Annotated in this window: 113 protein-coding genes and 1 pseudogene (2 of these 114 cut by a window edge); 52 read left to right on the top strand and 62 right to left on the bottom strand. The window is 37.1% G+C overall.

The annotated features are described in order from the left end of the window. The 5 genes from ACFO3O_RS01060 to ACFO3O_RS01040 all read right to left on the bottom strand — a co-directional run. Positions 1–613, bottom strand: partial view of a hypothetical protein gene (locus tag ACFO3O_RS01060; RefSeq protein ID WP_379976677.1) — the beginning only. The gene continues 926 nt to the left of window position 1, outside the view; 613 of the gene's 1,539 nt are visible here — the first part of the coding sequence; its start codon is at positions 611–613; its stop codon lies beyond the left edge, outside the window. Positions 614–658: 45 nt separating this feature from the next. Further along, positions 659–1,390: a class I SAM-dependent methyltransferase gene (locus ACFO3O_RS01055; protein ID WP_379976676.1), complete on the bottom strand. Its 732-nt coding sequence runs from the start codon at positions 1,388–1,390 to the stop codon at positions 659–661. A gap of 9 nt (positions 1,391–1,399) precedes the next feature. After that, the gene (locus ACFO3O_RS01050) at positions 1,400–2,083 is read right to left on the bottom strand and encodes a cell division ATP-binding protein FtsE (RefSeq protein WP_379976675.1); all 684 of its coding nucleotides are present in this window, start codon (positions 2,081–2,083) and stop codon (positions 1,400–1,402) included. Between the two features lie 8 nt (positions 2,084–2,091). Continuing rightward, on the bottom strand, positions 2,092–3,483 hold the full coding sequence (locus tag ACFO3O_RS01045) for a hypothetical protein (protein WP_379976674.1): 1,392 nt from the start codon (positions 3,481–3,483) through the stop codon (positions 2,092–2,094). A gap of 197 nt (positions 3,484–3,680) precedes the next feature. Next, positions 3,681–4,883 carry a hypothetical protein gene (locus ACFO3O_RS01040; protein ID WP_379976673.1) on the bottom strand — a complete coding sequence of 401 codons (1,203 nt, stop codon included), beginning with the start codon at positions 4,881–4,883 and terminating at the stop codon, positions 3,681–3,683. Between the two features lie 208 nt (positions 4,884–5,091). On the opposite strand from ACFO3O_RS01040, the gene ACFO3O_RS01035 reads away from it, so the two are divergent. From ACFO3O_RS01035 to ACFO3O_RS01005, 7 genes are all read left to right on the top strand, one after another. Continuing rightward, complete coding sequence (locus ACFO3O_RS01035) at positions 5,092–8,112, top strand: tetratricopeptide repeat protein (RefSeq protein ID WP_379976672.1); 3,021 nt, start codon at positions 5,092–5,094, stop codon at positions 8,110–8,112. A gap of 42 nt (positions 8,113–8,154) precedes the next feature. Continuing rightward, entirely contained in the window at positions 8,155–9,924 is a 1,770-nt protein-coding gene (locus tag ACFO3O_RS01030) for a TonB-dependent receptor (protein ID WP_379976671.1), read from the top strand. Between the two features lie 478 nt (positions 9,925–10,402). Continuing rightward, positions 10,403–10,876 carry a hypothetical protein gene (locus ACFO3O_RS01025; protein ID WP_379976670.1) on the top strand — a complete coding sequence of 158 codons (474 nt, stop codon included), beginning with the start codon at positions 10,403–10,405 and terminating at the stop codon, positions 10,874–10,876. A 149-nt stretch (positions 10,877–11,025) separates the two neighbouring features. Beyond that, positions 11,026–11,496, top strand: a complete 471-nt coding sequence (locus tag ACFO3O_RS01020) for a hypothetical protein (protein WP_379976669.1) — start codon at positions 11,026–11,028, stop codon at positions 11,494–11,496. A 59-nt stretch (positions 11,497–11,555) separates the two neighbouring features. Beyond that, positions 11,556–13,184: an amidohydrolase gene (locus ACFO3O_RS01015; protein WP_379976668.1), complete on the top strand. Its 1,629-nt coding sequence runs from the start codon at positions 11,556–11,558 to the stop codon at positions 13,182–13,184. After that, on the top strand, positions 13,174–13,926 hold the full coding sequence (locus ACFO3O_RS01010) for a hypothetical protein (protein ID WP_379976666.1): 753 nt from the start codon (positions 13,174–13,176) through the stop codon (positions 13,924–13,926). The genes ACFO3O_RS01015 and ACFO3O_RS01010 overlap by 11 nt, the downstream gene beginning before the upstream one ends. Then, complete coding sequence (locus ACFO3O_RS01005) at positions 13,923–14,162, top strand: DUF3820 family protein (RefSeq protein ID WP_379976664.1); 240 nt, start codon at positions 13,923–13,925, stop codon at positions 14,160–14,162. Before ACFO3O_RS01010 ends, ACFO3O_RS01005 begins: the two co-directional genes overlap by 4 nt. Positions 14,163–14,360: 198 nt before the next feature. Here ACFO3O_RS01005 and ACFO3O_RS01000 read toward each other — a convergent pair whose 3' ends face one another. From ACFO3O_RS01000 to dnaA, 5 genes are all read right to left on the bottom strand, one after another. After that, entirely contained in the window at positions 14,361–15,086 is a 726-nt protein-coding gene (locus tag ACFO3O_RS01000; RefSeq protein WP_379976662.1) for an SAM-dependent methyltransferase, read from the bottom strand. Between the two features lie 12 nt (positions 15,087–15,098). Beyond that, positions 15,099–16,481 (bottom strand): PQQ-dependent sugar dehydrogenase, encoded by a 1,383-nt coding sequence (locus tag ACFO3O_RS00995; RefSeq protein WP_379976660.1) that lies wholly within the window; start codon positions 16,479–16,481, stop codon positions 15,099–15,101. A gap of 63 nt (positions 16,482–16,544) precedes the next feature. Continuing rightward, a complete protein-coding gene (locus ACFO3O_RS00990) occupies positions 16,545–17,003 on the bottom strand; it encodes a low molecular weight protein-tyrosine-phosphatase (RefSeq protein ID WP_379976659.1) in 459 nt (152 codons plus the stop codon). Between the two features lie 118 nt (positions 17,004–17,121). Beyond that, positions 17,122–18,216: a serine hydrolase domain-containing protein gene (locus ACFO3O_RS00985; RefSeq protein WP_379976658.1), complete on the bottom strand. Its 1,095-nt coding sequence runs from the start codon at positions 18,214–18,216 to the stop codon at positions 17,122–17,124. 136 nt (positions 18,217–18,352) lie between these two features. Beyond that, positions 18,353–19,780, bottom strand: a complete 1,428-nt coding sequence (dnaA, locus tag ACFO3O_RS00980) for a chromosomal replication initiator protein DnaA (RefSeq protein WP_379976657.1) — start codon at positions 19,778–19,780, stop codon at positions 18,353–18,355. Positions 19,781–19,984: 204 nt separating this feature from the next. Between dnaA and ACFO3O_RS00975 the strand changes: the two genes are divergently transcribed. Beyond that, entirely contained in the window at positions 19,985–20,383 is a 399-nt protein-coding gene (locus ACFO3O_RS00975; RefSeq protein ID WP_379976656.1) for an acyl-CoA thioesterase, read from the top strand. Here the strand turns inward: ACFO3O_RS00975 and ACFO3O_RS00970 are convergent. The 4 genes from ACFO3O_RS00970 to ribD all read right to left on the bottom strand — a co-directional run bounded on the left by ACFO3O_RS00970 (position 20,380) and on the right by ribD (position 23,539). Beyond that, positions 20,380–20,988, bottom strand: coding sequence for an IMPACT family protein (locus ACFO3O_RS00970; RefSeq protein WP_379976654.1), 609 nt, complete (start codon positions 20,986–20,988; stop codon positions 20,380–20,382). The genes ACFO3O_RS00975 and ACFO3O_RS00970 overlap by 4 nt on opposite strands. A gap of 96 nt (positions 20,989–21,084) precedes the next feature. Beyond that, on the bottom strand, positions 21,085–21,552 hold the full coding sequence (locus tag ACFO3O_RS00965) for a hypothetical protein (RefSeq protein ID WP_379976653.1): 468 nt from the start codon (positions 21,550–21,552) through the stop codon (positions 21,085–21,087). 116 nt (positions 21,553–21,668) lie between these two features. Further along, positions 21,669–22,535, bottom strand: coding sequence for an EamA family transporter (locus ACFO3O_RS00960; RefSeq protein ID WP_379976652.1), 867 nt, complete (start codon positions 22,533–22,535; stop codon positions 21,669–21,671). Then, on the bottom strand, positions 22,532–23,539 hold the full coding sequence (ribD, locus tag ACFO3O_RS00955; RefSeq protein WP_379976651.1) for a bifunctional diaminohydroxyphosphoribosylaminopyrimidine deaminase/5-amino-6-(5-phosphoribosylamino)uracil reductase RibD: 1,008 nt from the start codon (positions 23,537–23,539) through the stop codon (positions 22,532–22,534). The genes ACFO3O_RS00960 and ribD overlap by 4 nt, the downstream gene beginning before the upstream one ends. Positions 23,540–23,566: 27 nt before the next feature. On the opposite strand from ribD, the gene ACFO3O_RS00950 reads away from it, so the two are divergent. The 7 genes from ACFO3O_RS00950 to ACFO3O_RS00920 all read left to right on the top strand — a co-directional run bounded on the left by ACFO3O_RS00950 (position 23,567) and on the right by ACFO3O_RS00920 (position 30,433). After that, complete coding sequence (locus tag ACFO3O_RS00950; protein WP_379976650.1) at positions 23,567–24,052, top strand: GNAT family N-acetyltransferase; 486 nt, start codon at positions 23,567–23,569, stop codon at positions 24,050–24,052. A 14-nt stretch (positions 24,053–24,066) separates the two neighbouring features. Next, positions 24,067–25,047 (top strand): N5-glutamine methyltransferase family protein, encoded by a 981-nt coding sequence (locus ACFO3O_RS00945; RefSeq protein WP_379976649.1) that lies wholly within the window; start codon positions 24,067–24,069, stop codon positions 25,045–25,047. 119 nt (positions 25,048–25,166) lie between these two features. Then, entirely contained in the window at positions 25,167–25,757 is a 591-nt protein-coding gene (locus ACFO3O_RS00940) for an LOG family protein (RefSeq protein WP_379976648.1), read from the top strand. 234 nt (positions 25,758–25,991) lie between these two features. After that, complete coding sequence (aqpZ, locus tag ACFO3O_RS00935) at positions 25,992–26,693, top strand: aquaporin Z (protein WP_379976647.1); 702 nt, start codon at positions 25,992–25,994, stop codon at positions 26,691–26,693. 180 nt (positions 26,694–26,873) lie between these two features. Next, positions 26,874–28,862, top strand: a complete 1,989-nt coding sequence (gene ligA / locus ACFO3O_RS00930; protein ID WP_379976646.1) for an NAD-dependent DNA ligase LigA — start codon at positions 26,874–26,876, stop codon at positions 28,860–28,862. Positions 28,863–29,065: 203 nt separating this feature from the next. Next, positions 29,066–29,575 (top strand): hypothetical protein, encoded by a 510-nt coding sequence (locus ACFO3O_RS00925; protein WP_379976645.1) that lies wholly within the window; start codon positions 29,066–29,068, stop codon positions 29,573–29,575. Positions 29,576–29,725: 150 nt separating this feature from the next. After that, positions 29,726–30,433 (top strand): hypothetical protein, encoded by a 708-nt coding sequence (locus tag ACFO3O_RS00920; RefSeq protein WP_379976644.1) that lies wholly within the window; start codon positions 29,726–29,728, stop codon positions 30,431–30,433. Here the strand turns inward: ACFO3O_RS00920 and ACFO3O_RS00915 are convergent, their stop codons facing one another. Together ACFO3O_RS00915 and ACFO3O_RS00910 are read right to left on the bottom strand one after the other, a co-directional pair. Next, entirely contained in the window at positions 30,434–31,345 is a 912-nt protein-coding gene (locus ACFO3O_RS00915; RefSeq protein WP_379976643.1) for a metallophosphatase, read from the bottom strand. A 4-nt stretch (positions 31,346–31,349) separates the two neighbouring features. Beyond that, entirely contained in the window at positions 31,350–32,114 is a 765-nt protein-coding gene (locus ACFO3O_RS00910; protein ID WP_379976642.1) for a 5'-nucleotidase C-terminal domain-containing protein, read from the bottom strand. Between the two features lie 56 nt (positions 32,115–32,170). Here ACFO3O_RS00910 and ACFO3O_RS00905 point away from each other — a divergent pair, with 56 nt between their 5' ends. The 6 genes from ACFO3O_RS00905 (at position 32,171) to porD (ending at position 36,993) form a co-directional block, all read left to right on the top strand. Further along, the gene (locus ACFO3O_RS00905; RefSeq protein ID WP_379976641.1) at positions 32,171–32,689 is read left to right on the top strand and encodes a DUF6913 domain-containing protein; all 519 of its coding nucleotides are present in this window, start codon (positions 32,171–32,173) and stop codon (positions 32,687–32,689) included. Position 32,690: 1 nt separating this feature from the next. Continuing rightward, entirely contained in the window at positions 32,691–33,569 is an 879-nt protein-coding gene (gene dapA, locus ACFO3O_RS00900; protein ID WP_379976640.1) for a 4-hydroxy-tetrahydrodipicolinate synthase, read from the top strand. 143 nt (positions 33,570–33,712) lie between these two features. Beyond that, entirely contained in the window at positions 33,713–34,534 is an 822-nt protein-coding gene (locus ACFO3O_RS00895; protein ID WP_379976639.1) for an outer membrane protein assembly factor BamD, read from the top strand. 13 nt (positions 34,535–34,547) lie between these two features. Beyond that, positions 34,548–34,886 (top strand): DNA-directed RNA polymerase subunit omega, encoded by a 339-nt coding sequence (locus ACFO3O_RS00890; protein WP_379976637.1) that lies wholly within the window; start codon positions 34,548–34,550, stop codon positions 34,884–34,886. 11 nt (positions 34,887–34,897) lie between these two features. Then, positions 34,898–36,106: a bifunctional phosphopantothenoylcysteine decarboxylase/phosphopantothenate--cysteine ligase CoaBC gene (coaBC, locus tag ACFO3O_RS00885; RefSeq protein WP_379976636.1), complete on the top strand. Its 1,209-nt coding sequence runs from the start codon at positions 34,898–34,900 to the stop codon at positions 36,104–36,106. Further along, positions 36,103–36,993 (top strand): type IX secretion system protein PorD, encoded by an 891-nt coding sequence (gene porD, locus ACFO3O_RS00880; RefSeq protein WP_379976635.1) that lies wholly within the window; start codon positions 36,103–36,105, stop codon positions 36,991–36,993. Before coaBC ends, porD begins: the two co-directional genes overlap by 4 nt. A gap of 40 nt (positions 36,994–37,033) precedes the next feature. Here porD and ACFO3O_RS00875 read toward each other — a convergent pair whose 3' ends face one another. The 4 genes from ACFO3O_RS00875 to ACFO3O_RS00860 form a co-directional block, all read right to left on the bottom strand. Next, positions 37,034–37,390: a hypothetical protein gene (locus tag ACFO3O_RS00875; protein ID WP_379976634.1), complete on the bottom strand. Its 357-nt coding sequence runs from the start codon at positions 37,388–37,390 to the stop codon at positions 37,034–37,036. 3 nt (positions 37,391–37,393) lie between these two features. Then, a complete protein-coding gene (locus ACFO3O_RS00870) occupies positions 37,394–37,597 on the bottom strand; it encodes a hypothetical protein (protein ID WP_379976633.1) in 204 nt (67 codons plus the stop codon). Between the two features lie 124 nt (positions 37,598–37,721). Further along, on the bottom strand, positions 37,722–38,018 hold the full coding sequence (locus ACFO3O_RS00865) for a putative quinol monooxygenase (RefSeq protein WP_379976632.1): 297 nt from the start codon (positions 38,016–38,018) through the stop codon (positions 37,722–37,724). Continuing rightward, a complete protein-coding gene (locus ACFO3O_RS00860) occupies positions 38,018–38,851 on the bottom strand; it encodes an SAM hydrolase/SAM-dependent halogenase family protein (RefSeq protein WP_379976631.1) in 834 nt (277 codons plus the stop codon). The genes ACFO3O_RS00865 and ACFO3O_RS00860 overlap by 1 nt, the downstream gene beginning before the upstream one ends. Positions 38,852–39,235: 384 nt before the next feature. Between ACFO3O_RS00860 and ACFO3O_RS00855 the strand changes: the two genes are divergently transcribed. From ACFO3O_RS00855 to ACFO3O_RS00845, 3 genes are all read left to right on the top strand, one after another. Then, positions 39,236–40,189 carry a PhoH family protein gene (locus ACFO3O_RS00855; protein WP_379976630.1) on the top strand — a complete coding sequence of 318 codons (954 nt, stop codon included), beginning with the start codon at positions 39,236–39,238 and terminating at the stop codon, positions 40,187–40,189. A gap of 99 nt (positions 40,190–40,288) precedes the next feature. Beyond that, a complete protein-coding gene (locus tag ACFO3O_RS00850; protein ID WP_379976629.1) occupies positions 40,289–40,492 on the top strand; it encodes a hypothetical protein in 204 nt (67 codons plus the stop codon). Positions 40,493–40,568: 76 nt separating this feature from the next. Next, a complete protein-coding gene (locus tag ACFO3O_RS00845; protein ID WP_379976628.1) occupies positions 40,569–41,516 on the top strand; it encodes a phosphoribosylaminoimidazolesuccinocarboxamide synthase in 948 nt (315 codons plus the stop codon). 23 nt (positions 41,517–41,539) lie between these two features. Here ACFO3O_RS00845 and ACFO3O_RS00840 read toward each other — a convergent pair whose 3' ends face one another. The 3 genes from ACFO3O_RS00840 to ACFO3O_RS00830 form a co-directional block, all read right to left on the bottom strand. Then, entirely contained in the window at positions 41,540–43,780 is a 2,241-nt protein-coding gene (locus tag ACFO3O_RS00840) for an ATP-binding response regulator (protein ID WP_379976627.1), read from the bottom strand. 431 nt (positions 43,781–44,211) lie between these two features. Continuing rightward, entirely contained in the window at positions 44,212–44,715 is a 504-nt protein-coding gene (locus ACFO3O_RS00835; protein ID WP_379976626.1) for a hypothetical protein, read from the bottom strand. Between the two features lie 33 nt (positions 44,716–44,748). Beyond that, a complete protein-coding gene (locus ACFO3O_RS00830; protein WP_379976625.1) occupies positions 44,749–46,194 on the bottom strand; it encodes a hypothetical protein in 1,446 nt (481 codons plus the stop codon). 146 nt (positions 46,195–46,340) lie between these two features. Between ACFO3O_RS00830 and ACFO3O_RS00825 the strand changes: the two genes are divergently transcribed. Genes ACFO3O_RS00825 through ACFO3O_RS00815 form a run of 3 tightly spaced genes read left to right on the top strand, consistent with a single transcriptional unit; the run spans position 46,341 to position 50,335 of the window. Then, on the top strand, positions 46,341–46,865 hold the full coding sequence (locus ACFO3O_RS00825; protein WP_379976624.1) for an RNA polymerase sigma factor: 525 nt from the start codon (positions 46,341–46,343) through the stop codon (positions 46,863–46,865). 49 nt (positions 46,866–46,914) lie between these two features. Further along, the gene (locus tag ACFO3O_RS00820) at positions 46,915–47,832 is read left to right on the top strand and encodes a FecR family protein (protein WP_379976623.1); all 918 of its coding nucleotides are present in this window, start codon (positions 46,915–46,917) and stop codon (positions 47,830–47,832) included. Then, positions 47,816–50,335 carry a TonB-dependent receptor plug domain-containing protein gene (locus ACFO3O_RS00815; protein ID WP_379976622.1) on the top strand — a complete coding sequence of 840 codons (2,520 nt, stop codon included), beginning with the start codon at positions 47,816–47,818 and terminating at the stop codon, positions 50,333–50,335. The genes ACFO3O_RS00820 and ACFO3O_RS00815 overlap by 17 nt, the downstream gene beginning before the upstream one ends. Here the strand turns inward: ACFO3O_RS00815 and ACFO3O_RS00810 are convergent. Beyond that, complete coding sequence (locus tag ACFO3O_RS00810) at positions 50,332–51,612, bottom strand: acyloxyacyl hydrolase (RefSeq protein WP_379976621.1); 1,281 nt, start codon at positions 51,610–51,612, stop codon at positions 50,332–50,334. The genes ACFO3O_RS00815 and ACFO3O_RS00810 overlap by 4 nt on opposite strands. A gap of 103 nt (positions 51,613–51,715) precedes the next feature. On the opposite strand from ACFO3O_RS00810, the gene ACFO3O_RS00805 reads away from it, so the two are divergent. The 3 genes from ACFO3O_RS00805 to ACFO3O_RS00795 all read left to right on the top strand — a co-directional run bounded on the left by ACFO3O_RS00805 (position 51,716) and on the right by ACFO3O_RS00795 (position 54,787). Further along, the gene (locus ACFO3O_RS00805) at positions 51,716–53,095 is read left to right on the top strand and encodes an alanine/glycine:cation symporter family protein (RefSeq protein WP_379976620.1); all 1,380 of its coding nucleotides are present in this window, start codon (positions 51,716–51,718) and stop codon (positions 53,093–53,095) included. A 56-nt stretch (positions 53,096–53,151) separates the two neighbouring features. After that, positions 53,152–54,084, top strand: a complete 933-nt coding sequence (locus tag ACFO3O_RS00800) for a peptidylprolyl isomerase (RefSeq protein ID WP_379976619.1) — start codon at positions 53,152–53,154, stop codon at positions 54,082–54,084. Between the two features lie 172 nt (positions 54,085–54,256). Further along, entirely contained in the window at positions 54,257–54,787 is a 531-nt protein-coding gene (locus ACFO3O_RS00795; protein ID WP_379976618.1) for a YfiT family bacillithiol transferase, read from the top strand. 166 nt (positions 54,788–54,953) lie between these two features. On the opposite strand, the gene ACFO3O_RS00790 is transcribed toward ACFO3O_RS00795, so the two are convergent. Together ACFO3O_RS00790 and ACFO3O_RS00785 are read right to left on the bottom strand one after the other, a co-directional pair. Beyond that, positions 54,954–55,748 carry a hypothetical protein gene (locus ACFO3O_RS00790; protein WP_379976616.1) on the bottom strand — a complete coding sequence of 265 codons (795 nt, stop codon included), beginning with the start codon at positions 55,746–55,748 and terminating at the stop codon, positions 54,954–54,956. Between the two features lie 147 nt (positions 55,749–55,895). Then, on the bottom strand, positions 55,896–56,399 hold the full coding sequence (locus ACFO3O_RS00785; RefSeq protein ID WP_379976615.1) for a cupin domain-containing protein: 504 nt from the start codon (positions 56,397–56,399) through the stop codon (positions 55,896–55,898). Between the two features lie 221 nt (positions 56,400–56,620). Between ACFO3O_RS00785 and ACFO3O_RS00780 the strand changes: the two are divergent. Then, positions 56,621–56,740 (top strand): annotated as a pseudogene (locus ACFO3O_RS00780) (IS110 family transposase); the annotation flags it as partial. A 130-nt stretch (positions 56,741–56,870) separates the two neighbouring features. Here the strand turns inward: ACFO3O_RS00780 and ACFO3O_RS00775 are convergent. The 21 genes from ACFO3O_RS00775 to ACFO3O_RS00675 form a co-directional block, all read right to left on the bottom strand. After that, entirely contained in the window at positions 56,871–57,848 is a 978-nt protein-coding gene (locus tag ACFO3O_RS00775) for a hypothetical protein (protein ID WP_379976614.1), read from the bottom strand. Between the two features lie 240 nt (positions 57,849–58,088). Next, a complete protein-coding gene (locus ACFO3O_RS00770; protein ID WP_379976612.1) occupies positions 58,089–58,643 on the bottom strand; it encodes a hypothetical protein in 555 nt (184 codons plus the stop codon). 553 nt (positions 58,644–59,196) lie between these two features. Next, a complete protein-coding gene (locus ACFO3O_RS00765; RefSeq protein ID WP_379976611.1) occupies positions 59,197–60,873 on the bottom strand; it encodes a hypothetical protein in 1,677 nt (558 codons plus the stop codon). 256 nt (positions 60,874–61,129) lie between these two features. Then, positions 61,130–62,974: a PLP-dependent aminotransferase family protein gene (locus ACFO3O_RS00760; protein WP_379976610.1), complete on the bottom strand. Its 1,845-nt coding sequence runs from the start codon at positions 62,972–62,974 to the stop codon at positions 61,130–61,132. Between the two features lie 643 nt (positions 62,975–63,617). Further along, positions 63,618–64,625 (bottom strand): 3-oxoacyl-ACP synthase III family protein, encoded by a 1,008-nt coding sequence (locus tag ACFO3O_RS00755; protein WP_379976609.1) that lies wholly within the window; start codon positions 64,623–64,625, stop codon positions 63,618–63,620. Between the two features lie 696 nt (positions 64,626–65,321). Beyond that, positions 65,322–66,647, bottom strand: a complete 1,326-nt coding sequence (locus ACFO3O_RS00750) for an ABC1 kinase family protein (RefSeq protein WP_379976608.1) — start codon at positions 66,645–66,647, stop codon at positions 65,322–65,324. A 127-nt stretch (positions 66,648–66,774) separates the two neighbouring features. Next, positions 66,775–67,494, bottom strand: coding sequence for a TetR/AcrR family transcriptional regulator (locus ACFO3O_RS00745; protein ID WP_379976607.1), 720 nt, complete (start codon positions 67,492–67,494; stop codon positions 66,775–66,777). A 115-nt stretch (positions 67,495–67,609) separates the two neighbouring features. Continuing rightward, entirely contained in the window at positions 67,610–67,972 is a 363-nt protein-coding gene (locus tag ACFO3O_RS00740) for a VOC family protein (protein WP_379976606.1), read from the bottom strand. 117 nt (positions 67,973–68,089) lie between these two features. After that, entirely contained in the window at positions 68,090–68,302 is a 213-nt protein-coding gene (locus ACFO3O_RS00735; protein WP_379976604.1) for a hypervirulence associated TUDOR domain-containing protein, read from the bottom strand. Positions 68,303–68,438: 136 nt separating this feature from the next. Next, the gene (locus ACFO3O_RS00730) at positions 68,439–69,299 is read right to left on the bottom strand and encodes a bile acid:sodium symporter family protein (RefSeq protein WP_379976603.1); all 861 of its coding nucleotides are present in this window, start codon (positions 69,297–69,299) and stop codon (positions 68,439–68,441) included. A gap of 163 nt (positions 69,300–69,462) precedes the next feature. Then, positions 69,463–71,193: an alpha-amylase family protein gene (locus tag ACFO3O_RS00725; RefSeq protein ID WP_379976602.1), complete on the bottom strand. Its 1,731-nt coding sequence runs from the start codon at positions 71,191–71,193 to the stop codon at positions 69,463–69,465. A 208-nt stretch (positions 71,194–71,401) separates the two neighbouring features. Continuing rightward, positions 71,402–71,719 carry a type II toxin-antitoxin system RelE/ParE family toxin gene (locus tag ACFO3O_RS00720; RefSeq protein WP_379976601.1) on the bottom strand — a complete coding sequence of 106 codons (318 nt, stop codon included), beginning with the start codon at positions 71,717–71,719 and terminating at the stop codon, positions 71,402–71,404. Next, on the bottom strand, positions 71,719–71,952 hold the full coding sequence (locus tag ACFO3O_RS00715; RefSeq protein WP_379976600.1) for a hypothetical protein: 234 nt from the start codon (positions 71,950–71,952) through the stop codon (positions 71,719–71,721). The genes ACFO3O_RS00720 and ACFO3O_RS00715 overlap by 1 nt, the downstream gene beginning before the upstream one ends. Before the next feature lie 145 nt (positions 71,953–72,097). Continuing rightward, positions 72,098–72,385 carry a hypothetical protein gene (locus tag ACFO3O_RS00710; protein ID WP_379976599.1) on the bottom strand — a complete coding sequence of 96 codons (288 nt, stop codon included), beginning with the start codon at positions 72,383–72,385 and terminating at the stop codon, positions 72,098–72,100. A 7-nt stretch (positions 72,386–72,392) separates the two neighbouring features. Beyond that, positions 72,393–72,728, bottom strand: a complete 336-nt coding sequence (locus ACFO3O_RS00705; RefSeq protein ID WP_379976598.1) for a hypothetical protein — start codon at positions 72,726–72,728, stop codon at positions 72,393–72,395. A 58-nt stretch (positions 72,729–72,786) separates the two neighbouring features. Then, complete coding sequence (locus tag ACFO3O_RS00700) at positions 72,787–74,484, bottom strand: amidohydrolase (protein WP_379976597.1); 1,698 nt, start codon at positions 74,482–74,484, stop codon at positions 72,787–72,789. 269 nt (positions 74,485–74,753) lie between these two features. Beyond that, positions 74,754–75,059, bottom strand: a complete 306-nt coding sequence (locus ACFO3O_RS00695) for a type II toxin-antitoxin system RelE/ParE family toxin (protein ID WP_379976596.1) — start codon at positions 75,057–75,059, stop codon at positions 74,754–74,756. Positions 75,060–75,061: 2 nt separating this feature from the next. After that, positions 75,062–75,283: a hypothetical protein gene (locus ACFO3O_RS00690; RefSeq protein ID WP_379976595.1), complete on the bottom strand. Its 222-nt coding sequence runs from the start codon at positions 75,281–75,283 to the stop codon at positions 75,062–75,064. A gap of 445 nt (positions 75,284–75,728) precedes the next feature. Then, the gene (locus ACFO3O_RS00685; protein WP_379976594.1) at positions 75,729–77,960 is read right to left on the bottom strand and encodes a SulP family inorganic anion transporter; all 2,232 of its coding nucleotides are present in this window, start codon (positions 77,958–77,960) and stop codon (positions 75,729–75,731) included. 365 nt (positions 77,961–78,325) lie between these two features. Further along, entirely contained in the window at positions 78,326–83,275 is a 4,950-nt protein-coding gene (locus ACFO3O_RS00680) for an ATP-binding protein (RefSeq protein WP_379976593.1), read from the bottom strand. 142 nt (positions 83,276–83,417) lie between these two features. Next, positions 83,418–83,555, bottom strand: coding sequence for a hypothetical protein (locus ACFO3O_RS00675; RefSeq protein ID WP_379976592.1), 138 nt, complete (start codon positions 83,553–83,555; stop codon positions 83,418–83,420). Positions 83,556–83,633: 78 nt separating this feature from the next. Here ACFO3O_RS00675 and recN point away from each other — a divergent pair, with 78 nt between their 5' ends. The 7 genes from recN (at position 83,634) to ACFO3O_RS00640 (ending at position 92,265) form a co-directional block, all read left to right on the top strand. Then, positions 83,634–85,286, top strand: coding sequence for a DNA repair protein RecN (gene recN, locus ACFO3O_RS00670; RefSeq protein ID WP_379976591.1), 1,653 nt, complete (start codon positions 83,634–83,636; stop codon positions 85,284–85,286). A gap of 405 nt (positions 85,287–85,691) precedes the next feature. Then, positions 85,692–86,513: an enoyl-ACP reductase FabI gene (locus tag ACFO3O_RS00665; RefSeq protein ID WP_379976590.1), complete on the top strand. Its 822-nt coding sequence runs from the start codon at positions 85,692–85,694 to the stop codon at positions 86,511–86,513. A 699-nt stretch (positions 86,514–87,212) separates the two neighbouring features. Continuing rightward, positions 87,213–88,217 (top strand): glycosyltransferase family 2 protein, encoded by a 1,005-nt coding sequence (locus ACFO3O_RS00660; RefSeq protein WP_379976589.1) that lies wholly within the window; start codon positions 87,213–87,215, stop codon positions 88,215–88,217. 15 nt (positions 88,218–88,232) lie between these two features. Further along, positions 88,233–89,177 (top strand): CdaR family protein, encoded by a 945-nt coding sequence (locus tag ACFO3O_RS00655; RefSeq protein ID WP_379976588.1) that lies wholly within the window; start codon positions 88,233–88,235, stop codon positions 89,175–89,177. A gap of 151 nt (positions 89,178–89,328) precedes the next feature. Then, positions 89,329–89,922 carry a dephospho-CoA kinase gene (gene coaE / locus ACFO3O_RS00650; protein ID WP_379976587.1) on the top strand — a complete coding sequence of 198 codons (594 nt, stop codon included), beginning with the start codon at positions 89,329–89,331 and terminating at the stop codon, positions 89,920–89,922. 97 nt (positions 89,923–90,019) lie between these two features. Then, positions 90,020–91,555 (top strand): sensor histidine kinase, encoded by a 1,536-nt coding sequence (locus tag ACFO3O_RS00645; protein WP_379976586.1) that lies wholly within the window; start codon positions 90,020–90,022, stop codon positions 91,553–91,555. Between the two features lie 2 nt (positions 91,556–91,557). Next, positions 91,558–92,265 (top strand): response regulator transcription factor, encoded by a 708-nt coding sequence (locus tag ACFO3O_RS00640; protein WP_379976585.1) that lies wholly within the window; start codon positions 91,558–91,560, stop codon positions 92,263–92,265. A gap of 43 nt (positions 92,266–92,308) precedes the next feature. On the opposite strand, the gene miaA is transcribed toward ACFO3O_RS00640, so the two are convergent. The 11 genes from miaA to ACFO3O_RS00585 all read right to left on the bottom strand — a co-directional run bounded on the left by miaA (position 92,309) and on the right by ACFO3O_RS00585 (position 102,128). Continuing rightward, positions 92,309–93,217, bottom strand: a complete 909-nt coding sequence (gene miaA / locus ACFO3O_RS00635; RefSeq protein WP_379977226.1) for a tRNA (adenosine(37)-N6)-dimethylallyltransferase MiaA — start codon at positions 93,215–93,217, stop codon at positions 92,309–92,311. Next, complete coding sequence (locus tag ACFO3O_RS00630; RefSeq protein WP_379976584.1) at positions 93,210–94,055, bottom strand: ion transporter; 846 nt, start codon at positions 94,053–94,055, stop codon at positions 93,210–93,212. Before ACFO3O_RS00630 ends, miaA begins: the two co-directional genes overlap by 8 nt. A 35-nt stretch (positions 94,056–94,090) precedes the next feature. Beyond that, a complete protein-coding gene (locus ACFO3O_RS00625) occupies positions 94,091–95,470 on the bottom strand; it encodes an exonuclease domain-containing protein (protein ID WP_379976583.1) in 1,380 nt (459 codons plus the stop codon). A gap of 461 nt (positions 95,471–95,931) precedes the next feature. Then, positions 95,932–96,588 (bottom strand): YggS family pyridoxal phosphate-dependent enzyme, encoded by a 657-nt coding sequence (locus ACFO3O_RS00620; protein ID WP_379976582.1) that lies wholly within the window; start codon positions 96,586–96,588, stop codon positions 95,932–95,934. Positions 96,589–96,611: 23 nt separating this feature from the next. Continuing rightward, a complete protein-coding gene (locus tag ACFO3O_RS00615) occupies positions 96,612–97,850 on the bottom strand; it encodes a DUF1015 domain-containing protein (RefSeq protein WP_379976581.1) in 1,239 nt (412 codons plus the stop codon). A 15-nt stretch (positions 97,851–97,865) separates the two neighbouring features. Continuing rightward, on the bottom strand, positions 97,866–98,342 hold the full coding sequence (locus ACFO3O_RS00610; RefSeq protein ID WP_379976580.1) for a YcxB family protein: 477 nt from the start codon (positions 98,340–98,342) through the stop codon (positions 97,866–97,868). Then, entirely contained in the window at positions 98,342–98,932 is a 591-nt protein-coding gene (locus ACFO3O_RS00605; RefSeq protein ID WP_379976579.1) for a GrpB family protein, read from the bottom strand. Before ACFO3O_RS00605 ends, ACFO3O_RS00610 begins: the two co-directional genes overlap by 1 nt. After that, the gene (locus ACFO3O_RS00600; protein ID WP_379976577.1) at positions 98,929–99,435 is read right to left on the bottom strand and encodes a hypothetical protein; all 507 of its coding nucleotides are present in this window, start codon (positions 99,433–99,435) and stop codon (positions 98,929–98,931) included. Before ACFO3O_RS00600 ends, ACFO3O_RS00605 begins: the two co-directional genes overlap by 4 nt. 13 nt (positions 99,436–99,448) lie before the next feature. Further along, positions 99,449–100,336 (bottom strand): 3-hydroxybutyryl-CoA dehydrogenase, encoded by an 888-nt coding sequence (locus ACFO3O_RS00595; RefSeq protein ID WP_379976576.1) that lies wholly within the window; start codon positions 100,334–100,336, stop codon positions 99,449–99,451. Between the two features lie 154 nt (positions 100,337–100,490). Then, positions 100,491–101,162, bottom strand: a complete 672-nt coding sequence (locus ACFO3O_RS00590) for a hypothetical protein (protein ID WP_379976575.1) — start codon at positions 101,160–101,162, stop codon at positions 100,491–100,493. Positions 101,163–101,168: 6 nt separating this feature from the next. Continuing rightward, entirely contained in the window at positions 101,169–102,128 is a 960-nt protein-coding gene (locus ACFO3O_RS00585) for a Gfo/Idh/MocA family protein (protein WP_379976574.1), read from the bottom strand. A gap of 118 nt (positions 102,129–102,246) precedes the next feature. Here ACFO3O_RS00585 and ACFO3O_RS00580 point away from each other — a divergent pair, with 118 nt between their 5' ends. The 5 genes from ACFO3O_RS00580 to ACFO3O_RS00560 all read left to right on the top strand — a co-directional run bounded on the left by ACFO3O_RS00580 (position 102,247) and on the right by ACFO3O_RS00560 (position 107,708). Then, positions 102,247–102,888 (top strand): protein-L-isoaspartate(D-aspartate) O-methyltransferase, encoded by a 642-nt coding sequence (locus ACFO3O_RS00580; protein WP_379976573.1) that lies wholly within the window; start codon positions 102,247–102,249, stop codon positions 102,886–102,888. Positions 102,889–102,891: 3 nt separating this feature from the next. After that, positions 102,892–103,503: a recombination mediator RecR gene (recR, locus tag ACFO3O_RS00575; RefSeq protein WP_379976572.1), complete on the top strand. Its 612-nt coding sequence runs from the start codon at positions 102,892–102,894 to the stop codon at positions 103,501–103,503. Positions 103,504–103,565: 62 nt separating this feature from the next. Further along, a complete protein-coding gene (locus ACFO3O_RS00570; protein WP_379976571.1) occupies positions 103,566–105,155 on the top strand; it encodes a hypothetical protein in 1,590 nt (529 codons plus the stop codon). A gap of 46 nt (positions 105,156–105,201) precedes the next feature. Continuing rightward, on the top strand, positions 105,202–106,308 hold the full coding sequence (locus ACFO3O_RS00565) for a glycosyltransferase family 2 protein (protein WP_379976569.1): 1,107 nt from the start codon (positions 105,202–105,204) through the stop codon (positions 106,306–106,308). A gap of 89 nt (positions 106,309–106,397) precedes the next feature. Continuing rightward, on the top strand, positions 106,398–107,708 hold the full coding sequence (locus tag ACFO3O_RS00560) for a dihydrolipoamide acetyltransferase family protein (protein WP_379976568.1): 1,311 nt from the start codon (positions 106,398–106,400) through the stop codon (positions 107,706–107,708). Between the two features lie 74 nt (positions 107,709–107,782). On the opposite strand, the gene ACFO3O_RS00555 is transcribed toward ACFO3O_RS00560, so the two are convergent. The 4 genes from ACFO3O_RS00555 to ACFO3O_RS00540 all read right to left on the bottom strand — a co-directional run bounded on the left by ACFO3O_RS00555 (position 107,783) and on the right by ACFO3O_RS00540 (position 110,250). Next, entirely contained in the window at positions 107,783–108,397 is a 615-nt protein-coding gene (locus ACFO3O_RS00555) for a hypothetical protein (RefSeq protein WP_379976567.1), read from the bottom strand. Positions 108,398–108,482: 85 nt separating this feature from the next. Continuing rightward, positions 108,483–108,998 carry a hypothetical protein gene (locus ACFO3O_RS00550; RefSeq protein ID WP_379976566.1) on the bottom strand — a complete coding sequence of 172 codons (516 nt, stop codon included), beginning with the start codon at positions 108,996–108,998 and terminating at the stop codon, positions 108,483–108,485. A gap of 131 nt (positions 108,999–109,129) precedes the next feature. Then, a complete protein-coding gene (locus ACFO3O_RS00545) occupies positions 109,130–109,594 on the bottom strand; it encodes a hypothetical protein (protein WP_379976565.1) in 465 nt (154 codons plus the stop codon). A gap of 23 nt (positions 109,595–109,617) precedes the next feature. Beyond that, entirely contained in the window at positions 109,618–110,250 is a 633-nt protein-coding gene (locus ACFO3O_RS00540; RefSeq protein ID WP_379976564.1) for a hypothetical protein, read from the bottom strand. A 111-nt stretch (positions 110,251–110,361) separates the two neighbouring features. Between ACFO3O_RS00540 and ACFO3O_RS00535 the strand changes: the two genes are divergently transcribed. The 9 genes from ACFO3O_RS00535 to ACFO3O_RS00495 form a co-directional block, all read left to right on the top strand. Further along, entirely contained in the window at positions 110,362–111,135 is a 774-nt protein-coding gene (locus ACFO3O_RS00535; protein WP_379976563.1) for an exonuclease domain-containing protein, read from the top strand. Between the two features lie 17 nt (positions 111,136–111,152). Then, positions 111,153–112,064 (top strand): carboxypeptidase-like regulatory domain-containing protein, encoded by a 912-nt coding sequence (locus tag ACFO3O_RS00530; protein WP_379976562.1) that lies wholly within the window; start codon positions 111,153–111,155, stop codon positions 112,062–112,064. A gap of 24 nt (positions 112,065–112,088) precedes the next feature. Further along, entirely contained in the window at positions 112,089–112,700 is a 612-nt protein-coding gene (locus ACFO3O_RS00525; RefSeq protein WP_379976561.1) for a fumarylacetoacetate hydrolase family protein, read from the top strand. 2 nt (positions 112,701–112,702) lie between these two features. Next, on the top strand, positions 112,703–113,044 hold the full coding sequence (locus tag ACFO3O_RS00520; protein WP_379976560.1) for an Hpt domain-containing protein: 342 nt from the start codon (positions 112,703–112,705) through the stop codon (positions 113,042–113,044). A 5-nt stretch (positions 113,045–113,049) separates the two neighbouring features. Then, complete coding sequence (locus ACFO3O_RS00515) at positions 113,050–114,297, top strand: competence/damage-inducible protein A (RefSeq protein WP_379976559.1); 1,248 nt, start codon at positions 113,050–113,052, stop codon at positions 114,295–114,297. A 76-nt stretch (positions 114,298–114,373) separates the two neighbouring features. Continuing rightward, entirely contained in the window at positions 114,374–114,613 is a 240-nt protein-coding gene (gene rpmB, locus ACFO3O_RS00510; RefSeq protein WP_379976558.1) for a 50S ribosomal protein L28, read from the top strand. Positions 114,614–114,634: 21 nt separating this feature from the next. Continuing rightward, on the top strand, positions 114,635–114,817 hold the full coding sequence (gene rpmG, locus ACFO3O_RS00505) for a 50S ribosomal protein L33 (protein WP_379976557.1): 183 nt from the start codon (positions 114,635–114,637) through the stop codon (positions 114,815–114,817). Positions 114,818–114,825: 8 nt separating this feature from the next. Continuing rightward, positions 114,826–114,978 carry a DUF4295 domain-containing protein gene (locus tag ACFO3O_RS00500; protein WP_379976555.1) on the top strand — a complete coding sequence of 51 codons (153 nt, stop codon included), beginning with the start codon at positions 114,826–114,828 and terminating at the stop codon, positions 114,976–114,978. 154 nt (positions 114,979–115,132) lie between these two features. Next, on the top strand, positions 115,133–115,343 hold the 5' portion of the coding sequence (locus ACFO3O_RS00495; RefSeq protein ID WP_379976554.1) for a mannose-1-phosphate guanylyltransferase. The gene runs 176 nt beyond the window's last position; 211 of the gene's 387 nt are visible here — the first part of the coding sequence; it begins with the start codon at positions 115,133–115,135; its stop codon lies off the right edge, out of view.

The raw sequence follows: 115,343 nt of genomic DNA, 5'->3' as shown, positions 1-115,343 counted from the left end.
ACTGATTAGGAATCAGTTTTTTGATACGTTCATCCCAATCTTCTTCAGAGAGTAACCAATGTTCGTTAATGTTTAAAAACAGCGGGTCATCGACTAAGGTCTTCTTTTCTGTGGATATTTCTGGGGATAGTTGTAAGACATCTAGAATCAGTTTATCTGATGATGAGATATAATAATAGTCATCTCTTTTCCAATAATAGAGTTGTCTCTCAGAAAAGAAATCGGTGAGTAACATAGTATGCGTTTCAGATGTATAGAACAGGGCGAATTTTCCTGTGAGTAATTCTAATGCTTTAAAAAGATGGGTTGTAGAGGTGCTTTTAGCTAAGGTGTCTGCAATATCTTGGTTAGCGGCCTCTGGCTGATTAGGATCTATGATAAATCCTAAAATGGTTACGGTGCCATTTTGCTTTCGTGCTTCGACGTCGCACTTCGACAAGCTCAGTGTGACACGCTGCATAGACTTCTGCGTTACATTATTTCGCGAAAGCGTACATTCTAAATCTTCATGACAAAAAACAGTATAGTCATCGATGGTATGATTTGAAAAACCTTCTTCCGATGTGAGATGTATCGAAGGATCATTGGTGATGAAATATTGTTTTTTTTTCAAGGATATTCTTGTTTTTATATCGAGATCATAAGATCTGGTATTTGTTTATTTCATTGCTTTAACCACAGATTCAGATTGCCATCCATGAACATGGTTTTTTTCTGCTACAAAATCTATGATTTCTGTTTGAAATTGCGCGTCTTTTAGTCGCGAATTCAATCCTTCTAAGGAGTAGATTCGTACATGGTCTTTCTGACCAAAGGCTTTGAGTCTTCCTTTTTCTGATGTAATAGTAGTGTCTTCATAAATAGCTCCTTCTTTAAACGGAGTTTGTAACAGGCAGGTTCCTTTAGGTTTTAAGACACGATAAAGTTCGGCGATTGCTTTTGTATCGTCAAGAATATGTTCTAGTACGTGATAGCAAATAATAGTATCAAATGAATTATCTGGTGCTGCGATAGCAGTGATATCATACGAATGATCTGCCATGAACTCATTCTTATAATCGGTAGCGATGTAGGTGATTTCAGTATTTTTTTTGAGCACCCTATATAAGGCTCTTGGAGGGGAGAAGTGGAGTATTTTTCCAGAAAGTAAGTGATTTTCTTTCAGGAGATGATATACTCTGCGTGATCTGCTTCGACTACCGCAAATAGGACATAATAGGTCTTTTTTTCCAATGAGAATAAATTTTTTAAGTCCTGTATGACAAACGTTACAATTGTATGTACTGCCACGGTAGTTAAAAGAAAATAATTTACGAAGGATGAGTTCATTTCTAAGTAGAAATGATTTTGGAATTATTGACTTCGCTACGTTCTTTGTGAGTTGGTACATAAAAAGAGATTACACCGTTCGTTGCACCACCTCAAAAATCTTATTGTTATCGCATTTTAAGGTTTTGGAAGGGTATTTTAATAATAGGGCATAATCGTGCGTAGCCATTAAAATGGTATTCCCATTTTTATTAATCTCTTGAAGGACTTCCATGATCTCCACACTGGTTTGTGGGTCTAGGTTTCCTGTGGGCTCATCGGCAAGAATAAGTTCGGGATCATTCAAAAGGGCCCGTGCAATCGCTACACGTTGTTGTTCTCCTCCAGAGAGCTGATACGGATATTTAAAGCCTTTACTTTTCATCCCTACTTTAGAGAGTACTTCTTCTATTTTGGCATCAATAGCTGTTTTGTCTTTCCATCCCGTCGCTTTGAGTACAAAGAGCAAATTGTCTTTTACTGTACGGTCATTCAATAACTTGAAATCCTGAAAAACCACTCCTAATTTTCGACGTAAAAAAGGAATTTGTTTTTCTTTTAATCCATTGAGTGTAAACCCTACAATCTCTCCTTCACCTTCTGTAAGTGGGAGATCCCCATAAAGTGTTTTCATAAAACTACTTTTTCCAGATCCGGTTTTCCCAATCAGGTACACAAAGTCCCCTTTGTTAATCGTGATTTGAACATCAGAGAGAATCATATTTTCTCTTTGATAAATGGCTGCATTGCTAAGATGTAATACTGGGTTTGACATATCAAGGTTTAACTAACGTTAAAAATAGATGAATTCTTATGATTTTTTGGTGTTATCTTTTTTATAAAATAAGTTTCATAAAGAAAATGTGAGACCACTACTATGATAAAAGGTAAAAATGGTACAGAAAAGCGGCCATTATTCCCATAAATCACAAGAGCCTGTCCTAATGATGACCCTAAAGTAAGGAGTACACAGAAAAGATAAAAGTTAAGTGACAACTCTTTTTTTCGGATGTGTCTAATGATCATGATAAAGCTGATGACTAAAAAAGCACCGTTTATCAAGAATAGTAATGGTCTTTGAATGTATAGCCAGGTGCCAGACAAAATCCATTTTGGAATGTTATGCTTGAATGCATTATAATTCCAGAGCACATACTCTTCCCAGAAAGCCAGCCAAGAGATTCCTACTTGTTTGGAGTAGGCGAGCGGATTCTCTCGAATAAGTTCCTTATTCATAGGATCAAACCGTTGTGAGAGTTCTGCTACGGTGATATTTTCTTTCGCTTTAAGCGCTTCATACACACGCCAAATACTCATAGAGACATCACCGTCATTTGCGATGACAGAGTCTCTTTTACGGACATATACATCTCGTAAGGCTGCATGAGAATCATCTGCATTATCGATAAAATACACACAATTCTGAGCCAGATTCATTCCTGAAAACACCGTCACCGTTTTGTAGTCTGTATTATAAAAATTGAGCATACTCCATGCTTGGTAACTCGCTAAAGCAGGCATGCCTATAAGGAATACTTGAATGACTATTTTTAAAAATTTGAGATGTCTGTAAATGATGAGAAAGCAAACAACCACCAAAGGGGTGATGACAATAAACATGGGGCGTATCAGAAAAACAACGGCCATTAAGATACCCAATAAAAGACTTTGCACGTTTGTAATGGCGTCTTTTTTCTGGGTTTTGAAAAAATCAATACGAACAAGATACCATAAACATACGACCAATGCACATAGGGTTAATGTCTCTGTTAGAATCGCTCTTTCATAAAATAGAATATGTAGAAAAAAGGACAAGCTAAGACCATTAATCAATGCAAGTGGGATATGATTTTTAAGACGAAAACTGATTTTAAAAAGTAGGACAGAAGAAAGGATCCCTAACAATGTTTGGATAAAAACAACAATCGAAAAGTGGATTCCTGCGATGGCAAGTAGTAACGGATATCCTGGAGTGCGGAGTCCGTCGTATCCTTTTAAATCAAGTGTTGATAGTCGCTCAGCCAATGGAATATAACTCTCCGTATCATTAAAAATAGATACTTGATTGCTGTACGCGATGGCTATAAGAACGCGTACAAGAACCCCTACTATCATCAAAAATAGTATGGGTTTTTCTAAGGCTAGCGTTTGTATTTTAACGAATACTTTTTTCATATCAGTAGTTCATAAAAATACATGTTTTCTAGGGATCACCATACTTGAATCCAGCTTTTATAGGAAAAGTGGGTTGTATTCACTTTCGTGAAAGCGTACTCATTCGTCACGTGCTTAAGAGCCTACTTTTAATGTATAATAGGAGGTTTTTTTATATATTGATCTTTCGCTGGATGGTTTGCTCATGAAATGAGCTATTAAAATTGTAAAAATCGATAACTTACTGTGAGCATCATACTCGTGTACTCAGATTTTGATTTGACGTGATCTTTTTGAGTATTGTAGCGAATTTCTCCTCTGAAATTTTTCCAGGAGAATCCTGCGGATAGTCCAAGACTTCCATCACCATTACTTATAAAATCGTCAGATAGTTCATAGGTAATATCGGTGTTTGATATGATTTCCAATCCATAACTAATTCCCAAATGAATTTTAGAAGAAGGCGCTAGGTAAAAATAATGGCGTGCTCCGATGCCTACATCAAAAAAACGCTGATCTGCATCAACACGTTGCATGAACACTACATTTGTTAAAACAGAATCAAAGGAGGAAATACCACTCGCACTATAGCTAGTATACCGACCATCAAAAAAAGCAGCCCATTTGTTATTTGAATTGGGTACTATATATTCAATTTCAAATCCAAAAACAGGATTGACAGCGGAACCAAAATCAAAGTTTCTGTTATCAGATTCTTTTATTTTTAAACTATTGAAATTTGCACCTGCTATAAAGTGTAATTTAAAGGGATTTGTATTTTCTTTTTTGCGTATTATTTTTGAGGTTCCCCCTTTGCATGTATTGTATTTATTTACATACTTGATTATATCACCTCTGTTGTATTGGATGCTTGATGCGTCAAAAGAAAGACCTTCACAAGAAAAATTAGTTGCTAATTGTTGTTGGAAATACGTATTCTCATTGATTTTATCATCGTAAGTTAAAAAGCGCTTGTAAATAAGTGGGTATATAAGATCGCCTTCTTTTTGAACATAAAATCTAGGACCTTCAACGATGGTGTGAGAGTATAATGTTAAAGCCCCTTCTAACTCTACTTTTAAGAACACCGTTTCTATTTGCATAGAAGGGTTTCTATCTCTACTAAGATCATTTAATTTATTAGATGATCTGTCTATATTGACTTGATGCCTTTCGTATTTTGAGATGTCATAAATTCCAAAACCGCTGGCTTGCGCCAATGTGATGGTTTTTCCTTCGGCATTTTCAGTTGCGTAAAAAGTAAATGAGTCGGGTGTAACTCCCCAATCTAAGTCTTTTATGAGCCCCTCTTTTTTAACCCCATTGTTATCGATGTAATATCCTTTTTTATTTTTGGTTTGTGCTTGAGAAATACATGAGTATATTAAAATGACGCATAAAATGACATAGCTGTTTTTCATTCTGAATTTTTTAATTTTTTAATTTTTTGCAAATTTTGGTGCAAAATACTAAATATAAGTAGAGTGAGGTAGTTTTCACGATTGTTAATTTCCTTTTTACAACTCTACATAATTATACGCTATTTCTCCCGTTATGCATAGAGAAGAAAAGTATCTTTGAGTACGATTATAGACCCAATCTTAATACATCATATCAAAAACAATCCATATGCAGAAATTAATCACGGTGCTAACCGCATTTTTACTTTATACAAGTATCCTCTCTGCACAGCAAACTGCGATCTACACAGATGACCTTGTGAAGTATAACAAGGCATTGTCACTTTACAATAGTCAGCAGTATCTTGCCGCGCAAACCTTATTTGGTGAAGTAAAAGACGAAACAACTGATACAACTATCCAAGGAGATTGCGCCTATTACATTGCAAACGCGGCTGTTCGTTTAAATCAGCAAGGAGCCGATAACCTCATGCAGGGGTTTGTCAATGACTACCCAACCAGTACAAAGCGTAATTCGGCATTTCTAGACGTTGCCTCTTTCTATTTTGATAACGGAAAATATGCCTATGCCCGTAAGTGGTATGATCGTGTAGATGAGGATAATTTGACAGGAAGTGCCAGAGAAACCTACGATTTTAATAATGGGTACTCCTACTACAAAAGCAAACAATACGATCAAGCCAAAAAGTATTTAAACCGTGTACGTGATTCGCAGAAATACGGATCTCAAGCCAAGTACTATCTTGGGTTTATGGCCTATGAAGGCGATGATTACCAAGAAGCCGATGAACTCTTTGATGCAGTTGAAGATAAAGAAGATTACAAAGAAGAACTTGCGTATTTCAAAGCCGATCTTAATTTTAAACTAGGAAAGTTTGATCAAGCCATCGCCGAAGGAACGTCGCAGCTCCCTACTGCCAATCCTAAAGAAAAATCAGAACTCAATAAGATCATAGGGGAAAGCTATTTTAACCAAGAAAAATATGCAGAAGCCTTACCCTACCTCAAAGAGTACAAAGGGAAAAGAGGAAAGTGGAATAATACCGATTATTATCAGTTAGGATATGCTTATTACAAGCAAGGGGATTATGAAAATGCGATCAATGAGTTTAATAAAATTGTAGATGGAAAAAACAGCGTTGCTCAAAATGCGTATTACCATCTTGCAGAATCCTACTTAAAAACAGACAAGAAGCAGCAAGCTTTAAATGCTTTTAAGAATGCATCAGAAATGGAATTTGATGCAAAAATCAAAGAAGACAGTGGCTTAAACTATGCAAAACTGAGTTACGAGATTGGAAATGCCTACCAAACCGTACCACAAGTCCTCGCAAATTATATGGAGGAGTATCCTAATACACCTGCAAAAGAAGCGCTTGAAGCCCTTCTGATAGATTCTTACATCACCTCAAAAAACTATAAAGAAGCACTTGTGTTGCTAAAGAAAAGCAACTCTTTTGAAAGCAAAGTTGCCTACCAAAAAGTAGCATTTTATAGAGGGGTAGAGTTATATAATGAAGGAAATTATATAGAAGCGCAAGCGATGTTTAAAAAATCTTTAGAGGAGCCTAGAGATGAGCAATTTGTAGCAAGAGCGACCTATTGGAATGCAGAGTGTGATTATGTACTCGGCAATCATAAAGAAGCGGTTATCGGGTATAAACAGTATGCCCAAAATAGCAATGCTTCGGCGACACCAGAATATCAAGATCTCAATTATAACATAGCCTACGCGTATTTTTCTGATAAAGATTACGAAAATGCAGCTTCCTATTTTGAGAAATTTACAAACCAATCCTCAGAAGACAAAGTGCTTCTCAATGATGCGTATTTACGTTTAGGAGATAGTCGTTTTATTTCAAGTAAATACTGGCCAGCGCTCGAAGCGTATAACAAAGCCATCGAAATCAATGCCACCGATAATGATTATGCGACCTTCCAAAAATCAATGAGTTATGGATTTGTCAACCGAAATGCAGATAAAATCAACGGTCTCAAAAATTTCGCGCAAAGCTTCCCAAAATCAAGTTATCGGGATGATGCCTTGTATGAATTAGGGAATGTATACGTCTCTCAAGATAATAGTGATCTAGCTATTGCCGCTTATGACCAACTGGTACGGGACGTGCCAGGAAGCTCGTATGTGTCTAAAGCCTTGCTCAAAAAAGCCTTGATTTATGACAATAACAATCAGTCAGATCAAGCGATTAGCATTCTTAAAAAGGTAGCTTCGTCCTATCCTGGCACTCCAGAAGCTTTACAAGCGGTCACTACGGCAAAACTTATTTATATAGACCTAGGACGTGTGAATGAATATGGGCAATGGGTGAGTACGCTCGATTTTATCGATGTAGAAGACGCCGAGTTGGATGATGCCGCGTATGCTTCGGCAGAAAAACAATATCTAGAAAATAATGCAACGCAGGCCATGCGTTTGCTAGACGAGTATCTCGAGAGTTATCCTAACGGTCAGCATGCGTTAAAAGCCCATTTTTATCTGGCACAACTCGCTTTCGCGAAAGCGGACTACCCCACAACCATTCCTCATTACCAGTTTGTCATTGCAAAAGAGCGGTCTGAATTTACAGAGCAAGCCCTCGCACGATTAGGGCAAGTATTCTTATCCCAAGAATCCTACACAGAAGCCATTCCGGTATTGCAACGCCTAGAAACAGAAGCCGACTTCCCACAGAATGTCATCTTTGCACAGTCAAATCTGATGAAGTCTCACTATGAGTTAGAAAACTATGCAGATGCAGTGACCTATGCAGAAAAAGTGCTCACGAATACCAAAATTGATAATGCGGTAAAAAGTGATGCCCAAGTGATTATAGCAAGAGCGTCTATCAAAACAGGCGACGAAGATCGCGCAAAAATAGCCTATACAAAAGTACAAAGTATTGCCACGGGCGCACTCGCAGCAGAAGCGTTGTATTATGATGCCTACTTTAAACATAAGGATAATGATTTTAAAGGCTCAAATACAGCCGTTCAAGAACTCGCTAGAGATTACAGTGGGTATAAAGAATTTGGTGCCAAAGGATTGGTGCTCATGGCTAAAAACTTTTACGCCTTAGAAGATGCCTATCAAGCTACTTATATTTTGGAAAGTGTGATTACCAACTTTTCGGACTATCCCGCTATTGTAAAAGAAGCGCAACAACAATTGGCACTGATCAAAACAAACGAGGCCAAGACCAATTCTTCTGTTGAAGACGGCGGTAACTAATTTTCATCAATCACAGAAATCACAGACATAATACATTGATATATGATCGTTCATCACATCAAAACATATAAAACTATTTTCTTATTGGCTTTAGGGCTTAGTATTACACAAGTTCAGGGACAAGAAAAGGAGGACAAACAAGATTTAGGTACCGAGGTTGTTAATGTTGTAAAACCCTACACGCCCACCATTAGTGATGCGTTTAAAGTAAAGGCAACACCCAAGCTGAATGACTCTGTCAATACCACCAAAAAGAAAGTAACCTACAGTATTTTTTCGGTGCCTGTGGCAAGTACATTCACACCTGCCAAAGGAAAAGCCGCTGCGGTTAAAAAAGCGCCTAAGCTTAAGTTGTATGATAACTATGCGACGCTTGGTTTTGGTAGTTTTACCTCTGTACTTGCTGAGTTTTATAGCAATTTTCAAATCAGTCGTACCGAAGATTTTGGGGTATTTTTGAATCATAACTCCTCACAAGGCGGGATTGATAATGTACGCGTAGACGACTTTTTTTATGATACCCGTCTCAACTTAAATTATGGAGCGAGAGAACGCGATTTTTCTTGGCGAACAGATTTGGATGTCCAACACCAAGTATTTAATTGGTATGGGCTTTCTCCTACCATCATAGATATGGGTCCCGCAGATGGCCCTATCCTCACTGAAGACTTTGATGTAACACATTCCTACCTTACAGGGTCGCTAAATGGAAGTGTAGCCTTTAATGATGGTGTTTTTAAAGGTGGAAAAGCCACCCTACGATATCTGACAGATTCAGAAAGTAGTAACGAGTTACGTGCTATTGCAAAACCAACCTTAGAATTTCCCATCGCAGGAGAAAATATCACCACAGGATTAATAGTGGATTATGTCAACGGTAGTTTTACCAATGATTTTTCTACAAACCTAGAAGAAACCAATCATAGTATTCTGAATGTAGGTGTCAATCCAAGTCTCGTGATTCTAAGAGATGATCTTACGGTAAATCTGGGAGTTGCAGGATTTGTAAGTATGGATAGTGAAAATAGCACCACCGACTTTTTTGTATACCCAAAAATAACAGCATCGTATCGGGTGGTGGGTGATTATTTTATTGCCTATGCAGGACTAGAAGGTGACCTACGACAAAATAGTTATTATGACTTTGTGCAAGAAAATCCTTTTGTAGCGCCGTCCTTAGCTATCACTCCTACAGACCAGCAATACGATGGATATTTAGGAATGAAAGGGAAGCTTTCCAATAGTGTAAGTTATAATTTAAGAGCCAACTATATCGCAGAAAGCAATAGAGCGTTATTTCAATTTAATCCAGCGCAGGTATCTTCCCAAGTAGCTTTTCTTAATGGAAACTCGTTTAGTGTGGTGTATGATGATGTAGAAACCTTAGGTGTTTTTGGAGAGCTGAACTTTGATGTGAATAGCAACTTCAAAATGAAAATCAACGGACAGTTTAATTCGTATACCACCGATAATCAGGCAGAAGCTTGGAATTTACCTGAGTTAACCGCTTCGGTATTTGCCGATTATCAAATCACAGAACAATGGTTTGCAGGAATCAATCTATTCTTTGTAGGAGAGCGTCAAGACTTGTTATTTTCAAATGACCCTACCGATATTTTAGCACAACCACAAGTGGTCACATTAGATAGCTACCTAGATGCCAATGCACACGTAGGCTACCGCTTTAATGATAGACTCTCTGCCTTTGGAAGAGTTAATAATATCTTGGATAGCGACTATCAAAAATGGTTAAACTACGAAGTGCAAGGACTCCAAGGAATGGTAGGGGTAACCTATAAATTTGATTTTTAATCGCGGGGCGATAGCCAAAAGTTTAATTCCCTTGTGTTTGGGCTTGTCTTGAAATGGAAAGCGACGTCCTATTCATACCTTGTACACTTGCATCAAGCTAATTCCGATGTTTACTGAACTCGTTTAGTATCTAGTGGATCTATGTTTAATACCTTGACACTTAGGGCCATTTTTAGATTCCAAGACGTACCTTAGGGTGTACTTTTATTAAACCCGAATTATGCATTAGAAAATCTATTACAACTTAAATAAGCTTCAAAATATACCGTTACACTACCTTTTTAAGTTTAACCATAGCGATGCTATGCTAAAACTCAGAAAACGCCATATTTTATTGCTTCTTTAAACCTCATTACGAAGTTCTAATGCATAATGCGGGTTAAAAGATCGCATCATTTTAAGATTATGGAACGCAACCTTTTTGAGGTTTATGACTCTATAGACTATACACCATAGTAAGACATAAAATCTACAACCCATGAAAAAACTAATTTGTATCTTCTTTATAAGTCTATTAAGTCTATCTCTTGTCCAATGTAATTCAGACGATGACAATGCTCAAGATTGCAGCCTCGTACTTTGTACAGCGCCAGGACTTTTATTAGAATTTATAGATGCAGATACGGGTGAAAATGTGCTAGAAGGTCTTTTTGACAATGGCGCTCCTGATGGCTTTACGATCGCTATTGGAGATGACAATACACCATTAACCTTTGAACAGGAGTATGTGTTTAATGAAGGACAAGTCACTGGTTTCTCTAGTATCGTAGGGCAAAATCAAGTTCAAGTTTCATTAGAAAACGTATTTGATGTTGCCATTGCACTTGATATTGAAACCCTCTCAAGTGATGAGTGTTGTCCAGGGTATCAATATGAAAACATCACAGTGACCAATGCTACTTTTGACCAAGCTGGCGACCAAAGAGCATTGATTTTACGAATTTTTATATAACTCCTACACATTCCATGCTTTACTGATTTCAAATTTTCAGTTTGAAGGCGTTTCTGTTGAATAATCAGAAATGTAGGTAAAGTGGGGGTGCTTTTCTTGTTAACATTTGATTTTACGTATCTTTATATAACCCCCAAAATTAAAAAATCATGTTACAACGATGTGTCATTTACTTATTTATAGCCATTTGTAGCTCTTCTTGCGGCTCGGATGAACCAGAAATTGAGAATGCTTGTAATCTGATAGATTGTGCAACAGTCAGTTTACGATTAGAATTTGTTGCAGCAGCCACAGGGGAGGATTTATTCTCAAATAATACATTTGACATTAGTAGCTTACAAATGATCAATATTCAAACCAATGAAGCTGTTAATTTTTATGCAGAAACCTTTGGACCAGGTGACAGAACAGTCATTGTACTTCCTTCTTTTGTAGAAAATAGCACATTAGAAAACTATCAGATTTTTATTCCAGATATATTTGATATGGCGTTTCGTTTTTCTGTTGAAGTTGACTCAGACCCTTGCTGTCTATTAAACAGCTATAGTAATGTGGCTGTAGAGGCAGACGATATTACTATTGAAAATACAGGTTTTGCTAGCTACAGATTACTTTTTTAAATTGTTTTGATCTTATCTATATCTCAGGAGGTTTTGTATTTTAGTGCAAAATCTTTTTTATGCGAATTCTTACTTTTTTATGTGTACTCATATTTGCGATCTCTTGCACTACAAAACAAGATGTTGATCTTATCGTTACCAATGCTACCGTGTATACGGTGAATGACGCTTTCGCGAAAGCGGAATCTTTTGCCATCAAAGACGGAAAATTTGTCGCTGTAGGCACTTCTCAAGAAATTACAGATGGCTATACTGCCCCTGAGGTAATTGACGCTTCTGGAAAAACAGTGTTGCCTGGGCTCATTGATGGACACTGTCATTTTTATGGATTAGGTCAGAATCTACAAGTCGTAGACCTTGTCGGGACAACAAGTTATGATGAGGTGTTGGAGCGTGTGTCCGCTTTCGCGAAAGCAAACCCAGCCACCCCTTTCTTAAGAGGAAGAGGATGGGACCAAAACGATTGGGAAGTCAAAGAATTCCCCACCAAAGAAAAACTAGATGCCTTATTTCCAGAGGTGCCTGTCGCCTTAGAACGTGTAGACGGTCATGCCTATCTTGTGAATCAAAAAGCCTTAGACTTGGCAGGAATCACTGATACCACCGTGGTTGCCGGAGGCGAAATCGTAAAAGAAAATGGAAAAATCACTGGCGTGTTGGTAGACCGTCCGCAAGAGTTGGTAGATGCTGTGATGCCAAAAGCCAGCAGAGCACAAAATATTACCGCCCTCAAAGGTGCCGAAGAAGTCTGCTTTTCTTACGGACTGACAACCGTAAATGACGCAGGATTAGATAAACCCATTATCGAGTTGATTGATAGTTTACAAACCACAGGCGACTTGAAAATGCGTATCTATGCGATGATTAGCAACAAACCAGAAAACTTAGATCATTATTTAACCACTGGAAAAGTAAAAACCGACTACCTTAATGTGCGTTCTGTCAAAGTATATGGAGACGGTGCCTTAGGATCAAGAGGAGCAGCACTCAAAGAACCCTATACAGATAAAGACGGTCATTTTGGAGCGATGATCACACCCGTTTCTGAGATTCAAAACCTTTCAAAACGTATTGCAGAAGCTGGTTTTCAAATGAATACCCATGCCATTGGCGACAGTGCCAATGTGGTGGTGTTGCGCGCTTACAAGGAAGCGTTGCAAAATATAGAAGATCCTCGCTGGAAAGTAGAGCACGCGCAAGTCGTGGCACAAACTGATTTTGATTTTTTTAATCAAAAGATTCTTCCATCTGTGCAACCAACGCATGCGACAAGTGATATGTATTGGGCAGAAGATCGCGTAGGCGAAGAACGTATCAAAGGCGCGTATGCCTTTAAAGATTTATTGAATAAGTCAGGCATTGTCATCTTAGGAACCGATTTTCCTGTGGAGCAAGTGAGTCCGTTTTATACGTTTTATGCCGCCGTAGCGCGTAAAGATTTAAAACAATACCCAGAAGGTGGATACCAAATGGAAAATGCCTTAACAAGAGAAGAAACCTTGAAAGGAATGACGATTTGGGCAGCCTATTCCAACTTTGAAGAAGGAGAGAAAGGAAGCATCGAAACTGGAAAATTCGCCGATTTCATCATCATGGATGAAGATATCATGACCGTAGATGAAGACAAAATTCCCAACCTAGAAGTCAAAGCTACCTATGTAGGAGGGGAGAAGGTGTATGGGGAGTGATATTGATTTTTTTGGAATGAATGAAGATGAAAAAAAAGCAAAAAAGTTTTTACTTTATTTAGGTTATGATAATATTGATTTTGAGCCTAGAGGTTGTTATACTTTCCCAGATTTTTCCATAGGAAAAATTGGAGTTGAGGTTAGAAGATTAAATCATCAAATAGAAGTAGACGGGAAATTTGTAGCATTAGAGGATTTTAAGGAAAGCTTTTTGAACAGGATGCGTTTATTTCTAAATGAATTTGACACAGGATTAAATCATTGCTTAATAGCCTCTGTTGCTTACAAGAGGCCCCTAAAACCTGATAATAAATTTTACAAAAACCTTGAGGAATCTATTAAAAACACAATAAAGCATAAGATATTTGGTAAAAGTGTTTCAATTGGGTCTAATTTTAGTTACACTTTATATGAGTCACGTGATGATCAAGATACTAATATTTATTTAGGGGTTTGGAGTGATAAAGACGAAGTAGGTTGGGATGTTACAAAAAAAAGGTATCAAGCTCTTGAAATTGCTATTCGTGAAAAAGAAAAAAAATTACTAGATAATTTAGATTCAATTTCTTTTGAAAAGAATTGGTTGATTTTAGTTGATTATATATTCAGTAGGGTTGATGAAAATACTCTTATTGATTTAGGACAGTACCCTAAGCTATCATCTAGTTACGATAAAATTTTTCTTATTTCGAGGTTTGATAGTAAAGGAATAGAATTAAACTACAAAAGGCTTATAATTTGACACCCCAAGACCATCTTATCGAACTTGCGCATTATAAAATGCCTTTTGGAAAATACAAAGACTACTACCTTGTTGATATCCCTGAGTATTATTTTGTGTGGTTTAAGCAAAAAGGGTTTCCAGAAGGGAAACTAGGACGCCTCCTAGAAGAAATGTATGAAATCAAACTCAATGGTTTAGAGCCTATGGTTAAGAAAGTACAACGCACGTATGGGAAGCCTTCTAATTTAAAATAATAGAGGTCACTAGGTACTTGTCCAATAATATCATTTTTTAATTATCTGACATTCTGACTTTTGAAATAGTCACTTTTGTCCGTTCGAGCGCAATCGAGAACTATTTGAATGCTATATGTAGGTTTCGACTGCGCTCAATTGGACAATAGAATATAAGTAACGATCTACTAACTTTTATAAAAAAACAGAGATCCTATATTACAGCCCCTTATGAATGATAAAAATAGCAGGGCGTTTGTGAAGATCTGGCATATTATTCTTCCAATAGCTCGCTGGTTTGGTCAGAATAAACTCTGTAGGTAACGTAATGTCACATGCCACGCAGATGAGTGTATCTGCATGTACTGAGTTCACAATATCTTGTAACATTTTATCATTGCGATACGGGGTTTCAATAAACAGCTGCGACTGCCCGGTATCAAATGATAGCTTTTCGAGTCGCTTTAATTCCATTTTACGTTGTTTTTGCTCGATAGGTAAATATCCATTAAACGCAAAATTCTGCCCATTCATACCACTACTCATCATTGCCATGAGAATGGAAGAAGGACCCACTAGCGGAACCACTTGAATGCCTTTTTGATGCGCAATTTTCACCACATCAGCGCCAGGATCGGCCACCCCGGGGACACCAGCTTCAGAGAGTAGACCTACGGAAATTCCTTCAAAACAAGGATCTAAATACGACGGGAGTTCTAACTCATCTGTATATTTATTAAGAAGCTTGATTTGTAACTTCGGTTGTGATTTCCCTGGGGAAATAGCTTTAATAGATCGTCTGGCTGTTTTTTCATTTTCAACAATATAATGATCAACCAATTCAATCACCTTTTTTACCGATAAAGGAATCACCTCAAGGGCACTCGTCTCTCCTAAAGTAGTTGGAATTAAATATAATTTACCAAGCGCTTGGGGCTCACTCATAGGAATGTATTGTTATTTTATAATTAGTTTCTGTGTATATCCAGAAGTTTCAAATTGTATCAGGTAAATTCCAGAAGTCAAATCTGAAATACGTAAAGTTGTTGTCGGATCCGCAATTGATTGTGATTTCACCAATTTTCCTGTGATGTTAAAAATGCGTAAGGTATCTGTATTGGTAACATCAGTACGTTCTATGGTGAGCATATCTGTTGCAGGATTCGGATACACACGTATGTGTGTAGTTTGATCAAAATCATCGGTACTTAATAAGTCAGCATCGACGACTCTAAAAACCGTTCCTCCTAATCCAGAAATATATAATTCTTTGTTGATGTCTTCTCCAAAAGTAACAAATGAGTTTCCACTAAATTGCTCACTGTATGTAATATCAGCAGGTGTAGTAGCATCTATATACGCAATTTCATCACTGCAGGTATCGGCAAAGAAATACAGGCCTTGCATGGTAGGGAATTGACTCCCTCTATACACATATCCTCCTACAATAGAGCATTTAGCAGGTCCATTACCATTATGCAAATATTGCGCTACTGGAAAGGTGAGTTCGCTGTCATCAGGACATCCAGCCGTATTAAAAGGGCTATTCCCTTCATAACAACGCCATCCATAATTATGACCACCTCCTATACCGCGATCTACTTCTTCTATTTGATTTTGCCCAACATCACCTATCCACATGGCACCCGTCTCATCATCAAAAGAAAAACGAAAGGGATTACGTAGTCCTAAATCCCAGATTTCAGGTCGAAAGCTCGTATCTCCTACAAACGGATTGCTAGTAGGAATCGCATAGTTCAAGTTGGTATCTTGGTTATCTACATCGATTCGTAACATTTTTCCTAAAAGAAGTCCTGGGTTTTGGGCTCTATTTCCTGGATCTCCACCACTTCCTCCATCTCCTAGGGCAATGTATAAAAAGCCATCTGCTCCAAAAGCAAGTCCGCCCCCATTATGGTTTGAAAAAGGCTGACTTACTTCTAAAAGTGGAAATTCAGAATTTGGGTCTGCGATATCAGGATCACTGGTTACGGTAAATCTTGATATTTGGGTATCTCCATTGCCTTGTGTGTAATGCACATAAAAGAAGCCATTCGTGGCATAGTCAGGATGAAAGGCAAGCCCTAAAAGCCCTTGTTCAAATCCATTATTATTCACTGGAATGGTAATAAACGGCGTACTGTTTACAGTATCGTCACTATTGATAATTTGAATCGCCCCCGATTGTTCTACAATAAAAAGGCGATCGTCATCTGCATTTTGGATGTCCACAGGATTGTCAAAACCTGAAGCCACTTCTAGAATAGCAATGTCGGGTGTTTGGCTGTAAGAAAGGTGTGTGGCCAAAAAAAATGTAAGTAGGATTTTAATTTTTTTCATGATAATATAGTTTTTTTAAATATACAAAATCTGTTTCTAAGCCATTTAAAATAAGAATTGAAACTAGCTCAGTCGCTGCTGGATCACATCGCATGCTTCATCTAGCATTTTATAAACACGTTCAAACCCATCTTCTCCTCCATAATAGGGGTCAGGGACATCCACTCGTTCCCCCGGGAATATCGTATCTAGGATCATAGTTACTTTAGTGCGATCTTCTTCATGGCTTGCAAGTGCAAGGACATTTTCTAGATTAGAGCTGTCCATCACATAAATATGATCAAAATCTTGATAGTCTCTACTGGTGAATTGCCGCCCTCTGAGCCCGGAAATATCAAGGCCATATTTTCTAGCGACTGCTACACTTCGTTTATCAGGAGGATTTCCTACATGCCAATTTCCTGTTCCCGTTGAGTCTACTGTAAATAGTGTAGGATCTAGCTTATTGCGAAGGATTCCTTCGGCAAGGGGTGATCGGCAGATATTGCCAAGGCACACCATGAGGATCTTGGTTTTGTTCATAATCATTGATTTTGGGATCACTAAAATAGGAAATGTTACGCTTTCAAGGAACATAGTGACGCAGAAGTTTATACTGAGCCATGCCGAAGTGCGAAAGCGTACCCTTAGCGATTCCTATTTATAATTGACGCAAAGAAGGCAACACCAGGTCGCTTACAATCTTAAATGGAAGTTTATCTTCTTGTGAATTATAAGCTCCACCCGTACAAACAATAATCATATTTTGTTCAGGAAAAATCATAATGTATTGGCCGCCATTTCCAGTGGCTAGGGTTGCGTAGGTAGGTTTTCCTTGAATATTGAATGGAAATTGCCACCATAAATAACCGTAGTCAATCCCTGTAATTTGAGTGTGTATATTGGTAGAAGTGGTGATCCATGATTCAGATACAATCTGTTGCCCTTCCCAAGTTCCTTTTTGGAGAATGAGTTTGCCAATTTTTGCCATATCTCTAGGGGTCATGTACAAGCGTTTGGCAGATGAGATAATTTCTTTGTCAGAGGTTGTGTGTCCGCGTTGGATATTTGTGATCCCTAAAGGATCAAACAAATACTTTTTAGTGAATGCATCTAATGACATTCCAGAAGCTTGCTCTATGATTTCGGCAGCAAGTAGCGTTCCCATAGAACAATAGAGAGCCGTTGTACCTGGTTCTCGATCCATAGGAAGATCTAAGGTGTATTGCAACCAATCTTTCTTTTTATACACACGATCTTCTTGTCCTTTTGATTTTTTATCCCAATCATTACATTCCAATCCAGTACTCATGGTGAGCAGGTGTTTGATGGTAATATTTTCTTTGCGAGGATCAAGATTCTTTTTAGGAATAGGTGTTTTTAAGTATTTAGAAATTAGGTCATTTTCACTTTTGATAAAGCCTTCGTCAATAGCAATTCCCATGAGAATCGACTTAATACTTTTATTCACAGACCGTAAATCGTGTAGAGAGTTATAGGAATAGTCTTGATAGTACTCTTCAAAAACAAGATGATCATTCTTGATGATGAGGATACTGTGAATCTTGTGATCTGCACTTGCCAATTGTTTAAAACCTTTAAAAAGTAAGGAGGTGTCTATTTTTTGGGATTTCAAATCACTCGTTTTCCATCCGTCAGCATGTTCCGAAGGTACTTGATAGGTATATGATTGTTGCCCAAAACCTGAAAAGGAGAGAAGTATAATTAGTAATAAGAGTAGGATTTTATGATTCATGTATGCAGTTTATTAACAGGTATATACATTAGAACCTCTAAAATAAGAATGAATTCTTAAAAAGTGGGATATTCCATAAAAAAGGGTCAAATGCGCATACATTTGACCCTTTTTATATGGAATAAAGTAACGGTGTTTATACCGTTAGCTTTTTATTTAAATCTTCTACGTATTTACGGAATTGCTTGTCTGTAGAGGCAAGGTTATCTACTGTTTTACAAGCATGCAATACCGTGGCATGGTCACGTTGTCCTATTTGAGAACCAATGCTTGCTAATGATGCTTTGGTTAATTTCTTCGCAAAAAACATAGCTAATTGTCTCGCTTGTACAATGTGACGCTTACGTGTTTTGGATTGTAAAGTATCTACATCCATTTGGAAATAATCAGAAACGATTTTTTGAATATAATCGATGGATACTTCGCGTTTGGTATGCTTTACATAATTATCTACAATCTTCTTAGCAAGATCAAGGGTAATTTCTTTTTTATTGAACGATGAATGTGCAATTAAGGAAATGATCGCACCCTCTAGTTCACGGATATTGGTTTTGATATTATTTGCTAAGAACTCCACAATCTCCTCAGGCATCTCGACACCATCTTGATAGAGTTTGTGTTTGATGATAGAAATACGGGTTTCAAATCCAGGATGTTGTAACTCTGCTGATAATCCCCATTTAAAACGAGATAATAAACGTTGTTCAATGTCTTGCATATCTACAGGTGCCTTATCACTGGTAAGGATCACTTGTTTGCCATTTTGGTGTAAATGGTTGAAAATATGGAAGAATACATCTTGTGTTCCTGCTTTTCCGCTTAGTAATTGAATATCATCAACGATCAGAACATCAATGACTTGATAGAAATGAATAAAATCATTTCGGTTATTCTTTTTTACAGACTCTATATATTGTTGTGTAAACTTCTCTGCTGAGATGTATAATACTGTTTTGTCTGGATATTGGTCTTTAATATGAACCCCAATAGCATGTGCTAGGTGCGTTTTTCCTAGACCAACACCTCCAAAAATAAGCAATGGATTAAATGAAGTCCCTCCAGGTTTATTGGCAACTGCCATCCCTGCTGAACGAGCAAGACGATTAGAATCACCCTCTAAGAAGTTGTCAAAGTTATAACTAGGATTGAGCTGTGACTCTATTTGTAAATTACGGATTCCCGGAATGACAAATGGATTTTTAAGCTCAGGGTTTTTATTTTTAAAAGGAGCGTCTACTTCTTGTGATTTTAAAGAAGATCTATTGGCACTAGGGATTTTTTCTGTAAACGGTTGATTGTTTCCATAGGTGTTTTCCATTTTTATGACATACACCAATTTTGCGTTATCCCCTAGTTCTTTATTGAGCGCTACTTTTAAAAGCTTCACGTAGTGTTCTTCTAGCCACTCATAGAAAAACTTACTTGGCACTTGAATGTTCAATGCGACATCTGTAAGCTTTACAGCTTTGATAGGTTCAAACCACGTTTTATATGCTTGGGGTGTAATGTTGTCCTTTATAAAAGACAAACAGTTATCCCATACAGATTGCGCAGTTCTACTCATTAGTTACTATAATTAGTTTGGTTGTTAGTTGACTATGGAAGGTTAAAAATTCATCAATTATGAACATAATTGCTCCCCCTTTTAACCTACAGCAAATATGTGAACAATTTTTTGAATAAAAAAACAACTTAGGGGTTGTTTTTCGATTAATTTTTGTGCATACTTAGCATGTTTTAAAACTACAAAAAAAAACCGAGGCAATCCTTGAAAACACATAATTCTTTTATTAAAGTTCGATACGCAGAGACAGACCAGATGGGTGTAGTGCATCATGGAAATTACCCGCAATACCTTGAAATAGCTAGACTTGAGTGGTTAAATGACTTGGGGATTTCCTATAAATCAATGGAGGAGAGTGGTGTTTTTTTACCTGTATATTCTTTAAGTATTACATATAAGAAATCGGCGCAATTTGATGATCTGTTGAAGGTTACTGTCAGCTTACGAAGTTTGCCTACAGTTCGCATCATTTTTGACTATAAAATTTATAATCAACAGAATGAATTGTTAACAACTGCAAGTACCGAATTAATTTTTATGGATGCTAAAAAAAATAGACCTATGAGATGTCCTGCTTATATTCTCGATAAACTACAAGATTAAGTGTCTTTTTTGTTCACTTTTACACCGTAGATATTTTTTACAAGTACACTTTTTTGTTCAAAATCTTTCTTTCGAATCGCGAGTGTGTACTCACAAGCTAGTTCAGATTTTTGACCTATAATCCGAATGTTTTGCTCTTTGATCACCCGCATCACTTTATTCATAAGTGCATATTCAAAGGTAATTGTAAAGATAACATCAATGGTTTTTTCTTCGATGCTCGCCTCTTCTAAGGCAAGTTGTGCTGCAGAGCGGTATGCATTAATCAATCCACCAACACCTAGCTTCGTCCCGCCAAAGTAGCGCACCACTACTATCAGCGTGTTGGTGAGTTCATAGGCTTGTAATTGTCCGTAGATAGGAGCACCCGCACTATTGGATGGCTCTCCATCATCATTCGCTCGATACCGACTGTAATCTTTTCCAAGCACCCATGCGTAGCACCAATGCCGTGCCTGATGGTGTTGTTTTTTTAAATCTTCAATGTGTTCTTTAATCTGATCTTCATCTTCTACAGGAAAGGCGTACCCATAAAACTTGCTATTCCGATCTTTAAATAAAGCTTCGGGAGATGGGCTTGTAATGGTTTTATAGGTGTCTTTCATAGCGTGGTAATGATTAATATGTGAATTAAAATACTAACCGTTAGATTTAAAGCCAAAACATGTGCTAATTGTGACCATTGCTTTGTGTTTGTTCTCTTATAAATCATACATCCAATTTATTTCGGAGTAAATCCATTGTTGACTGTCCAAATCTGTTTTGTCATAATCACCAAACATGGAGTCAACAATGTCTATGTGATTATTTTCAAGTTTAAAAAGTACATAAAATGGATCTTGATACGAATTGTGACATTCGTGGCCATTTGGCATTGATAGCCAATTTATTTTTCCCCAATAGTTTAGGTATTTGTTGTTTTCAACTTCTATTTGAATTGCAATAACATAGTCTGCACCAAAACTTAGGCTATTTCCACCTCCATTGGAAGCAAAATTGCAGTTTAGTATTAGTCCGAGTAGAAGTTCTAAATCATGTTTTTTTTCAAGATTTAGTAAATCTACCTTTCCATTATTTTTAAATAAAGGACTTATAATGTCACTTACTTTGTCCAAGTATTTGAGTAAGTCTTCGTCAGCATTATCTAGCCATTTCTTTTTATATCCCATTGATTTTTTTTCCAATTAATGATACTAAACAATTGTATAAATCGTATTCCGATCTGAAAGGGCGTGTATATGCTTTCGCGAAAGCATATTATTAGTAATACCATCAGTATATCCTTTCACGAAAGTGAAACCAATATAATAGAAATCACTGCCAGTGCAATACCTATCCAATTTTTAAGGTGTAACTTCTCCGTAAATAACGTAATTCCTATCAAGGTAGAGATCATAACAATCCCTACATTATTGATGGTAAAGATCGTCGAGCTATCAAAAGCGTCATTTCGTAAGGCTTTTACGAGAAAATACATAGAACCGTAATTCGGAATTCCTAAACAGATGCCTGCAAGGATGTTTTTGACTTTAAAGGTAAAACGCTTTCGTAAGAGTTGGCTTCCTATAATAAGGAGTCCCACGATTCCTGCGGTACCAAAAACAGTTGTCAAAAATATAGGAAGATCTCCCTCGCTCAGATACTTTTCTTCAATATACTTAATACTTGTATCGATAATTCCGCTTCCTAAAAAAACCAACGCTGGAAAAATAAGGTTCGTTTTTTTAAATGGAATTCCTTCTTTAGATGTTACAGAGGCGAGATAAACCGCTATCAGTGCGATGATAATCCCACTTGCTTTCAATACACCTAATGACTCCTTATAATAAAAGATCCCGAAAAGGATGGGAATCACAACACTCATTTTAGTCGCTACCGACACCACCGAGAGTCCGCTGCGCTGGGTGGTAATGGCCATCAAGTTGAAAATAAGAATAAACAGAAAGCCTAAAGCAACTGCACTGGAAAACCAATCCTGTTGCGGAATAGACGACGTGGTGAAGGGACCTTCATATAATAATACACCTAGGGTACTTGCCGTCAAATAATTGAAAACAATCGCTTGTAAGGTATTGACTTTAAAACGGGCAAATAGTTTAAAGACTACAAAAATGACACAAGACGAAGCAATGCTGAGTAGTAAGTAGATCACAACTTGTTATTTTTATAGATGGTGAGTGTATCTCCTTTAATATATTGATATACAGGTATATTACTTTGTTGTTTTTGAGTAAAGATAGGTGCTTTGGTGCCTCCTCCAAATATCGTTTTTCCTGTAAATACGCGAGCTTCATCCCAAATATCCGAATCTATAAAGCGCTGCAATGTTTTGGAGCCCCCCTCAATGATCACAGATTGGATGTCTTTTTCATAGAGAATATGTCCAATTTCTTCTGGATCTTGTGAGGCGATGACCATCGTTTCTGCTTCCTGATTAAAAACAGCGGTTTCTTTTGGTAAATCATCTCGCTCGTCTAGTACAATTCGCAACGGAGATTTTCCATACCAATCTCTGGTGGTCAACGATGGGTTGTCAGCGAGTACAGTTTGTGCACCCACTAGAATCGCTTGCTCTTCGCTGCGCCATTTATGAACGAGTTGTCTTGAATAGGTGTTGGTAATCCACACAGGAGCGGTTTTGCTTCTTTCTAACGGAGCGATATAACCATCCCATGTTTCTGCCCATTTTAGAATGATATACGGGCGCTTTTTTTTATTAAAAGTAAAGAAACGTTTATTGGCTTCATAACATTCGGCTTCTAATACGCCCACAGTGACATCAATGCCAGCTTCTATGAGTTTTTTGATGCCGTTACCTGCTACTTTTGCATGCGGATCTATGGTGCCAATTACTACTTTTGGAATGCCTGATGTTATGACAAGATCAGCACACGGTGGCGTCTTTCCGAAATGGCTACAAGGTTCTAGCGTGACATACAACGTCGCTTTCGTGATCAGTGCTGGTGTATGTGTTTGTGCATATCTAATGGCATTTACCTCGGCATGATTCCCGCCATAGGCACTGGTATACCCCTCGGCAATAATACGATCCTCTACCACGAGAAGTGCCCCCACAGAAGGATTAGGCATCGCACTTGGGAGTCCATTTTTTGATAATTCTATACAGCGTTTTATGTACTTTTCGTGTATCTTCACAGCGCAAAAATAGAACTATAACTTTCGATGAGCAAACCTATTATTCGTCCTATTGAAAAAGCAGATAATGAGCAAGTGGCTACTGTTGTTCGTAAAGTGCTTATAGAATTAGGCGTTCCTAAGGTGGGAACTGCCTATGCCGATGCTGCATTAGACATGATGTATGAAACCTATGACCGTCCTAAAGCCCGCTATTTTGTGGTAGAAGATCAAGGAAAATTGATTGGTTGCGCAGGCGTAGCACAACTCGATAATTATGATAGGAATGTCTGCGAACTCCAAAAAATGTATTTTCTTGAGGAAGCGAGAGGGAAAGGTATTGGAGCGCAAATGATGCAAACCTGTTTGGACGCGGCACGTGATTTTGGCTATGATCAATGTTATATTGAAACCATGCCGTATATGGAAGCTGCACAAAAACTATATACCCGCACAGGATTTCGCTACATAGATGGTCCGATGGGCGATACAGGGCATTTTTCATGTCCCGTACATATGCTTATCGATTTGTAAATGAGTACACTTTCGTGAAAATAAAAGACCTCCGAACTACTTTTGAAACGCGTCTACAGGGTCACTATCCGCTGGAAGAAGTAGGTAGCTTTTTCCAAATGGCTATGGATCACTTTCTAGGCTATAGCCGCATGGATATTGTACTCCGATTAGAAGAAGAGCTCACGGAAGCTTCCGTAAAAGACATTCAACAGTTATTGGCTCGATTGGAAACGCACGAACCGATACAATATATAATAGGCAGTACCGAATTTTACGGATTACCATTCAAGGTCACATCTGATACATTGATCCCAAGACCTGAAACCGAAGCATTGGTAGCGTGGATTTTGGAAGATCAAAAGACAAAAGAAGAAGCGAGCGCAAGGAACAAAGAGGGAAGAGAGAATAGAGAAAAGAGAATAGAGAAGAGCGAAGAGAAGCGTCTAGAAAATGGGGGCGATTTAAATGAGAGTGCTCAGAATGACACAAATCAAAGCAAGCAGCCATTACGATCGATCTTAGATATCGGGACAGGTTCGGGTTGTATAGCCGTGAGCCTTGCTAAGCATCTGGTGAATGCAAAGGTGGCTGGGTATGATATTTCTCAAGGTGCCTTGGAAACAGCTACCCAAAATGCTATTGCAAATGAGGTGGAGGTAACTTTTACGCAAGTAGATATCTTACAAACAGAAAAATTAGCATCCTCTTTTGATGTGATTGTGTCCAATCCTCCGTACGTACGCGAACTCGAAAAACAAGAAATTCAATCCAATGTATTGGATCATGAGCCTCATACGGCTTTATTTGTTTCAAACACAGATCCGTTGCTTTTTTATCGAAAGATTGGACAATTAGCTTTTGATAACTTATCAGGAAACGGTAGGTTATTTTTTGAAATCAATCAGTATCTTGGTAAAGAAACGATCCAACTCCTTAAAGACATCGGATTTACAAACGTACAGTTGCGTAAAGATATCTTTGGCAATGATCGGATGATCAAGGCATGGAAGTAACGTATATGCCTTATTCATAAGTGTTTTACGTGCTGTGGCTATTTTCGCTTTAAGCGAAATAACAAATCAATTTTTCAACCTCCATTTTCTATCTTTTAGAAAATGAAAAAAATAAAACAATGACTGACATAAAATCGATATGCGTATTCTGCGGAAGCAGTGAAGGCAATGATATTCAAGTAGAGCAGCAAGCTAAAGAATTAGGGGCGTACCTGGCTAACCATGACATTACACTAGTGTATGGTGCCGCAAAAATAGGCGTGATGGGGCAAGTGGCGCAAGCGAGTTTAGACCATAAAGGGAAAGTGATTGGCGTGATACCAGAATTCTTAAAGCTCAAAGAAGTGGTGCATTTGGGATTGACGGAGTTGATTACCAATGAGAATATGCACCAGCGTAAAATGACCATGCAAGAAATCTCCGATGGATTTATCACCCTCCCTGGTGGTTTTGGCACTTTAGAAGAGCTTTTTGAAATCATCACGTGGAGTCAATTAGGTCTCCACCAAAAACCCATTGGGCTTCTGAATGTCAATGGCTTTTATGACGATTTATTAAAAATGCTAGAACACATGGTGCGGAGAGGTTTCTTAAAAATGGAAAATTACGAACTCCTTATTGTTGATACGACGGTAGAAGGGCTTGTATCAAAAATGAAAGCCTACAAACCCCAAGACGTTCCTAAATGGTTAAAAGGTGATCGGACGTAGATACGTCAACTATTTCAGGGCAAGCTCACGAGGCATTTTAAGGAAAAACATTTGATTCCTAATCAAGACACACAGCGTATTTATGGCTTGATGATCTAGTAAATTTCCATCCATCTGCTTGTTTTGTCGGTGTTTTTATGCATTTTACCGAAGCTATTTCAAAAATTTTAATCGTATTTTAACTTGCTAATAATTTTGCTACTTTAGGGTTACTAACCATAAAGTCAATTTATTATGAGTAGAATTAAAAAGTATACAGCAGAAGGTCTTGGGACGTTTGCTTTGGTGTTATTTGGATGTGGAGCTGCAAGCATTGCAGGCGTTTCTACTGTGGGACCTGCTGGATTGGGGTTACTAGGAATTTCTCTAGCCTTCGGACTTGCTGTGGTAGCCATGGCGTATACCATTGGACCGATTTCAGGATGTCATATTAATCCAGCAATCTCTGTCGCTATGTGTGTGGCAGGGAAACTTTCTGTAAAAGACCTCGCAGGATATGTGATCGCACAATGTCTTGGTGCGATTGTAGGTGCTGGTATTTTGTATCTCATTGCCACGGGAGGTGCTGGTTTTGAAATGGGACCTTGGGCACTTGGAAGTAACGGCTGGGGTGAAGGCTATTTAGGCGCTTATACTATGAAATCAGCTTTTATAGCAGAACTAGTTTTTACCTTTTTATTCTTAATGGTCATTTTTGGAACTACGGCAAAAAATGCGTCCCCACAAATGGCTGGACTCGCTATTGGAGTTTCACTTGCATTAATTCATTTTGTGGTTATCCCAATTACAGGTACTTCGGTAAATCCTGCGCGTAGTTTAGGACCTGCAATTTTTGCAGGAGGCATTGCATTACAGCAGCTATGGTTATTTATTGTAGCGCCTCTTGCAGGAGGAATTCTAGCCGCATTAGTACGTAAGATATTTATAGATGATTAATAACTTTATCAATAGTATTTGATAGAAGTTATGTGTTGTAAAGGGGTGCTTGAAAAAGTAGCCCTTTATGTTTATAGCTTTTTATAAAAGGTAGATTATAGTCACATTAAAATCATTATTTTGTGATGTTTAAAAGAATCAATGTTTAATATAGTTCGCTTTTGCGAAAGCATATCATTAATGACAATAGAACAGCAAATTACATCCCTACGTAAAGAACTTCAAGAGCATAACCACCGGTATTATGTGCTCGATAATCCTATCATTTCTGACTTTGAGTTTGATCAATTGCTCAAGCAATTACAAGCCTTGGAAGCAGCACATCCCGAATTTGATGATCCTAACTCTCCTTCCAGACGTGTAGGAGGCGGTATCACCAAAAATTTTGAGACGGTGGTTCATGAGCATCGGATGTACTCGTTGGATAACTCGTATTCAAAACAAGATCTTGAAGATTGGGAAGTGCGTGTAAAAAAACAAGTAGACGGTCCTGTGTCGTATACTTGCGAATTAAAATATGATGGTGCTTCTATCAGTCTTACGTATGAAAATGGCGAATTGGTAAGAGCACTTACGAGAGGGGATGGTTTTCAAGGAGATGACGTGACCACTAATGTGAAAACAATTAAATCAGTGCCTTTAAAACTAAAAGGGGATTATCCTCCTAAGTTTGATATACGCGGGGAGATTGTCTTGCCTTGGGATGGTTTTTATAAAATGAATGAAGCGAGAGAAGCCGAGGGGTTAGAGTTGTATCGTAATCCGCGAAATACGGCTTCGGGAAGTCTTAAATTACAAGACAGTGCAGAGGTGGCAAAACGACCTTTGGATTGTTTGCTCTATAACATCACAGGGAATAATTTAGGGATCACCAGTCAGATGGAGAGCTTAGAAAAAGCACGAGCATGGGGCTTTAAAGTACCCGATGCTGCTCAGTTGGCGTATAACATAGATGAGGTCTTGGCGTTTATCAACCATTGGGATACGGCACGTCATGAGTTGCCTTATGAAACCGATGGTGTGGTGGTCAAAGTCAATAGTTTACAACAACAAGAGGAACTGGGGTACACTGCCAAAGCTCCACGATGGGCGATGGCATATAAATTTAAAGCCGAACAAGTGTCTACACGCTTACGCGAAATCACCTACCAAGTGGGTCGAACGGGAGCGATTACGCCTGTTGCAAACCTAGAGCCTGTCGAGCTGGCAGGAACGACGGTAAAAAGAGCGTCTTTGCATAACGCAGACCAAATTGCAAAACTCGATATCAGAGAAGGCGATGAAGTTTTTGTTGAAAAAGGGGGGGAGATTATCCCGAAAATCATTGCTGTAGACTTAACGAAAAGACCTGAAAATTCTGTTCCTACGGCTTATATCACTGAATGTCCAGAATGTGGCACCCCACTAATACGTACCGAAGGCGAAGCACAGCATTACTGCCCAAATGAAGCAGGCTGTCCTCCACAAATTATCGGAAGGATTCAGCATTACATTTCGCGTAAAGCATTAGATATAGAAGGGTTAGGGGGAGAGACAGTTGCGTTACTTGTGAAAGAAGGGTTAATTGCCAATTATGCAGATTTATACCTACTCACGGTCGAGCAATTAGTACCATTAGAGCGAATGGCGCAAAAAAGTGCTGAAAACCTAGTGCAGGGTGTACAAGCTTCAATAGGAATTCCTTTTGAGCGGGTATTGTTTGGATTGGGTATCCGCTATGTAGGAGAAACAGTTGCTAAGAAACTTGCCAAACATTACAAAACCATCGATGCCATTGCGATGGCTTCAGAAGAAGACCTTGTACTTGTGGATGAAATAGGGATTAAGATTGCTGAGAGTGTGGTGGCTTTTTTCGCGAAAGCGGAAAACAGAGAACTCATAGAACGATTAAAATCATACGGAGTGCAGCTTGAGATTTCAGCAGAGAAATTGGCGGATCAATCGGATCTATTACAAGGAAAAACGTTTGTGGTTTCAGGTGTTTTTGAAATGCCCCGGAATGATTTAAAGAAACTTATAGAAGATAACGGCGGGAAAGTATCGAGCTCTATTTCTTCTAAAACCTCTTTCTTAGTCGCTGGTGATAAAATGGGACCTAGTAAACTCGCCAAAGCAGAAGGCTTGGGGATTACGATTATTTCTGAGCAAGAATTTTTAAACTTACTTTAATCAAACAGCAAGCGTACATACATGGTAGGATTTACAGGTCATCGTCGATTATCGTAGCTGTATTTTTGATTCTTGCCACTATGGTTTTTGATATAGAGTATACGTTTATAGGGTATCCTTTGTTTACGTTTTTTCTTTTTTTATACCATTACAAAGCTACGGAGAAGTTTAATGTGTATTTTCTGATATACTTGGTCTCTTTAATGTTTGCTGAAATAGGATTTATGGTTGGTTTTTCTGAGAATATTAATTTGCTGTCATTTCTCAATATTGTAAGTCAAATTACTTTTTTAATATTATTAAAACCCATAGTAAAAGTAGAGTTTAAAAGTTTTAGTGGTCATAACCTAACAGAGTCGATTATAAGCTTTTTGGGATTGAGTTATATTTTGGGATATGTACTTTATTTAGTTTTTCCTTTAATACCGGATTTCACTCTTTTTTTTCCTTCGCTATTAGCTTTTTTTATTACTGTAGTGCTATGTACTGGGATTCCATTTTTTAATAAACATCCGGATAATCTCATGTTGTGGGGTATAGGAACAGCTTTGGTCGCTGAAATGTGCTGTAGTTTTATTTTTGAGTATATATCAGATCATAGGGCATATATTGTTATGTCTCATATTTTCGGAGCATTTTTAGAGATACTATTTGCTATATATCTTACTCGTATTGAAGATATTGCTAGCTTTGATAATGATAGTTATGTTTAATTTAACTGTAATTGCAAATTATTCAGATTTATACTTACTTTCGGTCAAATAACAGTCATGAAATGGAGCCTAGTAAATTAGTCAAAGCAGAAGGCTTGGGGATTACGATTATTTCTGAGCAAGAATTTTTAAAACTGGCTTTAATTGAGAATGAAGTATATGCAAGGGATAATATATAGGACACTAACGATTATTGTATCGGTACTTTTGGTATTGGCGACTATGTTTTTTAGTGTGGAGTATACATTGGTGTTTTTTCCTTTGTACGCCTTGTTTCTATTTCTATATCATTATAAGGCAACAGGGAAATTTGTATTTCCTTTTTTTGCATACCTGTTGGTTGCTATGTTTTATGAAGTTTTATTTTTATATGATTATGAGAAGTATATTAATATCATCTCTTTTCTGCATATTACCAGTCAGTTATTGTTTTTATGGCTCTTAAAACCCGTGATTAAGGTCAATATAAAAAACTTTAGTACGCATAACATAACAGAATTAGTCATTGGTTTTTTAGGAATTAGCTATGTCATTGGGTATGTTTTATACTTGATTTTTCCTTTAATACCTGATTTGACATTATTTATTCCCTCTGTTATTTCCTTTTTATTGATTATTGTTGCGTGTATCGGTATTCCTCTTTTTAATAAACACCCTGATCATATTATGTTGTGGGGTGTTGGTGGCGGTTTGATTGCAGAAATGGTGTGTGCCTTCACGTACGAATACGTGTCAGACCATAGAGCTTATATCGTAATGGCTCATATTTTTGGTGCTTTTTTAAAGATTATTTTCGCGATATACCTTACACGAATTAATGAAGTGAAAGCCTTTGATGAGGAGGAAGACTACATTTAATTAGATGTTATAAAACGTGCTGGTGTGTTCTGTACTCTTCGCAGCATCTATATAAAAATCGACACGTCCTAAATGAATACCTCCCCAGCCTACTTGATTGACGAGTACTACATTTCCATCCTTGTTTTGAGTGAGGGTAGGTTTTTCTAAAAACGTATGCGTGTGCCCGCCTATAATAAGGTCTATGTCTTTTGTGGCTTTCGCTAAATTGAGATCTGAGATACGATCTTTATTGTTGTAGTCATATCCAAGATGTGATAGACAAATAATCAGATCACAGGCTTCCTCATCTTTTAAAATACGGGTCATATCCTCTGTACGTTCTATGGGATCTAGGTATTTTGTTTCTTTATATTCACGTTGATTCACAAGTCCGTCTAATTCGATACCAATTCCAAAAACGCCAATGCGAACTCCATCTTTGACAAAGACACGATACGGTTTTGTGAATCCGTCCATGATCGTATTTGAAAAATCATAGTTGGCTGACAGTAATTCAAATGATGCATGTGGCATTTGCTTAGCAAGACCGCCGATGCCATTGTCAAAATCATGATTTCCTATCGTAGCGGCGTCATAACCTAACATCGACATGAGTTTAAACTCTAGCTCGCCTCCGTAAAAATTAAAATAAGGTGTTCCTTGAAAAATATCTCCTGCATCTAGTAATAAGACATTTGGGTTTTCTTTTCGAATACTATTTATGAGTGTTAATCGTCTAGCAACACCCCCTTGATTTGCATAGTTAGGATCATTTTCTGCAAATGGTTCTATATGGCTATGCACATCATTGGTATGTAAGATGGTAATTTGCTTTTTTGTAACAAGCGGTGAAGCGCTCATGGCTATCCCTCCAAGTCCAATAAGGCTCCCTGCGGCAGCGGTTTGTTTTATAAAGTGTCTGCGTTTCATATCCTTATTCTTTTATAAATCTATCATCTCTTACGGGAGCGATGGTATCTTGTTTTTTAAAGTAATCTATCAGTACGTTGCGTATCTTATAGTCTAATGTGAGAAGACTTACAGGTTTGCTTAAAAATGTCATATTATCACCTCCTTTTTGTAAATAGTCACTGGTGGCGATAAAGTAGGTTTCATTATCAATAATCTCCTGTCCTTGGATCAATCCTTTTTTTAGACTTCCATCTTCGTTGAGGATTACTTGTAAATTAGAAATGGGATGCGCTGTTCCGTGTGCGAGGTAGGCAAATAACTCTTTCATTTGAAAACCACTCAGCTCTACAACCACTACTTCATTTTCAAAAGGCATCAATTCATAAGCGGTTCCTGTGGTTACATTTCCTTTGTAAAGCGGGGCTCGGATACCTCCATAATTTAAAAGTACTGCATTAAATGGATAGCCGGTTCTAGATTCAAAAACAGGATTTGCCAATTCAAACACAGCATCTGCCATCATGTTGCCAATGGCGGTATTATACTTACTATCTTTTTTAGAAATAGAAACAGGCGCATAGGCAAGTGTACTGTCCATTTCTTTATCTACACGTTCTTTATATGGCGCAATAAAAGCGGTGACCGTGGTGTCTTCTTTGATGTTTCTGTCTACAGTAACCGTAGAGGCATCTACTCTAGAAACACTGTACTGTTCTTGTTTACAGCCTATAAATGCTATAAAAACACTGCATAAAAGCAGTATATGTATATTTAATTTAAGTGTCATTTTGAAGTTCAATTTAGTCCGTTTTTTAGCTACATTTGCTTAAAAAGCGAAGATAAATGTTTTTAAACGGATTAAAGGAAAAATCCATTACAAGAAAACTTAAAAACAAGGTGGCCAATCGGGAATATACCCCTTCTGGCAGGCCGATTCGTACGCTTGGTATCCTTCAAGAAAAAGGAGCACCTTTTGAAATAAAAAGTAGAACAGCGCTTGCAAAAGCATTAGGAATTAAAGAAAATGATATTGAGATCTTTACGTACGTAGCTAAACTGCCTAAAGATCAAAAAGAAATAGAAGGGATGTATGCTTTAAAATCCATCGGATGGAATGCAGCACTCAAAACAGCTTCTTTAAAAGCATTTGTAGCAAAAGATTTTGATGTGTTGTTAAGTTATTACACAGAAGACCGACTACCGCTTCGATTAATATCAGGACTCTCTAATGCTGTATTTAAAGTAGGTCTTATCAAAGAAGAAGACGGACTTCATGATTTAGTGATTACCACAGGAATTGGTGAAGAAATGGTATTGATTAATGAATTAGAAAAATATTTACGAATACTTAAAATTTTATAACATGCAATCTTTTCGTGGCACAGGAGTCGCGCTAGTAACTCCCTTTAATGAAGATTTGTCTATCGATTTTGATGGACTCACACGACTTATTGAGTATAATATAGATCAAGGCGTTGATTATCTAGTAGCCCTAGGAACCACTGCTGAGAGTGTTACGCTTTCTGAAGAAGAAAAGAAACAAATTAAACGTCATATTGTATCCATTACCAATAAGCGTGTGCCACTTGTGTTAGGATTGGGAGGAAACCATACAGCCGCTATCGTAGCAACACTTAAGACCGCGGGAGTTGTAGACGGGTTTGATGCGATTCTATCGGTATCTCCTTATTATAACAGACCTACGCAAGATGGTATTTATGCACATTACAAGGCTGTTTCAGAGGCGTCATCACTACCTATTATTATGTACAATGTGCCCTTACGTACGGGGAGTAATATGGAAGTAAGTACTAGTTTGCGATTGGCAACCGATTTTGAGAATATTATTGGAATCAAAGAAGCGGCGGGTTCGATGACACAGGCACTGCGATTACTAAAAGATAGACCCGAAGGGTTTTTGGTGATTTCTGGTGATGATATGCTGGCATTGCCAATGGTTTCGGCTGGAGGTGACGGCGTGATTTCGGTGATAGGGCAAGGGATCGTACAACCATTTTCTGAAATGATGAGGAATGGGTTAGAGGGCGCTTTCGCGAAAGCGTATACAGCACATTATAAAATCATGCCAGCGATCGATCTTATTTTTGAAGAAGGAAATCCAGCGGGAATAAAATCGATGCTCTCGCATTTAGGTATCTGTGAAGCACATGTGCGATTACCGCTAGTGAAAGCCAGTGAAGCATTGCATCAAAAAATAGGGGCGTATCTTAAAACATCATAAAAAGGCGTTAATCTTATGCTAATCCCATGACAGGGACCATAAATCGGTTTATTTTTGATTCATATCAATTAATAAATGGTGTCGTTATATATCGTTTTATTATGTGATAGTTTTTTTGTAATTTTGCCTGCTGTTTTAATCATATGAAGAATATCCTTATCCTTTTTGTTTTTGCCACTGTATTTTGTTCGTGTTCAACATACCAAGATGCGCTAAAATCTGACGATATCAAACTTAAGTACGAAATCGCAGATTCGTTGTATCAAAGCGGTAGCTATAAAAAAGCACTAAAGCTTTACGAGCAAATCGTACCTTTATACAGAGGGCGTCCACAAGCAGAGCGTGTGATGTATGCATATTCTGACATTTATTACCAATTAGAGGATTACTACTTAGCAGGATATCAATTTGAGCGTTTTGTAAAATCATATCCACAAAGTACTAAGAGAGAGGAAGCTGCTTTTAAGAGTGCAGAGAGTTATTATCAACTTTCGCCAGAATACTATCTTGATCAGGTGGATACTTACAAAGCCATGGATAAATTACAGGAATTTATCAATGTGTATCCTGAATCGGAAAGACAAGATGAAGCCAACCTAATGGTAAAGGAATTACAAACTAAACTAGAGAGAAAAGAGTTTGAAATCGCCAAAGGGTATAATACGATTGGTGCGAGTCGTGGTACTTTTCCCAATGCTATCAAATCCTTTGACAATTTTATATCTGAGTATCCAGGATCTGTGTATAGAGAAGATGCTATGTTTTGGAAATTTGACTCAGCGTACCAATTAGCTATCGGAAGTCGATTGGACTTAATGCCAGCTCGCCTCGAAGAAGCAAAAGAAGCCTATAGAATATTAGAAAAATATTACCCATCAGGAAAATACACAAAAGAAGTGACGAAAATGTTAGAAGACATTAACGAGCGACTTCAAGTACCAGTAGAAGAAGAGACTATAAATTAAACACTTTTGTAAGATGAATATTAAAGATATTGATGCACCCGTAAACACAACAACGATTGATAAAAATCTAGTTGATGCCCCTACAGACAATATATATGAAGCGATTTCTATTATTGCTAAGCGTGCAACACAAATCAATACAGAAATCAAAAAAGAGCTTTCTGATAAATTAGATGAGTTTGCTACATTTAATGATAGTCTAGAAGAAATCTTTGAAAATAAAGAACAAATAGAAGTGTCTAAATTTTATGAGCGTCTTCCAAAAGCACACGCACTTGCGGTGCAAGAGTGGTTAGAAGACCGTATTTACTACAGAGATACCAGTATTTCTGAAGAAGATACAAAAGCATAAATTTAGACCTTATGTCAGTATTACGCGGTAAAAAAATACTATTAGGTGTTACCGCTGGAATAGCAGCTTATAAAAGCGCCACTTTAGTAAGAGCATTTATTAAAGCTGGCGCTTTTGTGCAAGTTGTTATGACAGAAAAAGCAAAAGACTTTGTAACACCCCTTACACTTTCTACACTTTCAAAAAACCCTGTCCATAGCTCTTTTACAAAAGACGACGATGACAATGCGGTCTGGACAAATCACGTAGAGCTTGGATTGTGGGCAGATCTTATGGTCATAGCCCCAGCAACAGCCAATACATTATCAAAAATGGCACATGGTGCATGTGATAATTTATTACTCGCCACTTATCTTAGTGCCAAATGCCCCGTTTATTTTGCGCCTGCTATGGATTTGGATATGTACATCCATCCTTCTTCAAAAGAAAGTTTTGAAAAACTAACTTCCTACGGAAACATCATGATAGAAGCGACGAGCGGAGAATTAGCGAGTGGTCTTGTAGGTCAAGGACGACTGGCAGAACCAGAAGATATTGTTCGTTTCATAGAAAACCATATGCAAGAAAAACTACCATTACGAGATAAACGTGTTGTGATTACTGCAGGTCCTACCTATGAGGCGATAGATCCAGTGCGCTTTATAGGAAATCATAGTAGTGGTACGATGGGAGCTGAGCTTGCATTACGAGCAGCTGATTTGGGGGCGGCTGTCGATTTAATTTTAGGGCCAAGTGCACTAAAAGTTCAGCATGAATTAGTCACCGTTCACAACGTGGTTTCTGGTGACGATATGTACGAAGCTGTACATAAAGTATATGAGCAATGTGATATTGCTATCGCTTCTGCCGCCGTAGCCGATTATAAACCGGCACATGTAGCCGAAGAAAAAATCAAGAAAAACGATGATACTTTTACGATTCATCTTGTAAAAACCAAAGATATTCTTGCCTCTATGGGTGAGAAAAAGAAAGGGCAATTCCTAGTTGGATTTGCGTTAGAGACGCAAAATGAGGAAGAAAATGCACTAAAAAAATTGAAAAAGAAGAATTTAGACGCAATTGTTTTAAATTCGCTTAGAGATAAAGGTGCTGGCTTTAAGACCAAAACCAATAAAATTACGTTTATAGACAAAGATGGATCGATTACTCCGTATGATTTAAAATCAAAAAAAGAAGTAGCCGAAGATATTTTTGATCAGATACTTATAAAAACGACATGAAAAGAACACTTATCGCACTCTTTGTAATTTTATGCACCGTATCACTACAAGCGCAAGAACTGAATGCTGTGGTGATTATTAATGCAGAGCAAACTGGAAAAGCAGAACTTCAGGTATTTAAAACCCTTGAACGCCAGCTTACAGAGTTTATCAATAATACAAAGTGGACCGATGAGAACTATAAACAACAAGAGCGTATCGATTGCTCGTTTAACATCATTGTTCAAGAAGTAAACTCTGATGCGTTTAAGGCTACTGTACAAGTGCAATCTTCGCGTCCTGTATTTAATTCAAATTATGACAGTCCTGTTTTTAACTTTAACGACAGAGATTTTGATTTTGAATATGTAGAATTCCAACCGCTTATTTTTAACCCGAATACTTTTGATTCTAACTTAGTTTCTGTACTTGCGTTTTATGTGTACACTATTATTGGATATGATACAAATACCTTTAAGTTAAACCAAGGCGATGAATACTTTCAGATTGCAAAGCAAATTGTCACCACTGCACAAGGAAGTAATAACAGGGGATGGAGACCACAAGACGGCCCACAATCGCGCTATAGATTGAACGAAGACTTATTATCCCCTAACTTTAGGGACTTTAGCGATGTTTTATATGAATACCATCGCAAAGGACTTGATGTGATGGCAGATGATACCAAGAAAGGAAAGAAAGCCGTGATGGATGCAATTACTAAAATGAAGGCGATGTATAATAAACGCCCTAATAACTTCTTAAATCGGGTGTTTTTTGACTCTAAAGCAGAAGAAATAGCGTCTATGTTCTCTGGAGGGCCACAACTTCCCATCACAGATTTACTCACGACCTTAAACCGAATTGCGCCTACCAAATCTACGTTTTGGCGACAGATTTCTTTTTAAAGGGAGGCTTACAATTAATTTTATGGATAATGGTGACCGACTAATTATTTTTTAATTCAATCACCTTATCTAATGACAGTTCAACAATTTCCATCAAATCTTTCGTTGTATTACAATACTCTAGTTTAGTATTTAATTCATTGAAAAAATCTGATTTTGTCGAATAATGTTTTGTACTCGATAATTTGTTTAATGCTTTTGAGATGTAGTTTTTAACTTTTTCGAATTGATTGTCAAATGAACCTAAATGCTTTGCGTAAGTTTCCCCTCGCTCCATTGTCATAGCATTTTGCATATAGCTTTTGTCTGCACCATTTCGATTACCTTTTTGACAATTAAAGGCGTTTTTTATTAGACTTTCATATTTCGTCGCTTGAAGATATTCATTTATAGACATAATTTAATTTTTTCTTAATTTCATTAATCTAGAAAATAAATGATTATGTAATTCAAAATCAAGTTTTTCTAATGATAGTAATGTATCGTCATCTTTACTATCAATACTTACATTCTTTAAATAATCTAAACGACTAAGCTTTAATTTTTCCACATAGTCTTTACCTGATTTTAGATCAGCAATTGACAATTCTTTTATTTTTTTCATAATTCAGTATTTTAAAAAACTATGACAAATATAAAAATTATCAATTATTTCTATCGTAAGCTTATCTTTTAGTTTTCAACTAGATATTAACACCCTTAGCTTCTATTAAACTAATAATTAATTATTAGCCTAAACTCACCAATTTATCAACACTCCAGGCTTCTGGCTTGTCAGAAAACATCGGTTTTGTTTGTGCCCAAACGCCTTTAAATAACTCGGAGTGGCGGTACTTGTCTAACGCTTCAGCAGAATCCCAATAACTATAGGTAAAGAAGATGCGAGGATCATCTTGGCCTCTGTACAATTCCAAAAACTGGCATCCAGGAAACGCTCTGATTTTATCTTTTACCTGTTCAAAATTGGTTAAGAAGGTCGGTATTTCGCTTTCGCGAAAGCGCATTTTTACTATTCGTACGAGCATTAATCTTCAAAGTTTATCGTAATCGCATCTCGATAGTCTAGCCCAAAAAGGGTAGAAGCACTGCCCACCGTAGTAGGATTACTTTTGTAAATCGCCAGTTCGATATAATCACCAGAATTAAAAATCGCTAGTTTTTTGCCTTCTTCTTCTCGTTTGTGTTTTTCTAGTGAGAAATTAATAGCATCACTGTACGATCTATGAATTTTGGAAATTTGCGTGCGTCTGGCTTCGATTTTAAAAGGACGTCCTTTACCAACTTCCTCGAACAGTTTGCGGGTGATATTACTTACGACATTTCCATAATTATCAACATAAATCACATTTCCAATAATCTGTTTTTGCGATTTATTAACGATGGGTTGAATGCCTGTAAGGGGTTTTACTTCAGAAATTGGCTTTCCAATCACAGCCAATGTTCCTCCGCGTGCAATATGACAGGCCGCTTGAACAAATACATCCAGAACGGTAAAATTACTGATGACATGGTTATGAATCGTAATCTCGACTAGCTCCTGTGGCACAATGTCTCTAGTGATCAAGGATATGATTCCATTATTAGCGCAAACAAAATAATGATCCTCCAATTTAACCGCTATATGGTTGGTTTCAGGGGTGAGTTCGCTGTCTACACCTATGATATGAATACTCCCTTTCGGGAAATTTTTATACGCATTTTGTATGATGTACGCTGCTTCGGTAATGTGAAATGGCGATATAGAATGGGTGATATCAACAATTCGCACATCAGTAAGCTCACTATAAATCGCACCTTTTACGGCACCAGCAAAGTGATCTTTTTCGCCAAAATCGGTTGTTAATGTGATAATCGCCATACATTTATTTAGGGGAGTCCACTTTTGTACTTCGTCAGGCTCGGTATAAACTTCTATGTTATTCCATTCCTTGAAAGCAAAAAACGACCATCCCCAAATTGTTTATTATTTTTAATAACACGATAACTTATGAGTAGGTATATACGCTCAAAAATTTCGTACTTTGCTATATAATACCATGTATACTTTGAAAGTACTGTAATAAAATGCCCTTTTTTCCTTTCTATTTCAGAATAAAAAGAAAACGTATCTAATGCTATGCTTTAGTTTTCTTCTTTATATAAAGAAAAAAATCATCATTTTCTTTTTGGTACTTTCAAAGTATATATTGTGTAACAAAGCTAAAATAATTTACCGAGGAATCTCATAAAAACCGCTTGCCATTTGAACGAAATAATAATTGAACTCTCAGAAATCAATCCGCGTGAGTTTTTTGGACAACAAAACGCCAATATAGAACTACTGAAACGCTATTTTCCAAAATTAAAAATAGTCGCTCGAGGCAACAAGATTAAAGCCTATGGCGATGAGGACTTGCTTGAAGAATTTGATAGGCGGTTTACGATGCTTGCAGAGCATTTCGGAAAGTATAACAAACTGGATGAAAACATTATAGAGCGTGTACTTACGAGTCAGAGTAAATCCGATTATGAAACCTCTAAAGAGAGTGGTGAGACGATTGTACATGGCGTAAGTGGGAAACTCATCAAACCACAAACGGCCAATCAACGCAAGCTTGTAGCGCTTTCTAGAAAGAACGATATGGTCTTTGCGATTGGTCCTGCGGGAACAGGTAAAACCTACGTAAGTGTAGCACTCGCGGTACAAGCCCTTAAAGAAAAATCGGTTAAACGCATCATTTTAACACGTCCCGCTGTCGAGGCAGGGGAGAATCTTGGCTTTTTACCGGGCGATATGAAAGAGAAATTAGATCCGTATATGCAGCCGTTGTATGATGCCTTACGTGATATGATTCCGCATGAAAAGTTGGAGAGTTTTATAGAAAAAGGCGTGATACAAATCGCACCGATGGCCTTTATGAGAGGACGTACGCTAGATAATGCGTATGTGATTTTGGACGAAGCTCAAAATACGACACATGCGCAGATGAAGATGTTTTTAACACGTATGGGGCGAAGTGCAAAGTTTATCATTACGGGTGACCCTGGACAAATAGATTTACCAAGACGTGTCACTAGCGGACTCAAAGAAGCTTTATTAATTCTTAAGAATGTTGATGGTGTCGGGATGATGTATCTCGACGATAATGATGTGGTACGCCATCCATTGGTGAAGAAGGTCATTGCAGCGTATAAGGATATTGAGAATAGGAATTAAGGGTTTAGGTTGCAGTAGCGAGGTTGGGATAATACCAAAATATACTATAAAATAATAAGCTTTAATGCTAAAAATCAATCAAAATTCAAAAAATAAACTATGACTAAATTGTTTCGATTATTTATATTAATTGTAGTTACTTTTATAACTTTTAGTTGTTCGTCAGATGACAATGATTGTCCTGATTCGATAATAGTTGATATAAATGATCCTGAAAGTATTGCCCAAGCTGAAGCCTGTGGTTTAAGTCCAGCAGGACCTTTAGGGACTTTATGGGTTTCAGATCATTATATCAAAGACTAATACAAAAAAGCAATACGAATACAAGTTTTAAGAATACCTATTATTAGACTTTAAAACACACCCTCACATTACAACTATGAACACCATTACAGATACTAATTTTAATTTTCCAGGACAAAAAGAGTTGTATAAAGGAAAAGTACGCGAAGTATATACCCTTGAAAATGATTTATTACTCATGGTCGCTACCGACCGGTTGAGTGCTTTTGATGTGGTGATGCCCAAGGGAATCCCGTATAAAGGGCAAATTTTAAATCAGATCGCTACCAAGATGATGAAGGATACCGAAGATCTCGTGCCGAACTGGCTCGTGGCAACGCCCGATCCGAATGTGGCGATAGGAAAACGGTGTGATCCGTTTAAGGTAGAAATGGTGATTCGCGGCTATATGTCGGGACATGCGGCACGGGAATATAAAGCAGGTAAAAGAATGCTTTGTGGTGTACCTATGCCCGAAGGGATGAAAGAAAATGATCCCTTTCCAACACCCATCATTACTCCAGCCACCAAAGCAGAAATGGGGGATCACGATGAGGATATTTCACGGGAGGATATTATAAAAAGAGGGATTGTTTCTGAAGCAGATTATCTTGTGCTGGAGGATTACACGCGTAAGTTATTCCAGCGAGGTTCTGAAATCGCCGCCAGTCGCGGATTGATATTAGTGGATACCAAATACGAGTTTGGCAAAACAGCCGATGGTGAGATTGTATTGATTGATGAAATTCATACCCCAGATTCTTCTCGTTATTTTTATGCCGATGGCTATGAAGAGCGTCAGGCGAGGGGAGAAGCACAAAAACAGTTGTCTAAAGAATTTGTACGACAGTGGTTGATCGCTAACAACTTTCAAGGGCTCGACGGACAAACGGTCCCCGAAATGTCTGATGAGTACATAACAACCGTGTCAGATCGTTATATCGAGTTGTATGAGAATATTACTGGGGAAGCTTTCGCGAAAGCGGACCTATCCAATATAGAAGCCAGAATCGAAAAAAACGTGTTGAAGTATCTTGAAAAGTAAATAGATTCAATGAAATGAATACGTTATTCTGTGTCCATTAGGCTGATTTCCGTTGTATCTTTTTCTGAATAGAGTTTGGTAAGCGTATCAAAAAGACGGGGAATCTCAATTGGTTTCCATAAAAAACCATCAAAGAGATCAGAAAATTCTTTTTTACTCGCTGAAGTTACATCAGCAGTAAGGGCAAAAATAGGGGTGTCTTGGTTGACATTTTCTGTGGATCGAATGATACGAGCAGCATCAAAACCATTCATTTCAGGCATGTGAATATCCATCAAAATAAAATCGACCTTAAGCTCTAGTGCTTGCACAATGGCTTGTTTTCCATTTTTTACACGCTTGATGGAGATGCCCCATTTGTTAAGAAGTTGTCTCATCACCAGCGCATTGATCTCATTGTCTTCGGCTAAGATGGCTGTTTTGTTTTGTAGCGCTTCAAACATGTCTTTATCCATGTGAACGGGCGCTTCTGCTTTTTTAAATTCTAGTTCAAAATGAAACGTAGATCCTTGTCCTTCTTTACTTTCTATGGTAATGGTACTCCCGTGTAATTCGATTAGTTTTTTTACGATGGAGAGCCCCAATCCCGTCCCACCATCATTACGAGTCATGATGGATTTTGGCATATAGAAGCTTTCAAAAAGACGCTCCCTTTCAGACTCTGGAATACCGATGCCTGTGTCCTTTACTTTAAAGGACAAACGATCAGTATCTGGTTGCACAGATATAGTGTCTACCTCGATAGTTACAGATCCTTTTTCTGTAAATTTGATCGCATTGCTCACTAGATTTCCTAAAATTTGAAATAATTTGGTTTCATCTATCTCATAACTATCCGCTACCGTATCTGAGATGACCAGCTCCAAATTAATTCCTTTATCTTCCGCAAGGGTGAGATAGGTTTGTTGTATGTTATGTAAGATTTCCTTGAATTTTACGGGATGTTTTTCTAAAGTCATTTTATTTGAATCTAACTTAGAAAAATCAAGGATGTCATTAATAATTTGCATGAGGTTTTTGGCAGAAAACTGTAAAGACGTCAATAGTTTTTTATCTTGCTCGTCAGAGCGGTCTTTCAGTAATGAGATGATACTCGTCACAGCGTTGAGAGGTGTCCGAATCTCATGACTCATAGCCGATAAGAAATTCTGCTTCATCGCCGCTGTTTGCTCTGCACGTTCTTGTTGTGCGGCTATTTCGGCTTTTTGTCGCCTTAATTTTGCTTCATTTTCTTTAGATTGTATTTTTGAAATCCGTTCGTAATTCTCTATTACTTTTAAGGTTTGCGAATTGATAGCAGCATCTTTTTCTTCTAGATATTTTTCTAAGTACTCTAACGCTAATAAATTTTTGCCCTCTTCTTTATAAATGCTATACATAAAGTAATAACATTTATTTTTCATCATAGACAGGTTGTTAGCATGGCTTATATCTAAGGCTTTTTTTAGACATTCTTTAGCTTTATCTCTTGCGCCTGTTTTTATAAAGAGCTTAGCCATTTTATTATGACACATCGCAATGGCAAATTGATCGCCTACACTTTCATGGATCGCCAATGCCTTCTCAAAATCATCACGGGCTTCTTGATATCTTTTCAGGTGCGTATACACCTTACCACGTCCGTAAATCGCAAAAGCATATCCTCTTATATCTCCAGTTTCTTTTTTGATGGAGACCGATAGTTCTATGATGTCTAATGCTTTTTTTATATGCCCTTGTTTTAAAAATATACCTGAAAGAGGGTTATAGGCATTAGACTCTAGGTTTTTATCTTTGATATCAATCGCGCATGAGATGGCATTTTTATAGGCAATGATTGCATTATATTGATCTCCTAAGATTTCATAGATGGTCCCTAATGTTTTATGAGTCTTAGACTCATTATGGGTGTCTTTATGTTTATGGAATATGGTAAGGCAGTCAATAAGATGAAACATCCCTAGGTGATAGTTGTTTGTCTTATAATAAACCCCTGCGATATTGTATTTTGCCCTTGCGATTCCCAGCTCATCATTATCTTTCTTAAAATAAACGATAGCCTGTTCAGACATTTCAATAGCTTTTTGATTGTCTGCGCTCACCATGTGGAATAAAGCAAGCTTACTAAGGCTTTCTCCTATAAGAGATGCGTTATCAAGTTTCCTGCTTTTTTCTAGTGCTTCTTGGGCGAGTTGTATGCTGAGGAGCATATCTTGACCGCGTAGTGCGTATGCTTTATCCAAAAGTTGTACAACTTCTAAAGTAGGGTCTATTTCTTTATTCATTGTTTAGGAAGCAATAAATTTAAAAATAACGGCACTATAAATCGAGATATAGATTTCAAATATTGAGGCATTGTGTTGATTACCAACACAAATATACTTTTTTTAAACTTGATAAAGATGAAATGTAAGAATTTTCTTTCTTTTCGTTGATGAAAAACAGTAGGTAATAAGCAGGCTTATCTACTGTACATTTTAAACAAAGGAATTATTAAGGGCCATAATTTTCATTCTTTGTCTTAAATCCTAAAGTAGGAGATAAAATGTATTTGATCACTGTGTAATTTGTAAAAAAAATAAAAGGATGGATAGCGCATACTAGTCTATGAGCATATATTAAAAAAACAAAACGAAGTTGCCTATATCTTAGACAACTTCGTTTAAGGTTGATGGAGATTTCTCAAGTTTCCATCTATCATTGGGGAATTCTAATACTAATTTCGTTCAAAGACTAAGATGTCAATTCCTCCATTTCCACCACTAACATCTCTAAGTTCGATGCGATTTTCAGTGACTGATACGATATCCCAATCATCATTTAAATCTTCAAAATCACTTGAGTCAGATACAGGGAAGAAAATATTAAAATCAATATCATCATCATCATCATCAGAGCTATCGTCATCACTGCTACTATTACTATCATCTGTGATAGACCAGGTACCTGTAAGGGTATTTGTACCATTGGTAGCTGTTAGTACACCATCACTTCCAAAATCAAAGGTGTATCCATTAAAATCTCCTGTTTCGTTTTGTCCAGAATCATTAAAGTTTGTAATGATCCAAGTACCTGTATTGGCAATACTTTGAGCTTCCATAATCTGAGCATCATTGTTCATATTACTAGAAGAACTGTCATCGTCGGTAGTACAGCTTTGTAGGGTGATCATACCGATGAGGAAAAAAGCGCTGATCGTTAATTTATGTATCGTTTTCATAATGTTTATTATTTAAGTTGGATTTATAGTTATTTATAATCTTGTTAGTATCAATGTATCTGTATCTCCATTTCCGCCACTCACATCTTGAAGTTCAATTTGAGTTTCAGTTACAGAAATGATGTCCCAGTTATCTTGTAGTTCATCTAATGGTACAGTAGTTCCAAAATTTAATAGTAATTCTGTCTCGTTCTCGACATGTGCCCAAGTTCCATTGGTTACATCACCACTATTGGTAGCAGTCGCAGTTCCATCAATATTAAATTCAAATTCATATCCATTAAAATCAGCCGTTTCATCAATACCTTCTTCGATGTAGCTACTTACGATCCAAACACTATTTTCAGCAGTAAGAATATCTTCTAAAAGGGTGTTGTCACCATTGCCACCACCTCCGTCATTATCCTCACAGTCACTCTCAAAGCGTAATCGGTCATCTCCTAAACGTAAGTCTACTTTAACTTCGCCGGTTTCTTCTTCGATTTCATGAAGCATCCAGATGTCACTTACGTTTGCATCTCCAGGAACATCGATGGCTACTTCAATCACATTCGTCATGTCATTTGCTACAGCATTCCAAGTTCCCATAGTAATCATACCATTGTCATCTACGCTCACTGTACCATCTTCGCTGAAAGAGAATTCAATGTTAGTATACGCATCTTCAAGGTCGATATCATTACGTTCTAATTTGTCTATTATCCAGCTAGGACATTCTGTAAGAATAGACGCTAATTGATCTGTAGTGCAATCTTCACAATCATCATCATCATAATCGTTATCATCATCTTCATCACAATCATCTATAGCATTTTCAATAGCATCTTCCAGCTGTGAAATGTTATTTACTGTCACTGTATTTCCATCAGAAAGGATAAGCGTTAGTGGAAAGTTAATGCTCACAATATCAGAATCTTCTAGATTGTCAATAAACTCATAATGTTCTTGGTCATTAGTTATGGTGACTGTTTCTATAAGTTCGTTATTCTGATCAAAAACTGCGTAAGTGATTGGGTACTGGAAGTCAATACACTCAATGTCATCATCACTTTCGTTTTCTCCAGAACATTCATCAATAAATGACTGAAGTTCTTGTACGTTGGTTATTGTAATTTCTGTAAAATCACTTAAGATGATGGTGATAGGGAATACAAAATCAAGTTCATCGATATCATCGTCAAATTCATCAAAAATAGCTTCAATGACATCAAGATCTGCTTCAGAATCGATAATGATCTCTAACCCATCTACAATCACAGTCACAGGTAATTGAATGCTTATGCAGTTGGCATTATCAAGGATGTTGTCATTAGACCCATCATTGGTAGCCGTTCGGGTAATTAAGTCAGCCGTAGTAGAATTAATTGTTAGCGTTTGTTGGTCGGGTGGAGTTATAATTTCTTCGTCTTCTGTTCTACAGGCAGTAAAAAGAAAAAAAACAGCCATAATTAAAAGTGAGGTGTTCTTAAAAAGTTTCATATGATATTCGTTTTTTGTTTTGATTAGTAAAATTTCAGTACATTTAATTGCGAACGTTCATACTTAAAACAACTACATCTTTAAAACTCCTGAAAAAAAATTAAAAAAGTTTCTCATAGCTTTGTAGACACTAAAAAACAACCCTTGTGAAAAAACCAATGCCAAGTTCTATTTGTGAAGATCATATTTTTTCAAAGTTGTATGATACCTATGCACAACCTTTAGCAAATCATTTGTATTATAAATATGGAGAAGCGTTCAACCCTAAAGATACGGCGCAAGAAGCTTTTATAAAATTATGGGAGAATTGTAAAAAAGTAGCTTTTGATAAAGCCAAGTCCTATCTCTACACAATTGCCAATAATATGATGCTGAATCATGTCAAACATCATAAAGTGGTATTGAATTTTAGAAAAATAAAACCCAAAGAATACACCAATGAGTCTCCAGAATTCTTACTTCAAAAAGAAGAATTTCTAGGAAACTACCAAAAAGTACTCGGTAAATTATCAGAAGAGCAACGTGTGGCTTTCTTACTTAATAAAGCAGAAGGGAAAAAACATCAGGAAATCGCAGATGAATTAGGCGTCACAAAAAAGGTAGTAGAATACAGAATTTATAGTGCCTTTAAACAAATTAAAGAAGAACTTGAAGGATTTCATTTAAAATAGTTTCAGGAGATTTGACACTAAAGTTGTTTATAGTATAGATACGATACGCATGGAAAAAGAATACTTATATAAAAAATGGTTGAATGACGAGTTAACACCCTCAGAGTTGGAAGCGTTTGAAAAATTGGACGATGCCGATCTAAGTCAGGAAATCCTAGAAGAGGCTACACGTTTTAAAGTCCCAGATCACTATCATGTAGATGATTTTGAAACATTCAAAGCTCAAAAAGCAACTAGAAAAGAGACTTCCACTAAGGTGATACGCCTTCCGTGGCTCCGAAAGTTAAGTAGTATCGCTGCGATTGTCGTCATTACATTAGGGTTGTATTATGTCTTTACTTCTCAAAATCAAACGACCATTACCACACAAATCGCTCAAAAAGAAACCATAACCTTACCTGATCAATCGCAAGTGACTCTCAATGCCATGAGCTCGATTCGGTATGCTGAAGACACTTGGAGTGAAAAAAGAGAACTATCTTTAGAAGGAGAAGCCTTTTTTAAAGTAGCCAAAGGAGCCAAATTTGATGTAAAAACAAACGATGGTGTGGTCTCTGTATTGGGTACATCCTTCAATGTAAAACAACGAGATCAGTTTTTTGAAGTGATATGTTATGAAGGATTGGTGAGTGTAACTTACAATAATCAACTCATCAAATTACCAGCTGGAAATACCTTTAGATTAGATCACGGGGTGACCACACAAGGCACTATTTTTGGGGAAGGACCACAATGGATCAACTATCGTAGCGTTTTCTCAAAAGTAGCCGTTGCCGAAGTATTCAAAGAAGTAGAAAGACAATATGATGTACAAATTGATTTTAGTAACATTGATAGCACCATCCTGTTTTCAGGAGGTTTTGAACACATAGACCTTACCGAAGCCCTCACTTCTATTACGGGACCCCTAAAAATGACATTTACAAAACAAAACAATAGCGTGGTCATACATGACACAACACATTAAAAGATATCTATACACGTTCTTTTTTGTAAGCATTTCCTATCTAGGATTTGCCCAAGAGTCTGCTCAAGAAATAACCGTTTTAGAAGTCATCGCAGAACTTGAAAAAGACTATGATATCCAGTTTAATTATGCTGTAGAAGAACTAAAGGGAGTAAAGATGTTACCGCTTTCGCGAAAGCGGACACTGGAACAAACCCTTTCAGAATTACAAGTTGCTACAGGATTGACCATTACCAAAGTAGGTAGGCGTATTTATTACATCACCAAAGAAAAAACACAAACACGTATTTGTGGCTATTTAAGAGATGTAGAGACACAAATGCCCATTAGCGGTGCGACCTTAGTGACAACAGATGAAGCCATCACCACCGATGATGCTGGTTATTTTGAGTTCTCAAAAAGTGCAACCAATTCCTTGATTGAAATACGACATCTCGGTTTTAAAACCGTGCTCCGAAAAAGTGATTTCTTTGCAAAAGATAGCTGTGGCGTGATTTATATGTATCCTGATGAAACTACCTTGGCAAAGGTCACCTTAACGGGGTATCTCGTCAAAGGAATTGATAAAAAAAGTAACGGAACCACGCAAATAGATTTTTCAAAATTCAGTATTCTCCCAGGTCTCATAGAAACCGATGTTTTGCAATCTGTGCAAGCATTACCAGGTATAATAAGTGTAGATGAGACCATCTCTAATATTAATATACGCGGCGGTAGTAATGACCAAAATTTGTTGTTGTGGGATGATATTAAAATGTATCAATCAGGTCATTTTTTTGGACTCATTTCTGGGTTTAACCCGCAAATTACCAATACGGTTTCTATTATCAAAAACGGAAGTAGCGTCGCGTATACAGATGGCGTTTCAGGTACTATTGCCATGCAAACAGACACCGAAATCGCTACTGATTTTAAAGCCTCTCTTGGGGCTAACCTCCTGAGTGCTGATGCGTTTGTAGATATTCCGTTTTCTGATAAATCATCGGTGCAGATCGGTGTACGGAAATCATTAAATGATTTAATTACCACTCCCACTTACGTTACTTTTTTTAATAGGATTACTCAAGAAACCGAAGTAGAAATGAATGATATAGCCATCCTAAATTCAAATCAAGATTTTGATTTTTACGATACTTCGTTACGATGGCTTTATAAAATTTCTGATAAAGATCGCATCCGACTCAATTTTATCAATATCCAAAACGAGTTACGCTTTGATGAAACCACCAATGTCGATACCGTTTTAGAAACTAGAGAAAGTAGCCTCACTCAAAATAGCATTGCAGGAGGGATTTTTTATGAACGTCAGTGGAATCCTTTTTTCACCACCAGTATTCATGTGTATGAAACCGATTATACCTTACGAGGATTTAACGCTAATGTACTCGCCTCCCAACGATTTTTACAGGAAAACATCGTCTCAGAAACAGGGATCAAACTCAAAGCCGATTATAATCTCACGTCTCGATTAAATTTACATAGTGGCTATCAAATCGTAGAGACAGAAGTCACGAATCTTAATGATATTGACGAGCCGCTGTTTAGAGAGCTACGATCCAATGTGGTACGGACACACGCGGTGTTTTCGGAAGTAGGGTATCGATCGGCAGATAAGAGAACACAGATCAATGCGGGCGGACGTTTTAATTATATAGATAAATTCAGAAAAATATTGGTAGAGCCACGACTGAGTATCAACCATGAGTTTTGGGACTATTTTTCAGTAGAGGCCTTAGGTGAGTTTAAACACCAAAACACTTCTCAAATTATTAATTTCCAGAATGATTTTTTAGGGATAGAACGCAGAAGATGGCAACTTGCCAATGATGATGATATTCCTGTGATTCAAAGTAAACAAGGATCCGTTGGGATTTCTTATAGTCGTTCAGGTTTATTACTCAATGTAGATACTTATTACAAAAGCATCGATGGAATTACGACCCAGAGTCAGGAATTTAGTACCAAATATGAATTCACAAGAACAAATGGGAGTTATGAAGCCACAGGTGTTGATGTATTGGTGCGTAAGCGATATGGGAAATTTAATTCGTGGCTCAGTTATTCTTTTATCAATAACGAGTATACCTTTGAAACGCTCCCAGAAATAACATTTCCAAGTAATTTTGATATTACCCATGCACTTACTTTTGGAACCGCATTTACCACAAAAAAAATTAAACTAGCTGTAGGAGTTCACTGGCGAACAGGGCGCCCTACCACCTTGCCTGTGCTTGGCGCTGAGGTATTAGATAACGCCATTAATTTTGCAGATGCAAATAGTAGTCAGCTAGAGGATTATTTGAGAGCAGATTTTTCAGCGCTTTATCAACTTAAAACCAAAAAGCGCTGGCGCGCAGAGCTCGGTTTTTCTGTATGGAATTTGACCAACAATGATAATACGATTGAGAATTTTTTCCGAGTAGATGGCACTTCTAACGTGCAAGAGTTTAATCGAAGCGCCTTAGAAACCACTATTAATACGGTTTTTAGGATCCAGTATTAAAAACTTCTCACATACCCAATCCCTAACTCAGTAAAGTCGGCTTGACCTAAGTTGGCATTGATAAAGGCTCCTGCGTATATGTTATGCTTTGGCGCACTATTAGTTCCGATAAGGTAATATTTTAACCCTACCCGTGTATTGATCACATGTTTAAACTTGAATTTAGAATCGAGTTCGCCGAGCACCCATCCTTCAGGAATTTCTCTAGGCGCAAAATCCCATCCTTCATTAATTTGCCAGTCTATTTTATACGCAGGCTTATGGAAGTTTGCACCAATAAGTAACTCGACCCCTACATGATTGAATAAAAGTTCCCCTTTTACAAAAAGCCCATAGTTGGAAGCATTATGCCAAGGATTATCGCGTAAAGACGCATAGTCTTGACCATCTTGAACTAAGGATTCGTTGTCATTAATGTAATCGTAGTAATGCTCATAGAGTCTATAAAAAGCACCCACCCCGACTTTAAGCGTCTTATTATAGATTTTTCCGTATTCGGCAGAAAGGGCATAGACTTCTTTCTTTTCATTAAAAATAGACACATCACTAAATACATGTTGCCCAGTTCCCACACGAATAGCGATATAATTCTGAACCGTTCTTTCTGGTTTTTCAAGGGTTGGGATATTTTTCGCGAAAGCGCGATACTTGGTTCCTTTAATCTCAGCAGAAAGGCTGATTAAGAAAGAATTGTATCCTTGATTGGGCAATCGTGTATGCCCATTAGAATGATGAAAAATACCAACACCTACATGATAATTTACTTTTTCTTTTTGGAGAAAATTATAATGCATAAAAGCTCTGAAAGACCATGTAAGATCAGTACTGACTGCTCGGTTAAAAAAGTTAGTTTCAAAATCATACAAGGTTGTAAAATACGAAGCTCCTATGCCAATTTGCGTGGTTAGACGCTGACTATTAAACGCATTAAATTCTAAAAACGACATGAGGGTAAATGCGCTTCCTAAGCGATCTGAGTTTCCAAAATTGGTATAGCCAACGCTAATTCCTGTACGCGGACTTTGAAGCCAGCGTGCCCATTCTTGAGTATTGTTTTCGTGGTGCCATGCCAGATTAAAAATCGCCTGTGTTTGTGGTTTTCGTTCAGGAAATGTCTTGTTAGACGCCGCTGAGGTTCCAAAAACAAACTCAGGAATTAGGGTGATAGGAGAGGTGTTTTCCTGTGCAAAAACATCCTGTAAATTATTGAATGTAAGTAAAATGATTAGTAATAGAACCCCTCTTTTTCTTAGGGAATGACACGTAGGATGATTCATGTAGTTTTTGAAATTTTCAACGACGGAAGATAGTTTAATTAATTAATCTACAGAAAAAAGGTCTATAAGTTGTAGATTTAAGCAATTATATCACACATTATTTATGGAAAAATTAGATGCATATATGAAAGCTTTTTCTGGAGCGGTATGGGGTATTCCGTTACTGGTTTTATTAATAGGAGGGGGGCTTTTTTTATTGATCTATTCTCGTTTTTTGCCTTTTCGATATTTAGGACATGCCGTTCAAGTGCTTCGTGGGAAGTATGATGATCCTGATGATCCTGGAGAGATTAGTCATTTTCAAGCGTTGACTACTGCCTTGTCGGCAACGGTGGGCATGGGAAATATTGCAGGGGTTGCGGTGGCGATTGCCATTGGTGGACCTGGAGCTGTTTTCTGGATGTGGATCAGTGCTGTGGTCGGGATGGCGACTAAGTTTTTTACAGGAAGTTTGGCTGTGATGTATCGTGGTACCGATAGTGAAGGTGTCGCGCAAGGCGGACCGATGTATTTTATCATGGAAGGCATGGGGAAGGCGTGGAAGCCTTTGGCAGTCTTTTTTAGTGTGGCCGCACTCATTGGCGCATTACCCGTTTTTAATGTCAACCAACTCACCCAAGCGATCAATGATATTTTACTAAAACCCCAAGGTATTGAAGTCGGTTTGAAAACCAATCTCATCATAGGCATTGTTCTTGTCATCATTACCGGTATTGTGGTTTTTGGCGGTTTGAGTCGTATAAGTAAAACGGCGTCTCGATTGGTGCCCTCTATGGTCGCCCTTTATTTTATGGCGGTGATGTATATCTTAATTCAGCATATAGAGGTAGTGCCTATGTATTTTAAACTCATTCTTACCGATGCTTTTTCGGCGAGTTTGTATAAAGGCGAGCCCTTGTATGGAGGGATTTTAGGGGCACTGATTGTACTGGGTATTAAGCGAGGTGCGTTTTCTAACGAGGCGGGTATTGGTACTGCTCCGATGGCACATGGTGCTGCCAAAACAGCAGAGCCTATCCGAGAAGGACTTGTGGCGATGTTAGGCCCAGCCATTGATACGTTGATTGTGTGTACGCTCACGGCATTGGCTATTTTGGTCACAGGCGTTTGGGAAAGTACTGATGTAAACGGAGTGAGCCTTACGGCGACCGCTTTCGCGAAAGCAATCCCATCGGCAGGAAAATATATATTATTGATCTGTATTGCCGTATTTAGTATCTCCTCCCTCTTTTCATACTCCTATTACGGATCTAAAAGTTTGAGTTTTCTAGCGGGTGTCAAAAACAAGAAATATTACAACATTTTTTATGTGGGAAGTATCCTATTGGGGGCTACTACCACACTAGACATGATGATTAATTTAATAGATGGGGTATTTGCACTCATGGCGATTCCTACTATGTTTGCAACCTTATATTTAGCTCCTAGAGTGATGAAAGAAGCCAAAAAATATTTCAGTAGTTTCAAAAAATCGAAAGGCTAATACTTTACCCTTCATTAGGATATAACTATCTTTGCAGTTCATTAAAAAAAGGAACAATGCAAGACGGTTTATACGCAAAATTTAGTACGCCAAAGGGCGAGATAGTAGTACAGCTAGAGCACGAAAAAACTCCCGGAACAGTAGGGAATTTCGTAGCGTTAGTAGAGGGAAATATGGAAAATGGTGCAAAGCCACAAGGAACTCCATACTACGACGGATTAACATTTCATAGAGTGATTCCTGATTTTATGGTGCAAGCTGGATGTCCGCTAGGAACAGGAACAGGAAGCCCAGGATATCAATTTGATGATGAGATTCATCCAGAATTGATCCATGATGCTCCTGGTAAATTAAGTATGGCAAATGCAGGTCCTGGTACCAATGGAAGTCAGTTTTTTATTACGCATGTACCTACCCCTTGGTTAGATGGGAAACATACCGTTTTTGGGTCTGTGATCGAAGGACAAGAAGTGGTAGATGCGATTGCACAAGGCGATACGATGGACAAAGTGACCATCATACGTCAAGGAGCTGCTGCTGAAGCATGGAACGCGATTGAAGCGTTTAGAACTTTTGAAGGGGCAAGAGAAAAAAGAATTGCAGAAGAAAAAGCAGCACAAGAAGCTGCATTAGATAAAATTGCTGCTGGTTTTGATAAAACAGATAGCGGGTTACGATATAAAATTATCCAAAACGGTGGTGGTGCAAAACCAACCGCTGGACAAACGGTTTCTGTACACTACAAAGGACAATTACCTGATGGGACTGTCTTTGATAGTTCGTATAAGCGTAATGCACCTATCGATTTTCCAATCGGTCAAGGGCAAGTCATTGCAGGATGGGATGAGGGAATTATGTTATTAGGCGTAGGTGATAAAGCTCGTTTAGTCATTCCTTCCAACTTAGGCTATGGAAGCCGTGGCGCTGGAGGGGTGATTCCACCAAATGCAACACTTATTTTTGATGTGGAATTGGTGGCTGTAAAATAAGTTATATACGCTTTTAAGGAATGGAATGACGCAGAAGTTTATGCTGAGCCAGACGAAGCACGAAAGCGTACTTAACAACAATACAATCATAAAACCCTAGTCGTTTTAGACTGTGGATAACTACTTATAAAAAAGTGCCTATTTCGATAGGCACTTTTTCTATTTTTGGGGAATGGAAGAATTAAAATACCCAATAGGCAGATTTACAGCCCCAACAGTGATTACTGACGAAAAATTACAGGAATGGATCACCATTCTAGAAGTCTTACCTGCGCAATTACGCGATATGGTGAGCGATATGCCCGACAGTCAACTAGACACTCCCTATCGACCTGAAGGGTGGACGGTACGCCAAGTAGTGCATCATCTAGCGGATAGTCATCATCATAGTTATATCCGTTTTAAATGGGCACTTACCGAAGATAACCCAACCATCAAGCCGTATCTTGAAAAAGAATGGACAGATCTCCCAGATCTAGAAGGAATGCCGGTAGAGTGGTCCTTAAAACACCTAGAAGCGGTACATTACAAATTAGTCCGCTTATTGCGTTGTCTCAGCGATGAACAATTAGAACGTACATTTGTTCACCCTGATGGGAATACCGTGATTTCTTTACGTCAAAACGTAGGTCAGTACGCTTGGCATGGGATGCATCACTATATGCATATTGCGAATTTGGTGAAGCGAGAAGGTTGGTTGTAAGTGATTGATTAGTAGTTGTAAAGGGTGATTTTCGGAAAGCATTAAAAGAACCTAATTGTCACCCTGAGCTTGTCGAAGGGCTATTGAAAGTCAAAGCACTAAAAACTTTGACAAAGCCTGTCTTGAGCTTGTCGAAAGACTCAGTTTGACAAACTAAAAGTATATATTACTCGTTAGGATTTGCTAATTGCTCTCGTATCTCAGGAGGCATTTTCCAAGAAAAATCATTGGCTATTTTTCTAAATGCAGTGTTCCAAAATGGAGATTCTGGATCTGCTAATCTGCGTCTGTTTTGAGATAAATATTGGGCAATCTCGTACACTTGATGAAATTGGTTGTAGGCATTCTCACTATTTCTAAAGGCCAAGATCGCATTCGTAACATCTTTATTTAACAAGAAAGCAAAACCTTCTTCTTCCCATTGTAAGGCATCTTCATAACTGCTATTGTTTTTTCTAGGAAGGATGATTTCTGGATTGATCATTTTTTCATTATCCTCTATTTGCTTTTTGAGTGCTACTAATTTTGTTTTTTCCTGAGTGGTCAATGCTTCTTTATTATTTTGAAGTGCAAAATATTTGCTTCGGGTGATAGAATCGTTTTTAAGAATAGGAGCTATCATCTTTTGATATTCTTTATCCACCTCTTTATAATAAGAACACCATCCTTTTTTTAATTTTTCAGAGGGGGTTACATGCGCAAAAAACTGCGCTAGCATTCGCTTTTGAGCAATATCTTTATTAAGAATAATAAGCTCGGTAACGTATTTATCGTATTGCTGGATTTCGTTGAGTCCCGCTTCCCGATCTTTAAACCCGTAGTTGATCAATGCGGTGACTAATACAAGCGCAACCGATCCTATAAACCACTTAATGATTTCTACTTTGTATTTGTATTTTTCAAATTCAAATTTTGATTTTATCAATTCAGAATCTGATTGATCAGAAGTTTCTTCAGACATGGCGATACTCGATTACTGTTTCTATAAATGTATGAAAAAAATGCAATACCTTCGTTTTCAGCAGGTATCAGGAGAAGCGTCTATAGCTTATTTTGGTTCAATTAATAATTTTTGAAATAGGCGTGATTACCACCTATTCAATATTTCTTAGTGATGCGTCAATCGTGTAATCACTTCTGCATGCTCAGGAAATAAGGTCACTAACTCTTTTCTCTCGGGAAGCACAAAGTCTTTAAAATCAAATCCTGGCGATACGGTGCAACCGACAAACGAATAGGTATCATCGCCCATCACTTCTGCAGCAAACCAATCACCCCCTTGTACCACGAGTTGGGGAACTTCTCCTGCCTGAATATCACGTCCTATGGTATGTTGTGAATAGACACCAGCTTCAGAAATGATATGGAGTCGAATAGGAGCGCCATCATAAAAATGCCACATCTCATCCTGATTAATCTTATGAAACGCCGAAAAGCTGTCTGATGTCAGTAAAAAGTAAATCCCTGTGGCGTAGTTTCTGCTCCCTCCGTATGCAGATGGTAATCCCTCTTTTGAGATGTTTCCTTGACTCCTATAGGTTTCTTTATAGTAGCCTCCTTCTGGGTGGGGTTGGAGGTGTAGGGTTTTGATGAGGGTTTCCTTAGTGTTCATAGCATGTGTTTAGGTTGTCATATATGACATTCAGATACCCAAATATAAATCTTTCCTTTACCTCAGAATTGTTTAAAGATTAGAAATTTATATGAAGGATACAATGATTACGTTCCTCCCTAACGGTGAGGCAGGTTCGCGAAAATAATAAATCACATATAGAGCCTGTGCTGAACTTGTTTTAATAATGCGGAGCAAGTTATATTAAAAAAAGAAAAAGTGGTTTAAGTAAGAAACTGGCATTGATAGCTGTAGCGAACAAGCTTCTTAAACAGTGTTTTGCTATTGCTAAATCAGGAAGGTCATATGATGAAACTTACTTTTCCATACTTCCAAGATAAATAGAAATTAAATGCAATAAAAAAAGCTCAAAGAATCGAATTATTGAATCTATCGGCCTAGAATTATCATGTCTCAGATTAAGGAAGAATTTATTTGTTTTTTACCTCAGTTCTTTGTTAGCACAAGTGTTTATTCCGCTTTATCTTTTTTTAATGTAATAAATTCGTACGCTAATTTGTCTTTTTCTCTATAAATACTGTCCATTTTTTCATTTCTGTATTCATAGTTTCGAACATAATTTTTACCTAATACTTCTTTTGCAACATCATCCATATATAAATCAGACAAGTATTCTTTATTTTCATATTCCCAATGTCTCTCTATTGATTTAGGTATTCCCAAATCATCTCGGTCAATATTCTTTCCGTCAATTCGTATTTCGTCGACAGCTATGTTTACATTGTAATCACGCAATAAAGTTTTGACACTTCGAGATTCCAATATTTTTTCATTCGTATAATTTGCCTCCCAATATCTTGTTGTTGGTTTTGAGAATGGTCGAGACATCCTGCACCAAGAATAGTCCATAGTCGAGAGCAAATATGAATACTCAGATTTTTCATTGTCCTCATCGAGTTTAGATTGAATTTCATAGCCAAACCTCATTTGTTCAATCTTGCCTTTTAATGGTGTCAGTTTGAAACCTAAATTTACACTTCTAACTCCGCTTGAATATGAATAATAATCTTTGTCAAGGCTAACTAATTCAACCTTTACGTATTGGTCAAGAGAATTTTCTTTAGCGTATTTTTTCCAGTATACTGAAACAGAATCTATTTGTTCAGCGACAATCCCATATTTTGATTTCCATTCTTTTTCAAATTGTTCCTTTAAAGGTTTGGTCAATGTAGTATCATTTGCAAATTCAACAAGTTCGTGAATTCTTGAGTAAGTTAAATCCGACCATTTAACTTTATCTAATTCTGTTGTTAAAACTGAATCCTTTTGAAACTCAATTAATTGATAAGTTGACTTGAATAGTGTGTCATTCTCAATAGCTGTCTTTAAATCCTCTACTGTTAATTTTTCAAAAATCTTTTTATCAGTTGGACTGCTGCAAGAAGAAATGAAAATTGTAAATACTAACAAGGGTAATAGTTTTTTCATAGTTTGATGGTTGGTTTACATTTGTGCTAACGGTCGTGGCTATGGAAAGTGCGGGCGCAAACACGCAATTTCCTTTCGGTTTTTCACAGAGCCAAAACCTTGTTATTCGGTTTTTTATCTTAATACTTCAAAAAGCCAAAACTAGGTTTTGGCGGTCTTTGCAAATTAGCAATTATTTTAAGTTAAGAGGTTGATAACAAATTTCTTATATCTGTTGTTATGATGTATGTTTTTGGCATTCTACAATCTATAAGTCATTAATTTTCCGTTTCCAACGCTCGCTATTTTACCTGTTCCTTTCTGATAATAATTTAAATATTCAGTTAGTTTGGTTTGGTCTCGACCTGTAATTTGGGTTGCTCTCATAACTAACAACCCGTTGTATTTTTCAGACGGCGTTTCAAGTTCTGCATCCAAATCCATAATCTCATATTCCCAAGCTTTGTCTGTGCTTTGCCATTTGAAACCAACTTGAGGTTCATTTGGCATAATCATATTTTCAGTATTTGATTTAGTATCGTAATATATCACGTTCCCATTATCCAAGCGATACATAGTTTCTGTTGATTTACCCCAAGAATAACTTATTTGTCTCACTGAATATTTTTTACCATTCTTCATTCTCGTCACGTTCAAGTCTTTATGAAGAACATAAGAATCCGAATCGGCATATTTGAATTTTGTATCTATTCCAGAGATAGGATAGTAAGAATTCTGGTCATTTTTTACACTCGTTTTAGTTGTCCCACAACTTAAAATAGATAATGCTGTAATTAGATAAATTATTTTTTTCATTGTTTGGTTTATATGAAACACAACTAGTTTATATCATACATGTACGATATTTTACATATATCTGTTTCCTTTCAAACTTACTATAATTTTTAGAAACTATATATGTAATTCATTGTTTTATAGGATTTTTGGCTTAATTATGAAATTAGATGTATCGTGTAAAACGGTTACAAGTATTTATAAACATTTGTAGTCGGTACTAAATCTACTTTTCTCTAAGGGTACTTTTTTACGGTTTCCTACAATAGTGATAAAAAAGACCAAAGACCGCTTTTCTATAGGAATCAATACACATACTTTTAATAAAGTGAGGAAGGAGTGATAAGAAATTATATTACTATGAGCTTGGTGTTTAGTCTTTCTTAGAAAGTTTCTATAATTATAGGGGCTTTTTCTCTCCCTTCCGTCTGTGCCTCATTCTTCAACACATCCACCTTCCCTCGCTGAGGGAAGGAGCCTTTTGATTTTAGTTTTTGAGGATGTTTTGTGCGTTTTTTAATTCCCCTTTGGGGGTTAGGGGGCTTTTCCTTTTCGCGGAAGCGAAACACTTACATCAATTATTACTAAATTTTAAATGATCATCTGACCCCGTCATTTGCCAATGCGTTAAGGATACAGGGATATTTCCGATACTGTTTAGGGTGTCAAAAAAGTCTTTTAAAATAAAAGGTTTGTTTTGTGATTCTTGGATTCTGGCATAGTCGGCGAATGCATTTTCTAGTAAATATTTACCCGTAATATAACTGGTTCCATAGCCTGGTTGACGTAAATACAAATGTTGCTCAAAAATGAGGAGTTCTTTTTCGGTTTTCATCCAACCCCGGGGGGTGTATTCGCTGTGAATGCCTCCAGCTTCTTCCATAGTCATTTCATTGGCATGTGCGTATAAGGATCCCAAACCTCTTGCTGCACGTTGTGCGATCATGATATAGACAATTTCTTTACTGCGTGGGCTATCATCGTATAAACCTGCTTGCATGAATAGTTCTTCAACGGCGGTGGCAGTGCCTTCATTTCTGGAGTCAAAAATATTATATAATAAGGGACCTTTTCGGATCTCACTTTTGTGGGGTTCGTTATCCATGCGTGCTAACTCAAACCAATGGTAAAAATGGGAGTATAAAGGTCTTGGATCGTAGTGTTCTCCTATGGTAAAAAAATTTCGTTTCTCCTTTGGGATAAATTCGCCTAAATGCTCACGTAAAGCGGGATCAAAATAGGGTTTTACAGTCACAATGTCTTCCTGATCTAAAAAGGTAATCAAGCTTTTGGCGGCCTCATCTGCCATTTTATTATAAGCTTCAGGCGAATTAGCATCCACGAGTTCTGGTAATTTTCTATTTCTGTGCTCTTCTAGTTTTAGTGATGTCCACGCACGTGCGAGTTCGCGTTTTAAGATCATCACTTCGTCCTCCCAAGTTAAGGGGACCAAATGCACATTTTGTAAATACCAGGTGTAGTTTTCTTTACCAATGCCTGAGGGACCTGTTTTTGATTCGGATTGCTTTTGCAACCAAGACACCAGATCATTGGTGGAGGTAATGGCTTCCTCAATCACCGAAACTAATTCGGTATCCTCTTTAATGTTAGTTTGTTTTTTTAGATTAGTCAGCACCACACTCTGATTTTCAATATCTCTAATGCCGGTGATCCACAAATCCTTTGCATTTCCAGTTAAATTTTCCGTTGCTTGCTTATTGAGTGGGGTGATTGTTTTTAGGTCTTTTATCAATCTACTTCTCTCTGTTGTTGATAAGGGAAATGTATAGGTCCATAGTTCGGTGGTGCCATGATGGGTAGGCCCCTCATGGGCAGGTACATCGCTTCTGTAGGACCAAACCGATTTATAAAAAGCGGGATCACGCGTCCAAGGTTGTAAAATGCGATGGTTGAAATCATAGCCATTCATTTCAGCCCAAACAATCATCCAATCGACTTGATGTTCTATAGGCCAATGTGTGGTGTCAATAGCATGTAATCCTGACTGTAATTCTTTAAATTTTGGTAACCGTTTTTCGAAGGTTGCTGCGGTATAATCAGGGGCGCCATCCAAAAGCGGTGGTTTTTCAAAGGTTCTCCAATCTTTAAATAAGGTAACTAAGTCTCTATACTCATTAGAGGTGAAATTCTCTTCCTTAGTTTGAGTTTCTGAGGTGGTTTCTTTGGTATTCGTCTGACAGCTTAAAAAGAGTGTTAACAAAAGAGAAAGAAGGACGGTGGTAGTTTTCATCTGATTATGCTGTTTACGGATTATTTTTTTAATCTAAAAAGCAAAAGTCTGAAGATTTTGCTGATTTCATAAAAATAAGGAAACCTTTTGATTCCTTCATTACAGAAACAAATTCAGTATAAGGGCTAGTCTTCTCCTAGAGGGAGAAGAGATTACTTTTTGGTCCCGATTTTTTATGTCTTGGTTCTTTTTCGCGAAAGCGAATTACAAATAATTAATCAAGTATAAGAGTTCCCCCTTTGGGGGTTAGGGGGCTCTACATACTTTCCGCAAACTGTAAAAAGACTTCTTTGTGACGTTCTAAATCCATGTTGGCAGAAAGTGATACGCGGGCAATATAATCTTTATCGTCTTCTTTGGTGGTGCCTTGGGTTGAGGTAGCAGGAATGGTCCAGTAGCATCCTTGCAGTTGTCCGTAACTCACACAATACTTGCTTTCTGTTGGGATTCCAGTAATCATCAGATGAATCAGCTTGTGATTGAGCATCCTTTTGTGTGCTTCTTTTTCTTCAGGTGTATTTCCTTTGGTAGGAAGGTCTAATGAAAAAACCGAAGGGGTAAATCCTTGTGCTGCGAGTTCTTCAGAAACAAAATTAATTTTTGCCTCAGGTAATGTCTCATGGATGAAGTTGACAAACTCGCGGGTATTGAGATACGCATCATGAATCCGTTGATTCATAGACGGCATTTGCGTGGCGAGTATCATCATTTGATCGGCAGTAGCTTCGTTGTCACAAAGTTGTAGGTGCTTTTCTATGGTGAGCATTAAATCTGCTGTTTTTGTATTACCAACACAATAGCCTGCGGTGCATTTTCCACCGCTTGGGAATTTTGAGCCGCTGGCATAAGAAATGGTTCTGATGGTAGAGAGTATTTCACCTTCCCCCAAAAAATGGACATTCGGACAAAAGGTTTGATCCAAAATAAAAACAGGATCAATAGCCGTTTCACCATTTAGTGTGGTACGTACCTCACTCAATACTTTTTTGAGTTCTTGTAAATCAGGAACTTCTACTCTAGGGTTTGTAGGAATTTCAGCAATAATATACGGTACAGCATCTTCTTTTGCCATAGCGTTCAGTACCTGATCAATACTTCTCACCATATCATTATCACCATCTACTGGCAAATCGACTACGTCTACAGTGTCTAAACAGGCGGCCACACGTCTCGCTTGATCATTGGTACCTCCGTAGCAATTGGGTGGGACAATAAATTTGATTGCCTTTCCTTTGTGTTTTTCTAACGCATCATGAATGAGACCCATCATAATAGCATATTGTACCGAGAGTCCGCTTGAACCCATGAGGGCTCTGGTTGAAGAGCCTGTAATGTCTGCAATGGTATTTTCAACACGAGTTTTATCTTCGAGTAACGTATGTTTCTTTTGAGGAATCGAGGATTGATCTACCAGTGCCTTTAAGGCAATGAGACAATCAGAAGGTGTCATGGCAATGGTTTCTCTTCTTCGTACGTGCTGAATGTCTGAAATATAATCCTTGTTATGCTCACCATTGATAAGTAGAATACTTCCGAGTTGTGTATAGGTGTGAATGTAGAAATCAACTGTTGGATGGAGTACTGTTTTGCTGATGGTGGTGTGCTCAGAAATAAGAACGGTACTTCCGTCAAATTCGGGAATATCAGTTGTGTCTTTTATTTGTTTTAGTTCAAAGGTATATCCATATACGCGTTTGATGACTTCAGAATCAAAAAAAGCGGGTAACTTCCCAGTGTAAAGGATTTGTGTATTTTTTTGGTCAAAGAGGTTTTTTCGTAAAACCGATACTATAGGAATGGTTCTAGAGGAAAAGCTGATAAGTTGCTCGGGTGCGAGTCCTTGTAATCCTGCAATTCCCCATTCCAAGACACAGGATAACGGATGCCCTAAGCGAATATAGTCGTAGGCGGTGGGTAATTGATACAATGCTGCTGACTCTGAATTCCCTGCTTGATATAAATGTTCAAACTGATCTAAAAACTGTGTTTTAGCTAATTCTTCCTCGTAAATATCTAATCGATGCGTGGTTAGCCCCAACCAATCTGAGGGCATATTTTTAAGTACCTCTTTGATATAATTCAGCCTTTTACTGTGTTCCATTTTCTTACTTTTAGAAGGGTATAATATACGTGAATTTGAATTTTCACGAAGCGTTATAAGACGTTTTTTTATGGAAATCTTGCGCATGGAAAAGAGATTAATTTTTAAAATAAAAATAGTGTAGTACTCTATTTTATATGTTTTTAGGAAAGTATAGAAAGCTCCCCTTCGTCTGTATCTCGTGCCTCAATACATCCACTTCCCCTCTAAAGAAGGGAAGAGCTTTTTGATTTAGTTGTGAAGAATGTTTTAGTTTTCTTTTTTGATTAGGTGATAGCAGGCAATATTTGAGTTCCCCCTTTGGGGGTTAGGGGGCTTGCCCTCAACCTAGCTTTCTCCCAGAGGGAGAAGGGATTGTTTATGTTTTTTAAAAAATTCTTTAGGGTAGGGGGAGCTCCCTTCCGTCTGTGTCTCATTTTTCGACACATCCACCTTCTACTTCGTCAAGCTCAGCACATGGCTGCTGAGGGAAGGAGCTTTTGATTTAGTTTTTTTAGGGTGTTAGGGTTCTCCTTTGGGGCTTTCCTCTCCCTTCCGTCTGTGTCTCATTCTTCGACACATCCACCTTCCCTCGCTGAGGGAAGGAGTTTTTGATTTAGTTTTTATAGAATGTTAGAGTTCTCCTTTGGGGGTTAGGGGGCTTTTACCATTTAATAATCGAACTCGCCCATGTAAAGCCACTACCAAAAGCAGCGAGGACAACGGTGTCTCCTTCTTTTACCTTTCCTTTTTCCCAAGCCTCCGTTAGGGCAATAGGAATGGAAGCTGCGGTGGTATTTCCGTATTTTTGGATGTTATTAAACACTTGATCATCAGTCAGTCCAAATTTCTTTTGCACAAATTGTGCAATACGAAGATTGGCTTGATGCGGAATGAGCATATCAATATCTGCTGCAGTAAGATTATTTTTTGCTAATCCTTCTTTAATGACTTCAGAGAAACGAACGACGGCATTTTTAAATACAAACTGACCGTTCATATATGGATAATACGGAATATCTTCTGTAGGATTAGTGGCTATAATTTCAGGCACCCATTGTTCTGTACTTGGACCTCTAAGGGAGAGTTCTAATGCATGTTCTCCTTGGCTGTGCAAATGCGAAGAAAGAATTCCTTTGGTAGGATCTTCTTCACGAGTTAATACAGCGGCACCAGCACCATCTCCAAAAATCACAGAAACCGAACGCCCTCTTGTTGTAAAATCCAAACCACCACTATGGTTTTCGGCACCAATTACAAGGACATTTTTATACATGCCTGTTTTTATAAACTGGTCTGCTGTGGCGAGGGCATATACAAAACCACTACATTGATTACGGACATCTAATGCTGGAACGGTCTCCATATCCATAAGGTGTTGTACCTGCACACCACAACCAGGAAAGTAATAATCTGGACTCAATGTTGCAAAAACAATCATATCAATGTCTTTATTAGTCAATCCTGCACGCTCTATCGCAATCGTAGCGGCTTTTACGCCCATTTTTGCTGTAGAATTCCCATCCCCTTTTTTGATATGGCGACGTTCTTTAATTCCAGTTCGCTCCTGTATCCAGGCATCATTGGTATCCATAAGTTTGGATAAGTCATCGTTAGTAACAATATTTTCAGGAACATATGCGCCTAATCCGGCGATTCTAGAATTATACATATAGTTGGTTTTAAAATTATCACAATCATAAGATTACGCACCCGATTTTACCGTATACGTTTTCACGAAAGTGAAAAAAGTCGTGACGCAAATATATGCCTTTGGGGCTTTTGTAAGAAGAAAGAATGTATCGTTTAGTATGCGCGCATAGTAACTTTTCAGGATAAAATCCTTAGCGTTATTTCACAATGCATTCTGTAAAAAAATAATTTTCGATCTTAGAAGCAGGTTATGAAGATATAATTCCTATTGAAAGTTCGTATTGGTCTAATTGGCTTTTTAAACCTGTTGATTTGCTACTTTTTTAAGAAGTGTTTCACTAGTAAACGATCTCTGAGGTACACCAAAGCGGCATCTAATCAAATATATTTTAGCTTTGAAGTATTAGATTTCAGATCCCGCTGAAAAAGCGGGATTAGCCTGCCTGCCGGACGGGCAGGAGTTCAACTAGCTATTTTGAATTCGTCCTTTGGACTTTTCAAAACAGTGTTACGTTAAAACATAAAGAGATCCCGCTGAAAAAGCGGGATTAGCCTGCCTGCCGGCATAGGCAGGTTCAACTAGCTATTTTGAATTCGTCCTTTGGACTTTTCAAAACAGCGTTTCACTAATAAAAAAGAGCGCTCGACTAAAGCGCTCTTTTAAAAACAACCTAACCAAATAAGTGAAAAGTATAAACTAATCAATTATTAATCTTTATGCGACACGTTTCTTATAGGTGTATTGCTCAAAATTGTTGACTTTGATACGACCTCCTAAATCGTGCATTAAATTGTAAAGTCCGAAGAATGTTCTATTGATGTATAGGAAATGCTTGCTTCCGCGATTTCCGTTCATTTTACGAATCTCTTGGTCTTTACTATATTTTTCACTCAACGCTGCGATCTTATCAAAGAACGTAGTGTCTTTAAAATCAAATGTTTCTTTGTGAAATGGCTCTGTAAAGAGACTTAACATTTCATGAAATAGTTTCGAGAAAAATGCTTCCTGATCTGGTGTGTCATCTTCTCTTAAAATCTCTAATTCAAAAAGCTTTTGTTTAAATACTTCTGGATTATTGATGTTTTCTTTTTCAGCGAGTTCAAAGTAGGGCACATAAAAAGTATCTGGTACATGCTTTATACATCCAAAATCAATAGCAATTAATTGATGTTGGTCATCTACCAAAAAATTACCTGGATGCGGATCTGCATGTACTCTTTTGAGGCGATGCATTTGGAACATATAAAAATCCCATAATGCTTGGCTCAATTGATCTGCAGCTTCTTGATTTGTATTGTGGGAAACAAACTCACTTAAATGTTCTCCTTCCATCCAGTCCATGGTGAGAATACGCTCACTAGATAATTTTGGATAATACGTCGGGAACTTTAAGTTTGGAATGGATGCACAATCTGTGACCATCTCCATACTTTGAGCAAGCTCTAGTGTGTAATCGGTTTCTTCCAGTAATTTGTCTTCTACCTCTTTAAAGTACTTTTCTTTTCCTTTTCCTTGTAAATTAAACATTCTGGAAGCAATCGGTTTCACTAGAGCCAGATCACTACTGATACTATCTGCTACTCCAGGGTATTGGATTTTCACAGCAAGTTTTTTCCCATCCAGCATCGCCTTATGTACTTGGCCAATGCTAGCAGCATTTACACTTTGAGCTTCAAACGTATCAAATAAATCTTCTGGGTATTTACCCAAGTATCTTTTAAAAGTCTTACGAACTAGTGGCGCAGAAAGCGGTGGTACAGAAAACTGAGAGAGCGAAAACTTCTCAACATATGCCTTGGGCATAATGTTTTTTTCCATACTAAGCATCTGTGCTACTTTAAGCGCACTTCCTTTTAAACTTTTTAAGCCGTCGTAAATATCTTCGGCATTGTCTTCATTTAGTTTGTCTTTGGTGAGTGAAGGATTGACCACTTTCTCACCGTAGTATTTCACATAATTCACCCCCACTTTAGCACCCGTTTTTACGAGTTTGGATGCTCGTTGTAGTCTATTGGTAGGTATGTGGTCTATTGTTTTCATAGGCTTCATTCCCTTGAAAAAGGGAACCTCATTATTTAAATTCTATTTATTCCCTCGGAGGAGGGAATCTTTTGTTTTCACTCCATCTATTAATCAATGAAGTTTTATTTTATTTTAATCTCTCTTTTTACGCTTTCGCGAAAGCAAAATTCTCCTTCACTAAAAACTTCCCTAAGTCAATAATACTTTCAAGAGGTGTTGTTTCAAATACGTCAAAAATAGCCTTTACAGATTTTTCAATCGCCACATCTGTTTTTTCAAAACCTGGAGAATTATCATTCATCCAATATTTTAGGAGTAATAAAAATTGAACCCAAGCTCCTTCACTGAACAACTGAACTGGGTTTTTAGTAATCTTATAGGATTTGTTCTCGTTTCCTTCTTCAATCAGGCTTGTAGCAAACTGACGTACTTTTGTACGTAATTCTTTAAGTTGCGCCATGTTTTTAAGAGGTGCGCTGTGTTCTTGTAATACAAATAACACATAACTTCTATTCGCAGTTAAATTTCCAAACATGGTAAATAGGAAAGACAACATTTTGTCTTTGTTTGGATAATTTTCAAAATCTTTGTCTTTGTGTAACGTGGCTACGGTGCTGTCATACAATGCAACCCAAATATGTTTCTTTAAACCTTCAAAAGAACCGAAGAATTGATAAAAATCTGCTTCCGTGCATTTGATGTCTTTACAAAATTTATAAATTGTTGGAGGTGTTTTACCATGCTCTAATACATAGTCCATGTATTCAGATATAATATCTGTAGCAGTTAATTTTTTCTTAGTCGTTTTCTTTACGGTTGCCATATATTCTTTAATATTACTGTAAATATAGATAATGTTTACCATATTCACAGAATCGTTAAACAGAATATATTGTTAAAGTTGTTTCAAAATATATGAAAGGATGGTGTGACGGGTGAAGGGAGTGTTTTTTGAATGCCTAATTTGCTTAAAATCAGAATTATTCAAAGCTACCGATATGCCATAAAATACCTGATGGATCGTATAAGAAAAATTCTTTTCCCCAGTCCTTGTAATGTATATCTGAGATGCGAACGTTCTTGTAGGTTTTTTCGAGTTGCAGCGCTCTAATTTGTTTGAGATGGGCTTCTAAGTCTTTTACTTCTAGAAATAGCATCGTGTTGTTTACCCAATCTTTTACGTAGGCGTTTTGTAAATAAAATCCAAAATCACCTAGTTTAAAATAAGACATTGTGGGACCTAAATTTCGTTCTTCAAAACCAAGATCTAGGTAAAAGTTTCTAGAAAGTTCGTAATCTTTAGCGCCAATAAAAGCTCTGATGGAAGTAACGTCGTAGTCCATGGGTTGGTTTTAATTTTAAGAAGATTTAAGATACGTTATTTTCAGAGAAGCGTGTACGTTGTATATATTTTCCGCGAAAGCTTAGATATTTAATAGATAGTGATAATTTTAAAAAAGCTATTCAGCTCTTTCTACTTCACTTTCTAATTTTAGTACAGTATCTCCATCTTCTTGTTCTATAAAAAGAGCTTTGTCCTCATCAGATCCGTTTCTAGTAACTTCAGAACCCTTGATGGTCTTCGTAATTGATGTTGTGTACGTTTCTTTTACAGTACCTGTAGCGTGTCCGTTTCCCCATTTCCATGTAACTTCTGTTCCTTTTCGTATCATTTTTTGTTGATTTTATGATGTATAAATTTAAGAATATAAAATTACAATGAATAGATGGGATGGGTTTTACATAATTTTGGCAGATTGTTATTTTATTGACATCGCCAAAGGATTTAATGCCCGAGATAGTTTATTTTTAGGAAGGCCTACTCGCCATTTTGATTCCTAAGCCAATCACAATACCACTGGTTAAAAACATAATAAGACTATAAACGGCTGGTGCAATGGCGTAGTTTTCATTCAGCAAAATACCTGATGCAATGGCAATTGCCATCGTTCCGTTTTGAATTCCTGATTCTATCGCGATGGTGATGGATTGTACACTATTGAGTTTTGCAATTTTAGCTGTCGCGAAACCAATGCCCATCGTCATAAGATTTAATACCAACGTAGCGATTCCTGCTTGTTGTAAGTAGGGGATGAGATCTTCTTTTTTCTTTATGACCAAAGCAATAATGACCAAAAATAGTACGGCCGCCGAAGCAATTTTGACAGGCTTGTTCATTTTTTCTGCAAAAACAGGTTTTGAGCGTTTGATCATCATTCCAATGGAGACAGGAATAATGACAATGGCAAAGATTTGAATCAACGTTTGTAGTTTATCTATTTGAATCATTTCGTTGGCATTGAGAAACTGTCGCAACGCAAAGTCCACCACAAATGGAATCGTAAAAATCGTAATCAAGCTATTGGCAGCGGTAAGCGATACCGATAAGCTAGTGTCGCCTTTGGCAAGATGTGTAATCAAATTAGAGGTGGGGCCACCTGGACAGGCGGCAAGAATCATCACACCAATAGCAATATCTGTATCTACATCCATGATGGAGAGGAGTAAAAAAGCAATCAGTGGTAAGAGTATGATCTGATTGAGTAAACCGACAATAATCGCTTTAGGACGTTGGAATAAGCGTGTAAAATCTTGAATAGTCAGGGATAACCCCATCCCAAACATAATAATAATCAATGCGACAGCAAGAATAATCGTTCCAATATCCATAAAAGGTTGGTTTTAGTTAGGTAATTGTGAATCAGTGCTTTTAAGCACTTTCTAAAAGTAGGGAAAGATTTGGAGATATCATTAATCGATACTAGCTGTTGTTCTTTTCGCTTTAAGCGAAAAAATATACTACGCTCTTTTAAATTATCAAAAGTTCATCCAATTAATGAGAGATCTTCCACACTTTTTCCTCTCCATTTTCTGTGTACCGAATGGAGAAGGCATGTGTTTTGAGATTTGCGTCTAGCGTTGCAAATTCATCACCGTGAGTCCAAGTGATGTGTACACGATCCTGTGAAGTATTATGAAACGTCACGCTTCCTTGAAATGCTGGAGACGTATTTCGTAGGCGAAGCATCTCTAACTGTTTTTGTACGACTTCTTTTTCAAGCCCCGCTTTGATATCATCCATACTCAAATTGGTGCGGTTGATTTCTTTATGACCACCTTCGCCCGCAGCATCGGCGGCGGCATAATCATTGGTTCCTGCAAAAATATCCAAATACCAAATTTGCGGAATCCCAGGCATAAACAATTGAATTGCTCTTGCCAATAATAGTTTTTGTTCGCTCTCCCCCAACGCACTAAAATAAGTGGCATTTACTTGGTAATAGCCGATTTTTTGACCGTCAGCACCGTACAGGTTTTTGACACGACCGCCACGTTCTAAAATGAGCGCCATCATTTCTTCAATCTCGACATCTTCCAATAGCCCTTTTTGATACACGCCGTTGACTTCCTTCCCTTTTAGATCCATCACAGGAATCCCGTCGTGGCATCCCAGCATATTCACGGTTTGATAGCCTTTTTCGATGACCTCTTTTCCCCAAGCGAGAAGCGCTTTATGCGTTCCTTTTTCGATGGCGTGGATTAAAAGTCCAGGTAAGAAAAAGTCATAAATCGCATAGCCTTTTTGTGCTACTTCATCGTGTAAATGGAGTCCGTATTCGGCATGAATTTCAGGCAATAATACCAGATCGTTTTTTTGGGCAATCTCATTAATTCTTGCCAAATAGTCCCACGTTCCCGGTTTATTGAAAAAGTTGGTTTCGCCGACTTCCTTATGCAAATAGGCAAAGGCATCCAATCGTAAGATCTGACAGCCATAACTCCTCACTTTTGCCAATACTTCTTCGTAAAATTCCCATACCAACGGGGATTTGGCATTCACATCCATTTGCCCTAAATAACTCCGTTTGCTATTCACAATCGCTAAAATCGCGGCAGTATGTGCTTTATAATCGCCAAAATCAATAGATGTGAGGTCTTTTTTTTCGGCAATGGCGGTATTTACTTTTTTACAAATCGCTGTGGTAGCTTCGGTAGAAATTCCTGCGAGGCCTTTAAGATCTTCAGGGGCGATAGGGTGATAGCTTATTTTCTGATAAAACGTATTCCAATACGGCCGTTCTTTCCCGTCAGGGAATACCACATGTAAAATCGGCAAACCTGACTTTCGCATAAAGAGCTTGTCCAGGTATTCCTTTTTTGGAATCACCAATCCTTCATCATTGACCGTCCCATTGCCTTCCCAGAATTCATTCCAGTTGATAAAAAAATCTTTGTATTTGGAGTCATCACCGTGTGTGATCATATCCTTAAACTGCGGTGACGCCACTGATAGATGATTCAGGACAATATCAAACTTGAGCATGATGTTGAGCGCTTCTAGGGCTTCTAAATCTTTTGTAGACACCAACTCCTCATTGATATTATAATCTATGATTGAAAACCCACGATCCAAATCGCTATTAAAAAAAGTTGGCAGTACATAAAACAGCGAAAAAGTCTCTCTAAAGGCAGGCAATTGTAACATAGCCACCGTGTCTTTGAGGTGCGTTCCGATACTATCTGGGTAGGCATTTAGCATCACGCCATTATTGATTTTGCTCATGCTTTTGGGTTTGTTGGGTGTTTAGATGTTCAGGGTTTCAAGATACACAATTTGTAAAAGATGGGTGGGTGTTTGTGGAGTGTATTTATTTTCGCTCCTGCCTGACGGGCAGGCAAGTTTTCGGAAATTTCTAAAGTAAGGAGAGGAGGGAGGAATACGTATTTCTTGATGATAACAGATGCAAATTGAGTTTGTATGTACAACAGACTTATTTTGTTCGTTTTATCTTAGGTGGATATTGTCGCGTATCAAAAACATCGGCTATTTTTATGAAACCATTTTCTACATCTACAGAATAAATCAGCTTATAATTTTTGAAAACTAAATACCGATATTGATTTTTTCTTTGTTTTAATAACTCTTCTTCTTGTCCAATATGTGGTGTTTTTATCAATTTTTTTGGCTCGTTGATAATTCCTCTTACAATTTTTCTTGCAATTCTTGGACTTGCTTTCTTTTCATAATATGTATAGATTTCGTTAAGTTGAGTTTCAGCAAATGCTGACCAAATAATTTTCAATACCATTATTCATATTTGGCTAGAAGCTCTGAACTGCTTTTAAATCGACCATTTTGAAAATCAGACTCTGATGTATCAATTCGTTGATTCAAATCATCTTGTGACATTGGCTCAAAGGTTTGCTCGTCTGAAGCATTTTTTTCTTTTCTCAATATTTTTTCAAGACGAGAAATAGCTTCCTCACTTTGAAGTTTTAAAAATTCTTGTACAAATTTTATTTTTCGAGCTTCTAAATTCATGAGTATGTAGCTTTTTATCAAAGATACAAAATTATCGAAGTAGGTAATCAGCTACCGAACATATTAGTGTTCAAAGACGTAATGATCTCTTTTCTTTCGGAAAGTGATGCAATAGTTCATCAACGGAGGATAGTTTTGTATGTAATTATTTTAATTCTTCTTCCACGGCATGCTTAAAGTCCACCAGCAGTTCAGCAATTTTCATGTTCTTTATTTCATTAGTTGTTAATCCCATTGAACTCGATTCAATTTTACTCAATTGAGATGCTATTTTCTTCAAGTCTTCTTCGAGAACATATGTAAGAATTGTCATTGTGTAAGAACTATATTCACCTCTTGCTGCTGGTATGTCAGATACTCCAATAGGATCCCAGACATAGAATAAGACTTCGTCAATTCTTCGTTCTAATTCTCTAAGTTTTTGCTTATCCATCTTATCCCTAAATCAATTTGTATTCTTCAATTGCGTCTATCCAAATATGATCTTTATTGATTTCTATGATTTCTTTAACTAGTTTAAATATTGTCTTTTGATTCAAATGTTCACTTTCCATTTCTTTGATAAATTTCTCCGAATCTGTTTTATTTAAACTCAATCCTTTATCATCAAGATTACAGCATCCATAGCGATCAAATGAAATTCTTACAAGTGAAATATGATTTTCTATTGTACGATTGAAATCGATGAATATAGAACCGTCTAAGCATCCTAAATAGTAGTCGGCCTTTCTTGTTAAAGGCATACTTGTTTTAAAAAATTCAAAATCTTCGTTCATTTTATGATGTTCAATATGAGTAGTTGTTACCAAACTAGGTGTCAAGTAGTTTTTTCATTTATTCTCGTCGTTGATATTTAACATTCCCACCCACAATCGTATAGATAACATTCGTGTTTAGAATCTCTTTCGGGTCAATCGTCAATAGATCCTGATCTAGGATGGTAAAGTCGGCATACTTTCCGACTTCAATAGATCCTAGGATATCCTCTTGAAAAGCCCCGTAGGCGGCCCATATCGTGAATCCTTTGATGGCTTCTTCAATCGTTACTTTTTGTTCTGGAAACCAACCATTTTCAGGCAGTCCCTGCACATCTTGTCGGGTAACGAGCGCATAGATCCCCAATAGCGGATTGGTGGATTCCACCGGAAAATCAGAACCACAAGGCATGATGAGTCCCGCATCGATAAAAGAGCGCCATGCATACGCGCCTTCAGCGCGTTTTTCGCCAATACGATCCACGACAAAGTGCTTGTCAGACGTGCAGTGTGTTGGTTGTACTGAGGGCAGCACGTTCAATTTCTTAAACCGTTGAATATCTTCTGCCTCTACGACTTGTGCATGCTCTATGCGAAATCTGTGATCGTCTTTCGGGAATTTAGCCAGTGCTCCTTCATAAGCATCGAGACACCATCGGTTACCACGAATCCCAATCGCGTGTGTACACACTTGCATATCGGCTTGTAAGGCAGCCTCGGCGACTTCCACAATGTAGTCAGGAGGGATACGGAGTAAGCCTGTGTTATGCGGATCATCCTCATACGGGTCAAAAAAAGCAGCCCCTCTCGATCCTAAGGCACCGTCAAAATAGAGTTTTAAGCTTTTTAAACTAAATAGATCACCTCCCATTTCCTCAATGCGTATAGATTTAAAGTACTCGACCAAATCTTCACTGGCAAATTCTGGATTTTTTTGATCGCCTAACATCGCATACACTCGCATATCTAATATCGAATCTTGTACGAGTTCCTTAAAAGCATCCACCTGAAATAGAGAAATCCCTGCTTCATGCACGCCCGTCAATCCGTCTTTATTGGCGGCATCAACCGCTTGTTGGATGCGTTTTTTTTGTTCTTCCATACCCATTTCTGGGAAATGCTGTTTGACCAGATTCATAGCTCGATTAATCAATACGCCTGTAGGCGAACCATCTGGTTTACGAAGGATCGTACCCCCTTCTGGATTTTTAGTAGCTGCGGAGATCCCTGCGATGTCCATCGCTTTTTGGTTTACTAAGGCCGAATTCCCATCGACGCGTGACAAATACACAGGGTTGTTAGGAGAGACTTCACTCAATGCATCATGCCAAGGGAAACTGTTGTCTTCCCATGTGTTATGGTCCCATCGTCCTCCGATGATCCATTCACCCGCTGGCGTATTTTGAGCCGCTACGCGGACTTTTTTTACGATGTCTTCGTAACTTTTACTGTCACTGGTGTAGAGTTGCGATAATTGATTCCCCAAACTCACCAGATGACCATGCGCATCAATAAGCCCTGGAAGCACCAGCATATTCGTTGCGTCAATCCGCTGTGTATCTGCTCCTATAAATGCTTGGGCTTCTTCTTGTGATCCGACAAACACTATTTTTTTGTCTTTCACCGCCACGGCTTCTTGGATAGAAAATGTACTATCCACGGTTGCTACTTTTCCGTTCAAGATAATTAAGTCAGCAGTGGTGTGGGGTGGGGTACAAGACTGAAATAGGATGAATCCTAATACTTGTAATAAACTACAGAAAAAGGCTTTTTTCATGAATTGGCGGTTTTTTCAAAGATAGTCGCATCTAGTAAATTAATGTGAGTTCGATATAAATTTTCATTCTTTTTCTCCAGTATACGACAGAATGTAAGTTCTGGGCGAGACGAAGCGATGGCGATTTTCGTTAAAAATTTTTGAAGCCTTGGAAACGATAAAGCGTGAGCTTTGGGCGAGGAGAAGCGACGGAGGAAGCTCATTGTGGTTTTTCGCTTTAAGCGAAAAAATACCTAAGAAATCAACTAGTTATTTACGTCGAACTTACGTTATTTTAGGTCTCCCCTTAATTTTTCAGGATGTTGTCTCGTATCGAAAATTGTAATCAAATAGACTGTTTCAGCATCGAATCTATAGTATAATGTGATTTGTTTAGTAATAACACATTTATGCAATCCAACTTGTTTCTCAGATTCAGGAAAGATTTCGGGAGTGGATGTAATCAGATCAACAGATTTATCTAATTTTTTTATAAAATCGGTTTTTACTTTTTGCGACCAATTTTGGAGAAGGTAATCAAACAACTTTTCTAGTTTCTTTTCAGTTGTTTTAGAAATTTTAACCTTTCTCTTCATTTCTATCTATGGTTCACCATAAATGAATTGTAATCCGTTACTTTTCCTTCTTGGATTTCTGTTATTCCTTGAACGATTTCAGCTTGTTGCTCTGATGACAAATCATCCCAAAAATCAGTTGCTTTTTCTTTTTTAAAAATTTGCCTAATTGATTGAATAATTTCAGGGTTGTTAGTACTTAACAACAGTTTTGCTAATTCTATTTTCTCTGCTTGAATATTCATTACACATCTAATTACTTACAAAAATAGCGAATCTTTTTCATTCTTAGTTAAACCCGCATTATGCATTAGAAAATCTATTACAACTTAAACAAGCTTCAAAATATACCGTTACACTACATTTTTAAGTTTAACCATAACGATGCTATGCTAAAACTTAGAAAATACCATATTTTATTACTTCTTTAAGCCTCATTACGAAGTTCTAATGTATAATGCGGGTTCAGGTGCCAATTTTAAAGTCTGCTTTACCGCACGATTGAATCGTGTCGTTTTATACATTCTTTTTTCTTTGTATTGGTATGATGATATGCTACGATTTCCTTTCTTTTGGAACGTATGCAGTCGCCCACCAGAAATAGCTATACAAAAGGAGAGGGGAAAGTTGAGGTTTTTTGTGAATTTGATTCCTTAAACGAGTTTCATATGTATGTATCTGAGAATCAAATTATATTGTTTTTGCATCTAAAAGCGTGGCTAGTTCCTTCCCATAGTTTATAAATGCCATGGTTTCATCGGTACGAGCCAACTTAATCTTATCGAAAACAATGAGTGCTTCCCCATTACTTTCTATATGATAAATCTGATGATTTTCGAAAAAACGAATGATTTCATCTGTAAAAAATGACCGAATCTCAGATTCATTATTCCCCATCAGTAGGAATTTTTTAGAAAAATCGGGATACATCTCAAAATCAATGTCTTTATAGCCCGTAAATGCCATCACTCGGTCAAATATTTTTTCTAATACCGCCTCTTTTTCCATAGTAAAAACGGGTATTTTTTTATTCAATGTTAAGATCATGAGTGTGGTGTTAAACGTTTCCGCTGTAAATGTCTGCCCTTCATTGAAGGTAATATCTGCAATTTCCCAAGACACCTCCAACTCTTTATAGGTTCCTTTCAGGCAATTGTATTTGCGTTCGATAGGTCTCACTTCAAAAAAGTGGAATCTCTTTAGATATTCCGTATTCCAATTCACCTGACTTGTATATTGATAGTCTTTCTCAGTGGCTAAATTTCGTAATCGTTTTTGTCGTTGCGATAGTTTCGCGCCAGCGCCAGCAAAACTAATTTTTAACGCTCTATTATAGGTAGATGATGAAACATGTGAATCTAATCCTGTGATAAAAACCTTACCACCAGTAGCCCTTTGTGCTTTTAAGTATTCCACCAAGTAGTCCATATAGGTAATGCCGACCAACCGTGTTTCTGACAAATCAATATTGACATTAGCGCCAGCAGGAATTTGAGCCACTAATTTATCGATTTTGATAATGCCTAAAAAATTCGCAATTCCTCTGATCTTTAGATCAAAACTGTCATCTGATCGCTGTATCAATTTGGTACGCGATCTGTAAATCATTTTAAAAAATTCAGGGATGGACACGTTCGCTAATAGCATATGAATGACGAGCGCCAATAACAACCCACCCAATAACCCAACTAATAAATTCGTATAGAGGGTTAAAATCATGGTACCTATAAAAAATACTAACTGCTCCGTCCCTTGATTATACATTTGTTTAAAGACCGCTGGTGATGCCAATTTAAAACCAGTATAGACCAATAATATCGCAAACGCACATAGCGGGACTTGTCGCATGACGGGACTCAATACCACGATAAAAAGCAACAACAAAAGCCCTTGGTACATATTAGACCATTTGGTTTTCGCACCATTATGAATATTGACTGTACTTCGAATAATCACCGCAATAATGGGCAAACCTCCAATCAAACCAGCGACGAGGGTACTAAATCCAATCCCTGTCAAATCTTTATTCAAATCCGTCTTTCGTTTATAAGGATCAATTTTGTCCACGGCTTTGGCAATGGCTAAGGATTCAATACTCGTGATAATCAACATAGAAAATACAGTGGTCCAGAATTCAATCGTATTGATTTTACCAAAGTTGGGGTGCATGATGGAATCTGCAATCGAATCGGGAATATCCAGCAATAAATCTGGACCTACCTCGTAGGCTTTACCAAATACCGAAAGCGTATGTGGATCAAAGAAATTGAAAGCATAGACAAATGGAATAGAGAGCGCAATAACCCACATGGGAGCCGGTAACCAATGGAAAAACCGATTACTAATTTTGGATTGAAACAGTAATAAAAGCAATCCTGTTAACGCAATAACCACCACAAAAGGATTGGCTTGTGGTAGGTATAGAACCGCATCAATGAGGTTTTGTACAATGCTTGGGCTATCAGAATGGGTGCCCATGGCAACATGGATCTGTTTGGCAAATATGATAATGCCAATAGCCGCCAAAATACCGTGGATCACGGAGCTATGGAAAATATCGGCTAACCGACCCAATTTCAGGATCCCTAAGAGCATTTGAAGCGCCCCCGAAACCACCACAGCCGCCAACACATAATTAAAGGCTTGCCCTGTACCATCATCCATTAATACAATCCCTAAAAGGATCACCCCAATGACGCCTTTGGCAGGACCGTTGACAGATATGTGTCCCCCTCGATAAAAGGTGGTCACCACCCCACCCACAATGGCAGAAAAGATCCCTGCCATGGCAGGAGCTCCCGCAGCTAACGCAATCCCTAAGGAAAGCGGTAACGCAATAAGTGCCACACTCACGGCTGCTATGACATCACTTTGCCAATTTTCAATTAATCCCTGAAACCCTTTTTTTGGTGTACTTTCCATTCACGTAATGATCCAATAATTTATAATTAGGAGCCGAATTGACTAAAATAGTAAATATTTGGAGTTATTTGGGGTATCCCATGATTGTTGTTTGGTGAATTGGGAAATGAAATTGTTTTTTTAGTGTGAATGGGTGTAGGCTTCCCCCAATTAGAACTGTTTTGCTTACGCGAAAGTATATGAAGGGTTTCTAGATGTCGATGGTGGCTATTGGGAATGATGCGAGTTGGGAAGTGGTGGGAGAGGGGGCATGTTCCCATCTAACTTGGGGCACCAGTTACAAACTGGCGCCAGCGGAGTAAGTTTTTCCAATTATTCCTTTAGCTACAGCATGATTGTATTCTGTTATTTTTCTTATATTTATACTATTCCTGACTAGAATAGTTTTCATATTCATATATTTTACTATTATCAACTATCGTTTTTAAATAATCAATTCTTTCCCTAATCTGACCTGTGTTTACCTGAAATCTTTCTAATGCAAGGTTAAAATGAGTAAGACTATCATTATAATCATCTTCCAAAACAAATAAGTCACATAACTTATCTTTATAAGCTAATCCTTCAGAATGCATCTGTAATACTTTATGATAATTTTGTATGGCTGTTTCATATTGATAGTTGGACTCTAGAAAGTACATACTACTTTGACCTATTATTTCTCTTATATCATTATTTAATAGATCATCTAATTGTTTTGGAGTAGCATCATAATTTTTATATCTTAAATTTTTTTCATACAGCTTACACCAATCCCCAGACCACATATGTGCAGTAGCTAGATATGAGTATCCAATAATATACCCGGGCGAGTACATTTGAATAATCTTAATACTCTCTCTCAATGCAAAAAGAGCTTCTATCGTAAACTTTTCAATTTGTTTTTTTTGGTTTCCTTTAAAGATTATTTGATTAGAAAAAACACCTTTACCAACTAAATTAATTACTTTCTTATATTGTATTTCTGTATGATATTTTAATTCAAGTAATCTAATATACTTAGAGTGTACAGTGTCAGTTTCTTTTAATTTTATTCTTTTTTCAAGATCAAATCTATTTAATTTTAACTTAATGGTTTCAGTTAGGATGATAGCTTCTAGAGCATCACTGTTATTAGATACATTATTGTAGGTCAAAGTGTTTTCTACACTATTGTTATCACCGCTCAAATTGAAAATATCTCGATACTTTTTTATTTGTGCTCTATTAGAAATAGTATTATACCAAGAATTAGATCTTATGATAGATTCACATAATTTTTCAGATATTTTTTCAATTTCACTGTAATAAATAATTTTATCTAATCGAGAAAGAGAATCTGTAATTTCTTTGATGATAATTAGTATTTTTTTTTGACCAAATGTATAATTATAATTGTGATTTGATTTTTTATATAATTCGTTAGCTAGTGAATAAATAAATAAAACTTTTTTAAGTGAAAAGAGGTTTTCAGTCTTTAGTTCCAAAATGACGGTTTTATAGAAATTTTCTAAGTTTTCTTTTTCATCACTAGTTTTATTTATTCCATTACTAATATTTTTTTTTAAGATATCGTATGATTTTATGTCGCAAAAACTTAATGTGTTTTTAATGTTGCTGTTAAGAGAAGCCAAAATGGCATCTCCTATTTTACTAATAACATTTCCTAAATAATAAAACCTTCTAGTGTTTATCATATCAATAAATTCAGGAAGAAGATAACACGCGGCATATTGAAGAGGATTAAAATTACTTTTATCAGTAGTAATAATTTCATATTTTTTTAATGCTAAATCAATTCTGTATGATTGATAAATTGTTAATTCATTTAAGGCCTCCCAGTAATAACAAATAGATGTAAGAGAAGGATGGTAATCAGATTCCCTATCAACTTCTTGCGTTTTTTTTTCTTTATTGTATTGTAAATGTAATTGTCTAAATAGTTTTGGGAAATGAGTTTTTAAATAGAAAGAACTATCAAACATTCTTTTTGAGTTAGTGTCACTATAATATTTTTCATCTTGATAAAATTCAGATTCTTTAAAATCATCACCATTCTCTTCATTTTTATAAGAATTCCACACATTTGGACTAAAAAATCTTGTGAATTGACAGTTCTTATAAAACAAGATGCTACCAACATTTGAAAAGTAATCTGCCCATAACCAACCTTTTCTATAATCATCTTGTACTAAATATGATTTTTGCTTAGAATCTTGCAATAATTTATGATCATATTCTGGATGTAATATTTTTTTTAGTTCTTCTTTATTTTGATATAAGTTTGAGTAGGTTATTCCGTCCGTTCTTAATTTTTCAATAGCTGTTAGTTGAGCAACGAAAGGTAAAGTAACAAGATGCATATTTCGATGATCTTCTGACCTGTGATCAATCCCACCTATTTCAGGTTTAATCCTTGTTTCCTTTTTTTCTCTTCGCCTAAAATAAGGTAAAGTGATCTCTTCCTTATATGTTTCCAAATTACTGTTGACAATTTTCTTAAGATAGATTTCGCTATCTATCATTAAAGTTCTATACAATGATATAGCACTATCATAGGCTTCTATTTTTTCAAGAGTGAGTCCTATTTTTAATTTATTGCGTAACCATATTAGGTATTGATGTCGAGTGAGATAACGATTACCTATGGCGTTGGGAAGTCGCAGAGATTGAATAGATTCTGTGTAATATAAAATAGCTTCATCATATTCTTTATCGTAAAAATATAAATCCCCTAAAATGGTTTGTACAAAACTTAAAGAATGGATAAATTGATTATCTCCCTCTAGAGGTTGATAATTTTTGTATTTTTCTCTCAACTCAATGAGTTTCTTTTTATAGTGTCTCTTAACTAAAAGGGATTCATCTAATGTGAAATTAAAAGCAGCTGCCGCAAGATCAGAACGTTTAGTTAAGATGGCAAGTTCTTTTTTTACAATGCTATGAAATTTGAAATCATGTAAACCGCTGACTGATTCTTTAATATGGCTATTGGATAAATATTTTAAAATACTTTTAATATGATCCCTCAAGTAAGGTTCTTTATTTACCAAAACTACTTCGGGAATCAATTCTAAGTTTCGCCATGCAAACCCATAGGGATAAAATTTTATAATGTGATCAAAAATAAAAGGTGTAGAAAACAATAATTTATCTCCTATATTTGTTAAAAAACGACTATTTGTTATTAAATAGGGCCTTAATATATCATTGGTTAAATTGATTTCATATTGAGTGTTAAATCCAAATTTTATATACACACGCCTTCTATTTTTAAATTTTTCTATTGCTTCTTTATCTTCTTTATCTGGTCCTTTTTCTTGGAGAAGAACTATAGCACTCTCTTCAATTTCACCATAGTTTTTGGATACAATTAAGCTTTCTACTAATGAAGTTAGTTTTTTAGGTGATCCTGTTCCTCTATAAGTTAGATAAATGATATAATTTTGAAGTAAAGAGAATATTTTAAATTCTTTAAAATTAAGTTCTTCTTGTATATTTTTTGAAGATTTTGAATTTATATAAAAATGACCTAGATCCAAATTTATTTGAACTTGATTGAATAATTTTTTTAAATTATATCTACCGTCTTTCCCCCCCTCTATGGGATTATGTTTTATCAAATTAATAAGAAAAATTTCTGTCAAGCCAGAAATACCTTTTACAACCACTCCTGTAGGATTGTCTTTGTAGAAACTATCTACATATATTACATCATTAAAAATACTACTATAAAAAGAATCACGATCTGCAATGTCAGCCAAGTCAGCATCAAATAGTTCCCTTCCACCTATGAAGAAAAACTTAGCTTTTGCAGTACTTAAAAACCCTTTTAAATTTGCTAATAGTTTTGCAACAGCTTCTTGTCTTTTTCTATACTCTCTGGATCCTGGAATATTAATATTAGTATCCATTGCTGGATTAGAAAATTCTCTTTCATCTAGAAGTGAATTAGATTGGGGTTCTATTTTATCTAATTCATCTACAATAAAAATAAATTGGTCTTCTATAATTGATTGACTTTCGATAAAAACTTGTATTTCGTCAAAAATACTAATTAATTCATCTTCAGCTTCTTTTGCGGTTGAAGGAGAGTACATTACAGTATTATTATCTGTTGATTTACTATCTTGAATGCTAAAACCTGTTACACCTCTTATAAGACTAGGAATATAGTTTGATTCTGACCCTAACTCTTGTGACTGACTTACTGAGCCTTCCAGTCGTTTTCTTAATGAAAGTAATCGATACTTGATTTGGTGGTATTTGGAAATATTTCTTTTTTTACCAGTGCTGGTTAATTTAATCAAGAATAAAAATGGTTTGTAGATTGTTCTTTGGAATTGATGGTTGTTCAATTTTTCTTCTTCAGCTTCCCAATATTCTAAAATTTTATCGTTAATCCTTTTTAATACTTCTCGGTCACTTATAGTGTCTTGCGATAAGTTTATTTCAAAAGATTTATAACTACTTTTTTCTTTTCTACCTTCCTCTTCTTTTAATGTACGATTAAAACGATATCTATAGAGTGTATCGTATGAAAATAATACTGCAGAAATTATAAAGTATGTAGTAAGAAGTCCAGCGATCAAAGAAAAGTATTTACTAGAATTTGAAATTTTAATAGGAATTTTTGCTAGATTAAATTTAAAGCAATTAAAACCAAATTTATCTAGTCCACAAAACTCTGTAGGATAAACAAAATAAAGAGTAATTATTACTATTATAAATAAAAATGATGCTAGTTTAATAAAAGACCAAAAAGACACCCAGTTAGGTTTTTCCCATAAATAATTAAATTGATCATTTTTATTATTTTTAAGGTAATTACTTGTTTTCCAGACTACAAGGAGGAATACAATAGTGAAAATTGTTAAATGAGTTACAATATGTAGAAGAGTGTTAATTAATTGATATTCGTTCTTAAAAAGTTTGAAAGGGAAGTCAAAAAATAGATATATAACACAGTTACTTATTAAGTAAAACCAACCTAATCGTTTAAATAAGCCTAAAAAAGTTCTTTTTCTATATTGTTCATTCTTATCGTTTTGTAATTTTTCTTTCTTATCCTGATTAACTTCAGCGATCGCTTGTCTAAGAACACTGGTCTTTCCCATTCCCCTAAATCCAGTAATAAGATAGGTTCCATAACCTGATAAATCATTAGTTAAAAGCGTTCTAATCCTATCTTTTATTTTTTCCCTGCCTACGAAACGTTTATTCATTTCTGTGGCTTTTTCAACATTATATGGAGTATGAAAAAATTTATAGTTATCTAATTCAATATAGACATCTTTTATTTTGGCAGAGGAGTCATCTGAAGTAGTTTTTGACATATGTTCTTTTGAATTGGCTATTGATAAAAAAACTAATAACTGGTATGGTTTACTTTTAATTAGAATTTAAATATATTAAAAAATTAGTAAATACCTAGTAATCAGTAACATTTTGATTGTGTATTATAGTTTTCCTAGTATGTTAAGTCAGTACTCTAATCCCCCAATCTCCAAAATCCCACCCAATAATCGTTACGGTTTCCCGTAATCCTGTAAAATAAATTTTGAAGAACAACCCACACAAAACCAATTCAACTCCATAAATTTGGAATATTTCCAAATAAGATGCATTTTTTCGTTTGAAATCTAAAAAAACTCTCCTATCTTTACACAGTTCATTTAAAACGTACCAACGCAAGTGCTCACATCCTTATCTATAAAAAACTATGCCCTCATCGAAGAAGCGCAGCTTCAGCTCAATGAAGGCTTTACCGTGATTACAGGAGAAACAGGAGCGGGAAAATCCATTCTTCTCGGTGCGCTAGGACTCATCACAGGCAAACGGGCGGATAGCTCGAGTGCGGGAGATATGACCGCCAAATGCATCATAGAAGGCATTTTTGAAGTGTCGGGGTATCAGTTGCAGTCGTTTTTTAAGAAGCAGGATCTGGATTATGAAGATGCAACGATCATCCGTCGGGAGATTTTGCCGTCGGGGAAAAGTCGGGCGTTTATCAATGATACACCGGTCACGTTAGCGCAACTCGCTGCGCTCGGAGAGCGATTGGTCGATATTCATAGTCAGCATAAAACCCTAGATGTACTCGATAATGCGTATCAGTTTGAAGTCTTGGATACCTTTGCCAATGCGTTAGCGCTCAAAGAAAAATACAGCGAGCAGTACACGCTGTGGAAAGAGAAGTTGGTGCAACTCCAGCAGATTCAAGAAAAGAAACAACGTGCCCAATTAGAGTTTGATTACCAGTCTTTTTTATTTACAGAGCTAGACGAAGCCAAACTGATAGAAGGCGAATTTGAGCAACTCGAAACCGAACTCAAAACCCTCAGTCACGCGGAAGAAATTCAGGAAAATCTCGCAACGGCACAGCAAAAGTTAGCACAAGACGAGTTAGGCATTATGGATCAGCTGTCGGAAGCACGGTCGGCATTGTCTCGCATTAGTGGATTTGGAACGGAGTATGAGGCGTTGTATAACAGAATTCACAGCGTATTTATCGAGGTAGACGATCTGACCGAGGAACTTTCTGATCTAGCGAGCAACGTCGATGCAGACCCACTGACCCTCGAAAAAACCAATACGCGCATTCAGGTGCTCTACAATCTGATGAAAAAACACCAAGTGGATTCGGTTTCAGAATTGATTGCAATTCGGGAGCGCTTGGATAACGAACTCTACGAGGTACAAAACGTCGATGAGCAGATTGCAAAAATGGAGAAAGAGATCGCTTTCGCGAAAGCGGAAGCTCAAAAAATCGCTGTCCAATTACACGAAAAACGTGCGAAAGCCATTCCCAAATTAAAAGCCTCTATCGAAAAAATATTGGTGGAATTAGGGATGCCTAATGCCCACTTGCCGATCACAGTCACAAGCTTGAAAGAGCTTGCACCCAACGGACAGGACGGCTTGGAATTTTTGTTTTCAGCCAATAAAGGGATGGACGCAAAACCGTTAGGTAAAGGGGCTTCCGGAGGAGAACTTTCCCGAGTCATGCTCGCCATCAAAGCGGTATTGAGTCGACATAAAAAACTACCAACCCTGATTTTTGATGAAATTGATACCGGAGTGAGTGGGGAAGTGGCTGTCAAAATGGGCGCTATTCTCAAAGAAATGGGCAACACCATGCAACTCATAAGCATCACCCATTTACCACAAATTGCAGGGCAAGGAGCTTCGCATTTTAAAGTATTCAAAACCGACGAAGCCGAAAAAACCAAAACCAAGATCGTCCGTCTCTCTACAGACGACCGTATCGTGGAAATTGCTGCCATGCTAGGCGGCAACAGTCAGACGAGTGCTGCCTTAGAACACGCACGGAATTTATTGAATTAAAAATCACTTTTGGTTTCAACTTAGTGCCTTTGGTCGATGAACAACACAAAAACCAGGTAAAAACACCTGTTTTTTGGGTCAGGTACAAGCCGTGTATCTCTATTCTATAAAGGAATGTATTTTTGTGCCTATATGATTTGGAAGGGTCATCTAGAGCGTGTCAAAATGGGGATTTTGAATACCACGGGTAGATTCTAAAAATTCCTAGAGAGATTAAAATAGTGAGTGTTTTAATCATTCTCAAACAAATAAAATGATTCAAGTTGGAAGACCTGTAGTTTGCAAAAACTACAGGTCTTGTGTTTTATATCTTATAAGATTCTCTAATAACCGACGCGCATATTAAAAAATAAACGCCGATATTTGTTGTTCAAAACGAAATCAACTTTTAACCGATATTTAGACATGGGGTATAATTTACTGAAAGGAAAAAAAGGAATCATTTTTGGCGCATTAGACGAAAACTCAATTGCATGGAAAACAGCAGAACGTGTGCACGAAGAGGGTGGCACGTTTGTATTGACCAATGCACCGATTGCGATGCGTATGGGAACATTAAATAACCTAGCTGAAAAAACAGGTTCTGAAATCATCCCTGCCGATGCGACGTCTATTGAAGACCTTGAAAACCTAGTAGATAAAGCACAAGAAATTTTAGGCGGAAAAATCGATTTTGTATTACACTCTATCGGAATGTCTGTCAACGTTCGTAAAGGACGTCACTACACGGATCAAAATTATGCATGGACTGAAAAAGGATGGGATGTGAGTGCCGTTTCTTTTCATAAAACCATGCAGACCTTGTATAAAAAAGATGCCATGAACGAATGGGGAAGTATTGTTGGTTTGACCTATATGGCGGCACAACGCGTATTCCCAGATTACAATGATATGGCAGATAATAAGGCCTTTTTAGAGTCGATAGCGCGTAGTTTTGGATACCATTTTGGAAAAGAGAAAAACGTACGTGTCAATACCATTTCACAATCTCCTACGCCAACCACAGCGGGACAGGGTGTGAAAGGATTTGATGGTTTTATCGCTTTCGCGGAAAAAATGAGTCCGCTTGGAAATGCCACTGCAGACGATTGTGCCAATTATACGGTGACCTTATTTTCAGACTTGACCAAACGTGTGACCATGCAAAACCTTTACAATGATGGAGGATTCAGTAACACTGGCGTGAGTAACGAGGTGATGGATGCTTTTGTAAGAGATCAGGAATAAAGCCCCCTAGAAAGCCCCCTAGCCCCCGAAGGGGGAATTAATCCCCTAGCCCCAAAGGGGAACGCTTACTCATACTTTTAAAGGGGAACTCTTATTGTTTACCTCTTACATGAATGAAACTACAATCATAGTTCCTTCCCTCGCTGAGGGAAGGTGGCTATTTTGAGGTACGAAAAAATAGACGGAAGGGAGCTTGTTTGTAGATTGTAAGTCATATGATAGAACATCCTCCTTATTCCCCTGTTACTAAATAAGAAACTGTTAAGCAAAAATAGAGTAGTGTTCTAAAATAGAGTACTACTCTATTTTTTGTTCCCCCTAACCCCCGAAGGATTAACTCCTATTGTTTACTACTTACATGAATAAAACCACAATCATAGCTCCTTCCCTCAGCAGGCCTGTGCTGAGCCTGCCGAAGTAGAAGGTGGCTATTTTGAGGTACGAAAAAATAGACGGAAGGGAGCTTGTTTATATATTGTAGGTCCCATGATAGAACCCCCTCCTTATTTCCCTCATTACTGAAACAAGTTCAACACAGGCGCTAACCTTCTCCCAGAGGGAGAAGGAATTATTTCCCCTTTTGTTTTGTACTGCTTTTTGAGTTTATATTTTTATTCCCCCTTTGGGGGTTAGGGGGCTTTTTTCCCTTTGGGGGTTAGGGGGCCTTGGGGGCTTTTAGGGATTGCGTATCTTTGCGCTATGCAAGACCTATCGTATTCATTTATTATTCCTGTGTACAACCGTCCGGATGAGATCAAGGAGTTGTTGGATAGTTTTGTAGCACAGCACACAACGCTTCCTTTTGAGATTGTGATCATAGAGGATGGGTCGTCGTTACCAAGTGATACGGTGATTGCAGCATACACAGATCGGTTGCAGATTACATATCTATCTAAACCAAATTCTGGCCCTGGAGCTTCTCGAAATTATGGAATGGCAAGAGCCGCAGGGAATTACTTTATTATTTTGGATTCCGATTGCATTTTACCACCCGAATATGTACGTCTGATGGATAAAGCTTTGCAGGCTGATTATGTAGATTGTTTTGGAGGACCCGATGCGGCACATGCTTCCTTTTCTACCTTGCAGAAAGCCATTAATTATAGTATGACGTCTTTTTTAACAACAGGGGGTATCCGAGGAGGGAAGAAGCAAGTGAATGCGTTTCAGCCGCGGAGTTTTAATATGGGACTGTCCAAAAAAGCGTTTGAAGAGACAGGAGGTTTTGGAAAAATTCACCCTGGCGAAGATCCCGATTTGGTCTTACGATTATGGAAAAAAGGATTTAAAACACGATTACTTTCTGATGCGTATGTGTATCATAAACGACGTATCTCTTGGTCAAAATTTTATACACAAGTGAATAAATTTGGGATGGTACGCCCTATTTTGAATGTCTGGCATCCAGGTTCAGCAAAAGTTACCTATTGGTTTCCTACCGTATTTTTGATAGGGGTGTTGTTTAGTTTACTCATGGCTATGCTAGGCTGGTATGTGTTCTTGTATATGGTGATAGGTTATTTTTTGTTGATAGGCATGCATGCAACCATTACCACCAAAAGTATTTCTATAGGCGTGATGGCTGTGATTGCAACGGTAATACAATTTTATGGATACGGCATTGGTTTTTTAAAATCTACTGCGGCCATACGATGGTTTGGAAAGAAACCTCAGCAACGATTTCCTCATTTATTTTTTAAGTAATTTAAGCGTATGTCAATGTTTAAAAAAATAACACTCAGACGATCGCATGTGAGAGAGTTTTTGTTTTTTCTCTTACTTACTACAATTTTGGCAATTCTCAGTAAATTGTCAAAGGAGTATACCAAAATATACACATTACCTGTTACCGTCATAGACACTCCAATGGATAAGGTAGTGACTAGGATAGAGCCAGCGGTGTTGGAAGTGTCCACTCGACTTTCTGGATTTGCATTGGTCGCCAATCAATTTTCAGATTTTCAATTACCGATTCCTTTTAATCAATTAGAAAAAACAACAACTAAGCAGTATCAGTATATTCCAGAAGGGCATCCATTAATGATTTCCAATGCAATCTCGGGAGTCTTAGAAGTGACTGCTATAAGTCCTAAGCAAATTACGATACAAATAGATTCTTTAGCGAGTAAGGAAGTTCCTGTCATCACAGCACTTACGACACAGTTTAAAAAAGGCTATGGTCCCAAAGGAGCTGGCGTATTAAATCCATCAACGGTTCGCGTTGTAGGGCCTAAGGCATATATAGATAGTATTACAGCTGTCACAACAACGCCTAAAGACCTTACCGAAATCTCTCAAAACATTGAATTACAATTAACCATAGATTCGTTACCACTTCATAAAGAGGTTAAAGTCTCTTTATATGATATTGGGTATTCTCAAGAGGTTGTTAAGTTTACCGAGGGGGCATTTAGTATTCCCGTTAAACTAATCAATGCCAATGATACGGATGTAAAAATATTTCCCAAAACCGTAGATATTTACTTTACGGTTCCTATTGATGTATACGAGTCGATTACCTCAAGTGATTTTGAAGTGGTATGCGATTTTAATAAACACAATGAACAGGATGATTTTATCGCACTAGATATTAAGAAGTCACCTACAGAAGTGAAGAATATTCGTCTGGCCACTAAACAGATTAAGTACATCGTTGTTCACTAGTTTTGTTTAATCATTTATTTTTTTTACCCCTAAATGACTTAATATTTTATAAAAAAGTTAAACAAAATCTAATTTTATCATTAATTTTAGAAATTGAAAGCGCTAACTAAGTAAATAGTACTATGTACTTAGATTTTAATTTATTTATAGAATGATTGTAGGCCTAACTGGGGGAATTGGAAGTGGAAAAACAACGGTAGCCAACTTTTTTAAAAAGCTTGGGGTTCCTGTATACATTGCCGATGTTGAAGCAAAAAAACTGATGGAAAATTCTCCAAGTATACGTGTTGAAATTATCCAATTATTAGGTGAGAAAGCTTATGTTAAGAATGTCCCCGATAGAAAGTATATAGCCGATAAGGTTTTTAAAGACACATCCCTCTTGGAGGGTATAAATGCGATTATACATCCCAGAGTTGCCATACATTTTAAAAATTGGTATGAGCAACAAAAGAGTCCTTATGTGATAAAGGAGGCAGCCATTCTGTTTGAAAATGGAGGATACAAGCTATGTGATTTTATCATTTTAGTGAGAGCTCCCTTAAAACTACGTATTGAAAGAATTAAAAAGCGAGATAAAATCTCGGAAGAAGAGATTCAAAATCGCATCAAGGCACAATGGAGTGATGCTAAAAAAATGGCCCTGTCAGATGTCTCGATAGAAAACACGTTTCTTGACCAAACGAAAGAAAACGTATTGCGTATTCATAATCACTTACTACATAGAATTAGCCGTAATTGGTAAAAGCTGTTAACATTTGGTTAAAGGGAAAGCCGGCTATATGTTAAAATATTACTTTTGAGTGGTGAACAAAAAACTGTTTTATGCATTAATTACCCTTATGAGCCTATCATTGATAGGGATCATATTCGTACAAGGGTATTGGATTTTGGACAGTGTACGTGCTAAAAGAGAACAATTTTCTTTTAGTGCAAAAAGGGCTGTTATCAAAGTAGCCGAAAAAATACAAGAAAGGGAGTTTGAAGAATATTTTTATACAGTTGATAAATTAATTGACAGTATCGGAATCCCTGATGATCTTACCTTTGATGAATATTTTTTAATAAATGAAGACCCTATTACCAAGGATCTCTTTCTATACAGAAACGGAATATTACAACAGGATTTTAAATTATCTGCGCCTGCTTTTGACCGAGATATGGATAGCACAACGTATAAGCGCTATTTTAACCTGAGTTCAAGACAGATTATAAGTAGGGGGAATTCGATAGATGGAACCGTCTCTACAGGAGATAAAATTCAGGAATTTTCTAAAATTGATGATTTTAGTAGAATGAGTTATCAAAATCTAATTACAGATGTATTAGAGAAAACACCCATACACAAACGCGTTTCTGTAGAGGAAATCCAACGGGTGATGACTTTGGAGCTAGTAGAGAGAGATTTAGAAACAGATTTTGAATTTGGAATTTTTGATAATGACCTTTTAACCAAAGTCCGTTCAGAAAACTTTGAATTTGAAGGTTCCTCACAATTTTACCAAGCGCCGATTTTTGTGGACGAGAATGGGAAAACGGATTATTATTTGTACGCCGAATTTCCTGGAGAGAAAAAAATAGTCATCTCTTCTATTATAGGGATGATTGCATTATCAGTCATATTTACATTAATTATTGTTGTTGCGTATTCAAGTGCATTGCATCAATTAAATAAACAACGTCAAATCTCGCAGATAAAGACCGACTTTATTAATAATATGACGCATGAGTTTAAAACCCCTATTGCTACAATTAACCTAGCATTAGATTCGGTTAAAAACCCTAAGATATCTGGTGATCCTGAAAAGGTTGCTTATTATCACAAGATGATTCGTGAAGAGAACAAACGAATGCATGCACAAGTAGAAAACGTGTTACGAATCTCAAAATTAGAGAAAAATGAACTTGATATCCGTAAAGAAAGATATAAGTTGCACGATATTATAGAAGATGCAGTGCAGCATGTGGCACTCATTGTAGAAGATCGTAACGGATCAATAACAATGCATTTGGATGCTCAAAAATCATCCATATTGGCAAATGAATCACATTTTACCAATGTGATCGTTAATATGTTAGAGAATGCTGTGAAGTATTCTTCTGGACCACCTAAAATAGATGTCTATACAGAAAATGTAAAGAACTTTATTTTTGTAAAAATTCAAGATCAAGGCGATGGGATGTCTAAGGCAGCACAACGCAAAGTTTTTGAAAAATTTTATAGGGAACATTCAGGAAATATTCACAATGTCAAAGGACACGGTTTAGGCCTAGCCTATGCCAAACAAATTGTAGAAGACCATCAAGGAGAAATCTTTGTGGAAAGTGAGAAAGGAAAAGGAAGCACATTCATCATTAAATTACCACTAATATCATAATTATGGAAACTGAAAACAAAAAGATTTTACTCGTAGAAGATGATCCAAATTTTGGAACAGTCTTAAAGGATTATCTATCTATGAACGATTATGATGTCACTCATGCCAAAAATGGGATGGAGGGCTTCGAAAAATTTAAAAAAGACGATTTTGACCTTTGTATACTAGACGTCATGATGCCTTACAAAGATGGCTTCACCCTAGCCAAAGAAATTCGTGAGAAAAATGCCGATGTACCTATCATTTTCTTAACCGCAAAAGCGCTTAAAGAAGATGTATTAAAAGGATACAAAGTAGGGGCCGACGACTATCTCAATAAACCTTTTGATAGTGAAGTACTCTTAATGAAAATCAAAGCGATTATCCAACGTAAGAGTGTAGACTCTGTCGCAGATAGTAAGCAATTTGAATTTGTAATTGGAAATTTTCATCTGAATTCAAAACTTCGTTTTTTAACATATAAACAAGAAGAGCCTATCAAGCTTTCGCCAAAAGAAAACGAATTATTACGTATGTTGGCTTTACACGAGAATGATCTCATGCCTCGTGAATTGGCACTTACAAAAATATGGAGAGATGACAACTATTTTACATCCCGTAGTATGGATGTATACATCGCAAAACTCCGTAAATATCTCAAAAAAGACGATACTGTAGAAATTTTAAATATCCACGGAGAAGGATTTAGATTGGTTGTGAAGACCATGTAAATGTACAACGGTATTAGTGAAGAAAGAAAAAAACGTCCTGCGGTTAGCAGGACGTTTTTTTGTGCAAAAATTCAGCGATTTCTTCAAAGGGGGTTTGGTAATCAAACCAAGTGATGGAAGTATCTTTTCGGTACCATGTTAATTGCCTTTTGGCAAATCTACGCGTATTGGTTTTTATATTTTCAATAGCTTGTTCGAGAGAGACAGTTCCTTCAAAATAGTCAAAAAGTTCTCTGTATCCCACAGTTTGTAAGGCGTTTAACCGCTTTCGCGAAAGCAAACCCTGAACCTCTTCCACAAGTCCATGTTCGATCATTATATCTACACGCTTGTTGATACGGTCATAAATGATTTCCCGATCGGCAGAAAGTCCGATCTTAATGGTTTCAAAAGGGCGTTTTGGTTTGGGTTTATCTAAAAAAGAAGAGAAAGGTTTTCCAGAAGAAAGGCATACTTCCAAGGCCCGTGTCACCCGTTGATGATTTTGGATATCAACGCGCTCATAATAGACAGGATCTTTTTCTTTAAGAAGCCCTTGTAAAGCTTCGATTCCCTTGGAGGTAAATAACGTATTCAGCTTTTCTCTGACGCCTGGCGTCACATCAGGAAAATAATCTAAGCCCTTTATCACAGCATCTACATACATTCCTGAGCCGCCAACAAGGGTGATATACGGATGCTCTAGATGTAGTGTTTCTATGAGTTGGATTGCTTCTCTTTCAAAGTGTCCTACGCTATAGGTATCTTCTATAGAAATATGTTGAATACAGTGGTGTGTCGCTGCAGCAAGTTCATCAGGATCAGGAACGGCCGTGCCAACGCTCATTTCTTTATAAAACTGACGTGAGTCTGCAGAGATAATTTCTGTTTGGAAGTGTTGTGCAATTTTTATGGACAGCGCTGTTTTCCCTATGGCCGTAGGACCTACAACAGCAAAGAGATACTTAGTCATCATGTAAAGGGTAGCCACAGTTATCACAAAAGTTAGCATCATCATCATGCGTACTATGATTGCAATTTGAACAAGACTGTGTATTGGTGTGTATACGTTTATCAGGTGTATCTTTTAAAGCACTCTTCGTGTACTCGGCACTTACTATACCCGTGGGTACTGCTATAATGCCATACCCCATAATCATGATGATAGAGGCAAGAAACTGCCCTAAAGGAGTAATGGGCGCGATATCTCCATAGCCTACGGTGGTAAGAGTAACAATACACCAATAAATACTCACAGGAATATTTCTAAATCCACTTTCTTCTCCTTCTACGAGATACATAGCAGTTCCGGAAATGATGCAAATAATGAGTACTGTAAATAAGAAGACACTTATTTTGGTTTTACTATCTACAAGAGCTTTGGTAAGTTTATTAGATTCTCCTATATAACGCGTTACTTTTAAAATTCTAAAAATACGTAATAAACGCAAGGCTCTAACGGTAAGTAAGGCATGTGAACCCACTATAAAGAAGGATAAATACAATGGGATGGTAGATAGGAAATCAATAATCCCGTAAAAACTAAAAATATATTTTCTTGGTTTGTTTACGCTAACGATGCGTGCAAAATATTCAAAGGTAAAAAAGAGGGTAATGATCCACTCTCCCGCATAAAATATATCGTGGTATTTTGCATCTAGAGTACTTACACTTTCTAGCATGACAAGCACAATACTAGCCAGAATCAAAACCAAGAGAATCACATCAAAGAGCTTTCCATGTGGCGTATCTGCCTCATAGATAATTTCATGCATTTTGCGCTTCCAGCTTTTTCTTTGTTGCGTTTCCAAATAGTGTATTTTAAAAATATAAAAGTACTAAATCCTTAGGGATTCATAATGGTAGACAACGGAATGACTTTATATGATTTTTTAGTACGTAAGTAACTTTGTATAATATGTTGTGCATCTCTGTTATTATCCATTTTTGTAATAATTGATTTTAAGATGTCTATATTATTTAATTGGAAGTTTAGATTATAAAAACCAATCCCCTGGAAGATGCCATCTTCTATTAAAACAACAGAGCGCTCATCGACCTCGCGACCTTTGTCAACCACGAGCATGCTTTTATTTTCATAACTGTAGGTATTAATAAAGTTTTGCGCCCTTTGGTTATATAACTCGGGTGATTCTTGATTCATACAAGCGCCTTCACATTTTTTTATAGTGTACCCAAAACAGTTTCCTTTGGAATTTGTGAGGCCTGTTTTATTTTGACAAAGGGTATAAATTTCTGTAATACGGTCTAAATGTGCTTTTGCAGAAGCTATAGAGCTGTAGGTAGTAATGCTTTTTTTACGATCATCTGCTTTTTCTGTTTTAAAATTGATGTACCCATCTTCATCCATAAAATGGGTAAGCTGGATTTTAAATTTTGTTCTTCGTAAGGCTCTGTTAAAAATAGGCTTGTTGCGTTTAATTTCCTCATTTTCTTTGAGTAAGGCAATGAGTTCGCTTCCTGTTTCTTCATAGGAGACAGCCACCACATCTTCTTGAATCTTTTTGCTCTTGCGATTATCGCTTGTAAAATGTTGAGTAAGTCGTTTTTTTATATTTTTACTTTTTCCAATGTAGATAATGGTACCATTTACATTATGCATATAATACACACCACACACAGAGGGGACTTCTTCTATGATGTCCTTGAGTTTTTTGTCCATGTTTTTACGAGGAAAAGCCCGTATAGATTCTTGGATTATTTTTTTCTCCGTGTCTTTGGCAAGTAGCATTTTAAAAAGCTTAACGGTAGCGATGGCATCGCCACTCGCTCTATGTCTATCGGTCATAGGAATACCTAGTGCTCTTGTAAGTTTTCCTAAACTATAGCTTTTATGCCCTGGTAATAAATCTTGAGATAAGGCTACCGTACAGAGTGTTTTTCGCTCATAAGGGTATCCAAGTCTATCAAATTCTAAACTGAGGATACGGTAGTCAAATTGTGCGTTATGAGCAACAATAATACAGTCTTCGGTGATTTCTATAATGCGCTTTGCAACTTCGTAAAACTTAGGAGCGGTGCGTAACATCTGGTTGTTGATTCCAGTAAGATTGACTACAAAAGCCTGTATAGGGCGCTCAGGATTTACGAGGCTTATAAATTGGTCTACTACTTTATGTCCATCAAATCGATATATGGCAATCTCGGTAATACCCTCTTCATTGTATTTACCTCCTGTCGTCTCTATGTCTAAAATCGCGTACATTGTTAATTCCCAGAAATAAGGGAATTTTCCATCGTTTTAATATTAATAATCAAACATCTCTTGCGTGAGATGGTGTTCTATGTAAAAGAGTATAAGATACTACTATTTTGTGTATTTGGTCAATACGACTGTTAATTCTATGAATAATTTCGTTCGCCAAAAATAGCACTTCCTATACGTATCATGGTGCTCCCATTTTCAATAGCGAGTTCATAATCTTGTAATATTTTACGGAAATATGTGTATGAATGGTTTTAAAAATATACCATTCATCCACATAAACCACCATGCTCCATGGTTCAATTATAATTTCGTTCACCAAAAATAGCACTTCCTATACGTATCATGGTGCTCCCATTTTCAATAGCGAGTTCATAGTCTTGTAATATTTTACGGAAATATGTGTATGAATGGTTTTTAAAATATACCATTCATCCACATAAACCACCATGCTCCATGGTTCAATTATAATTTCGTTCACCAAAAATAGCACTTCCTATACGTATCATGGTGCTCCCATTTTCAATAGCGAGTTCATAGTCACCACTCATTCCCATGGAGAGGATGGTGAGGTTTTTGCTTTCGCGAAAGCGTATAAACAAACTTTCTAAGGTCTTAAACTCTGCATCTACTTGATTCATGTCATCTGTAAACGAGGCCATACCCATCAACCCAACAACGCGCACATTGGGATAGGCGTCAAGCTGAGAACCTTTGAGTAGTTCAGTCGCTTCAGGGATTGGCATTCCGTATTTGGAGTCTTCTTGTGCAATTTTCACCTGTAATAATACATCTACAGTACGGTCAACTCCTGACGCTTGTTTATTGATTTCCTTGAACAATTTAAGTCGGTCGGCACTGTGAATAAGACTCACGTACGGAATCATATACTTCACCTTATTAGTCTGTACATGACCTATCATATGCCATTGAATATCTTTAGGAAGTTGCTCCCATTTTTCGGACATTTCTTGGATTTTATTTTCACCAAAAACGCGTTGTCCGCAATCATAGGCTTCTTGAAGTGCGGAAATAGGTTTGGTTTTAGAGACTGCCACAAGGGTTACCGACGCTGGAATGCTTTTCTTGAATTGTATAATATTTTCTTTAATGCTCATGGTGGTGGTGTTTCAATAGGGCTTTAAAACTCATAAATGGTAATCCCACTTCGTAATTTAGGCTCGATGTAGGTGCTTTTAGGAGGCATGGTAAAACCATCATCTGCAATGGTTTTAATTTCATCCATCGTAAGTGGAACCATCCCAAAGCCAACAGCATACTCTCCTTTGTCAATCACATTTTTCACGTACATCATGTCTTTTTTTCCACCAGCATAGGCGATGCGATCATCATTACGTAGATCTGAGATTCCTAAAATAGGTTCGAGAATGGTTTTATATAAAATCTGAGTATCCAATGCCTCTAAGGTATTTTCAAAGTTATAATTACTCTTACGTAAATAGAGCGAGTAAAATTCACCATCTAAATACATAGAAAAATGATGTTTTTTACTGGGTTTATAGGTGGTAACTCCTCTGTTTTCTATTCTGAAATAGGTGTCTAAAGAAATCAAAAACTCCTCTTTAGATAATCCGTTAAGGTCTTTGACGAGCCTGTTAAACTCATAAATCTGTACGTGAGATTCAGGAATAAAATAACTCATAAAGTAATTGTAGGTTGCCTCTTCGTGATACGCTGGGTCATTTTTTTGATGCTCTTTTGCCAATAAATACGAGGATGAGGAACGATGGTGTCCATCTGCAATATACAATTGTGGCATCTGAGCAAAGGCTTCTTGAATGGTGGCAACACTCTTTGGATCATTGAGTACCCAGAGGTAATGTGTATCTCGCGTTGTAGATGTAAACTCGTATTCAGCACGTTCTTCTATCACTTTATTGATAATGGCGGTAATGGCATCATTATCTGGATAGGTGAGAAGCACAGCTTCTGCATTAAATCCTACAGTATCTAAATATTCTTTGAATAACTCTTCTCTATCTTCTAGGGTGTCTTCGTGCTTTTTGATACGATTATCTTCATAGTCAAAAATACTAGCCCCTCCGATGAGTCCGCAAAAGACGCGATCATCTCGGTCTATGATTTTGTAAATGTAAAAGGAAGGCTGCTCGTCTTGTATAAATATGTTATCTTCTTTGAACTCCTGATAGCGATTACGCACCAGTGTAAATGTTTTTTTACCAGTGATTTCTTTTTGGTACTTATATCCAGGATTTACGATATGTAAAAACGAATACGGATTTCTGTCCATTCTGAATTTACGTCCTTTTTTTGAGTAGGACTCATACGACCTAGCTGCTACGAGACTAACTTTGTCTCTGGTAGGGCGTACCGCACGAAATGGGATGATTTTTGGCATATACTTGCTTCGTATTTAAGAGACAATATTCTCTGTGATCACCTGCTCAAAAAAAGCACGGTCTTCATCTGTTTTAAACGCAGACTTCGGAATATAACTAAAATTATTTTGAGATACATACAAAAGGTATTCATGCTCGGTTTGTGACATTTTTACAAAGCTAGCAACACTTATTTTTGTTTCGTTATCTGCAATGTCTTTGAAGTATAAAAAGGAAGTGTCTACTGTTAATACACTTTCAATAAAATAACTAGCATTATTTTTTGCATAAACCCATCTATAGATTCGAAAAATACTTAACGGGATATACAGAAGTCCAAAAATAACAGCAAAACTGGCAAAAGCATTCTCAGAGAATTTTGGAATGTAAAAAATAAGGAGGCTTGCCATCAATACCACCATATACCATTTCGTTTTAAAAAATAAGGTCACCAGCAAATTGAAATATCTCTTTTGCTCTAGACGATATGGGTGGGTTGTGATCTGTTGCATTACTTGGTGGATTTTTTCTCTTTGTCAATCATCGCTAAGGTATCATTGATAAAGTCGGTTTTAGAAAGCACATAACTCCCTCTGTCATTCTTAAATTTTGATGCAGCAGCTATTTTCAGTGCTTCATAGGCTTTAGCTCTTGCCAGATGATTATTCAAATAATCTCTAAACTCGACTTGCCTCCACATATAATTGTCTTTTGTACACATGTGGATATGAAAAATTTGTTCTTTTTCTCCTTCCAGAGTATAACCTTTTCCAAAAGACATATAAGCATCAATACCCTCTCTTTCGGGTACTTTGAAATACGAATAGCCTAAGGCTTCAACGTTTTTGATAAGCTGTTCATCAAAAAGATGATGATGGGAAACCTCGATAATAATATCTATGTATGGTTTCGCTTTGATAGCAGGAATAGCCGTACTCCCAAAGTGCTCTATTCGTAAGATAATCGCTTTGCCAATACGATCTACAATACGTTTTTTTTCTTGTTTGTAAATTGTCTTCCACTCAGGATGATGGTCAACAAGGGCTATCGGAAAGAGCGTATTCCAATCTTCTTTAGTTAAATCATATACACTTTTTTTCACCGAATGATTGATTTGATACAGGGTATTCCTAGTATAGCAATTTCTTTTTGATTACCGTCTATTTCTACAGTAGTATCATCAATAATTTTAAAATGGTCTTCTTGACTCGTGCTTGGAATAAAGATCGTATTTGCTTTTACGTCTTTATCATTAAACGTTAATACGATCCAATGATCCCTTTTTGTCCAAGTACCTGAGAGTGTTGTCGTTTTTGGTATTTCTCCAGATGTTGGCTTGGACAAAGGAGCCTGATAATACACAAAAGTACCTTTCTTTTTTATCGTTACGTTAATATCTGTTATAGTATTAAGTGTATTTCTATATACTATAGCCATGTAATTTTCAGAAGAATCAGCGGCAGTTTCTGTAAGTGCTTCTTTGTTTGCCTGTACTTCTTTTGTATTGCCAGTTTTATCAGGTTGCTTTTCGTCTTTGCAAGAAAAAAAGAAAAGGGTCATAGTAACTACAAGTACCGTATATAGGCTGTTAGCTTTAAAATTCATGATTCCTAAAAATTTATGCAAACATCTTCGCTACGTTCTCTGCTTTGCGACTTTCTGAATAATCATAAAAACCTTCTCCAGACTTGACGCCTAATTTCCCAGCACGCACCATATTGACTAACAATGGGCAGGGGGCGTATTTTGGATTTTTAAACCCATCATGCATTACTTCAAGAATAGAAAGACATACATCTAGTCCTATAAAATCAGCGAGCTGTAAAGGTCCCATTGGATGTGCCATTCCGAGTTTCATCACCGTATCAATTTCATAAACCCCTGCCACACCATTATATAACGTCTCAATAGCTTCATTGATCATCGGCATTAAAATACGATTTGCCACAAAACCTGGGTAGTCATTGACCTCTACAGGTACTTTTCCTAAACTTTTAGAAAGCTCCATAATCGTTTCTGTCACGGCATCACTTGTAGTATACCCACGGATGATCTCCACCAATTTCATAATCGGCACTGGGTTCATAAAGTGCATCCCAATCACCAATTCAGGGCGATTGGTGACCGCTGCAATTTGCGTAATCGATATTGATGAAGTATTAGTAGCAAGAATGGTGTCGTCTCCAGTCGCTTCATCTAAATCTCTAAATATTTTAAGTTTGAGATCTACATTTTCTGTGGCTGCCTCCACCACAAGCCCCGCATATTCCACCCCTTCACTTAGATCTGTGAACGTTGTAATATTAGCAAGGGTTTCTTGCTTTTGATCTTCAGTGATGCGCTCTTTAGCAACCTGACGATCCAAATTTTTGGTGATCGTTGCCATTCCTCTATCAAGCGATGCTTGAGAAATATCAATCAGTTGTACTTTGTATCCACTTTGTGCAAAGGTGTGTGCAATCCCATTTCCCATGGTTCCTGCACCAATAACGGCTATGTTTTTCATATTATCTTCTTTTCATTTCTGTCCTTCGGCTATCGCTCAGGATAGACTCGGGCGGAAATCTCATGGTGTTATTTGTTATTTTCGCTCAACTTCTATTGAGTCAGAAATCTTATTTATTTTCTTATATGCTTTCGCGAAAGCAAAACCTGTTTTATTAATTATTTTTATATATCAATTCGGTTCCATGCCAAGGGCAATACTCCCAATTTCCATTCAGTTGTTCTTGATCTTCTGGGCAGATTTTCTTTTCTACCATAGACTGTAACGGCAAACGATAGATGAAATCGGTATCATTTACTTTAACTAAAAGCTTTCCTTTATTATAAGGAGAAATAGCTGTAGTGCCATCTTCAAGATCATTTCTAAAAACATAAAAAATCATTTGTTCTCCCAACTGTCCTACCATGTTTGCAAGCGTTGGGCGAAAAAGATTGATTAACTCTTTAATGTCATCTGGCGTCTCTTCTTCAGACAAAGGTGCTAAAATTTCATTCTTATCGATGATACTAATGACCGCATCTCTTCTTTTAAAACCACTAAACGGACTTATATCAGAATTTACGACAGAAAAAAGTGAGTATCCTTTTAATTGGTTTTCAATATCAAGGATGATATCTTCTCCAATATCAGGAGAGTCAGCGAGTGCAAATCTCCAATACTCACTAGGAATCCACCATACTTGTTTGATATTAGATTCTACCTTTTTCATGAGGATCAAATCTTTAACCATATCAACAACTTCTACTTTTTCTGCTTTCTGTTGTGCGTTGGCAGTCAGTATTGTTCCTATAAAAATGACGAGTGTACATAGTTGTTTTAACATCATTATCTTCTAAAAATTAGCAATGACCATTTTAGCGACACGCAACGCTTCGGTACCAGCTTCAAGTGAAACAATAGGTGTGGTGTTGTTTTTTATGGCTTTCGCGAAAGCGTCCAACTCATCAAGAATCGCATTATTAGCGGGGACGTCTGGGTTGTCAAAATAGATTTGCTTTTTAATACCTTCTGCATTTTGAAGAATCATCGCAAAATCATCAGGATTCTCAGGTGCATCTTTCATTTTTACTACTTCGACTTTTTTCTCTAAGAAATCCACAGAAATGTAGGCGTCTTTCTGAAAAAACCGCGCTTTACGCATGTTTTTAAGAGAGATACGGCTTGCCGTAAGGTTGGCGACACAACCATTTTCAAACTCGATACGAGCATTGGCAATATCTGGCGTTTCACTGATTACAGAAACGCCACTTGCCGATACATTCTTTACGGGACTTTGTACTACACTTAAAATCGCATCAATATCATGGATCATCAAATCCAACACTACAGGAACATCCGTCCCTCTAGGATTAAACTCGGCGAGACGGTGCGCCTCAATAAACATCGGTTTTTGAATCGAATCATTCACTGCCATAAATGCCGGGTTGAAACGCTCTACATGACCTACTTGACCTAATACTTTATGTTTTGCGGCAAGGGCTAATAATTCTTCAGCTTCCTCGACGGTATTTGTGATTGGTTTTTCTATAAAGAGATGCTTTCCAGCCGTAATGACTTTTTTTGCACACTCGTAGTGAAAGGTTGTCGGAGTGACAACATCTACCATATCACAGGCATCAATGAGTGCTTCCATGGTATCAAATGGGGTGTACCCAAATTGGTTAGCAATGGCTTTGCGAACTTCTGGAGAAGCGTCGTAAAAGCCAATAAGCTCATAATTTTCAGATTGTTGTAACAGGCGTAAGTGTATTTTGCCAAGGTGTCCTGCACCTAATACTCCAGCTTTAAGCATAGGGTTGATTTTTATACAAAAATAAGGTATTTAGGGGATTATATTTAAGAATCTCAAAGAGAAAAAAGATGTGCAGGAATCTGTTGTAGATTTTTCTGAAAGCTGTATTTTTATGCCAATGAAGGATACAACGCGCCATCAAGGAAAACGAAGACAACTCGTCGAAATCGTCAAGAAAAAGGGGATCGCCAATACTGCGGTTCTTAAGGCTATTGGTAACATACCACGTCATTTTTTTATGGATAGTAGTTTTGTAGATCATGCGTATCAAGACAAGGCCTTCCCCATTGCAGCAGATCAAACGATCTCGCAACCTTATACAGTCGCCTTTCAGACGGAATTGTTAGAGATAAAACGAGGAGATCAGGTATTGGAAATTGGTACGGGAAGTGGCTATCAAACGGCTGTTTTATGTGAGCTTGGCGCGAAAGTCTACTCGATAGAACGTCAACAAGAACTTTACAAGAAGACAAAACTTTTCTTATCTAAACTTGGCTACCGACCCAAATTTTTAAGTTTTGGCGATGGGTATAAAGGGCTACCTGAATATGCTCCCTATGATAGTATCATCGTAACCGCCGGAGCCCCCTATGTGCCTAAACCGTTATTGAGTCAGCTGAAAGTAGGTGGAAGACTTGTGATTCCTGTAGGCGATGATCCGCAGATTATGACGCTATATGTTCGCGTAGAAGCGACTAAATTTGAGAAAAAAGAGTTTGGAGAGTTTCGATTTGTACCTTTGCTAGAAGATAAGAACTAGGTTATGGAATTCTCTTCAAAACTTCTGGAAAATGCCGTGTATGAAATGTCACAATTGCCTGGCATAGGAAAGCGTACAGCGTTGAGGCTCGTATTGCATTTATTAAGACAACCAGAAACACAAACACATCACCTCGCAGAAGCATTGCTTACGATGAGAGATACCATTAAGTTCTGTGAGAAATGCCATAACATTTCTGATGTAGAATTATGTGAGATTTGTGCAAATCCAAATCGTGATGCCTCTTTAGTGTGTGTCGTAGAAGATGTAAGAGACGTCATGGCGATAGAAAGCACCAGCCAGTATAAAGGATTATATCACGTATTAGGCGGTAAGATTAGTCCGCTAGATGGTATAGGGCCACAGGAACTGAATATCTATTCGCTCGTAGAAAAAGTAAAAGAAGGCGAGGTAAAAGAAGTCATCTTTGCGCTAAGTTCCACCATGGAAGGTGATACCACCAATTTTTATATCTATAAACAAGTAGAAACATATAACGTACAGACCTCTACCATTGCACGTGGGATTTCTGTAGGGGATGAATTAGAATATGCAGATGAGGTTACGCTAGGACGTAGTATCTTACACCGTATTCCGTTTGAAAACTCTTTGTAAAAGCATTGCTGTTTGATTTTTTTTATTGATTTTTGATATACTTAGTTATACCTTTTTTTTATATGAAGTATTTTATTTTATTTTTAGCGACACTATTCTTCTTTTCTTGCTCAACTGATAATCAATCTAATGATGAAATAGATTTGGTAGAAATCATGGATCAGACAGATGAGGAAGAAGATACGTCCTGTAATGGAGGAGTATTTGTAGGCAATGTTATTTTAGAAACTCAACAAGAAATAGAGGAGTTTGGAAATTTGTGTTATACTTCAATTAGTGGAGATCTTTTTATTGGATTCGAAAATTTACCAGCAAATTTTGATATTATTGATCTTTCACCTCTTAGTAATTTAACGACTATTTCTGGGGAATTAAAAATTGATAGTTTAGGTTTAGAAATAGAAAATCTTTTTGGTTTACACAATATTATAGAAATAGGAGGGGATTTAACTATACATGGTTCTAGCTTGCTTTCATTAGATGGTTTGGAAGGAATTAATTCAGTTGGCGATATAATATCCATAATTGGTAATGATAATATAACTTCAATTTTACCTCTTCAAAATATTTACTTAGAGGATAAAACTCTTATACAGGTTGGTGTTAATGATAACTTACAGGATTTGAAAGGTCTAGAAGGGTTAGTTAATGCACCATTTACTAATTTGGTCGTTTTTGGTAATCAATCATTGGTTTCTCTAGAAGGGCTTAATAACTTAACTGAAATTGGTATACTCACTCTGAGTAATAATTATAATATAGAGTCCCTCTTGGGATTAAGTAATTTAGAAGAAATTTCTTCGCTTGGTATCAATGACAATAATAGTTTAAGCTCTTTAGATGGACTGCAAAACCTTCATACTGCTTCGTCTATTAGTTTTGTTAGATGTAATGGGCTAATCACTACGGAAGGTTTACAGAATCTTACAAATACTTCAGGTATTAATATAGCGAATAATGACAGTTTAACTGAAATTGTAGGATTTGAAAGTATAGAAGAAGTTTATGGAATTACAGTTTCATATAATCCTGTATTAAGTTCTTTAAGTGGCTTTCAAAATATTAATATAGCTGATAGGATAATTATATCAAGTAATGATATTTTACTTGACATTAATGATTTTGGAAATTTATCATCAATAACCAGTAGATTAGATATTCTTAATAATAGTAATTTAGTTTCAATAGAAGGTTTGTCTAATTTAGTTACAGATAATAACTCTTCAGTTTTTATAAGTGTGAATCCAAATCTTGAAAGTCTAAATGGGTTACAAAATATGGGGATTGTAAAAACTTTAGGCATACGTGATAATCAAAGTCTTACTTCATTAGCACCTTTGGCAAATCTCTCGCAAATTGATGTTTTAAGAATAAAGGATAATGAAAATTTGATATCCTTAGAAGGGCTTAGTGGAATTTCTAGCTTAAATGAGCTAGAAATAATAAGCAATTTTAATCTACTTACACTGGAAGGATTAAATAATTTACAAGAGGTAAGTTCTCTGTATAAAATAATTAACAACCATCTTTTAGCTGATTTTTGCACTGTGAGTAATGTCTTTTCTAATGAATTTCAAGCTATTTATGAAGTGTCTGCTAATGCATTTAACCCATCAATAAATGATATGCAAAATGGAAATTGTAATATGTAAAACATCATTGAATCCTCATTAAAAAATTAACTAATATATAAGGTACTTGAAACAACTTTCTGTCGTCATTGTAAATTATAACGTACGTCACTTTTTGGAGCTTTGCTTACATAGTGTGCAAGCAGCAACGACGATGATTGATGCAGAAATTATTGTGGTAGACAATGCGTCTGCCGATGATAGTTGTGAGATGGTGAAGATGCTATTTCCAGAGGTTATTCTGATTGATAATACAGATAATGTCGGTTTTTCTGCCGCCAATAATCAAGGCGTAGCGATTGCAAAAGGGGACTATGTGTGTATTCTCAATCCCGATACCTGTGTGACAGAAGAGACCTTTACAAAGCTCTTAGCCTTTGCAAACATGACTCCAAAAATGGGGGCTGTGGGTACACGACTCATCGATGGGACTGGGCGATTTCTACCGGAAAGTAAGCGTAATTTACCCACACCTAAAGTGGCCTTTCAAAAGATATTTGGGAGCGGCACTTCGTATTATGTAGATCATCTTAGTCAGACAGCTGTCGGGCCTGTCACAGTTCTTGTGGGGGCTTTTCTATTTTTAAAACGAAGTGTTTACCAGGAAGTGGGTGGTTTTGATGAGCAGTATTTTATGTACGGCGAGGACATTGATCTTTCCTATACGATTGCAAAAGCGGGATATCAGAACTATTATTTCGGTGAGACCACGGTCCTTCATTATAAAGGCGAAAGCACCGCCAAAGATGCGACTTACCGCAAACGATTTTATGGGGCGATGCGTATTTTTTATCAAAAGCACTTTAATAGTAATCCTTTAGAAGCCCTTTTGGTGAGGTTGGGGTTGTGGCTGGCTACGCTTTCGCGAAAGCGTATACAAGAGAGTCAACAAACACCTCCAATAGCCTATGCTATCATCACAGAAAATGACATCCTAGGCCAACACCTTTCTGAGGCGTTACAAACAGAGGTTCAAAAAGTACAACGTATAGAATTGCTAAAAGAAGGCACCGAAGTTTTTCTGGATGTAACCTACTTATCATACACAGGTTGTATTCAATTGATCTCAGATTATACAGATAAAGCGTTTACGTATAAGCTTATTCCTAAAAATACTACCTTTGCAATTGGAAGTAATAGTAAGGAAGGAAGGGGAGAAGTGCTTCAATTTTAAAGTAAGAATATTATGAATTTGACAAAATAAATTCGTTAAAAATAGTATTTTTGCACAAACAATAACAAAAACACCTTTTAAATAAGAAAATGGCAAGATTTGAAGTTAAACTACCAAAAATGGGAGAGAGTGTTGCAGAAGCAACATTAACCTCATGGCTTAAAGAAGTAGGGGATACTATTGAAGCAGATGAAGCGGTACTAGAAATCGCTACCGATAAGGTGGATAGTGAAGTCCCAAGCGAAGTAGATGGTGTTCTTGTCGAAAAACTTTTTGAAATAGATGATGTTGTCCAAGTGGGACAAACCATCGCGATTATAGAAACAGAAGGTGATGCGGTAGCTGATGCAGCTCCAGCCGCAGCTGTTGAAACCCCAACTGTTGCACCAGCCGTAGCTGCTGTTGAAAAAACAGTTACTGCTGCAAAAGATAGCGTGGCTACTCCTGTCGTGAGCTCAGAGGATCGTTTTTATTCGCCATTAGTGAAGAATATGGCAAAAGAGGAAGGCATTTCACAAGCGGAATTGGATGGAATTGCTGGTACTGGAAAAGATGGGCGTGTGACTAAAAATGATATGCTTGCATATATTGAATCACGCGGAACTCAAAAACAAGCGCCTGCAACGGTAGCACCACAAAAAACAGTAGTTCCTGCGGCAAAAGCAACAGCAAGTCCTGTGAGTGTGAATGGAGAAGATGAGATTATAGAAATGTCGCGTATGGGGAAACTTATCGCACATCATATGGTAGCATCTGTACAAACCAGTGCACACGTGCAGTCATTTATAGAAGCCGATGTAACCAATATCTGGAACTGGCGTAAGAAAGTAAAAGATAGTTTTGAAAAAAGAGAAGGGGAGAAATTGACGTTTACACCCATTTTTATGGAGGCAGTTGCCAAAGCGATCCGTGATTTCCCAATGATCAATATTTCAGTAGATGGAGATCGTATTATCAAACGTAAAAATATCAACTTGGGAATGGCTGCAGCACTTCCTGATGGTAACCTCATTGTTCCAGTGATCAAAAATGCAGATCAGTTGAATCTAGTAGGAATGACCAAAGCGGTCAATGATCTAGCCAGTCGTTCTCGTGGTGGAAAATTAAAACCAGACGATACACAAGGCGGAACATATACTGTTACCAACGTAGGTACGTTTGGAAGCATCATGGGAACTCCAATTATCAATCAGCCGCAAGTAGCGATTCTTGCGCTGGGAGCGATACGTAAAGTACCTGCGGTGATCGAAACTCCTGACGGCGACTTTATCGGAATCCGTATGAAGATGTTCTTATCACACTCCTATGATCACCGTGTCGTAAATGGTGCCTTAGGAGGACAGTTTGTAAAACGTGTTGCGGAGTATCTAGAAGCATGGGATGTAAATACAGAGATTTAAAATATATACCTATACCATACAAAAAGCCTCATTTCAATTAGAAATGAGGCTTTTTTAGTACATATTATTTTGTGTTACTCCATCTCCTTCAATTTCTCCATGAGTTGCTCATAGGTTTCTATATCTACAAAAATCTTTCCGCCTAAATTAACAATAGGAGTTGTGAGTGTCGCTAATGGAGTCGTAGAGTTTTTGAACGTCTTTTCTAGGTATTCCTGCATCTTAGGTTGCTCACTTAGCGCTTCTGTTTTAAAAAGATAGATGCTTTCTTCCAGACTAGCAATGAGGCTATCACAGCTTGTACAAGAATCTGTGAGATAAATAAGGATGGGACGTTTGGCTTCGATTTTCACGAGCTCAAAAGGTCTTTTTAAGGCTCTTTTTGAAAGGCTATCATTCACCACAATCTCATACGTATACTTAGGAGTTTTGCCGCGTTCAATAATCAAACTCTTAATATTGACTTTAGAAGTGGCAGGAATCCGTGTGAGTCTTGGTTTTGCTTTGCTTTGCCTAAAACCAGTGCCTGTCACGGTAATCATGACATCAAGGTCTTTTTCATTTTCGTTTACCGCATACAATAGTAGTCGGTTTGCTTTTTGTTCATCAATAATTTTAATGGGTCTGTCCTGCGCTTTTGAGATAAAAGTAACAAGGACTAATAGAAGGAGTGGTAGCTTTTTAAACATGTTATGTAGGATTAATGTGTTTATACTGTAAAAGTAAGGTATTATACGCTTTCGCGAAAGCGAACAAAAAATAACAAAAAATAACTTAAAAAGGAATTTCTGAGGTGGGGTATGTAAGATCTTCAAAGGTTTTTGTCCAAACACCATCCACGCGTTTTTCTCCATACTCATTAAACAGTCCTTCTGGAGTCCGTTGGAAAATAAGGCGATAGTCATCCCCTAGCATACAAATGAGTTTCCCGTCTACGATTTGCCCTGTAAAAGGTCGAACCCCCGTACGTCTGAAAGCATAATAGTAATATTGTTTTTCTTCTGCATTGTAATAAATGAGGGTATGTAGGCTTAATATGGGTTTGCCATCTTGAATGGATCGGTGTTTTAACACCAGCAGTTCGCCGTCTAAGTCATAGCGAACTTTGGAGAGCACCTCGTAGGGTTTGTTTTGCTCTTTAGGATATAGCGTTCCTGTTCCCTTCCAATCGCCAATCATAAAGGACAATTTGGCAAGTGCTTTTTGTTCTTCGCTTTGCGCGAAAGTGGTTTGTGTCATATAGCAAAAGCTTAGGAGTAGAAGGACTGTGAGGTAGTTTGCTGTTTTCATTTTAGTCTTTTATAAGATTGGTTAGGTGCTTTAAGTACCTATATTTAGGAAACAAATCATAGATAGGAAATTTCAGCAGAGTTTTATAAATCATGAACAAACAATTAATTATATTTTTTTTGTGCCATTCTTTATTGATGTTTTGGTTCATTTTCCATTACGTGAAATGTTAGACTTGGCTTTTGTCCGTCATATAAGATTAAATTTGTCGAGTCTTTAACTCCTCCAAAACTCTTGTTCAATTCGGCTCTTTTTAAAGAGTCAGCTGGTTTTTTGTATTCGTATGATAAGAAAACCCATGTGTCCTTATCAAATACCAAGTTTTCAATTTGTTTTAAGTTTGTATGTACTACTTCAAAAATAATTTTGTGTTTCCCTTTAGTCAGATTTCTATTCTCAATATATTGTAGGTCGGGTGCAATATTTGAATATTTCACATTTTTTTCGAAAATTGTATCATTATCAATTATTAATCGCAAGAGTATTTCTGATTGGTCTCGACTTCCGTTTGAGATATAAAAAAAGCCATCAATTTTTGATTCACAACCAAAAAGTGAAATCAATAGTATAAATATTAATAGGTTTTTCTTTTTCAAATCACAAAAAATAGTTCATATCCTCACTTTACCGTCTCCCAGTCAAAATTCTGGATAAAATGCTCCATGTTGATAATATCAAAATACATGGTTTCTTTGTGCATAATCACGGGAAGCTTGATGACTTCATAGCCAGAAACCGAATCTTTCAAGTGGGACCACATCAGATCAAAAACCGCATTGTTCTTTTTGATGTCTAATGCCCGATGTTTGATTCGTTCTCGATCCAAATATTTTGTAAGATAGGTACATTTCTCACAGTCATCCTCCACAAAAAGGGTGAACTGGTCAGGATTGACGGGCAACAGATGCACACGTTCTTTTTGGTCTGCGCCTTTTCGTTTTTTGATGGTTTGTAATTGCTCTTCAAACGTAAATACTTTGGTGTAGGTTGGGGTGGCGCCCTTTAAGGGTATCAGAATAATCATGACCACTTTGCTATGAGGCGGTATTTTTTTGATGATTGGGCGATCTGCACTGCGTCTAAAACCTTCACCTTTTACCATTAGGAAAGCCTCTTGTTCGACGTCTGTATTGTTTTGCGCGTACAACGTCCATCGTTTGGGTTGCTTATCTTCTATGAGTTCGACAGCAGGGGTTTGTGTGGGTATAAAGAAAGTAGCTAAAACAAAAAGGATAGGGAATATAAACTTCATAAAAAATGTACTTCACATATAAAGCCACAAGATACATATTCTTACATTTTTAAACTATATCGGGAGGAAGATCGACTTTCAAATTGTATTTTTGTGGCTCAATAAAAATATATGAAGCTTAACATAAGTAGACCTATTTGTTTTTTTGATTTGGAAACGACTGGCATTAATGTCGCCAAAGACCGAATCGTAGAAATTTCCATATTAAAAGTATTTCCAGACGGAAGAGAAGAAGAATATACCCAGCGTATCAATCCTACAATACCTATTCCTGCAGAGACAACGGCTGTGCATGGGATCACTGATGCTGATGTGGCTGATGCTCCTACATTTGCACAAAAGGCCAGTGAGATTCATAATCTCATTAAAGATTCTGACCTAGCAGGGTTTAATTCGAATCGTTTTGATATCCCTCTATTAGCTGAAGAGCTACTGCGATGTGATATCGATTTTGATATGAAAAATAGAAATGCCATTGACGTACAAAACATTTTTCATAAAATGGAACAACGTACCCTGGTGGCTGCTTATAAATTTTATTGCGACAAAGATTTAACCAATGCACACAGTGCCGCTGCAGATACCAAAGCGACCTACGAGGTGCTAAAATCACAACTAGCACGTTATGACGATTTAGACAACGATATGAAATCGCTAGCAGATTTTAGTTCGCGTAAAAAATTGGCAGATTTTGCAGGATTTATTGGGTATAATGACAATGGGGATGAAATCTTTGCTTTTGGAAAACACAAAGGTAAATTAGTAGAAACGGTATTGGAGCAAGAACCTGGATATTATGGATGGATTCAAAATGCAGATTTCCCTCTTTACACGAAGAAGGTGTTAACAGCAATTAAGCTAAGAAGTTTAAATACTAAATTGTAATTATTTTTAGTTTACAAATGAGATATTTAATTACCTTATTATTTCTTGCTACATCAAGTTTATTTTCTCAAGAAATAACTATAAGAGGTGTTGTAGTTGATAAAGAAACAAATAAGCAAATACCTTACGTTAATTTAAGTATTTTAGACAAAGAAGGTGGAACATCGTCTAATGAAGATGGATTGTATACTTTAAAAGTTTTAAGAGATGTATTGGACAGTGATCTATCTATAACTAGTTTGGGATATAGAGATACAATTATATCAATTAAAAAGATGGTCAGTATTGATACTGTTTTCTTAACTCCTAAAACGGAATGGTTAAATGAGGTTTTAGTGTCTACTGCTCCAAAGAATCTAGAAGAATTGATTGTGAATCCATTATTTAAGAAAAAATCAAAAGGCGGATTCAGAGGTGGTAAAAGCCCATATATAGTTGCTATGTTCTTTCCTCATAAGGAAATATATGATTCGTTTAATCATCTTAAAAATGTGAACTTCCAATTATACAGACATGAAGAATCAAGTGCTAGAGTTAGAATATATAGAAGAGGAACAGATGGATTACCATCTGAAGATGTACTAAAAGAAAGTGTGATCGTAGACATAAAAAAGGGACAACGAGATGTAACGGTTGATGTTTCTGAATATGACATACAAATTCCAAGAGAAGGTTTTTATATAGCTTTTGAATGGTTGTATATTCCAAAAAACGAATATGTAGAAGTTTATAAAAGTAAAAATGGATTAGGCAAAAAAGGGAAACGTGAAGAACTGCTTTTTGCCCCCTCCTTAGGAACAATTATGAAGAATAAAGGAACTTTTGAAGCAGCCGAGTTTTACAAAGGTGCATGGAGGTTTTTAGGAGAAATGGATGATAAAAATCCAAAAACAGGAGCGCCAGCGATAGGTTTTACGCTATCAAACTAAAAAAATAAATAATTTATAACCATTATGAAACTCATCTGTATTGGACGTAATTACGCAAAGCATATTGAAGAATTGGCCAACGAAAAGCCAGAACATCCTGTTGTTTTTTTAAAACCTGACTCTGCAATTCTCTTAAAAAAACATCCATTTGTAATTCCAGAATTTTCAAAAGATGTGCATCATGAAGTTGAAATTCTAGTCAAAATCAAGAAGATAGGGAAATACATAGATAAAAAATTTGCGCACACCTATTATGATGAGATTGGGCTAGGAATCGACTTTACCGCCCGTGATTTACAATCAGACCTCAAAGCCAAAGGACTTCCTTGGGAAAAGGCTAAAGCCTTTGACGGCGCTGCTGTTATAGGCGATTGGTTGCCTAAAAGTGACTTTGAAAATGTAGATGCTATCGACTTTTCGTTGCAAAAAAATGGTACCGTTGTCCAGGATGGAAATACCGCACAAATGCTTTGGAAAATTGACGAATTAATAAGTTATGTCTCTCAATACTTTACTCTTAAAATTGGAGATATTATATTTACAGGCACGCCAGCTGGAGTTGGTCCCGTTGCCATAAATGATAAATTAAAAGGATTTATTGGAGACAAAGAGATGTTTTCTATCCACGTGAAATAGTGATGACAAGAAATTATAACCTAGAGAAAGTAAGAGAAATTGCTGGAGGCGATGATAGTTTTGTAACTGTAATTGTTGAAACATTTCTACAAGAGATTCCGCCAGATATGGAGTCTATGCAAACAGCCATAGCAAATGATAACCACAAGATGGCCTACCAATTTGCGCACAAAATGAAACCGAACTTAGACATGTTTGGAATCGATTTATTAAAGCAAATTGCCGCTATGGAGAAATGGTCAGATTCCAATAAACCTACGGCTGCTATTCAAGATCAGCTAGATCAAATTATCACAACCCTTACTATTGTGATCGCAGAACTGAAAGAAGATTTTAACTTCTAGTTTTTATGAAAGCACATATTATTACAATAGGCGATGAGATTCTCATCGGTCAAATTGTAGATACGAATTCAGCTTATATTTCTAAGGCGCTCAATGCTATTGGAGTCTCTGTGTACCAAATAAGCTCAATTCAAGATGATAAGGATCATATTCTTGAAAGTTTTGCTTTCGCGAAAGCGGACTCAGATATCATCATTATCACAGGAGGGCTGGGTCCTACCAAAGATGATGTAACTAAAAGTACCTTTTGCGCCTTTTTTGATGATGAATTGGTCTTTAATCAAGAGGTGTTTGATCATGTGAGCTACCTTTTTAAGAAGTACGTCAAGCAACCTTTATTAGCCTCCAATAAAACACAAGCGCTTGTCCCTTCTAAAGCTACGATTCTCACCAATCGTTTTGGTACGGCACCAGGGATGTGGATGGAGCAGGATGGTAAAATATTTGTTTCGATGCCTGGGGTTCCTTACGAGATGAAGGCACTTATGGAAGAATCTGTGCTGCCTCGACTTAAAGAAAGATTTGAACTTCCGTATATCTTACACAAAACACTCCTCACTTTTGGAATGGGGGAGAGTGCCATTGCAGATCGTATAGAGAGTTTTGAAGACGAATTACCTAAGAGCATCAAACTTGCCTATTTACCCTCTTTAGGGCGCGTTCGCATCCGATTGTCAACAACAGGTTCCGTAAAAGAAGAAGTTGATGCTGCGATGGCTGTACAATTAGAAAAGTTGGAAGCACTTCTGGAAGACATTTTTGTAGGCTATGAAGAAAATGGATCTCTAGAAGAACTTATTGGTAAAGCGCTTGTTGCTCGCGGGAAAACCCTTGCGATTGCAGAAAGTTGTACTGGTGGAAGTATTGTGCAACGATTCACCTCAAATCCAGGTGCTTCAGGCTATTTAGTAGGAAGTACGGTGACCTATGCTACACGATCCAAAGTAGACGTTTTAGGCGTTGATAGTGCACTCATAGAAAAGCATTCTGTGGTCAGTGCCGAAGTTGCTGAAGCGATGGCTGTGCAGGTTAAAAAATTATATAACTCTGATTACGCCATTGCCACTACCGGAAACGCAGGACCCACAAAAGGAGATTCTGATGCTGCCGTTGGAACTGTTTATATCGGAATTGCCACTCCAGAAGGGAGTACAGCGCATCATTTTATGATGGGAAACCATAGAGAAAGAGTGATTGGAAAGACTGTGAATAAGGCATTGGAGCTATTAAATGAAGAAATTTTAAAAAACTAGCATTTTGTTTTGGTGTAGCTAGAGTTTTTATGTAAATTTGCACCCTGTTTTGAAATAACAAGAAAAGCTAATTAAGATGTCAAGAGTTTGTGAGCTTACAGGAAAAAGAGCAATGGTAGGAAACAACGTTTCTCACGCCATGAATAAGACGAAGCGTAAATTTAACGTGAATCTTGTAAAAAAACGTTTTTACCTTCCTGAAGAAGATAAGTGGATTACACTAAAAGTGTCAACATCTGCTTTAAAAAATATTAACAAGAAAGGAATTTCTGCAGTGCTTAAAGAAGCGCGTGCAAAAGGGTTCTTAACTAAATAATCCCATTAAAGAGTAACAGCAATGGCCAAGAAAGGGAACAGAGTACAGGTAATCTTAGAGTGCACAGAGCACAAAGCGACTGGTGAACCAGGAACTTCAAGATATATCACAACCAAGAACAAAAAGAATACGCCGGATCGTATGGAGTTAAAGAAATTTAACCCAGTATTGAAGCGTATGACAGTACATAAAGAAATTAAATAAGGTAAGACATGGCAAAGAAATCAGTAGCATCGTTACAGACAGGATCTAAGCGTTTAACAAAAGCGATCAAGATGGTAAAATCTCCAAAAACTGGAGCTTATACATTTGTTGAGTCTGTTATGGCACCAGATAGAGTAAACGATTTCTTAGCTAAGAAATAAGTTTTACTCGTACACAATATTCAAAACCCGTCTTCGTAAGAAGATGGGTTTTTTTGTTTTTAAATAATTTTAGAACAAGCGATTTTCTTAATCTAGTAAATACCAAGTTGTATTGATGCACTTCTGTATATTTGTGAGGTTATGTGAAGAAATAATGAAACCAACATTAAAATACATAGAATTAAAAAGTGGATTTGGAGATAGTGGTCCTGCATGGATTGGTCATGTAGAATTTTCTAAATCAGGAAGAACTGTTTACTTCAACGGAAAAGCTTTTAAAAATATGAATGCAATGGGAGTCGATGGAGGCAATCATTATGATATCGAAACCAGAGATGAATATTGGATTTCAGGAATTAAGAAAA

The organism is Dokdonia ponticola (genome assembly GCF_042653865.1).
Lineage (GTDB): Bacteria > Bacteroidota > Bacteroidia > Flavobacteriales > Flavobacteriaceae > Dokdonia > Dokdonia ponticola.
Note: the sequence above shows the minus strand (reverse complement) of the source record. Positions and strands in the feature narration are given on the sequence as shown.

Excerpts from the sequence above, each read along its gene's own strand:
- ACFO3O_RS01055 (WP_379976676.1), bottom strand. The coding sequence starts at position 1,390 with ATGTACCAACTCACAAAGAACGTAGCGAAGTCAATAATTCCAAAATCA.
- ACFO3O_RS01050 (WP_379976675.1), bottom strand. The coding sequence starts at position 2,083 with ATGTCAAACCCAGTATTACATCTTAGCAATGCAGCCATTTATCAAAGA.
- ACFO3O_RS01045 (WP_379976674.1), bottom strand. The coding sequence starts at position 3,483 with ATGAAAAAAGTATTCGTTAAAATACAAACGCTAGCCTTAGAAAAACCC.
- ACFO3O_RS01040 (WP_379976673.1), bottom strand. The coding sequence starts at position 4,883 with ATGAAAAACAGCTATGTCATTTTATGCGTCATTTTAATATACTCATGT.
- ACFO3O_RS01035 (WP_379976672.1), top strand. The coding sequence starts at position 5,092 with ATGCAGAAATTAATCACGGTGCTAACCGCATTTTTACTTTATACAAGT.
- ACFO3O_RS01030 (WP_379976671.1), top strand. The coding sequence starts at position 8,155 with ATGATCGTTCATCACATCAAAACATATAAAACTATTTTCTTATTGGCT.
- ACFO3O_RS01025 (WP_379976670.1), top strand. The coding sequence starts at position 10,403 with ATGAAAAAACTAATTTGTATCTTCTTTATAAGTCTATTAAGTCTATCT.
- ACFO3O_RS01020 (WP_379976669.1), top strand. The coding sequence starts at position 11,026 with ATGTTACAACGATGTGTCATTTACTTATTTATAGCCATTTGTAGCTCT.
- ACFO3O_RS01015 (WP_379976668.1), top strand. The coding sequence starts at position 11,556 with ATGCGAATTCTTACTTTTTTATGTGTACTCATATTTGCGATCTCTTGC.
- ACFO3O_RS01010 (WP_379976666.1), top strand. The coding sequence starts at position 13,174 with ATGGGGAGTGATATTGATTTTTTTGGAATGAATGAAGATGAAAAAAAA.
- ACFO3O_RS01000 (WP_379976662.1), bottom strand. The coding sequence starts at position 15,086 with ATGAGTGAGCCCCAAGCGCTTGGTAAATTATATTTAATTCCAACTACT.
- ACFO3O_RS00995 (WP_379976660.1), bottom strand. The coding sequence starts at position 16,481 with ATGAAAAAAATTAAAATCCTACTTACATTTTTTTTGGCCACACACCTT.
- ACFO3O_RS00990 (WP_379976659.1), bottom strand. The coding sequence starts at position 17,003 with ATGAACAAAACCAAGATCCTCATGGTGTGCCTTGGCAATATCTGCCGA.
- ACFO3O_RS00985 (WP_379976658.1), bottom strand. The coding sequence starts at position 18,216 with ATGAATCATAAAATCCTACTCTTATTACTAATTATACTTCTCTCCTTT.
- dnaA (WP_379976657.1), bottom strand. The coding sequence starts at position 19,780 with ATGAGTAGAACTGCGCAATCTGTATGGGATAACTGTTTGTCTTTTATA.
- ACFO3O_RS00970 (WP_379976654.1), bottom strand. The coding sequence starts at position 20,988 with ATGAAAGACACCTATAAAACCATTACAAGCCCATCTCCCGAAGCTTTA.
- ACFO3O_RS00965 (WP_379976653.1), bottom strand. The coding sequence starts at position 21,552 with ATGGGATATAAAAAGAAATGGCTAGATAATGCTGACGAAGACTTACTC.
- ACFO3O_RS00950 (WP_379976650.1), top strand. The coding sequence starts at position 23,567 with ATGAGCAAACCTATTATTCGTCCTATTGAAAAAGCAGATAATGAGCAA.
- ACFO3O_RS00940 (WP_379976648.1), top strand. The coding sequence starts at position 25,167 with ATGACTGACATAAAATCGATATGCGTATTCTGCGGAAGCAGTGAAGGC.
- aqpZ (WP_379976647.1), top strand. The coding sequence starts at position 25,992 with ATGAGTAGAATTAAAAAGTATACAGCAGAAGGTCTTGGGACGTTTGCT.
- ligA (WP_379976646.1), top strand. The coding sequence starts at position 26,874 with ATGACAATAGAACAGCAAATTACATCCCTACGTAAAGAACTTCAAGAG.
- ACFO3O_RS00925 (WP_379976645.1), top strand. The coding sequence starts at position 29,066 with ATGTTTGCTGAAATAGGATTTATGGTTGGTTTTTCTGAGAATATTAAT.
- ACFO3O_RS00920 (WP_379976644.1), top strand. The coding sequence starts at position 29,726 with ATGAAGTATATGCAAGGGATAATATATAGGACACTAACGATTATTGTA.
- ACFO3O_RS00915 (WP_379976643.1), bottom strand. The coding sequence starts at position 31,345 with ATGAAACGCAGACACTTTATAAAACAAACCGCTGCCGCAGGGAGCCTT.
- ACFO3O_RS00910 (WP_379976642.1), bottom strand. The coding sequence starts at position 32,114 with ATGACACTTAAATTAAATATACATATACTGCTTTTATGCAGTGTTTTT.
- ACFO3O_RS00905 (WP_379976641.1), top strand. The coding sequence starts at position 32,171 with ATGTTTTTAAACGGATTAAAGGAAAAATCCATTACAAGAAAACTTAAA.
- dapA (WP_379976640.1), top strand. The coding sequence starts at position 32,691 with ATGCAATCTTTTCGTGGCACAGGAGTCGCGCTAGTAACTCCCTTTAAT.
- ACFO3O_RS00895 (WP_379976639.1), top strand. The coding sequence starts at position 33,713 with ATGAAGAATATCCTTATCCTTTTTGTTTTTGCCACTGTATTTTGTTCG.
- ACFO3O_RS00890 (WP_379976637.1), top strand. The coding sequence starts at position 34,548 with ATGAATATTAAAGATATTGATGCACCCGTAAACACAACAACGATTGAT.
- coaBC (WP_379976636.1), top strand. The coding sequence starts at position 34,898 with ATGTCAGTATTACGCGGTAAAAAAATACTATTAGGTGTTACCGCTGGA.
- porD (WP_379976635.1), top strand. The coding sequence starts at position 36,103 with ATGAAAAGAACACTTATCGCACTCTTTGTAATTTTATGCACCGTATCA.
- ACFO3O_RS00875 (WP_379976634.1), bottom strand. The coding sequence starts at position 37,390 with ATGTCTATAAATGAATATCTTCAAGCGACGAAATATGAAAGTCTAATA.
- ACFO3O_RS00870 (WP_379976633.1), bottom strand. The coding sequence starts at position 37,597 with ATGAAAAAAATAAAAGAATTGTCAATTGCTGATCTAAAATCAGGTAAA.
- ACFO3O_RS00865 (WP_379976632.1), bottom strand. The coding sequence starts at position 38,018 with ATGCTCGTACGAATAGTAAAAATGCGCTTTCGCGAAAGCGAAATACCG.
- ACFO3O_RS00860 (WP_379976631.1), bottom strand. The coding sequence starts at position 38,851 with ATGGCGATTATCACATTAACAACCGATTTTGGCGAAAAAGATCACTTT.
- ACFO3O_RS00850 (WP_379976629.1), top strand. The coding sequence starts at position 40,289 with ATGACTAAATTGTTTCGATTATTTATATTAATTGTAGTTACTTTTATA.
- ACFO3O_RS00845 (WP_379976628.1), top strand. The coding sequence starts at position 40,569 with ATGAACACCATTACAGATACTAATTTTAATTTTCCAGGACAAAAAGAG.
- ACFO3O_RS00840 (WP_379976627.1), bottom strand. The coding sequence starts at position 43,780 with ATGAATAAAGAAATAGACCCTACTTTAGAAGTTGTACAACTTTTGGAT.
- ACFO3O_RS00835 (WP_379976626.1), bottom strand. The coding sequence starts at position 44,715 with ATGAAAACGATACATAAATTAACGATCAGCGCTTTTTTCCTCATCGGT.
- ACFO3O_RS00830 (WP_379976625.1), bottom strand. The coding sequence starts at position 46,194 with ATGAAACTTTTTAAGAACACCTCACTTTTAATTATGGCTGTTTTTTTT.
- ACFO3O_RS00820 (WP_379976623.1), top strand. The coding sequence starts at position 46,915 with ATGGAAAAAGAATACTTATATAAAAAATGGTTGAATGACGAGTTAACA.
- ACFO3O_RS00815 (WP_379976622.1), top strand. The coding sequence starts at position 47,816 with ATGACACAACACATTAAAAGATATCTATACACGTTCTTTTTTGTAAGC.
- ACFO3O_RS00810 (WP_379976621.1), bottom strand. The coding sequence starts at position 51,612 with ATGAATCATCCTACGTGTCATTCCCTAAGAAAAAGAGGGGTTCTATTA.
- ACFO3O_RS00805 (WP_379976620.1), top strand. The coding sequence starts at position 51,716 with ATGGAAAAATTAGATGCATATATGAAAGCTTTTTCTGGAGCGGTATGG.
- ACFO3O_RS00800 (WP_379976619.1), top strand. The coding sequence starts at position 53,152 with ATGCAAGACGGTTTATACGCAAAATTTAGTACGCCAAAGGGCGAGATA.
- ACFO3O_RS00795 (WP_379976618.1), top strand. The coding sequence starts at position 54,257 with ATGGAAGAATTAAAATACCCAATAGGCAGATTTACAGCCCCAACAGTG.
- ACFO3O_RS00790 (WP_379976616.1), bottom strand. The coding sequence starts at position 55,748 with ATGTCTGAAGAAACTTCTGATCAATCAGATTCTGAATTGATAAAATCA.
- ACFO3O_RS00785 (WP_379976615.1), bottom strand. The coding sequence starts at position 56,399 with ATGAACACTAAGGAAACCCTCATCAAAACCCTACACCTCCAACCCCAC.
- ACFO3O_RS00775 (WP_379976614.1), bottom strand. The coding sequence starts at position 57,848 with ATGAAAAAACTATTACCCTTGTTAGTATTTACAATTTTCATTTCTTCT.
- ACFO3O_RS00770 (WP_379976612.1), bottom strand. The coding sequence starts at position 58,643 with ATGAAAAAAATAATTTATCTAATTACAGCATTATCTATTTTAAGTTGT.
- ACFO3O_RS00765 (WP_379976611.1), bottom strand. The coding sequence starts at position 60,873 with ATGAAAACTACCACCGTCCTTCTTTCTCTTTTGTTAACACTCTTTTTA.
- ACFO3O_RS00760 (WP_379976610.1), bottom strand. The coding sequence starts at position 62,974 with ATGGAACACAGTAAAAGGCTGAATTATATCAAAGAGGTACTTAAAAAT.
- ACFO3O_RS00755 (WP_379976609.1), bottom strand. The coding sequence starts at position 64,625 with ATGTATAATTCTAGAATCGCCGGATTAGGCGCATATGTTCCTGAAAAT.
- ACFO3O_RS00750 (WP_379976608.1), bottom strand. The coding sequence starts at position 66,647 with ATGAAAACAATAGACCACATACCTACCAATAGACTACAACGAGCATCC.
- ACFO3O_RS00745 (WP_379976607.1), bottom strand. The coding sequence starts at position 67,494 with ATGGTAAACATTATCTATATTTACAGTAATATTAAAGAATATATGGCA.
- ACFO3O_RS00740 (WP_379976606.1), bottom strand. The coding sequence starts at position 67,972 with ATGGACTACGACGTTACTTCCATCAGAGCTTTTATTGGCGCTAAAGAT.
- ACFO3O_RS00735 (WP_379976604.1), bottom strand. The coding sequence starts at position 68,302 with ATGATACGAAAAGGAACAGAAGTTACATGGAAATGGGGAAACGGACAC.
- ACFO3O_RS00730 (WP_379976603.1), bottom strand. The coding sequence starts at position 69,299 with ATGGATATTGGAACGATTATTCTTGCTGTCGCATTGATTATTATTATG.
- ACFO3O_RS00725 (WP_379976602.1), bottom strand. The coding sequence starts at position 71,193 with ATGAGCAAAATCAATAATGGCGTGATGCTAAATGCCTACCCAGATAGT.
- ACFO3O_RS00720 (WP_379976601.1), bottom strand. The coding sequence starts at position 71,719 with ATGGTATTGAAAATTATTTGGTCAGCATTTGCTGAAACTCAACTTAAC.
- ACFO3O_RS00715 (WP_379976600.1), bottom strand. The coding sequence starts at position 71,952 with ATGAATTTAGAAGCTCGAAAAATAAAATTTGTACAAGAATTTTTAAAA.
- ACFO3O_RS00710 (WP_379976599.1), bottom strand. The coding sequence starts at position 72,385 with ATGGATAAGCAAAAACTTAGAGAATTAGAACGAAGAATTGACGAAGTC.
- ACFO3O_RS00705 (WP_379976598.1), bottom strand. The coding sequence starts at position 72,728 with ATGAACGAAGATTTTGAATTTTTTAAAACAAGTATGCCTTTAACAAGA.
- ACFO3O_RS00700 (WP_379976597.1), bottom strand. The coding sequence starts at position 74,484 with ATGAAAAAAGCCTTTTTCTGTAGTTTATTACAAGTATTAGGATTCATC.
- ACFO3O_RS00695 (WP_379976596.1), bottom strand. The coding sequence starts at position 75,059 with ATGAAGAGAAAGGTTAAAATTTCTAAAACAACTGAAAAGAAACTAGAA.
- ACFO3O_RS00690 (WP_379976595.1), bottom strand. The coding sequence starts at position 75,283 with ATGAATATTCAAGCAGAGAAAATAGAATTAGCAAAACTGTTGTTAAGT.
- ACFO3O_RS00685 (WP_379976594.1), bottom strand. The coding sequence starts at position 77,960 with ATGGAAAGTACACCAAAAAAAGGGTTTCAGGGATTAATTGAAAATTGG.
- ACFO3O_RS00680 (WP_379976593.1), bottom strand. The coding sequence starts at position 83,275 with ATGTCAAAAACTACTTCAGATGACTCCTCTGCCAAAATAAAAGATGTC.
- ACFO3O_RS00665 (WP_379976590.1), top strand. The coding sequence starts at position 85,692 with ATGGGGTATAATTTACTGAAAGGAAAAAAAGGAATCATTTTTGGCGCA.
- ACFO3O_RS00660 (WP_379976589.1), top strand. The coding sequence starts at position 87,213 with ATGCAAGACCTATCGTATTCATTTATTATTCCTGTGTACAACCGTCCG.
- ACFO3O_RS00655 (WP_379976588.1), top strand. The coding sequence starts at position 88,233 with ATGTTTAAAAAAATAACACTCAGACGATCGCATGTGAGAGAGTTTTTG.
- coaE (WP_379976587.1), top strand. The coding sequence starts at position 89,329 with ATGATTGTAGGCCTAACTGGGGGAATTGGAAGTGGAAAAACAACGGTA.
- ACFO3O_RS00645 (WP_379976586.1), top strand. The coding sequence starts at position 90,020 with ATGAGCCTATCATTGATAGGGATCATATTCGTACAAGGGTATTGGATT.
- ACFO3O_RS00640 (WP_379976585.1), top strand. The coding sequence starts at position 91,558 with ATGGAAACTGAAAACAAAAAGATTTTACTCGTAGAAGATGATCCAAAT.
- miaA (WP_379977226.1), bottom strand. The coding sequence starts at position 93,217 with ATGACTAAGTATCTCTTTGCTGTTGTAGGTCCTACGGCCATAGGGAAA.
- ACFO3O_RS00625 (WP_379976583.1), bottom strand. The coding sequence starts at position 95,470 with ATGTACGCGATTTTAGACATAGAGACGACAGGAGGTAAATACAATGAA.
- ACFO3O_RS00620 (WP_379976582.1), bottom strand. The coding sequence starts at position 96,588 with ATGAGCATTAAAGAAAATATTATACAATTCAAGAAAAGCATTCCAGCG.
- ACFO3O_RS00615 (WP_379976581.1), bottom strand. The coding sequence starts at position 97,850 with ATGCCAAAAATCATCCCATTTCGTGCGGTACGCCCTACCAGAGACAAA.
- ACFO3O_RS00610 (WP_379976580.1), bottom strand. The coding sequence starts at position 98,342 with ATGCAACAGATCACAACCCACCCATATCGTCTAGAGCAAAAGAGATAT.
- ACFO3O_RS00600 (WP_379976577.1), bottom strand. The coding sequence starts at position 99,435 with ATGAATTTTAAAGCTAACAGCCTATATACGGTACTTGTAGTTACTATG.
- ACFO3O_RS00595 (WP_379976576.1), bottom strand. The coding sequence starts at position 100,336 with ATGAAAAACATAGCCGTTATTGGTGCAGGAACCATGGGAAATGGGATT.
- ACFO3O_RS00590 (WP_379976575.1), bottom strand. The coding sequence starts at position 101,162 with ATGATGTTAAAACAACTATGTACACTCGTCATTTTTATAGGAACAATA.
- ACFO3O_RS00585 (WP_379976574.1), bottom strand. The coding sequence starts at position 102,128 with ATGCTTAAAGCTGGAGTATTAGGTGCAGGACACCTTGGCAAAATACAC.
- ACFO3O_RS00580 (WP_379976573.1), top strand. The coding sequence starts at position 102,247 with ATGAAGGATACAACGCGCCATCAAGGAAAACGAAGACAACTCGTCGAA.
- recR (WP_379976572.1), top strand. The coding sequence starts at position 102,892 with ATGGAATTCTCTTCAAAACTTCTGGAAAATGCCGTGTATGAAATGTCA.
- ACFO3O_RS00570 (WP_379976571.1), top strand. The coding sequence starts at position 103,566 with ATGAAGTATTTTATTTTATTTTTAGCGACACTATTCTTCTTTTCTTGC.
- ACFO3O_RS00560 (WP_379976568.1), top strand. The coding sequence starts at position 106,398 with ATGGCAAGATTTGAAGTTAAACTACCAAAAATGGGAGAGAGTGTTGCA.
- ACFO3O_RS00555 (WP_379976567.1), bottom strand. The coding sequence starts at position 108,397 with ATGTTTAAAAAGCTACCACTCCTTCTATTAGTCCTTGTTACTTTTATC.
- ACFO3O_RS00550 (WP_379976566.1), bottom strand. The coding sequence starts at position 108,998 with ATGAAAACAGCAAACTACCTCACAGTCCTTCTACTCCTAAGCTTTTGC.
- ACFO3O_RS00540 (WP_379976564.1), bottom strand. The coding sequence starts at position 110,250 with ATGAAGTTTATATTCCCTATCCTTTTTGTTTTAGCTACTTTCTTTATA.
- ACFO3O_RS00535 (WP_379976563.1), top strand. The coding sequence starts at position 110,362 with ATGAAGCTTAACATAAGTAGACCTATTTGTTTTTTTGATTTGGAAACG.
- ACFO3O_RS00530 (WP_379976562.1), top strand. The coding sequence starts at position 111,153 with ATGAGATATTTAATTACCTTATTATTTCTTGCTACATCAAGTTTATTT.
- ACFO3O_RS00525 (WP_379976561.1), top strand. The coding sequence starts at position 112,089 with ATGAAACTCATCTGTATTGGACGTAATTACGCAAAGCATATTGAAGAA.
- ACFO3O_RS00520 (WP_379976560.1), top strand. The coding sequence starts at position 112,703 with ATGACAAGAAATTATAACCTAGAGAAAGTAAGAGAAATTGCTGGAGGC.
- ACFO3O_RS00515 (WP_379976559.1), top strand. The coding sequence starts at position 113,050 with ATGAAAGCACATATTATTACAATAGGCGATGAGATTCTCATCGGTCAA.
- rpmB (WP_379976558.1), top strand. The coding sequence starts at position 114,374 with ATGTCAAGAGTTTGTGAGCTTACAGGAAAAAGAGCAATGGTAGGAAAC.
- rpmG (WP_379976557.1), top strand. The coding sequence starts at position 114,635 with ATGGCCAAGAAAGGGAACAGAGTACAGGTAATCTTAGAGTGCACAGAG.
- ACFO3O_RS00500 (WP_379976555.1), top strand. The coding sequence starts at position 114,826 with ATGGCAAAGAAATCAGTAGCATCGTTACAGACAGGATCTAAGCGTTTA.